Source organism: Enterobacter genomosp. S, from assembly GCF_001631805.1.
In the GTDB taxonomy this organism is placed as follows: Bacteria; Pseudomonadota; Gammaproteobacteria; order Enterobacterales; family Enterobacteriaceae; genus Enterobacter; species Enterobacter quasihormaechei.
This window is the reverse complement of sequence record NZ_LVVA01000019.1, coordinates 115344-230686: the sequence shown is the minus strand read 5'-3', so window position 1 is coordinate 230686 and position 115343 is coordinate 115344. Positions and strand designations below refer to the sequence as shown.

110 protein-coding genes, 1 tRNA gene, 1 other RNA gene and 3 pseudogenes (2 of these 115 cut by a window edge) are annotated in these 115343 nt (G+C 56.7%); 69 read left to right on the top strand and 46 right to left on the bottom strand.

Annotated features, from left to right (window positions below):
- The 3 genes in view from hldE to A3466_RS14605 are tightly spaced (at most 40 nt apart) and all read right to left on the bottom strand, a layout consistent with a single transcriptional unit that may run on beyond the window.
- A protein-coding gene (gene hldE / locus A3466_RS14615) for a bifunctional D-glycero-beta-D-manno-heptose-7-phosphate kinase/D-glycero-beta-D-manno-heptose 1-phosphate adenylyltransferase HldE (RefSeq protein WP_063451140.1) crosses the window boundary here: on the bottom strand, positions 1-100 show its 5' portion. It extends 1331 nt beyond the left edge of the window; only the first 100 of its 1431 coding nucleotides appear in the window; it begins with the start codon at positions 98-100; the stop codon falls past the left edge of the window.
- A gap of 40 nt (positions 101-140) precedes the next feature.
- Positions 141-2996, bottom strand: a complete 2856-nt coding sequence (gene glnE / locus A3466_RS14610; RefSeq protein ID WP_063451139.1) for a bifunctional [glutamate--ammonia ligase]-adenylyl-L-tyrosine phosphorylase/[glutamate--ammonia-ligase] adenylyltransferase — start codon at positions 2994-2996, stop codon at positions 141-143.
- A gap of 21 nt (positions 2997-3017) precedes the next feature.
- Positions 3018-4319 carry an inorganic triphosphatase gene (locus A3466_RS14605; RefSeq protein ID WP_063451138.1) on the bottom strand — a complete coding sequence of 434 codons (1302 nt, stop codon included), beginning with the start codon at positions 4317-4319 and terminating at the stop codon, positions 3018-3020.
- A 237-nt stretch (positions 4320-4556) separates the two neighbouring features.
- Between A3466_RS14605 and A3466_RS14600 the strand changes: the two genes are divergently transcribed.
- Both A3466_RS14600 and A3466_RS14595 read left to right on the top strand, forming a co-directional pair.
- A complete protein-coding gene (locus tag A3466_RS14600) occupies positions 4557-5177 on the top strand; it encodes a TIGR04211 family SH3 domain-containing protein (RefSeq protein WP_063451137.1) in 621 nt (206 codons plus the stop codon).
- 61 nt (positions 5178-5238) lie between these two features.
- On the top strand, positions 5239-6480 hold the full coding sequence (locus A3466_RS14595) for a multifunctional CCA addition/repair protein (protein WP_063451136.1): 1242 nt from the start codon (positions 5239-5241) through the stop codon (positions 6478-6480).
- A 13-nt stretch (positions 6481-6493) separates the two neighbouring features.
- Here A3466_RS14595 and bacA read toward each other — a convergent pair whose 3' ends face one another.
- Both bacA and folB read right to left on the bottom strand, forming a co-directional pair.
- Complete coding sequence (gene bacA, locus A3466_RS14590) at positions 6494-7315, bottom strand: undecaprenyl-diphosphate phosphatase (protein WP_063451135.1); 822 nt, start codon at positions 7313-7315, stop codon at positions 6494-6496.
- A 106-nt stretch (positions 7316-7421) separates the two neighbouring features.
- Positions 7422-7790 (bottom strand): bifunctional dihydroneopterin aldolase/7,8-dihydroneopterin epimerase, encoded by a 369-nt coding sequence (gene folB, locus A3466_RS14585; RefSeq protein ID WP_063451134.1) that lies wholly within the window; start codon positions 7788-7790, stop codon positions 7422-7424.
- Between the two features lie 107 nt (positions 7791-7897).
- Between folB and plsY the strand changes: the two genes are divergently transcribed.
- From plsY to ureG, 10 genes are all read left to right on the top strand, one after another.
- On the top strand, positions 7898-8512 hold the full coding sequence (plsY, locus tag A3466_RS14580) for a glycerol-3-phosphate 1-O-acyltransferase PlsY (protein WP_022649440.1): 615 nt from the start codon (positions 7898-7900) through the stop codon (positions 8510-8512).
- 92 nt (positions 8513-8604) lie between these two features.
- A complete protein-coding gene (locus A3466_RS14575; protein ID WP_063451133.1) occupies positions 8605-10071 on the top strand; it encodes an MFS transporter in 1467 nt (488 codons plus the stop codon).
- A 249-nt stretch (positions 10072-10320) separates the two neighbouring features.
- Positions 10321-11148, top strand: coding sequence for an urease accessory protein UreD (locus A3466_RS14570; RefSeq protein ID WP_063451132.1), 828 nt, complete (start codon positions 10321-10323; stop codon positions 11146-11148).
- Between the two features lie 10 nt (positions 11149-11158).
- Positions 11159-11461, top strand: coding sequence for an urease subunit gamma (locus tag A3466_RS14565; RefSeq protein ID WP_041908071.1), 303 nt, complete (start codon positions 11159-11161; stop codon positions 11459-11461).
- A gap of 10 nt (positions 11462-11471) precedes the next feature.
- Entirely contained in the window at positions 11472-11786 is a 315-nt protein-coding gene (locus tag A3466_RS14560; protein WP_063451131.1) for an urease subunit beta, read from the top strand.
- Positions 11779-13482, top strand: a complete 1704-nt coding sequence (ureC, locus tag A3466_RS14555) for an urease subunit alpha (RefSeq protein WP_063451130.1) — start codon at positions 11779-11781, stop codon at positions 13480-13482. The genes A3466_RS14560 and ureC overlap by 8 nt, the downstream gene beginning before the upstream one ends.
- Before the next feature lie 9 nt (positions 13483-13491).
- Complete coding sequence (ureE, locus tag A3466_RS14550; protein ID WP_063451129.1) at positions 13492-13956, top strand: urease accessory protein UreE; 465 nt, start codon at positions 13492-13494, stop codon at positions 13954-13956.
- A 9-nt stretch (positions 13957-13965) separates the two neighbouring features.
- Positions 13966-14505: a HupE/UreJ family protein gene (locus tag A3466_RS14545; protein ID WP_063451128.1), complete on the top strand. Its 540-nt coding sequence runs from the start codon at positions 13966-13968 to the stop codon at positions 14503-14505.
- Entirely contained in the window at positions 14505-15179 is a 675-nt protein-coding gene (locus A3466_RS14540) for an urease accessory protein UreF (protein ID WP_063451127.1), read from the top strand. Before A3466_RS14545 ends, A3466_RS14540 begins: the two co-directional genes overlap by 1 nt.
- Before the next feature lie 9 nt (positions 15180-15188).
- Entirely contained in the window at positions 15189-15806 is a 618-nt protein-coding gene (gene ureG, locus A3466_RS14535) for an urease accessory protein UreG (protein WP_022651876.1), read from the top strand.
- A gap of 47 nt (positions 15807-15853) precedes the next feature.
- On the opposite strand, the gene tsaD is transcribed toward ureG, so the two are convergent.
- On the bottom strand, positions 15854-16867 hold the full coding sequence (gene tsaD / locus A3466_RS14530; protein WP_063451126.1) for a tRNA (adenosine(37)-N6)-threonylcarbamoyltransferase complex transferase subunit TsaD: 1014 nt from the start codon (positions 16865-16867) through the stop codon (positions 15854-15856).
- A gap of 236 nt (positions 16868-17103) precedes the next feature.
- On the opposite strand from tsaD, the gene rpsU reads away from it, so the two are divergent.
- The 3 genes from rpsU to rpoD all read left to right on the top strand — a co-directional run bounded on the left by rpsU (position 17104) and on the right by rpoD (position 21178).
- Positions 17104-17319, top strand: coding sequence for a 30S ribosomal protein S21 (rpsU, locus tag A3466_RS14525; protein WP_001144069.1), 216 nt, complete (start codon positions 17104-17106; stop codon positions 17317-17319).
- 115 nt (positions 17320-17434) lie between these two features.
- Entirely contained in the window at positions 17435-19180 is a 1746-nt protein-coding gene (gene dnaG, locus A3466_RS14520) for a DNA primase (protein WP_063451125.1), read from the top strand.
- A gap of 153 nt (positions 19181-19333) precedes the next feature.
- Positions 19334-21178 (top strand): RNA polymerase sigma factor RpoD, encoded by a 1845-nt coding sequence (rpoD, locus tag A3466_RS14515; protein ID WP_006812010.1) that lies wholly within the window; start codon positions 19334-19336, stop codon positions 21176-21178.
- Between the two features lie 90 nt (positions 21179-21268).
- On the opposite strand, the gene mug is transcribed toward rpoD, so the two are convergent.
- Positions 21269-21775, bottom strand: a complete 507-nt coding sequence (mug, locus tag A3466_RS14510; RefSeq protein WP_063451124.1) for a G/U mismatch-specific DNA glycosylase — start codon at positions 21773-21775, stop codon at positions 21269-21271.
- 124 nt (positions 21776-21899) lie between these two features.
- Between mug and A3466_RS14505 the strand changes: the two genes are divergently transcribed.
- A tRNA-Ile gene (locus A3466_RS14505) sits at positions 21900-21975 on the top strand.
- 217 nt (positions 21976-22192) lie between these two features.
- Entirely contained in the window at positions 22193-22765 is a 573-nt protein-coding gene (locus A3466_RS14500) for a serine acetyltransferase (protein ID WP_063451123.1), read from the top strand.
- A gap of 250 nt (positions 22766-23015) precedes the next feature.
- On the opposite strand, the pseudogene A3466_RS22465 reads toward A3466_RS14500, so the two are convergent.
- The 3 genes and pseudogenes from A3466_RS22465 to A3466_RS14485 form a co-directional block, all read right to left on the bottom strand.
- Positions 23016-23425 (bottom strand): annotated as a pseudogene (locus A3466_RS22465) (hypothetical protein); the annotation flags it as partial.
- 95 nt (positions 23426-23520) lie between these two features.
- Complete coding sequence (locus A3466_RS14490) at positions 23521-23985, bottom strand: hypothetical protein (protein WP_063451121.1); 465 nt, start codon at positions 23983-23985, stop codon at positions 23521-23523.
- Positions 23963-24355, bottom strand: coding sequence for a polymorphic toxin type 44 domain-containing protein (locus A3466_RS14485; protein WP_063451120.1), 393 nt, complete (start codon positions 24353-24355; stop codon positions 23963-23965). The genes A3466_RS14490 and A3466_RS14485 overlap by 23 nt, the downstream gene beginning before the upstream one ends.
- Before the next feature lie 206 nt (positions 24356-24561).
- Here A3466_RS14485 and A3466_RS14480 point away from each other — a divergent pair.
- Positions 24562-25023: pseudogene (locus tag A3466_RS14480) on the top strand (Hcp family type VI secretion system effector); the annotation flags it as partial.
- 134 nt (positions 25024-25157) lie between these two features.
- Entirely contained in the window at positions 25158-26327 is a 1170-nt protein-coding gene (locus A3466_RS14475; RefSeq protein WP_063451119.1) for a hypothetical protein, read from the top strand.
- On the opposite strand, the gene A3466_RS14470 is transcribed toward A3466_RS14475, so the two are convergent.
- Positions 26328-27092 carry a siderophore-interacting protein gene (locus A3466_RS14470; RefSeq protein WP_063451118.1) on the bottom strand — a complete coding sequence of 255 codons (765 nt, stop codon included), beginning with the start codon at positions 27090-27092 and terminating at the stop codon, positions 26328-26330.
- A 146-nt stretch (positions 27093-27238) separates the two neighbouring features.
- Between A3466_RS14470 and A3466_RS14465 the strand changes: the two genes are divergently transcribed.
- A complete protein-coding gene (locus A3466_RS14465; protein WP_063451117.1) occupies positions 27239-27733 on the top strand; it encodes a PadR family transcriptional regulator in 495 nt (164 codons plus the stop codon).
- On the opposite strand, the gene A3466_RS14460 is transcribed toward A3466_RS14465, so the two are convergent.
- Together A3466_RS14460 and A3466_RS14455 are read right to left on the bottom strand one after the other, a co-directional pair.
- Positions 27730-29289 (bottom strand): methyl-accepting chemotaxis protein, encoded by a 1560-nt coding sequence (locus A3466_RS14460; RefSeq protein ID WP_063451116.1) that lies wholly within the window; start codon positions 29287-29289, stop codon positions 27730-27732. The two genes, A3466_RS14465 and A3466_RS14460, sit on opposite strands and share 4 nt — an antisense overlap.
- 240 nt (positions 29290-29529) lie before the next feature.
- Positions 29530-31050: a methyl-accepting chemotaxis protein gene (locus tag A3466_RS14455; protein ID WP_063451115.1), complete on the bottom strand. Its 1521-nt coding sequence runs from the start codon at positions 31048-31050 to the stop codon at positions 29530-29532.
- Positions 31051-31472: 422 nt separating this feature from the next.
- Between A3466_RS14455 and ygjG the strand changes: the two genes are divergently transcribed.
- From ygjG to A3466_RS14410, 9 genes are all read left to right on the top strand, one after another.
- Positions 31473-32852, top strand: a complete 1380-nt coding sequence (gene ygjG / locus A3466_RS14450; RefSeq protein ID WP_063451114.1) for a putrescine aminotransferase — start codon at positions 31473-31475, stop codon at positions 32850-32852.
- A 484-nt stretch (positions 32853-33336) separates the two neighbouring features.
- Positions 33337-33879 (top strand): fimbrial protein BcfA, encoded by a 543-nt coding sequence (locus A3466_RS14445; protein ID WP_028014482.1) that lies wholly within the window; start codon positions 33337-33339, stop codon positions 33877-33879.
- Between the two features lie 153 nt (positions 33880-34032).
- Entirely contained in the window at positions 34033-34740 is a 708-nt protein-coding gene (locus tag A3466_RS14440) for a fimbria/pilus periplasmic chaperone (protein WP_063451113.1), read from the top strand.
- A gap of 49 nt (positions 34741-34789) precedes the next feature.
- Positions 34790-37408: a fimbrial biogenesis usher protein gene (locus A3466_RS14435; RefSeq protein ID WP_063451112.1), complete on the top strand. Its 2619-nt coding sequence runs from the start codon at positions 34790-34792 to the stop codon at positions 37406-37408.
- The gene (locus tag A3466_RS14430; RefSeq protein ID WP_063451111.1) at positions 37409-38425 is read left to right on the top strand and encodes a fimbrial protein; all 1017 of its coding nucleotides are present in this window, start codon (positions 37409-37411) and stop codon (positions 38423-38425) included.
- A gap of 9 nt (positions 38426-38434) precedes the next feature.
- A complete protein-coding gene (locus A3466_RS14425; RefSeq protein ID WP_049137051.1) occupies positions 38435-38977 on the top strand; it encodes a fimbrial protein in 543 nt (180 codons plus the stop codon).
- A gap of 9 nt (positions 38978-38986) precedes the next feature.
- A complete protein-coding gene (locus A3466_RS14420; RefSeq protein ID WP_063451110.1) occupies positions 38987-39517 on the top strand; it encodes a fimbrial protein in 531 nt (176 codons plus the stop codon).
- Complete coding sequence (locus A3466_RS14415) at positions 39483-40235, top strand: fimbrial biogenesis chaperone (protein WP_239005656.1); 753 nt, start codon at positions 39483-39485, stop codon at positions 40233-40235. The genes A3466_RS14420 and A3466_RS14415 overlap by 35 nt, the downstream gene beginning before the upstream one ends.
- 5 nt (positions 40236-40240) lie before the next feature.
- The gene (locus A3466_RS14410; protein WP_063451108.1) at positions 40241-40867 is read left to right on the top strand and encodes a hypothetical protein; all 627 of its coding nucleotides are present in this window, start codon (positions 40241-40243) and stop codon (positions 40865-40867) included.
- Between the two features lie 46 nt (positions 40868-40913).
- On the opposite strand, the gene lsrG is transcribed toward A3466_RS14410, so the two are convergent.
- From lsrG to lsrA, 6 genes are read right to left on the bottom strand one after another with little or no spacing between them, the layout of a single operon-like run.
- The gene (gene lsrG, locus A3466_RS14405) at positions 40914-41207 is read right to left on the bottom strand and encodes a (4S)-4-hydroxy-5-phosphonooxypentane-2,3-dione isomerase (protein WP_063451107.1); all 294 of its coding nucleotides are present in this window, start codon (positions 41205-41207) and stop codon (positions 40914-40916) included.
- Positions 41204-42091 carry a 3-hydroxy-5-phosphonooxypentane-2,4-dione thiolase gene (gene lsrF / locus A3466_RS14400; RefSeq protein WP_063451106.1) on the bottom strand — a complete coding sequence of 296 codons (888 nt, stop codon included), beginning with the start codon at positions 42089-42091 and terminating at the stop codon, positions 41204-41206. The genes lsrG and lsrF overlap by 4 nt, the downstream gene beginning before the upstream one ends.
- A gap of 11 nt (positions 42092-42102) precedes the next feature.
- Positions 42103-43104, bottom strand: a complete 1002-nt coding sequence (lsrB, locus tag A3466_RS14395) for an autoinducer 2 ABC transporter substrate-binding protein LsrB (protein WP_045260120.1) — start codon at positions 43102-43104, stop codon at positions 42103-42105.
- Position 43105: 1 nt separating this feature from the next.
- Positions 43106-44083 (bottom strand): autoinducer 2 ABC transporter permease LsrD, encoded by a 978-nt coding sequence (gene lsrD / locus A3466_RS14390; RefSeq protein WP_047367088.1) that lies wholly within the window; start codon positions 44081-44083, stop codon positions 43106-43108.
- The gene (gene lsrC, locus A3466_RS14385) at positions 44084-45115 is read right to left on the bottom strand and encodes an autoinducer 2 ABC transporter permease LsrC (protein ID WP_063451105.1); all 1032 of its coding nucleotides are present in this window, start codon (positions 45113-45115) and stop codon (positions 44084-44086) included.
- Positions 45112-46599 carry an autoinducer 2 ABC transporter ATP-binding protein LsrA gene (lsrA, locus tag A3466_RS14380; protein WP_063451104.1) on the bottom strand — a complete coding sequence of 496 codons (1488 nt, stop codon included), beginning with the start codon at positions 46597-46599 and terminating at the stop codon, positions 45112-45114. The genes lsrC and lsrA overlap by 4 nt, the downstream gene beginning before the upstream one ends.
- 215 nt (positions 46600-46814) lie before the next feature.
- Between lsrA and lsrR the strand changes: the two genes are divergently transcribed.
- From lsrR to A3466_RS14365, 3 genes are all read left to right on the top strand, one after another.
- Positions 46815-47786 carry a transcriptional regulator LsrR gene (lsrR, locus tag A3466_RS14375; protein ID WP_045260116.1) on the top strand — a complete coding sequence of 324 codons (972 nt, stop codon included), beginning with the start codon at positions 46815-46817 and terminating at the stop codon, positions 47784-47786.
- Between the two features lie 32 nt (positions 47787-47818).
- Positions 47819-49399, top strand: a complete 1581-nt coding sequence (lsrK, locus tag A3466_RS14370; RefSeq protein WP_063451103.1) for an autoinducer-2 kinase — start codon at positions 47819-47821, stop codon at positions 49397-49399.
- Positions 49400-49584: 185 nt separating this feature from the next.
- The gene (locus tag A3466_RS14365) at positions 49585-51606 is read left to right on the top strand and encodes an NADPH-dependent 2,4-dienoyl-CoA reductase (RefSeq protein ID WP_063451102.1); all 2022 of its coding nucleotides are present in this window, start codon (positions 49585-49587) and stop codon (positions 51604-51606) included.
- 82 nt (positions 51607-51688) lie between these two features.
- Here the strand turns inward: A3466_RS14365 and rlmG are convergent, their stop codons facing one another.
- Complete coding sequence (gene rlmG, locus A3466_RS14360; protein ID WP_063451101.1) at positions 51689-52825, bottom strand: 23S rRNA (guanine(1835)-N(2))-methyltransferase RlmG; 1137 nt, start codon at positions 52823-52825, stop codon at positions 51689-51691.
- 83 nt (positions 52826-52908) lie between these two features.
- Between rlmG and A3466_RS14355 the strand changes: the two genes are divergently transcribed.
- The 4 genes from A3466_RS14355 to sstT all read left to right on the top strand — a co-directional run bounded on the left by A3466_RS14355 (position 52909) and on the right by sstT (position 57180).
- Positions 52909-53412, top strand: coding sequence for a YgjP-like metallopeptidase domain-containing protein (locus tag A3466_RS14355; protein ID WP_063451100.1), 504 nt, complete (start codon positions 52909-52911; stop codon positions 53410-53412).
- Between the two features lie 70 nt (positions 53413-53482).
- On the top strand, positions 53483-54481 hold the full coding sequence (locus A3466_RS14350) for a Gfo/Idh/MocA family protein (protein ID WP_063451099.1): 999 nt from the start codon (positions 53483-53485) through the stop codon (positions 54479-54481).
- Between the two features lie 252 nt (positions 54482-54733).
- Positions 54734-55702: a TerC family protein gene (locus A3466_RS14345; protein WP_063451098.1), complete on the top strand. Its 969-nt coding sequence runs from the start codon at positions 54734-54736 to the stop codon at positions 55700-55702.
- Between the two features lie 236 nt (positions 55703-55938).
- Positions 55939-57180, top strand: a complete 1242-nt coding sequence (gene sstT / locus A3466_RS14340) for a serine/threonine transporter SstT (RefSeq protein WP_063451097.1) — start codon at positions 55939-55941, stop codon at positions 57178-57180.
- Positions 57181-57266: 86 nt separating this feature from the next.
- On the opposite strand, the gene A3466_RS14335 is transcribed toward sstT, so the two are convergent.
- Positions 57267-58754 carry a UxaA family hydrolase gene (locus A3466_RS14335; protein ID WP_063451096.1) on the bottom strand — a complete coding sequence of 496 codons (1488 nt, stop codon included), beginning with the start codon at positions 58752-58754 and terminating at the stop codon, positions 57267-57269.
- 16 nt (positions 58755-58770) lie between these two features.
- Positions 58771-60183 (bottom strand): glucuronate isomerase, encoded by a 1413-nt coding sequence (uxaC, locus tag A3466_RS14330; RefSeq protein WP_063451095.1) that lies wholly within the window; start codon positions 60181-60183, stop codon positions 58771-58773.
- Positions 60184-60658: 475 nt separating this feature from the next.
- On the opposite strand from uxaC, the gene A3466_RS14325 reads away from it, so the two are divergent.
- The 11 genes from A3466_RS14325 to A3466_RS14275 all read left to right on the top strand — a co-directional run bounded on the left by A3466_RS14325 (position 60659) and on the right by A3466_RS14275 (position 67988).
- On the top strand, positions 60659-61957 hold the full coding sequence (locus tag A3466_RS14325; protein WP_063451094.1) for an MFS transporter: 1299 nt from the start codon (positions 60659-60661) through the stop codon (positions 61955-61957).
- Positions 61958-62104: 147 nt separating this feature from the next.
- A complete protein-coding gene (gene exuR / locus A3466_RS14320; RefSeq protein WP_063451093.1) occupies positions 62105-62881 on the top strand; it encodes a transcriptional regulator ExuR in 777 nt (258 codons plus the stop codon).
- Positions 62882-63222: 341 nt separating this feature from the next.
- Positions 63223-63885 carry a DedA family general envelope maintenance protein YqjA gene (gene yqjA, locus A3466_RS14315; protein WP_022649475.1) on the top strand — a complete coding sequence of 221 codons (663 nt, stop codon included), beginning with the start codon at positions 63223-63225 and terminating at the stop codon, positions 63883-63885.
- A 2-nt stretch (positions 63886-63887) separates the two neighbouring features.
- Positions 63888-64271: an EnvZ/OmpR regulon moderator MzrA gene (mzrA, locus tag A3466_RS14310; protein ID WP_063451092.1), complete on the top strand. Its 384-nt coding sequence runs from the start codon at positions 63888-63890 to the stop codon at positions 64269-64271.
- Positions 64272-64414: 143 nt separating this feature from the next.
- A complete protein-coding gene (locus tag A3466_RS14305; RefSeq protein WP_063451091.1) occupies positions 64415-64783 on the top strand; it encodes a DUF1090 domain-containing protein in 369 nt (122 codons plus the stop codon).
- A gap of 29 nt (positions 64784-64812) precedes the next feature.
- Positions 64813-65118 carry a DUF883 family protein gene (locus A3466_RS14300; protein ID WP_003862645.1) on the top strand — a complete coding sequence of 102 codons (306 nt, stop codon included), beginning with the start codon at positions 64813-64815 and terminating at the stop codon, positions 65116-65118.
- Between the two features lie 2 nt (positions 65119-65120).
- A complete protein-coding gene (locus tag A3466_RS14295; protein ID WP_003862647.1) occupies positions 65121-65519 on the top strand; it encodes a phage holin family protein in 399 nt (132 codons plus the stop codon).
- Positions 65516-65812, top strand: a complete 297-nt coding sequence (locus tag A3466_RS14290; RefSeq protein ID WP_003862649.1) for a YqjK-like family protein — start codon at positions 65516-65518, stop codon at positions 65810-65812. The genes A3466_RS14295 and A3466_RS14290 overlap by 4 nt, the downstream gene beginning before the upstream one ends.
- Positions 65813-66065: 253 nt before the next feature.
- Positions 66066-66458: a DoxX family protein gene (locus A3466_RS14285; protein WP_063451090.1), complete on the top strand. Its 393-nt coding sequence runs from the start codon at positions 66066-66068 to the stop codon at positions 66456-66458.
- Between the two features lie 72 nt (positions 66459-66530).
- The gene (locus A3466_RS14280; protein WP_063451089.1) at positions 66531-67517 is read left to right on the top strand and encodes a glutathione S-transferase family protein; all 987 of its coding nucleotides are present in this window, start codon (positions 66531-66533) and stop codon (positions 67515-67517) included.
- A gap of 105 nt (positions 67518-67622) precedes the next feature.
- Entirely contained in the window at positions 67623-67988 is a 366-nt protein-coding gene (locus A3466_RS14275; RefSeq protein WP_063451088.1) for a DUF805 domain-containing protein, read from the top strand.
- Positions 67989-68028: 40 nt separating this feature from the next.
- On the opposite strand, the gene yhaJ is transcribed toward A3466_RS14275, so the two are convergent.
- Complete coding sequence (gene yhaJ / locus A3466_RS14270) at positions 68029-68931, bottom strand: DNA-binding transcriptional regulator YhaJ (RefSeq protein WP_003862655.1); 903 nt, start codon at positions 68929-68931, stop codon at positions 68029-68031.
- Between the two features lie 104 nt (positions 68932-69035).
- Between yhaJ and A3466_RS14265 the strand changes: the two genes are divergently transcribed.
- Positions 69036-69737: a pirin family protein gene (locus A3466_RS14265; protein WP_063451087.1), complete on the top strand. Its 702-nt coding sequence runs from the start codon at positions 69036-69038 to the stop codon at positions 69735-69737.
- Positions 69738-69782: 45 nt separating this feature from the next.
- On the opposite strand, the gene A3466_RS14260 is transcribed toward A3466_RS14265, so the two are convergent.
- The 11 genes from A3466_RS14260 to garL form a co-directional block, all read right to left on the bottom strand.
- Entirely contained in the window at positions 69783-71084 is a 1302-nt protein-coding gene (locus A3466_RS14260) for a serine dehydratase subunit alpha family protein (protein ID WP_063451086.1), read from the bottom strand.
- A gap of 20 nt (positions 71085-71104) precedes the next feature.
- The gene (locus tag A3466_RS14255; protein WP_063451085.1) at positions 71105-72436 is read right to left on the bottom strand and encodes an amino acid permease; all 1332 of its coding nucleotides are present in this window, start codon (positions 72434-72436) and stop codon (positions 71105-71107) included.
- Between the two features lie 273 nt (positions 72437-72709).
- Positions 72710-75004: a formate C-acetyltransferase gene (gene pflB, locus A3466_RS14250; RefSeq protein ID WP_063451084.1), complete on the bottom strand. Its 2295-nt coding sequence runs from the start codon at positions 75002-75004 to the stop codon at positions 72710-72712.
- 15 nt (positions 75005-75019) lie between these two features.
- A complete protein-coding gene (gene tdcD / locus A3466_RS14245) occupies positions 75020-76228 on the bottom strand; it encodes a propionate kinase (RefSeq protein WP_063451083.1) in 1209 nt (402 codons plus the stop codon).
- Positions 76229-76257: 29 nt separating this feature from the next.
- Positions 76258-77589, bottom strand: a complete 1332-nt coding sequence (gene tdcC, locus A3466_RS14240; protein WP_063451082.1) for a threonine/serine transporter TdcC — start codon at positions 77587-77589, stop codon at positions 76258-76260.
- A gap of 9 nt (positions 77590-77598) precedes the next feature.
- The gene (gene tdcB / locus A3466_RS14235; protein ID WP_063451242.1) at positions 77599-78588 is read right to left on the bottom strand and encodes a bifunctional threonine ammonia-lyase/L-serine ammonia-lyase TdcB; all 990 of its coding nucleotides are present in this window, start codon (positions 78586-78588) and stop codon (positions 77599-77601) included.
- 96 nt (positions 78589-78684) lie between these two features.
- A complete protein-coding gene (gene tdcA / locus A3466_RS14230) occupies positions 78685-79605 on the bottom strand; it encodes a transcriptional regulator TdcA (RefSeq protein ID WP_063451241.1) in 921 nt (306 codons plus the stop codon).
- Positions 79606-80278: 673 nt separating this feature from the next.
- Positions 80279-80655, bottom strand: an RNA gene (gene rnpB / locus A3466_RS14225) — RNase P RNA component class A.
- Positions 80656-80687: 32 nt separating this feature from the next.
- On the bottom strand, positions 80688-81833 hold the full coding sequence (gene garK, locus A3466_RS14220) for a glycerate 2-kinase (protein ID WP_063451081.1): 1146 nt from the start codon (positions 81831-81833) through the stop codon (positions 80688-80690).
- A 55-nt stretch (positions 81834-81888) separates the two neighbouring features.
- Complete coding sequence (gene garR / locus A3466_RS14215; protein WP_063451080.1) at positions 81889-82779, bottom strand: 2-hydroxy-3-oxopropionate reductase; 891 nt, start codon at positions 82777-82779, stop codon at positions 81889-81891.
- A gap of 21 nt (positions 82780-82800) precedes the next feature.
- Positions 82801-83571, bottom strand: coding sequence for a 2-dehydro-3-deoxyglucarate aldolase (garL, locus tag A3466_RS14210; RefSeq protein WP_063451079.1), 771 nt, complete (start codon positions 83569-83571; stop codon positions 82801-82803).
- Positions 83572-83936: 365 nt separating this feature from the next.
- Here garL and garD point away from each other — a divergent pair, with 365 nt between their 5' ends.
- Entirely contained in the window at positions 83937-85508 is a 1572-nt protein-coding gene (garD, locus tag A3466_RS14205) for a galactarate dehydratase (RefSeq protein WP_063451078.1), read from the top strand.
- A 47-nt stretch (positions 85509-85555) separates the two neighbouring features.
- Here garD and A3466_RS14200 read toward each other — a convergent pair whose 3' ends face one another.
- Positions 85556-86359 (bottom strand): DeoR family transcriptional regulator, encoded by an 804-nt coding sequence (locus tag A3466_RS14200; protein WP_063451077.1) that lies wholly within the window; start codon positions 86357-86359, stop codon positions 85556-85558.
- Positions 86360-86598: 239 nt separating this feature from the next.
- Here A3466_RS14200 and kbaZ point away from each other — a divergent pair.
- The 11 genes and pseudogenes from kbaZ (at position 86599) to A3466_RS14145 (ending at position 98694) form a co-directional block, all read left to right on the top strand.
- Positions 86599-87907: pseudogene (gene kbaZ / locus A3466_RS14195) on the top strand (tagatose-bisphosphate aldolase subunit KbaZ).
- A 19-nt stretch (positions 87908-87926) separates the two neighbouring features.
- The gene (gene agaV / locus A3466_RS14190) at positions 87927-88400 is read left to right on the top strand and encodes a PTS N-acetylgalactosamine transporter subunit IIB (protein WP_063451076.1); all 474 of its coding nucleotides are present in this window, start codon (positions 87927-87929) and stop codon (positions 88398-88400) included.
- Between the two features lie 10 nt (positions 88401-88410).
- The gene (gene agaW, locus A3466_RS14185) at positions 88411-89190 is read left to right on the top strand and encodes a PTS N-acetylgalactosamine transporter subunit IIC (RefSeq protein ID WP_063451075.1); all 780 of its coding nucleotides are present in this window, start codon (positions 88411-88413) and stop codon (positions 89188-89190) included.
- Positions 89180-90058: a PTS N-acetylgalactosamine transporter subunit IID gene (gene agaE / locus A3466_RS14180; protein WP_063451074.1), complete on the top strand. Its 879-nt coding sequence runs from the start codon at positions 89180-89182 to the stop codon at positions 90056-90058. Before agaW ends, agaE begins: the two co-directional genes overlap by 11 nt.
- A 16-nt stretch (positions 90059-90074) precedes the next feature.
- On the top strand, positions 90075-90509 hold the full coding sequence (agaF, locus tag A3466_RS14175) for a PTS galactosamine/N-acetylgalactosamine transporter subunit IIA (protein WP_063451073.1): 435 nt from the start codon (positions 90075-90077) through the stop codon (positions 90507-90509).
- On the top strand, positions 90506-91639 hold the full coding sequence (gene nagA / locus A3466_RS14170) for an N-acetylglucosamine-6-phosphate deacetylase (RefSeq protein WP_063451072.1): 1134 nt from the start codon (positions 90506-90508) through the stop codon (positions 91637-91639). The genes agaF and nagA overlap by 4 nt, the downstream gene beginning before the upstream one ends.
- A 245-nt stretch (positions 91640-91884) precedes the next feature.
- Positions 91885-93030, top strand: coding sequence for an SIS domain-containing protein (locus A3466_RS14165; protein ID WP_063451071.1), 1146 nt, complete (start codon positions 91885-91887; stop codon positions 93028-93030).
- A gap of 12 nt (positions 93031-93042) precedes the next feature.
- A complete protein-coding gene (kbaY, locus tag A3466_RS14160; protein WP_063451070.1) occupies positions 93043-93915 on the top strand; it encodes a tagatose-bisphosphate aldolase subunit KbaY in 873 nt (290 codons plus the stop codon).
- Positions 93916-94032: 117 nt separating this feature from the next.
- The gene (gene malX, locus A3466_RS14155) at positions 94033-95604 is read left to right on the top strand and encodes a maltose/glucose-specific PTS transporter subunit IIBC (RefSeq protein WP_063451069.1); all 1572 of its coding nucleotides are present in this window, start codon (positions 94033-94035) and stop codon (positions 95602-95604) included.
- Positions 95605-95616: 12 nt separating this feature from the next.
- On the top strand, positions 95617-96789 hold the full coding sequence (locus tag A3466_RS14150) for a MalY/PatB family protein (RefSeq protein WP_063451068.1): 1173 nt from the start codon (positions 95617-95619) through the stop codon (positions 96787-96789).
- A 15-nt stretch (positions 96790-96804) separates the two neighbouring features.
- Positions 96805-98694, top strand: coding sequence for a hypothetical protein (locus tag A3466_RS14145; RefSeq protein ID WP_063451067.1), 1890 nt, complete (start codon positions 96805-96807; stop codon positions 98692-98694).
- Positions 98695-98713: 19 nt separating this feature from the next.
- Here the strand turns inward: A3466_RS14145 and A3466_RS14140 are convergent, their stop codons facing one another.
- Together A3466_RS14140 and rsmI are read right to left on the bottom strand one after the other, a co-directional pair.
- Entirely contained in the window at positions 98714-99694 is a 981-nt protein-coding gene (locus tag A3466_RS14140; protein ID WP_063451066.1) for a Fic family protein, read from the bottom strand.
- A gap of 5 nt (positions 99695-99699) precedes the next feature.
- Positions 99700-100563 (bottom strand): 16S rRNA (cytidine(1402)-2'-O)-methyltransferase, encoded by an 864-nt coding sequence (rsmI, locus tag A3466_RS14135; RefSeq protein WP_063451065.1) that lies wholly within the window; start codon positions 100561-100563, stop codon positions 99700-99702.
- Positions 100564-100625: 62 nt separating this feature from the next.
- On the opposite strand from rsmI, the gene A3466_RS14130 reads away from it, so the two are divergent.
- From A3466_RS14130 to dolP, 4 genes are read left to right on the top strand one after another with little or no spacing between them, the layout of a single operon-like run.
- Positions 100626-102764 carry a penicillin-binding protein activator gene (locus tag A3466_RS14130; RefSeq protein ID WP_063451064.1) on the top strand — a complete coding sequence of 713 codons (2139 nt, stop codon included), beginning with the start codon at positions 100626-100628 and terminating at the stop codon, positions 102762-102764.
- Positions 102722-103117, top strand: a complete 396-nt coding sequence (locus tag A3466_RS23200) for a YraN family protein (protein WP_063451063.1) — start codon at positions 102722-102724, stop codon at positions 103115-103117. Before A3466_RS14130 ends, A3466_RS23200 begins: the two co-directional genes overlap by 43 nt.
- 21 nt (positions 103118-103138) lie before the next feature.
- Positions 103139-103729 (top strand): DnaA initiator-associating protein DiaA, encoded by a 591-nt coding sequence (gene diaA / locus A3466_RS23195; RefSeq protein WP_003861754.1) that lies wholly within the window; start codon positions 103139-103141, stop codon positions 103727-103729.
- Positions 103730-103738: 9 nt separating this feature from the next.
- Positions 103739-104314: a division/outer membrane stress-associated lipid-binding lipoprotein gene (gene dolP, locus A3466_RS14115; protein WP_006812102.1), complete on the top strand. Its 576-nt coding sequence runs from the start codon at positions 103739-103741 to the stop codon at positions 104312-104314.
- Between the two features lie 50 nt (positions 104315-104364).
- On the opposite strand, the gene A3466_RS14110 is transcribed toward dolP, so the two are convergent.
- Both A3466_RS14110 and A3466_RS14105 read right to left on the bottom strand, forming a co-directional pair.
- Positions 104365-105402: a permease gene (locus A3466_RS14110; protein WP_063451062.1), complete on the bottom strand. Its 1038-nt coding sequence runs from the start codon at positions 105400-105402 to the stop codon at positions 104365-104367.
- Positions 105403-105442: 40 nt separating this feature from the next.
- Positions 105443-106087, bottom strand: coding sequence for an NAD(P)H-binding protein (locus A3466_RS14105; protein WP_063451061.1), 645 nt, complete (start codon positions 106085-106087; stop codon positions 105443-105445).
- Positions 106088-106215: 128 nt separating this feature from the next.
- Here A3466_RS14105 and A3466_RS14100 point away from each other — a divergent pair, with 128 nt between their 5' ends.
- Positions 106216-106734 carry a type 1 glutamine amidotransferase domain-containing protein gene (locus tag A3466_RS14100; RefSeq protein WP_028014537.1) on the top strand — a complete coding sequence of 173 codons (519 nt, stop codon included), beginning with the start codon at positions 106216-106218 and terminating at the stop codon, positions 106732-106734.
- Here A3466_RS14100 and A3466_RS14095 read toward each other — a convergent pair.
- A complete protein-coding gene (locus A3466_RS14095) occupies positions 106714-107148 on the bottom strand; it encodes a YhbP family protein (RefSeq protein ID WP_063451060.1) in 435 nt (144 codons plus the stop codon). The genes A3466_RS14100 and A3466_RS14095 overlap by 21 nt on opposite strands.
- Positions 107149-107162: 14 nt before the next feature.
- Here A3466_RS14095 and A3466_RS14090 point away from each other — a divergent pair, with 14 nt between their 5' ends.
- Positions 107163-107492, top strand: a complete 330-nt coding sequence (locus tag A3466_RS14090; protein ID WP_063451059.1) for a GIY-YIG nuclease family protein — start codon at positions 107163-107165, stop codon at positions 107490-107492.
- Here the strand turns inward: A3466_RS14090 and A3466_RS14085 are convergent.
- Both A3466_RS14085 and ubiT read right to left on the bottom strand, forming a co-directional pair.
- On the bottom strand, positions 107479-107982 hold the full coding sequence (locus tag A3466_RS14085; RefSeq protein WP_063451058.1) for a GNAT family N-acetyltransferase: 504 nt from the start codon (positions 107980-107982) through the stop codon (positions 107479-107481). The two genes, A3466_RS14090 and A3466_RS14085, sit on opposite strands and share 14 nt — an antisense overlap.
- Positions 107976-108500 (bottom strand): ubiquinone anaerobic biosynthesis accessory factor UbiT, encoded by a 525-nt coding sequence (gene ubiT, locus A3466_RS14080; protein ID WP_063451057.1) that lies wholly within the window; start codon positions 108498-108500, stop codon positions 107976-107978. The genes A3466_RS14085 and ubiT overlap by 7 nt, the downstream gene beginning before the upstream one ends.
- Positions 108501-108721: 221 nt before the next feature.
- Here ubiT and ubiU point away from each other — a divergent pair, with 221 nt between their 5' ends.
- The 3 genes from ubiU (at position 108722) to A3466_RS14065 (ending at position 111689) form a co-directional block, all read left to right on the top strand.
- Positions 108722-109717, top strand: coding sequence for a ubiquinone anaerobic biosynthesis protein UbiU (gene ubiU, locus A3466_RS14075; protein ID WP_063451056.1), 996 nt, complete (start codon positions 108722-108724; stop codon positions 109715-109717).
- Positions 109718-109724: 7 nt separating this feature from the next.
- Positions 109725-110603, top strand: coding sequence for a U32 family peptidase (locus tag A3466_RS14070; protein WP_063451055.1), 879 nt, complete (start codon positions 109725-109727; stop codon positions 110601-110603).
- Between the two features lie 78 nt (positions 110604-110681).
- Positions 110682-111689, top strand: coding sequence for a luciferase-like monooxygenase (locus A3466_RS14065; RefSeq protein WP_063451054.1), 1008 nt, complete (start codon positions 110682-110684; stop codon positions 111687-111689).
- Positions 111690-111773: 84 nt separating this feature from the next.
- Here A3466_RS14065 and mtr read toward each other — a convergent pair whose 3' ends face one another.
- The 4 genes from mtr to nlpI all read right to left on the bottom strand — a co-directional run.
- Complete coding sequence (gene mtr / locus A3466_RS14060; RefSeq protein WP_063451053.1) at positions 111774-113018, bottom strand: tryptophan permease; 1245 nt, start codon at positions 113016-113018, stop codon at positions 111774-111776.
- 142 nt (positions 113019-113160) lie between these two features.
- Positions 113161-115056, bottom strand: a complete 1896-nt coding sequence (locus A3466_RS14055) for a DEAD/DEAH family ATP-dependent RNA helicase (protein WP_063451052.1) — start codon at positions 115054-115056, stop codon at positions 113161-113163.
- Entirely contained in the window at positions 115049-115129 is an 81-nt protein-coding gene (gene yrbN / locus A3466_RS23190) for a protein YrbN (protein ID WP_097397692.1), read from the bottom strand. Before yrbN ends, A3466_RS14055 begins: the two co-directional genes overlap by 8 nt.
- Positions 115130-115237: 108 nt before the next feature.
- On the bottom strand, positions 115238-115343 hold the 3' end of the coding sequence (nlpI, locus tag A3466_RS14050) for a lipoprotein NlpI (RefSeq protein WP_063451051.1). 779 nt of this gene lie beyond the right edge of the window; only the last 106 of its 885 coding nucleotides appear in the window; the start codon falls outside the window, past its right edge; it ends in the stop codon at positions 115238-115240.

Below are 115343 nucleotides of genomic sequence, written 5' to 3'. Positions count from 1 at the left end.
GAGAGATACGGCTGGTCGGCCCATACCAGTAGCGATCCAGCATCACATCACCGACAACCATAACTCCAGCACGTTCAAACTCTGGCAGTGTTACTTTCATTCCTGACTCCAGAAAGATTCACAATTTGCGCGCGATAATATCACACTTGTTTTGATACGCACGGTTCCACCAGCCACTTCTGCCAGCTTGTGGTCACCTGCGCGCGTTCATCGGTGAAACAGTCCAGCGCCACATGGCCCGGCTGTTCCTGCAACGCCAGGTGGTGCAGCTCATCACGCAGCGTGGTGTAGGCGCGGGTTAAGGCCTGCGCCTCCTGCTCGTCCATAATGTCGTTCTGTGCCAGCAGTTCCAGAATACGCACGTTATCGGACCAGCGGGTCAGCTTCGGCTTGTCGTGCGCGTGCAGCAGCACCAGATACTGGGTGATAAACTCAATATCGGTAATGCCGCCCTCATCGGCTTTGATATCAAAGCGATCGCGATGTTTGTTGCCTAAATGCGCGCGCATTTTCTCACGCATTTCACGCACTTCAGTTTGCAGGATGCTGCCCTCACGCGGGGTCGTCATGACTGACTTGCGGATCGCATCGAACTGCGTTTTGAGCTGCGGATCGCCGTACACCACGCGGGCGCGCACCAGCGCCTGATGTTCCCACGTCCAGGCTTCGTTCTTCTGATAGTCAGCAAAAGCGTCCGTCGAGGTGACCAGCATGCCTGCCGCGCCGGACGGGCGCAGACGCGCGTCCACTTCGTACAGAATGCCCGACGAAGTGCGGGTGCTGAACAGGTGCATGATGCGCTGGGCCAGGCGCAGGTAGAACTGCCGCCCGTCGATTTCACGTTCGCCGTCGGTCATCACGTCAACCGGGCAGTCGTGCAGGAAAATCAGATCCAGATCGGAGCTGTAGCCCAGCTCCCAGCCGCCCAGCTTGCCGTAACCCACCACCGCAAATCCACGGCCTTCGCGGTCGGTAAGGTGCCTCGGCTGGCCGTAGCGGGCCACCATCTGCACCCATGCCTGGTGGACTACCGCGTCGATGATCGCCTCCGCCAGCCAGGTTAAATGATCGCTCACTTTCATTACCGGCAGCGTACCGGCGATATCCGCCGCCGCCACGCGCAGCATCTGCGCCTGCTTAAACTGACGCAGCGCCTCCAGCTGCTGCTCTTCGTCCTCTTCCGGCACGCGCAGCAGATACTGGCGCAGCTCGTCGCGGTAGGCGTCCGTCGCCGTCGGCTGATAGAGCGTATTCGGATCGAGCAGTTCGTCCAGCAGCAGCGGATAACGCGCCAGCTTGTTGGCGACCATCGGCGAGGCGGCGCAGAGGGAAATCAGGTGCTTCAGCGCGCCGGGAAACTCGCTCAGCAGTTCCAGGTAGGTGGTACGCGTGACGATCCCGCTCAGCAGCGGCATCATGCGCGACAGCGGCACCGGCGCATCCTCGCGGGAGCAGACGTCGCTCAGCAGATGCGGCATCAGATGATCCAGCACCTGCCGACCGCGCGGGCCAATGGCGCGCTTGTTCAGCTCAAGGCGGAAATCGGCAATCAACGCCACCACGCGATGGCGGGCGTCGTCGCTTAAGTGCGCCAGCACCGGCGTGGTGTCATCTTCCTGGAGCGCGTCCTGCCACAGTTCGCGCCAGTGCTCGGAGAGCGCATCGTCCTGCGTTTCACTTTCGTCGTCACCAATCAGATCGTTAAAGATGCGGCGCACGCCCGCCATATGGGCTTCCAGCCGTGCCGTCAGCGCCGCCCAGTCATCCACCCGCATGCCCCAGGCCAGACGCGCCCGGTTCAGCTCGTCGCCGGGCAACGTCTGGGTCTGTTCATCGTTAATGCTTTGCAGCAGATTTTCCAGACGACGCAGGAAGAGATAGGCCTCCCGCAGCGTTTGCGCGTCGCCTTCCGGCAGGAGATGCAGCCGATCGATAGCGCTCAGCGTCGGCAGCAGCGAGCGGGACTGCAACGAGGGCTCACGCCCGCCGCGAATCAGCTGGAAGACCTGCACGATAAATTCGATTTCACGTATACCGCCCGCACCGAGCTTGATGTTGTCCTTCAGGCCGCGCCGGCGCACCTCGCGGGCAATCATCCCTTTCATATTGCGCAGGGACTGGATCACGCTGAAGTCGATGTAACGGCGGAAAACGAACGGGCGCAGCATGGCGCGCAGCTCGTTGGCGTAGGCGTCTTCGCCGTCACCCATGATTCGCGCTTTGACCATCGCGTAACGCTCCCAGTCGCGTCCCTGCTCCTGGTAATAATCCTCAAGCGCAGCAAAGCTCAGCACCAGCGGACCGCTGTCGCCAAACGGACGCAGGCGCATGTCCACGCGGTAGACAAAACCGTCCTGCGTGGGCTGGTCCAACGCCTTAATCAGCCGCTGGCCCAGACGGGTAAAGAACTGGGCGTTATCCAGCTCGCGACGACCGCCGCGCGTGGAGCCGTTCTCCGGCCACGCAAAAATCAGGTCAATGTCCGAGGAGAAGTTCAGCTCGCAGCCGCCCAGCTTGCCCATCCCCAGAATCAACAGCGGCTGCGGAACCCCGTCTTCGCTGCACGGCGTGCCCCACTCCTTACAGCAGGCGGCGTAGAGCCAGTCCCGCGCGGCAACAATCAGCGTCTGCGCCAGCTCGCTCAGCTGCTGCAAGGTGCTCTCTTCGCTCACCAACGCCAGCGCCTGCGCCCAGGCAATGCGTACCATCACCCGGCGGCGGAACTGGCGCAGAACGCGCATCAGCGTGGCTTCATCCGCTACCCCTTCCAGCGCGGTTTGCAGCCAGCCAGCATAATGCCGCCACTCGTCAGCTTGCGGCGGCGCGCTTTCCAGCTCTGCCAGCCAGTCCGGGTTGGCGCTGACGCTTTCCTGTACAAAATCACTGAACGTAAGCACGCTTTTCGCCTGCTCACTTAACGATGACGCGGGTAACGACTCGGGCAGACGTTCGCAAACGGTCTGCCAGTGCTGCTGTAACTGCGAAGAAAGCGGCATATCAGGGATTCCTTGCCAGAATTAACGTTTTCCGCTGTGCAGCCAGTACGGATCCTGCGAAATGGCCTCGTTGCGGAAATGCTCGATCTCAATCTGCTGACGGGTCTCTATGGCATGCTGAAGCCCCTGCCAGTTCTCCAGCCAGGCCTGCGCCTTCACGCCCTCATACGCACCGGACAGCATCAGCATGCAGTCGATGTTACGCGCCAGACGAGGAAGCTGGTCGCCATACTGGTCGCCCAGCGGATGCGCGAAGGTGGTTCTCAGCTCGGCGGCGTGACGGGAAAGATGGATATCCGCGAAGCGTTTGAAGTTCTCCGCGATTTTGGTCTGGCCTTTCGCATCCAGGAACGTGCGCCAGCCGCGGGTCACCAGAAACTCGGTCAGTGCCAGTTTCGCGCTGGCATTTTGCGGGCTGTAGATTGCCGTTTGCGCCGACACGTCGGAAAGCATCAGCGTTTCGGTTTGAGTGAGCAAATCACGTAAGTGAGCGCTCGCTTTACGCGGGACGATACCGCCGAACAGCGCCAGGGTATGACGCACCAGCCCCATGGCAGCAAGCACGTGTTTTTTGGCGTTTTTCACGTTACGCGCCCACAGCTCTTCGTGGTACTGCCACTGAGAAAGCGCCAGCTCCAGCGCCGCCTCCATGCCCTGCTCAACGCTGGCTTTCGGCACAACACGCAGAATCGGCGTTTCCCGCAGCACGCGCGGCGCATTCCCGGCAGCCAGGTGATAGCCGCGCGCCGCTTTGCTCAGGCTGCCCTGACGCAGGCCTGGCTGGTTCACCAGCTTGCGCGCCAGCTTCAGCACATCGCTCGCCTCGCCTTCCAGCAGTTCAAGTTCCAGCTCGCAGATCGGCTCCTGCTCTTCACCCGCCTTAATGTCACCCCGATCAAACGCGATCTCAATGCGGCTCTTGCCTTCCGTCACCAGCCATTTTTCGCGCCAGAAATCGGTGCTGAACAGCGGTTTTGCCTCTGCCGACAGCGTTGCGGGCAGCGTCCCTTCAGGCCAGACTTCCGTCGGAAAACGCTCCAGCTCAAGTTCTGGCTTACTGATGTCGATATTGTATTCCGGACGCTGGTGCAAACCGCCGACCACGCGACCGGCAATTTTCATCGTCATCTCGTAACGCCCGTTCGCGCCGCGGATGCGCAGGCCCATATCGTGGTTGCGCAGCCAGTTGTCCGGCGTTTCGTAATAGATGTTGAGCAGCTGTACGGGTTCATGGTGCTCGCCGGACAGCGTGTTCAGATGCTGGCGGAGCGCGTCAGCGCTGTCTTTTTCGACGATAAACTTTAATTCAATCTCTTGTGCCATAGCCTTGTACTTTTGCGTGCGTCACAGACGCGTCGATGAAGGCGAACTTCCTCGCCATTTGTTTGTCAGTACATAGTATTTTGCGCCAAATTGCCACGCAATGAGCAATTTGACGGGCGTAAAAGTTTAAAGCGGTGGAAATCATGACACAGATGATTCCGATTGATGATGAATCCTTTGCGTAGCGACACTGATACCACTACTATCGTTCCACTTTTTATGAAAATAACGACTGATATGCTTAAATTACGCCTGATTGGACTTACTTTACTCGCTTTTACCGCCGCAACGGCGGTCCACGCTGAAGAGAAACGTTACGTTTCTGATGAACTGAACACCTGGGTACGCAGCGGCCCTGGAGACAATTATCGCCTCGTGGGTACGGTAAATGCCGGCGAGGAAGTGACTCTGCTGCAAACTAACGCAGACACCAATTATGGTCAGGTTCGTGACAGCTCCGGCCGCACCTCGTGGATCCCACTAAAAGAGCTGAGCACGGTGCCAAGCCTGCGCACCCGCGTGCCGGATCTGGAAAATCAGGTGAAAACCCTGACCGATAAGCTGAACAACATTGACGGCACCTGGAACCAGCGCACCGCAGAGATGCAGCAGAAAGTCGCGCAAAGCGACAGCGTGATCGCCGGTCTGAAAGACGAAAACCAGAAGCTGAAAAACGAGCTGATCGTCGCGCAGAAGAAAGTAAACGCCGCTAACCTTCAGCTGGATGATAAACAGCGTACCATCATCATGCAGTGGTTTATGTATGGCGGCGGCGTGCTGGGCGTCGGTCTGGTGCTGGGCCTGGTGCTTCCTCACCTCATCCCAAGCCGCAAACGTAAAGACCGCTGGATGAACTAACTCGTCTTCTCTGCCACACTTACGTATCATCTTGCGAAAAGAGAAAACGGGAGTGTAAGGCGTGAAGAGTTATCTGGTCGGTGGTGCGGTACGTGATGCGTTGTTAGGTCTGCCGGTCAAAGATAAAGACTGGGTTGTGGTTGGCGCCACGCCCGAAGCGATGATTGACGCGGGCTACCAGCAGGTAGGCCGCGATTTTCCCGTGTTCCTCCATCCGCAAAGCCGGGAAGAGTACGCCCTGGCGCGTACCGAACGGAAATCCGGTTCCGGTTATACCGGCTTCACCTGTTACGCCGCACCGGATGTGACGCTGGAGCAGGATCTGCTGCGCCGCGATCTCACCATTAACGCCCTGGCTCAGGACGAAAACGGCCATATCATCGACGCCTACGGCGGGCAGAACGATCTGCGCGATCGTCTTTTACGCCATATTTCCCCCGCCTTTTCTGAAGATCCGCTTCGCGTGCTGCGTGTGGCGCGTTTTGCCGCCCGTTATGCCCATCTCAGCTTCCGTATCGCCGACGAGACGATGGCGCTGATGACGGCCATGACCGAGGCGGGCGAGCTGGAACACCTGACGCCAGAACGCGTCTGGAAAGAGACCGAAAACGCCATGACCACCCGCAACCCGCAGGTCTTTTTCCAGGTCCTGCGCGACTGCGGTGCGCTGAAGGTGCTGTTCCCGGAAATAGACGCGCTGTTTGGCGTGCCCGCCCCGGCGAAATGGCACCCGGAAATTGATACCGGCATTCACACCCTGATGACGCTGAGCATGGCTGCCATGCTCAGCCCTGAGGTGGACGTGCGCTTCTCTACCCTGTGTCACGATCTCGGGAAAGGATTAACGCCTAAAGCGCTCTGGCCGCGTCATCACGGACATGGCCCGGCAGGGGTGAAGCTGGTTGACGGGCTGTGCCAGCGCCTGCGCGTGCCGAATGACATTCGCGACCTGGCTAAGCTGGTCGCTGAATTTCACGACCTGATCCACACTTTCCCGATCCTCAAACCCGCCACTATCGTTAAGCTGTTCGACAATATCGACGCCTGGCGCAAGCCGCAGCGCGTGGAGCAGATTGCGCTGACCAGCGAAGCGGACGTGCGCGGCCGCACCGGGTTTGAAGCATCCGATTACCCGCAGGGGCGTTTGCTGCGCGAAGCGTGGGAAGTGGCAAAAGCGGTGCCAACGAAAGAGGTGGTGGAGGCTGGGTTTAAAGGCCCGGCGATCCGCGAAGAGCTAACGAAACGGCGGATTGATGCGGTAGCGGCGTGGAAGGAAAAACGTTGCCCTCAGCCGAAAGACTGAGGGCGGTTGGTCATCAGAAGAAGACCACGTACACGGCAGCCGCGACGATAAAGCGGTAGATCGCGAACGGAATAAACGAGATACGCTTAATCAATTGCAGGAAGGTTTTGATGGCAATCAGCGCCACGATAAAGGCGGTGATAAAGCCTACGGCGAACATCGGAATGTCGCCCACGGTCAGGAAGTCGATGCTTTTGTAGAGGTCCAGCGCGGTGGCGCCCATCATCATCGGCACCGCCAGCAGGAATGAGAATTCAGAGGCGGCGTAACGGCTCACCCCCATCAGCATCCCGCCGGAAATGGTTGCTCCTGAACGGGAGAAGCCCGGCCACAGCGCCAGACACTGGAAGCAGCCAATGATAAACGCCTGGCGATAGGTCATATCGTCCAGACCTTCCGCACGCGGGGTTTTGGGCTTCAGCACTTCAGCGGCAATCAGCAGGAAGCCGCCGACGACCAGCGCGTACATCACGTTAATCGGGTTGAAGAGCGATTTAATGGTATCGTGGAACACCAGCCCCAGCACCACTGCCGGGATCATCCCGAGCAGAATATGAATCAGCGTCAGGCGCCCTTTGCCCTCTCCTTCACGCTGCGGCAAACGTCCAAAATGGATGCCGATCAGACCAAACAGACGACGCCAGAACATCACGACCACCGCCAGGATAGAGCCCAGCTGAATCACCACCTCAAACGTCTTTGCGGTATCGCCTTCAAAGCCCAACAGATGGCCAACGATAATCATATGGCCCGTACTGGACACCGGCAAAAACTCCGTCAATCCTTCGACCACACCCAGTATTGCCGCCACCAGCAGCGAGTGCATATCGCTCATCTATAAACCCCTAAAAAGATATAAAAAAACGGTGTCCCACGCGGACAACCGTGAAAGATACAGCTTTAAGACCGATATAACCTAAAATGGTTTAGCAATTATGACGTTAAATCTTTCCTTTCAGATTTGTGCCACGCTCAATGATGACGCCCACGTTGGCGGCGCGCGCCACTGCGCCCGGTTTGCTCAGCTTGATGCGCACCCACGGGGAGTTAAACTTGCTCAGCAGCAGTTCCGCTACCTCTTCCGCCACGCGTTCCACCAGCGCAAAACGTTGTCCTTCCACGTGGCCGATGACCGCTTCACTGATGTCGGCGTAGCTCAGACAGTCATTCACATCGTCGCTTTTTGCTGACTTGCGGTTATCCCAGCCCATTTCGATATCGAACACCAGTTTCTGCTCGATGGTCTGTTCCCAGTCGTAAACACCAATTGTGGTGATTACCGAAAGTTGCTCTATAAATACAATATCCATCACGACCTGCCTGCTTTTTGGCTAAACCGGATACCACTTCCGGCGAATTATGCGTATTATCCACAGATGCTGAGAATACAGATACATTTTCAAAACGGAACAGCGTTATGAGTGCAATCGCGCCTGGAATGATCATCCTCGCCTACCTTTGCGGCTCAATCTCCAGCGCCATTCTGGTCTGCCGCATCGCGGGGTTACCCGACCCACGCGAAAGTGGTTCCGGGAATCCGGGGGCGACCAATGTACTACGAATTGGCGGCAAGGGAGCAGCCGTAGCGGTATTGATTTTTGATGTCCTGAAAGGAATGCTTCCCGTCTGGGGTGCGTATGCGCTGGGCGTCACGCCATTCTGGCTGGGGCTGATTGCCATCGCTGCCTGCGTCGGCCATATCTGGCCCGTTTTCTTTGGTTTTAAAGGCGGTAAAGGCGTTGCCACCGCGTTTGGTGCGATTGCGCCTATCGGCTGGGATCTCACCGGCGTGATGGCGGGCACCTGGCTGCTGACCATCCTGCTGAGCGGCTATTCGTCGCTGGGCGCCATCGTCAGCGCGCTGATTGCTCCGTTCTATGTCTGGTGGTTCAAACCGCAGTTTACCTTCCCGGTGTCGATGCTCTCGTGCCTGATCCTGCTGCGTCATCATGACAACATTCAGCGCCTGTGGCGTCGTCAGGAAACCAAGATCTGGACGAAGCTGAAGCGTAAGAAGAAAGACGCTCAGTAAACCGTTCGTTATGCCTTATAACCAAATGTGATTTTTGTCACCTTCTGCCTGTGGTAACTGTTAGATACACAACACCACTACACAAAAAGAAAATGGCAGAAATCACAGACACAACTCCCCTTCCAACGGCAGGAAATACCCCGGATGGCGACATCAGGTGGGTACGCAGCGCCTCGGACGTTTCACGTCTCGTTAACGACGGCTCACAGGGCCGGGCAAATGCCCGCATTGTGGTCGGTATCGCGCTCGGGGGAATTTTCCTCGATGCCTACGATCTGGGTGCACTGGCCTTTGGTATCAAAGACATCACCCGCGAATTTAACCTGACGCCCGCCGGTACCGGCATGGTGGCCTCGGCGATTACCTTTGGCGCCATTGTCGGGGCGTTGCTCGGCGGTTACCTCACCGATAAAATCGGGCGCTACCGCGTCTTTATGGCCGACATGGTATTCTTTGTCGTCGCCGCTATCGCCTGCGCGCTGGCTCCGAATGAATATGTGCTGGCGGGCGCGCGCTTTGTGATGGGCCTTGGCGTGGGGATCGACCTTCCCGTCGCGATGGCGTTTCTCAGTGAATTCGCCAGGCTGAAAGGGCCGGGGAATAAGGCCTCCAGCGTCGCGATGTGGTGCCCTACCTGGTATGCGGCGATCAGCATCTCTTACCTTCTGGTTCTCTTTTTCTACGCCGTGCTGCCGGAAAGCCACAGCGACTGGCTCTGGCGTCTGATACTGGGCTTTGGCGCGGTACCCGCGCTGGTGATTATCGCCATCCGCAGCCGCTACATGAGCGAATCCCCGGTCTGGGCGGCGAATCAGGGCAACCTGAAAGAGGCGGCGTCCATTTTACGGCAGTCGTACAACATTAATGCCCACGTGCCGCAGGATGCGCTCGATCAGCCCGCGCCGGTGGTCAATAAGGCAAAATGGTCGAACTACCTGAACCTGTTCCGTGGCATCTATCTGCGGCGTACCACGCTCGCCACGCTGCTATCGGTTGTCTCCTCGTTCGCCTATAACGCCGTGGCCTTTGGTCTGCCGGTAATCATCTCCAGCTTCTTCGTGCAGTCGATGCTGACCACCATTCTGATTTCCCTCGCGCTTAATCTGCTTTTCGCGTTTGTCGGTGGGCTGCTGGCGGTGCGCTATGTTCCGCGCTTCGGCGCGTGGCGAATGTCACTGGCGGGTTACGCCTGCCAGCTTGTGGCGCTGCTCGGGCTGGGGCTGATTGGACGCCCTGACGGAGCAACGGAAGGCGTGGTCGCCGTCGCGATGCTGGCGCTGTTTCTGTTTGGCCAGGGTTTTGGACCCGGCGCACACACCATGACGTTTGCCTCTCTGAGCTATCCAACCTCCCTGCGCGGCGTGGGCGTCGGCTTAAACCAGACGCTGATGCGCAGCAGTTCCACGCTATCACTGTTTCTGTTCCCGCTGCTGGTCGCCTCGCTGGATACCGCCGTGTTCTGGGTGATTGCGCTGGCGCCGTTTATCGGACTGGCGTCCCTGCTGGCGATCCGCTGGGAGCCGTCGGGGTATGATGTGGATGCAGAGGATTATCGCTAGCCTTTCTTGCCGGGTGGCGCTGCGCTTACCCGGCCTACATTACACCACCATATCAACAAATTGCGCATCCCCTTGTAGGCCCATGCAAGCGTAGCGCCGCCGGGCGAAACTTACAAAATGCACTTTATCAATAGTCTGAAACCGGCTCGCATGAGCCGGTTTTTTTATCCATAAGCGACTCATATGACAGCCTTCATTTCTGCCAGGGCATACTGAAACGTATCCCGATAGTGCGGAAATGGAAGCACCATGTTAGCAACTCAGGTCACTGATAATTCATACAAAGGCTGGCAGGCCTCGCTGGCCCTCCAGTTTTGTTATACCCCTGAGAAAACCCTCCTCCGTTCCGCGCGTCATACCGGGCCGCTCACCGTTCAGCGTCCGTTTTATCCCGAAGGGGAAACCTGTCACCTTTATCTGCTGCACCCGCCAGGCGGGATTGTGGGCGGTGATACGCTGGATATTTCTGTGCGGCTCGACGCCAAAAGCCATGCCCTTATCACCATGCCCGGCGCCAGTAAGTTCTATCGCAGCAGCGGCCCGCAGGCCTCTCTCAATCAGCATTTTTATCTCGACGAAGATGCCACGCTGGAGTGGCTGCCGCAGGACACCATAATTTTCCCCGGTGCGCACGCCGCGCTGCGTTCCGTCTTTCACCTGCACGCTACCAGCACACTGCTGGCGTGGGAGCTGTACTGTCTTGGGCGACCGGTGATAAACGAAACCTTCAGCCACGGCACGCTGGAGAGCCGCGTTGAGGTGTGGGTGGATGGCGAGCCGCGCCTGATTGAACGCCAGCACCTCAGCGAAGGCGATCTCGCGCCCGTCGCAGGCCATCCGTGGGTCGGCACGCTGTTGTTCTATCCGGCCCGGGAAGCACATCTCGACACGGTGCGCGAGCGGCTCGCCCCGTCAGAAGACGTTGCCGGGGCAACGCTCACCGACGACCTGCTGTCGGTGCGTTTTCTCTCGCACGACAACCTGATTTGCCAGCGGATGATGCGCGATATCTGGCAGTCACTTCGCCCGCTGTTAACCACCAAAACCGCCTGCTCGCCGCGTATCTGGCAGACATAAGAGAAACGCTATGGAACTGACCCCCAGAGAAAAAGACAAGCTGTTGCTGTTCACCGCCGCGCTGGTTGCCGAACGTCGCCTTGCGCGCGGGGTAAAGCTTAATTACCCGGAATCGGTCGCGCTGATCAGCGCCTTCATTATGGAAGGTGCACGCGACGGCGAAACCGTCGCCGCGCTGATGGAGGCGGGCCGCCACGTCCTGACGCGCGATCAGGTGATGGAGGGCGTACCGGAGATGATCCCGGATATTCAGGTGGAAGCCACCTTCCCGGACGGATCCAAGCTCGTCACCGTCCACAACCCGATCGTGTAAGGAGCGCGTGATGATCCCAGGCGAATATCGGATCCAGTCCGGCAGCATTGCCCTCAACGTTGGGCGAGACACCCAAAGCGTGATTGTGGAAAACCACGGCGACAGGCCGATCCAGGTGGGATCGCACTATCACTTTTACGAGGTCAACCCGGCGCTGAAGTTTGACCGGGAAGCCACCAAAGGTTACCGGCTGAACATTCCGGCGGGCACTGCCGTGCGCTTCGAGCCAGGCCAGAAGCGAGAGGTGACGCTGGTTCAGGTGACGGGCGCTCAGCGCATTTTTGGCTTTCGCGGCGAGGTCATGGGAGAAGTGAAACATGGCTGACATTTCGCGCCAGGCGTATGCCGATATGTTTGGCCCCACTACCGGGGATAAAGTGCGGCTGGCGGACAGCGAGCTGTGGATCGAAGTGGAAGACGATCTCACGATCTACGGCGAAGAAGTTAAATTCGGCGGCGGAAAAGTGATCCGCGACGGCATGGGACAAGGGCAGATGACCGCCGACGACTGCGTGGATCTGGTGCTCACCAACGCGCTGATCGTCGATCACTGGGGGATCGTGAAGGCCGATATCGGTGTGAAGAACGGACGGATCTTCGCCGTCGGCAAAGCCGGAAATCCGGATATTCAGCCCGGCGTGACGATCCCGATCGGTGCCGCAACGGAAGTCATCGCCGCCGAAGGGAAGATCGTCACCGCAGGCGGGATCGACACCCACATTCACTGGATCTGCCCGCAGCAGGCGGAAGAGGCGCTGGTTTCCGGCGTCACCACCATGATCGGCGGCGGCACCGGACCGGCGGCGGGCACCAACGCCACCACCTGCACGCCGGGGCCGTGGTATATCGCCCGCATGTTGCAAGCCGCCGATACGCTGCCGGTGAATATTGGCCTGCTGGGCAAAGGGAACGGATCAAACCCGGACGCCCTGCGCGAGCAGATCGCGGCCGGTGCCATCGGGCTTAAGATCCACGAGGACTGGGGCGCGACACCCGCAGCGATTAACTGCTCGCTGGAAGTGGCCGAAGAGATGGATATTCAGGTTGCGCTGCACAGCGACACGCTGAACGAGTCCGGGTTTGTCGAAGACACGCTGGCGGCCATCGGTGGACGCACCATCCACACCTTCCACACCGAAGGCGCGGGCGGCGGTCACGCGCCGGATATCATCACCGCCTGCGCGCACCCGAATATTCTGCCCTCTTCCACCAACCCAACGCTGCCCTACACGGTTAATACCATCGACGAGCACCTCGACATGCTGATGGTTTGCCATCACCTTGACCCGGATATCGCCGAGGACGTGGCCTTTGCCGAATCCCGCATTCGCCGGGAGACCATCGCCGCCGAAGACGTGCTGCACGATATCGGCGCGTTCTCGCTCACCTCGTCAGATTCGCAGGCCATGGGCCGCGTGGGGGAAGTGATTATCCGCACCTGGCAGGTGGCGCACCGCATGAAGGTTCAGCGCGGCGCGCTGCCGGAAGAGACCGGCGATAACGACAACTTCCGGGTGAAGCGCTATGTCGCCAAATACACCATCAACCCGGCGCTGACCCACGGCATCGCCCATGAAGTGGGATCGATTGAGGCGGGCAAGCTGGCGGATCTGGTGGTCTGGTCTCCCGCCTTCTTTGGCGTAAAACCGGCCACCATCGTCAAAGGCGGGATGATCGCCTGCGCGCCGATGGGCGATATCAACGCCTCGATTCCCACGCCACAGCCGGTGCATTACCGCCCGATGTTTGGCACCCTGGGCGCCGCACGCCACGCTACGCGGCTGACGTTTGTCTCGCAGGCTGCTCATGCCAGTGGCGTGCCGCAGCAGCTCAACCTGCAAAGCGCCACCGCGGTGGTGAAAGGCTGCCGGACGGTGAAAAAGGCCGACATGATCCACAACGATTTACAGCCCAATATCACCGTTGACGCGCAAACCTACGAGGTACGCGTCGACGGCGAACTGATTACCAGCGAACCGGCAGAGGTTTTGCCGATGGCGCAACGCTATTTCCTGTTCTGAGGAGTGAAGATGATTTACCTAACCCAACGCCTGGACCACGCGCACCCGATCACCGCCAGCGTCACGCTGCCGATTGACGTGCGGGTGAAAAGCCGCGCCCGCGTGGCGCTGAACGACGGTCGCGAAGCCGGGCTGATGCTGCCGCGCGGTTTGCTGCTGCGCGGCGGCGATCTGCTGACCACCGACGACGGCAGCGAGGTGATCGAAGTGATCGCCGCCCCGGAGTCGGTTTCCGTGGTGCGCTGCACCGATCCGTTTCTGCTCGCCCGCGCCTGTTACCACCTGGGCAACCGTCACGTGCCGCTGCAAATTATGCCCGGCGAGCTGCGCTACCACCACGACCACGTTCTTGACGACATGCTGCGTCAGTTTGGGCTGGAGGTGACCTTCTCCAGCCTGCCGTTTGAACCGGAAGCGGGCGCTTACGCCAGCGATGCCCACAGCCATAGCCACTCTCACGCTCATTCACATTAAGGATTCATCATGCGTAAGTATTTACCCTTGTTATTGCTGGCCTTTTCCGTTCCGGCGCTTGCCCATCCGGGACACGGTACCGACAGCTTCCAGGCCGGCTTTCTCCATCCGCTTACCGGGCTCGATCACCTGCTGATGCTGACCGGGGCTGGCGTACTGTCTGCCCTGAGCGGTCGCAGGCTGCTGCTGCCTTTAGCGACCCTCGGCATGATGCTTGTTGGCGCCGTTGCGGGCAGCCTGCTCGGCGGCTTTAGCGGCATGGAGATGCTGATTATCGCCTCGCTGGCTGTCTGCGGCGTGATGATGTTTAAAACTGAAAACCGCCTGCTGCTGGCGGTGCCTGCCCTGGCGATGTTCCACGGCTGGGCGCACGGCGTGGAGATGTCTGGCCACAGCTTCTGGCTGTTCACCAGCGGTTTTATGCTGGCCAGCGCGACGGTGTTGGGCGCCAGCTTTGCGGTGGGGCTGCTGCTGCGCCGCCACGACGGTCTGCGTAAAACCTTCGGCGGGGGGCTGATTGTCTCCGCCCTGCTGGCGTTGATGAGCTAATGGAGCACGCCCGCCAGCGGCTGCGCCTGATGCAGCTCTCCAGCAGTAGCCTGCCGGTCGGGTCGTTTACCTGGTCGCAGGGGCTGGAGTGGGCCGTCGAGGCCGGGTGGATCACCAGCGCCGACGCGTTCAGACGCTGGCAGATCCAGCAGATGGAGCAGAGCTTTTTCTGCGTCGACCTGCCGCTGTTCATCCGCCTGTACCGTGCCTGCGAGCAGCAGGACATCGCGGCAGCAAAACGCTGGACGGCATACCTCCTCGCCTGTCGGGAAACGCGCGAACTGCGCGAGGAAGAACGCAACCGCGGCGCGGCCTTTACGCGCCTGGTTAAAAGCTGGGAACCCGCCTGCCCGGCAGAATGGCTGCCGCTGTTGATGCAGAGCCAGCTCGGCGGCATGGCGTGGCTCGGCGTGCGCTGGGGAATTGGCGCGCGCGAGCTGGCGCTGAGCCTCGGCTACAGCTGGATTGAGAGCGCGGTGATGGCGGGCGTCAAGCTGGTGCCGTTCGGGCAGCAGGCCGCACAGCAGCTGATTATCGACCTGAGCGACCATTTTGCCGACGGGTTTGAACAGGCTTTTTTACGCAGCGACGACGCGCTGGGGGCCGCTACGCCGCTGTCCGCCATCGCCTCTGCGCGCCACGAAACCCAATATTCACGACTATTTCGTTCCTGAGGAGTCAACATGGCTGATTACAAACATCCCCTGCGCGTTGGCGTGGGCGGCCCGGTAGGCTCGGGCAAAACCGCCCTGCTGGAAGCGCTCTGCAAGGCGATGCGCGACACGTACCATCTGGCGGTGGTGACCAATGATATCTACACCAAAGAGGATCAGCGCATCCTCACCGAGGCGGGCGCACTTGAGCCGGAGCGAATAGTGGGCGTGGAGACGGGCGGCTGCCCGCATACCGCCATCCGCGAAGATGCCTCAATGAATCTCGCGGCGGTAGAAGCCCTCAGCGAGAAGTTCGGCAATCTGGACCTGATCTTCGTCGAAAGCGGCGGCGACAACCTGAGCGCGACCTTCAGCCCGGAGCTGGCGGATCTGACCATCTACGTGATCGACGTGGCCGAAGGGGAAAAAATTCCGCGCAAGGGCGGACCGGGGATCACCAAATCCGATTTCCTGGTGATCAACAAAACCGATCTTGCGCCCTACGTGGGGGCGTCGCTGGAGGTAATGGAGCGCGACACCAACCGCATGCGCGGCGAGCGCCCGTGGACGTTTACCAACCTGAAGGCGGGCGACGGTCTGGGGACGATTATTGCGTTTCTGGAAGAGAAAGGGATGCTGCGGGTGTAGTCGTAAATTACCCTCTCCCCTGTGGGGAGAGGGTTAGGGTGAGGGGGTTACGCCTCCGGCAGTTCCGCCAGCGGCCAGCGCGGACGCACGGACACGCTCAGGTCAGCCGTGGCGCCGGCGTTCAGGCGCACCATACCGGCGTAGGCGATCATCGCCCCGTTATCGGTACAGAATTCCGGACGCGCGTAGAACACTTCCCCGCGACGCTTTTGCATCATTTCGGCGAGTTTCGCACGCAGCGTACGGTTGGCGCTGACGCCGCCCGCCATCACCAGGCGCTTAAACCCGGTCTGATCCAGCGCACGCTTGCACTTGATCATCAGCGTATCCACCACCGCGTCTTCAAACGCGCGGGCAATGTCGGCGCGGGTCTGCTCGCTGTCGTCGTTATTGCGGATGGTGTTCGCCGCGAAGGTTTTCAGCCCGGAGAAGCTGAAATCCAGCCCCGGACGATCGGTCATCGGACGCGGGAAAACAAAGCGCCCTTCCGTTCCCTGCGACGCCATTTTAGAGAGCATCGGGCCGCCCGGGTAATCCAGGCCCAGCAGCTTGGCGGTTTTATCGAACGCTTCGCCGGCGGCGTCGTCGATCGACTCGCCCAGTAGCTCGTACTTGCCAATACCCGTTACGCTAATCAGCTGGGTATGTCCACCGGAAACCAGCAGCGCCACAAACGGGAATTCGGGCGGATTGTCTTCCAGCATCGGCGCCAGAAGATGCCCTTCCATGTGGTGAACCGGAATGGCGGGAACGTCCCACGCGAAGGCCAGCGAACGCCCTACCGTTGCGCCGACCAGCAGCGCACCGACCAGGCCCGGCCCTGCGGTATAGGCCACGGCATCAATATCTTTTGCACTCAACCCGGCCTCTTTTAGCGCCGCCTGAATCAGGGGAACCGTCTTACGCACGTGGTCACGAGAGGCCAGTTCAGGCACGACGCCGCCGTAGTCAGCGTGCAATTTCACCTGACTATACAGCTGGTTGGCCAGAAGCCCTTTTTCGTCGTCGTAAATGGCGATGCCGGTTTCATCGCAGGATGTTTCAATACCCAGTACACGCATGACTTGTTTTACCTCGTTTCAATACCGCGCAGTGTAGAGCCTGGGCGGATTGTTGTAAAACTTTGTTCGCCCCAGGAAGAAGCCTCGTGTATACTCCTCACCCTTATTAAAGTCCCTTTCAAAATCGCATCGGTGCTTTACAAAGCAGCAGCATTTGCAGTAAAATTCCGCACCATTTTGAAATAAGCTGGCGTTGATGCCAGCGGCAAACCGAATTTATTAAAGGTGAGAGTTACATGCCGGTAATTAAAGTACGTGAAAACGAGCCGTTCGACGTAGCACTGCGTCGCTTCAAACGTTCATGCGAGAAAGCAGGTGTTCTGGCTGAAGTTCGTCGTCGTGAGTTTTATGAAAAACCAACGACCGAACGTAAGCGCGCTAAAGCTTCCGCTGTGAAACGTCACGCGAAGAAACTGGCTCGCGAAAACGCACGCCGTACTCGTCTGTACTAATCTGTTGAGGGCCAACGCCCTCAATTGACAGACAGAGTTGTAGTCGTAAGGCCGTGCTTCCGGAAGGAATGCGCGGCTTGTTTTCGTTTATAAGTCGCTTAAATTTTTGGGGCATATGGCCGGAAGAATCCCACGCGTTTTCATCAATGACCTGCTTGCCAGAACCGACATCGTCGATCTCATCGACGCGCGGGTGAAGCTAAAAAAGCAGGGCAAGAACTACCATGCGTGCTGTCCGTTCCATAACGAAAAAACCCCCTCTTTCACCGTAAACGGTGAAAAGCAGTTCTACCATTGCTTCGGCTGTGGCGCACACGGTAATGCCGTCGATTTTTTGATGAACTACGACAAGCTCGAGTTCGTTGAAACCGTCGAAGAGCTGGCGGCGATGCATAACCTTGAAGTGCCGTATGAAGCGGGCAGTGGGCCAAGTCAGATCGAGCGCCATCAGCGGCAAACGCTGTATCAACTGATGGATGGCCTGAATTCGTTTTATCAACAGTCTCTTAAGCACTCTGCGGCTGAGCCTGCGCGTCAGTATCTTAACAAGCGTGGACTGAGCGACGATGTGATTGCGCGTTTCGCTATTGGTTACGCCCCGCCCGGCTGGGACAACGTGTTAAAGCGTTTTGGCGGCAATAGCGAAGATCGTAAATCCCTCATCGACGCAGGCATGCTGGTCACCAACGACCAGGGACGAAGCTACGACCGCTTCCGTGAACGGGTGATGTTCCCGATCCGCGACAAGCGTGGCCGGGTGATCGGTTTTGGTGGTCGCGTGCTGGGTGATGCCCTGCCGAAATACCTCAACTCCCCGGAAACCGATATTTTCCATAAGGGCCGCCAGCTGTACGGTCTTTATGAAGCGCAGCAGGAAAATGCGGAACCTCCGCGGCTTCTGGTCGTCGAAGGTTATATGGACGTCGTTGCGCTGGCGCAGTACGACATTAACTATGCCGTTGCGTCACTGGGTACGTCCACTACGGCGGACCATATCCAGCTGCTGTTTCGCGTCACCAACAACGTGATTTGCTGCTACGACGGTGACCGCGCAGGACGCGACGCGGCCTGGCGCGCGCTGGAAACCGCGCTGCCGTACATGACCGACGGACGTCAGTTGCGCTTTATGTTCCTGCCCGACGGTGAAGACCCGGATACGCTGGTGCGTAAAGAGGGCAAAGCGGCATTTGAAGCACGGATGGAGCAGGCACAGCCGCTCTCCACGTTTCTGTTTAACAGCCTGATGCCGCAGGTGGATTTGAGTACCCCGGACGGGCGTGCGCAACTCAGTACGCTGGCGCTGCCGTTAATCAGCCAGGTGCCTGGCGAAACGCTGCGCATCTATCTGCGACAGGAGCTAGGCAACAAGCTCGGCATACTGGACGACAGCCAGCTTGAACGTTTAATGCCGAAGCAGGCTGAAAACGGTACGGCACGTCCGGCGCCTCAGCTAAAACGCACAACCATGCGTATACTGATAGGGTTACTGGTGCAAAACCCCGAACTTGCTCCGCAAGTGCCGTCGCTGGCGGGTTTGAACCACGAAAAATTGCCCGGACTTGGCTTATTTTCAGAATTGGTCAACACTTGTTTGTCTCAGCCAGGTCTGACCACCGGACAACTTTTAGAGCATTATCGCGGCACAAAAGAGGCCGCAACCCTTGAAAAACTGTCGATGTGGGACGATATAGCAGATAAGGATATCGCAGAAAAAACGTTCACCGACTCACTCAACCATATGTTTGATTCGATGCTTGAGCTGCGCCAGGAAGAGTTGATAGCTCGCGAGCGCACCCATGGCTTAAGCAGCGAAGAACGCCGGGAGCTCTGGATGATTAACCAGGAACTGGCGAAGAAATAAAAAATTTAACGGCTTAAGTGCCGAATATCGATCGGGAAGCCCCCGGCAGCCGCACTGAGAGGCAGCGGCAAAAATATAAGTACGCCCTCGCTTTAAAGGTTGGCAGCCTCATCGCCGACACCAATCAAACGAATTAAGTGTGGATACCGTCTTATGGAGCAAAACCCGCAGTCACAGCTGAAACTTCTTGTCCAACGCGGTAAGGAGCAAGGCTATCTGACCTATGCCGAGGTCAATGACCATCTGCCGGAAGATATCGTCGATTCAGATCAGATCGAAGATATCATCCAAATGATCAATGACATGGGCATTCAGGTGATGGAAGAAGCACCGGATGCCGATGATCTGTTGCTGGCTGAAACCTCCAACAACACTGACGAAGATGCGGAAGAAGCTGCTGCACAGGTCCTGTCCAGCGTGGAATCTGAAATCGGGCGTACCACTGACCCGGTCCGCATGTACATGCGCGAAATGGGTACCGTTGAACTGTTGACCCGCGAAGGCGAAATTGACATCGCAAAACGCATCGAAGACGGGATCAACCAGGTTCAGTGCTCTGTTGCCGAATACCCGGAAGCGATTACCTATCTGCTGGAGCAGTACGATCGCGTTGAAGCGGAAGAAGCGCGTCTGTCCGATCTGATCACTGGCTTTGTCGACCCGAACGCTGAAGAAGATATGGCGCCAACCGCCACTCACGTCGGTTCTGAGCTGTCTCAGGAAGAGATGGATGACGACGAAGACGAAGATGAAGAAGAAGACGACGACAGCAGCGACGACGACAACAGCATCGACCCGGAACTGGCGCGCGAGAAGTTTGCCGAGCTGCGTACCCAGTACGAAGTGACGCGTGACACCATCAAAGCGAAAGGCCGCAGCCATGCCGCCGCTCAGGAAGAGATCCTGAAACTGTCTGAAGTGTTCAAACAGTTCCGCCTGGTGCCAAAACAGTTCGACTACCTGGTAAACAGCATGCGCGTGATGATGGATCGCGTACGTACCCAGGAACGCATCATCATGAAGCTGTGCGTTGAACAGTGCAAAATGCCGAAGAAGAACTTCATTACCCTCTTCACCGGCAATGAAACCAGCGAAACCTGGTTCAACGCCGCTATCGCGATGAACAAGCCGTGGTCTGAAAAGCTGCACGACGTGAAAGAAGACGTCCAGCGCGGCCTGCAAAAGCTGCATCAGATTGAAGAAGAGACCGGCCTGACCATCGAGCAGGTGAAAGACATCAACCGTCGTATGTCCATCGGTGAAGCGAAAGCCCGCCGTGCGAAGAAAGAGATGGTTGAAGCGAACTTACGTCTGGTTATCTCTATCGCCAAGAAATACACCAACCGTGGTCTGCAATTCCTGGATCTGATTCAGGAAGGCAACATCGGTCTGATGAAAGCGGTAGACAAGTTTGAATACCGTCGTGGTTACAAGTTTTCCACCTATGCTACCTGGTGGATCCGTCAGGCGATCACCCGCTCTATCGCAGACCAGGCGCGCACCATCCGTATTCCGGTGCATATGATTGAGACCATCAACAAGCTCAACCGTATTTCCCGCCAGATGTTGCAGGAGATGGGCCGCGAGCCGACGCCGGAAGAGCTGGCTGAACGCATGCTGATGCCGGAAGATAAGATCCGTAAAGTGCTGAAAATCGCTAAAGAGCCAATCTCCATGGAAACACCAATCGGTGACGATGAAGATTCGCATCTGGGTGATTTCATCGAGGATACCACCCTCGAGCTGCCGCTGGACTCGGCCACCACCGAGAGCCTGCGTGCCGCCACGCACGACGTTCTGGCTGGCCTGACCGCCCGTGAAGCCAAAGTGCTGCGTATGCGTTTCGGTATCGATATGAACACCGACCATACGCTGGAAGAAGTGGGTAAACAGTTCGACGTTACCCGCGAACGTATCCGTCAGATCGAAGCGAAGGCGCTGCGTAAGCTGCGTCACCCAAGCCGCTCTGAAGTGCTGCGTAGCTTCCTGGACGACTAACCCAGATAAACAGCAAAAAGCTCCCAATCGGGAGCTTTTTTTTTGTTTATTCCCTCTGCCTGTGAGTGAGGGCCTCAGGCCGCAGAGTAGCTAAAGCCCCCGCACCATCAGCGCCTCATCAAGTTCCCGGTATGCCTCCACAAGCTTATCCAGCGTCGCCCTGTTCAGCCCGCTCGGATTCGGCAGCACCCACACCTGCGTTACGCCAATAGTAATGTTCTGCTTACCCCACTGAGCACCGCGCTGGCTGAACGCCTGCTCGTAGGCCTGCTTACCGAGGATCGCCAACGCTGCGGGCTGATAGTCTTCAATCTTCTTCACCAGTTCCCGCCCGCCAGTGCGCAGCTCATGCAGATTCACTTCGCTTGCCTGCACCGTGGGTCGCTCGACCAGCATGGTGATACCGCAGCGCGTATCCAGCAGCTGCTGCTCTTCTTCCGGCTTCAGCTGTTTTTCGGTAAAACCGGCCTGATGGATCACCTTCCAGAAGCGATTTCCCGGATGAGCAAAGTGAAAACCGGTGTGCGCCGATGACTTGCCCGGATTGATACCGCAGAACACCACCCGCAGGCCAGGGGCCAGAATATCGTTGATCATTTCTACTCCTGTTTATGCATCTTAAGATAAGTATAAAGGATTGATTATGCATTGTTTATAAAAACAGCAGGCAGGTGTGAATGGCTGGATTGCTGAGGGGAGTTACTTTATAATTCACCGCCACGGCCCCTTAGCTCAGTGGTTAGAGCAGGCGACTCATAATCGCTTGGTCGCTGGTTCAAGTCCAGCAGGGGCCACCAAATTTTAGCTTTAGAATCATCCAGTTAAGCCACTCCCGCGAGTGGCTTTTTTGTTACTTAAGGCATGGGTGAGGCAAAAGTGTCGCACAAAAGTAAGAGTGCTCCCTCCCCTCAAGATTATGACAAGCCCTCTCCACATAACTACTACGCCAAAAAGTTGCTTTCCGTAGGCTTTTGACTTTAAATTCCCGCGACAAATGAAAGGGAAAGCTAAGTAATGGATAAACAAGCCAGATCAACTCATTTACGTGAATGCTTACGTCAGGAAGTAATGATGAGTTCTAAGACATTTTCGTGGTTCAGTGTGCTGCATAAAGCTATCAAATGCCCGGATCGCCGCTTTCACTTCTGGTGGCGCATCGCGTCGCACTGGCATCGCTCGGGCAACAAGTTCCTGAAAAAACGAGCCGCTAAATTAAACAGAAACCTCATTTTCAAATATGGAACTGAGATTCAGTTGGGGGCGCACATCGGACCCGGCATGGTGATTACTCATCATCACGGGATTGTAATAAATGGTTCGGCTGTAATAGGTCATTCTCTACGGATAAGACAAAACATCACGATTGGCATTACCGGCGCGAATGTTAATAAAGGACCAATATCCATCGTAATTGGCAACAACGTCAGTATTGGTGCGGGTTCTTGCATCATCGCAGATAAGATTCGCATCGGTGACAACGTTGTAATCGGCGCTATGTCATTTGTGAACAAAGACATTCCCAGCAACACCACCGTCTATAGCGAAAAGACTTTGCATGTCATATCTAACAAATTACAAGCAGCATGAAGCAGGCACTGCTACACATTTCAGTTTTTTAAAAGTGACTTCCTGCCCCCAAACCCGCGCCAGCACTCACCGCGCGGATTTTCCATGAACTTCTCGCCTCCTATATATTGATCTTCTTTTTTCACATAAAATCTAAAATATCATTCATTATTTTATAGTTACAAATCTTACTAGATCCTCCGCAGATCCATAAAAGTGAAAAACACTGAAATTCTTTTCAATCTTTTCAGTTCTGGTTTCCCGCAACGCCGTCAACCACATAGCGGGGACGGAACGGATCGGAGAAATTGGCGCTTTTCACTGCCTCAACGGGATTCATCACCCGGTCAAACGTTAGCAAATGTATCCCGGATGCCAGCTCCGGATAATGGCTTTCAATCTGGCGCTGAACGGGCGTTTTTTGCAGTGGCTTACCCGTCGCACAGTTGCAGGGTGTCCAGGTGACAGCCATCGTGTCATTATGCAGATGGACTTTTGTCACCCTTTCCTCGTTCAGCTCCACGCCGGGGCGCAGACTCTGTACCAGGGGAAGCGTTATTGAGTTTCCCCGGCTGCCCCCTGATTAAATTCATGCGGGATCTCAATCGGGCGATCAGCAAACAGGGCTTTTTCCGCGCCGCCAACATATACCGCACCGCCCGGCAGCTGATACCAGACGTAATGCCGAAAGCCTTTCCGAGATTACGCCGTGAAAACTTCCACGCGGCTCATCGGGTCATTGACCCGACCGCAAGGGATTCTAAATAAATATTTATCTATCGACTAAATTTCCCCTTATCCCAGCTCTCGCCGCGGGCCGTTAAGTCGATTGACGGCGCGGTCGCTATTCCCTCAGCATCATAAAAAAATGCGGACGTTGTAAAGCTGTACACGGTGCCGTAAACAGTAAATGAGATATTGTTGCCTATGCCGTCAACTTTCGCGAGGGGGGTGTTCGCTGTAAGCGTGGGCGCGATATGTTGTTTTTCGAGAGCCACCAGCGGATCACCCTCAATCTTGCTCGCTAAAAAATAACGATACACTTCCCCCGTGGTCATGTTCGAGCCGTCATACTCAGTAATGTATAACCAGGTCCGGGGCGTGAGCTGGCGAACTTCATATAGCCGATCACTAACAGTTAAACGCTGTATATGTTGGCAATAACAGTACCCCGCGACCGCCAGGGCCATAAGAATAGTGGCGATCCAGTGCAGCGTCCTAAAAGTGATGCTGTTTAACATAGTCGATGCCTTGCTGTATCCAAAATTGGTCAATCGGATCATCACCAAACGGCGGAGCCCCCGTGAAATCACCCCACTCGGGTCTTGATGTGCCGGCTTTCCACTGCGCCGCGCCGGCAGCAATAAGCAAAATCTTTGCAGGGATGCACGCTGCATAACCCACAGCGCCGTAATGGAAATTCCCGAAGTCAGCATAAGCCCGTTTTTGTTGTTTGTAATCCCACGGCCCGCCATTCCTTACTCGCTCATAAAACCATGTATACGTAAGCGGGGCGGCCATATCCTGGACTTCGTGACGCGCCCGCGCGAGCCTTATGTGTTCGCGCAATATCTCCAGCCCGCGGGGTGGATAAATCGGTATACATGCCATCGTTATTCCTTTCTGCCAGGCAAAAAGGGCAACATAAGAGCAATAACATTAACGCGTACTGCTTAGGATCAATTTATTAATTTTATTTTTAATATCAATAAGTAACGAAATTAAATAACACTGACCTATAACACAATTTGTATCACCTGCGATCCGTTTTAAGCCGTTAATGAGGGTTTACCCTCAACGGAAATGGAGTTTTAAAAATGGCTATTCCTGCTTATCTATGGCTTAAGGATGATGGCGGCAACCCGATTAACGGATCTGTGGATGTTCAAAATAGAGAAGGTAGTATAGAGATCCTCTCTTTTAGTCACGGCTTGTTAGTTCCGACCGATAACAACACCGGCAAGATCACCGGCACGCGCTTACATGCGCCGCTCGTAATTGAAAAGGAGTTTGATAGCTCCAGCCCGTATCTCTACAAAGCGGTAGCCACCGGCCAAACGCTGAAAAGCGCAGAGATCAAGTGGTATAAGATCAACGATGCGGGCCAGGAGGTTGAATATTTCAATATGCTGCTTGAAAACGTCCGGGTAGTCAGCATTAACCCCGTCATGCATAACTGTAAAGAGCCAGCGTTACAGATACACAATCATAATGAGGGAATACAGCTCCGCTATGAGCGGATCACCTGGAAGTATTGCGATGGGAACGTCCAATACTCCCTCATTCCCTCACAACCCCTAAAAACTAAAGAAATCCCCCATCGCGCCGATCATCATCCGTGTGTATTATTTCCTGTAGCGTTGACCACAACCACCCTTAACTCAAATACTTAAGCGCCAGAGCGAAAGGCATCATGAGCACACCGATCAAACGGCTAGAAATCATTAAAAATGCCATTGAGCTGGAAGATGACGACATCATCCAGAGCCAGCTGAAACGCCTCAAAGATGAAGCCTTTGACGATGATCTCCTGTCCATCGTCGCGGCGCTTGAGCAGCAAAACTACACCGCTGCCATCCGTGCTATCACCGCCTGGCTGCAAAGCCAGCGTGCCGTTGCCCCGTGGCGCGATCCGCAGCTGGCGGCCAGCAAGCTGGAGCTGAAAGCCCTGGAGGAGCGCCTGCGTGACCTGATTGACCGCCGTAACGCCCGGGTGCAGCAGCTTGATGAGTTCAACGATCTCTATTTTTCGCGCCTCGGGCCGCTGATGCAGCAGATCCTCGCCCTGCGTAAAACGCTGGCGGAGTTGAACCTGCGTCGTCAGCAGGCGGAGGCGCGTCGTCGCGAGGAGGATTACCGCCGCTGTCAGCGCTATATGGCGCAGGCGGTGGAGGTACTGTCCACGCTCACCCAGCGCTGGCAAGAACTGCCTGCGGATTCCGTTCAGGCGGCAGAGGCGCGCAAGCAACTTCAGCAGCAAAGTCATCTGATTGCCACCCTGCTGGCCGAAGCGCAGGAGCTGGAGACCGGACTAACGCGTGAAGAAGAGCCGGCGCGTCAGGCGCGCGATGAGGCCAACGAAGAGTACAGGAAGTATCGCGAACAGCATCATGATGCCGAAGCGCGCCTGCGTAAAGGCAAGGCCCTCTCTGAAGAGGATCGGAACGAACTGAAGCGGCTCTGGCGTCAGGCGAGCAAGCTATGCCACCCGGATCTGGTTGCCGATGACTTAAAAGAAGAAGCCAACCGGATGATGGTGCAACTCAATCAGGCCAAACAGCGCGGCGACGTGAAGGCCATACGCTCGCTGGTCGCCCGTCTGCAACACGGGTTCGAACCGATAATGGCGAGCGACAGGCTGAACGACCTGGAACGTATTCGTAAAAAAATGGCGCAGGTGCGTGAGCAAATCGACGCCCTGGTAAGCGAACTGGCAGAGCTGGAGAAGGAAGAATCCTGGCTGCTCGTCTCGTCGCTCAGCAATATGGAAGCCTACTTTGCCCAGCAGGAGAAAGCGCTGAAAGAGGTATGCGCCTCGCTCGAACATCAGGTGAGCGAAGCGCAGCTGGATCCCGCCGCCTGACTATTTTGCGTGCCAGTACGCGCTGGCACGCACCAGCTGCGGGTCAATCGCATCGGTTTCAAACTGACGGCTCAGGCTTTTCACCACCTTTCCCTCTCCGGTCAGCCAGATAAAGTAATCCTCTTCCGGCACGGTCAGCGCGGCCAGATGCTCCGCCACCGCCTGCTCGCTGTGGCCGATAACCCAGGTGATGTTGAACTCGCTCAGGTGCGCCAGGTAGTCTTTATACGACGCATCGCCCACGGTGACGATGGCGTGGATCGCCGGGCGAACCGGCAGTTTTGCGATACCTTCCAGACGGCGGCGCAGCGCGGGCATGCCCGACTCGTCGCACACGTACAACTGCCAGGCATAATCTTCCGGCACCACCAGCGAACCGCGCGGACCGCCGATGGTCAGCTTGTCACCCACCTTCGCCTCTACCGCCCAGTTGCTGGCAATGCCGCCATCATGAACGAAGAAATCGAGCACCAGCTCATTTTTTTCGTCATTGTACAGCGGAGTGTAGTCACGCGCCTGCGGACGCACGCCGTCGCCCCAGTCGATGCCTTCCTCGGTGACGACAGGCGGCACGAAGGTCGTGCCCGGTGCCGGGAAAAAGACTTTGGTATGGTCGTCAAAGCCGCGAGAGTTAAAGCCCTCCAGCGCCTCGCCGCCTAACACAATGCGCTGAAATCCTGCGCTGACGCGCCCGGCGCGGAGCACATTCAGCTCGCGAAAACGCAGGTCGTTGCGGACACGTTGAGGGTAACGGGTAGATGCCATGTTGATGCCCTTCTCAGGTGAATACGATATATCGGAATGATTTTTTAATGATAATGATTGCTATTAACTAAGAAATCAAGATTTTTTAGATTGCATCTGAATATATCTTAGATATAGTTTAGATATATCAAAATTGAGGAAAAAACATGCGACACGAACACGACGGCGGCGGACGCCGGCCACGATTTTTTGGCCATGGCGATTTACGGCTGGTGATCCTGGACATCCTGACGCGCAGCGCGAGCCACGGTTACGAGCTGATTAAGGAGATCGAGAACCTGACGCAGGGTCATTACACGCCAAGCCCCGGGGTGATTTACCCGACACTGGATTATTTGCAGGATCAAGCGCTGATTGCGATTACTGAAGAAGAAAACGGCCGTAAGCGGATAGCGATTAACGCCGCCGGAGAGCAGTGGCTGGAAGATAACCGGGAACAGCTGGAGCAGATCCAGACGCGTATCAAGGCGCGTTCCGTCGGGTTCCAGCTGCGCAAGAACCCGCAGATGAAGCGGGCTTTAGATAACTTCAAAGCGGTACTGGACCTGAAGGTGAACCAGGGAGATCTCAGCGGCGCGCAGCTCAAACAAATTATCGGCGTGATTGACCGCGCGGCGCTGGAGATCTCCCAGCTGGATTAAGCCAGCACGCCGTCGCTCACGCGGAACACCCGCACCAGCTCTTTCAGGTGCATCGCCTGTTCGTTCAGGGATGCCGCCGCCGCAACAGACTCCTCCACCAGCGCGGAGTTCTGCTGGGTGGTGGCGTCTATCAGGCCAATCGCGCTGTTGATCTGCGAGATGCCTTCCGTCTGCTCGTGGCTGGCCTGGCGGATTTCACGCAGGATAACGTCCATCTCCTCCACGTTACCGACCATCCCGTTGATAAGCCCGCTGGCTTTCTCCACAAGGTTCATGCCGTCCTGCGTCTGGCTCGTCGAACTTTCGATCAGCTGGCGGATCTCACTTGCGGATGTCGCACTCTTCTGCGCGAGCTGGCGCACTTCGCCCGCCACCACCGCAAAACCACGGCCATGCTCACCCGCCCGGGCCGCTTCGACCGCCGCATTCAGGGCCAGAATGTTCGTCTGGAAGGCAATGGCATCGATCAGGTCGATAATGTCGGACATCCGGTTCGATGTTTCGTTAATCAGGCGCATTTTGCTGGTAACTTGCTTCATCATCTCCCCGTTGTTTTTCACCACCGCAGCCGCATCGGCAGACAGGTTGGTCGCTTCCCCGGTGTGCGAGGCGGTATTCTTCACCGTGGCGGTGATCTGCTCCATCGACGCCGCCGTCTGTTCAACAGAACTGGCCTGCTCCTCCGTGCGCGCGGCCAGATCCTGATTGCCGGCGACAATCTGCGCGGCGGCGCTGGAGATGTTTTCCGACCCGGTCTGCACCTGCTGCACAATCTCCAGCAGGCGCGTTTTCATCTCCATCAGTGCGGTAAGAAGCAGTCCGGTTTCATCTTTACCGTGCGAGGTAATGCTGCGCGTCAGATCGCCATCGGCAATGGCTTGTGCAAAATTCACCGCGTCGTTCAGCGGTCGGGTAATGGATCGCACAATGAGCCAGCCAATCAGGCTGGCTGCCGCGACGCTGAACAGCGTAATCACGATCAGCAGGAGACGATTGGTGCGGAAATCGCCTTCCACCTGCACGCCCGCGATCTGCATTTCCCGGTCCTGGATCGCAATTAGCGCCTGCACTCTCGCTTTGTAGGACTGTTGCAGGTTCAGGGTGTTGGTCATCATCTCGTTTATCGCAGCCGCACGGTCGTTATTCTGCACGGCCTGCAAAATGCGATAGCGCGAGTCGAGATATTGCTGACGTACGCCGCGGATATCCGCCAGCGCCTGTTGAGATTTCTTATCCTCGAGAGCGTTGTCCAGCTCGCTCAGGATTGCGGTGATGCGCTCGCTGATCGCCTTCAGGCGCTGCTCTGACTGCGTCGTGTACGTCCCCTGTTCGTCCAGCAGCATAAGCTGTTGTGTGCTTATAAATTCCTGGAAGTTGTCGATTAGCTGGTTCGCTTTAACCGTGGTTGGATAGTCGCTGGTAAGGATGGTTTGCATTCCATTGTTTGCCCGATTCAGGCTCATCAGAGACAAACTTGCGCTGACGACCATCAGGACAATAAATAATCCAAACGCCAGAAATAATTTCGTGCCGATCTTTACGTCATGTATGAACATATTTACCCCATCGATGTGATTATTTCTCAGACGATCGCTGTTATCGGAAGAAAACTTGCTAACTTTATGACTTTGATCGTTTTTTTCTTTTTCACTCGTAATGAAGTCGGGGCGCAAGAATTAAAAATCGGCAGGTTTTTTTAGTTACTTAATATTTCATTAACAACATAACTTATACTGAAAAACAAAAAAGCCGTTTACCCCCAGGGGAATAAACGGCTTTTTCGAAGCAGGAATTTCTTAATGCAGCACGGTAACCGCATCTTCAAGGCGTCCGGCCCGGTGCTTAACCATCGCGGAAATCTGTGCGCTCTCTTCGACCAGGTCCGCATTTTTCTGCGTAATGCTGTCCAGCTCCGCCACGGCACGCGTCAGCTCGGTCAATCCCGTGGCCTGCTCGGCGGTGGAATGGCTGATCTGCGCGATAAGCTGCGTGACATTTTTCACCTGCTCGACAATATCATCCATCGTACGACCCGCGGCGTGTACCTGACTGGCGCCGGACTGCACTTTGCTGGCGCTGGCGTCGATCAGCTTGCGAATATCGTTCGCCGCATTCGCGCTGCGGCTGGCAAGATGACGCACTTCGCCGGCCACCACCGCAAAGCCTTTCCCCTGCTCGCCCGCGCGGGCCGCCTCAACCGCAGCGTTCAGCGCCAGAATATTGGTCTGGAAGGCGATATCGTTGATAAGAGACGTAATTGAGCCAATGCGCTGGGTACTGTCGGCAATGTCATCCATGGTTTTCACCACGGTCTGCATCACGGTGCCTCCCTGCGTGGCCGCGCTGCTGGCGGCCATCGACAGCTTGTCGACTTCGGCTGCGGTCTCAGAGTTGCTCTGCACCGACGCCGCCATCTGGTTCATCGTGGCCACGGTCTGCTGCACGTTCGCCACGGTCTGGCGCGTGCGGTCGTTGAGATCTTCATTGCCCTGCGCCAGCCTGTCGCTACCGTCACGCACGCTCACGACCTGGCTGGACACATCGTTGATCAGCCAGCGGCACATCAGCCCCAGCTGTCCGACGGCCCGCAGCGTCAGGCCCAGCTCGTCGCTGCGGTTGAGATGCTGAACGCTGTTACGCTCTCCGGTGGCGACCTTCAGCGCCTGGCGCGCCACGTTTTCAACCGGGCGGACGATTTGCTGTTCAAACACCAGGGTGCCAAGCAGCATCACCGCAGCCGCCGCTGCAAGCGACGTCCAGCCCGCAGCACTGGCAACCTGCGTTGCGGCCATCACTGCAAAAAGTACCGCCATTACGCCACGCACGCGCCAGCGCAGCGGCATCGCCGGTAATCTACCGAGCCAGCCTTTGCGCACCACCAGCCCTTTATGAATGCTTTTTTTGCAGCGTCCTTCGTTGAGCGCCTTGTAAAGCGGCTCCACCGCGGCTATCTCCTCCTCCGTGGCGCGAGTACGAATCGACATATAGCCCATCTTCTGGCCATTACGCACCATCGGTACCGCATTCGCGCGTACCCAATAGTGATCGCCATTTTTACGTCGGTTTTTGACAATCCCGCTCCAGGGCTCGCCTTTTTGCAGCGTGTACCACATGTCGGCAAAAGCCGCTTTCGGCATATCCGGATGGCGCACGATATTGTGCGGTTGCCCAAGCAGCTCCTGGAGCGTAAAGCCGCTCACCTGCACAAACGTGTCGTTAGTGTGGGTCATGTAGCTCTGGAGGTCGGTGGTCGACATAAGCGTGGTGTCATCGTCCAGTGGATATTCATTCTGGGTGACATAGTCAGGAGAGGACATAGTGAGCATCCCTTGCAGGTTATTTGAATGTTAATTTTGTGGCTTATGTTTTTTCGGCGATAAAAAATTTATCTTTAGTTGTTAAATATGATTGAGATCGCAAATTCGGGTTAAACCGCACTTTTCGTACGATTTTCTAATTGATTGATTTAAAATACTTTCGAAATGAAACTACCTACAAAGCATGATCCTGTAACGCCCCCTTAAGTCGCATTCCCTGCCCTGGAGCAGTGCAATTGCTGAAACCTCATCACCGGCCCGTTATCCCTTATTCCATGCGGCGCGCAATGGCATGATTAAATATTGCGCAACTTTAATTTAACCTGGCGTTTATCCCGATTTTCGTTAAGCCCTCTGAGGTGGCGCAATCCCTGCAATACTTACCTCAGTATCATGTGATACGCGATCCCCGGGAGCATATTTTGAACAGGTTACCTTCCAGCGCCTCGGCTCTTGCCTGTACCGCGCACGCACTGAATCTCATTGAAAAGCGAACGCTCGATCATGAGGAGATGAAACAACTTAACCGAGAGGTCATTGATTACTTTAAAGAGCACGTCAATCCTGGTTTTCTGGAGTATCGCAAATCTGTTACCGCCGGCGGGGATTACGGAGCCGTAGAGTGGCAAGCGGGCAGTCTGAATACGCTTGTCGACACCCAGGGACAGGAGTTTATTGATTGCCTGGGTGGCTTTGGTATCTTCAACGTGGGGCACCGTAATCCAGCTGTGGTTTCCGCCGTACAGAATCAACTTGCGAAACAACCTCTCCATAGCCAGGAGCTGCTCGACCCGCTTCGCGCCATGCTCGCGAAAACGCTGGCAGCCTTAACGCCCGGCAAGCTGAAGTACAGCTTCTTTAGCAACAGCGGTACGGAATCGGTCGAAGCGGCAATCAAGCTCGCCAAAGCGTACCAGTCGCCGCGCGGGAAATTCACCTTCATTGCCACCAGCGGCGCGTTCCACGGTAAATCCCTGGGTGCGTTGTCTGCGACCGCCAAATCCACCTTCCGCAAGCCGTTTATGCCGCTGCTGCCGGGCTTCCGCCACGTGCCGTTCGGCGACATTAGCGCCATGCGTACTGTGCTGAGCGAATGCCGTAAAACCGGTGACGACGTGGCGGCGGTGATCCTGGAGCCGATTCAGGGTGAAGGCGGCGTGATTTTGCCGCCGCAGGGTTATCTGCCCGCCATGCGTCAGCTGTGCGATGAGTTTGGCGCGCTGCTGATCCTCGACGAAGTGCAGACCGGGATGGGGCGCACCGGCAGGATGTTCGCCTGCGAGCACGAGAACGTCCAGCCGGACATTCTCTGCCTGGCAAAAGCGCTCGGCGGCGGCGTGATGCCGATTGGCGCGACGGTTGCTACCGAGGAGGTGTTCTCAGTGCTGTTCGACAACCCGTTCCTGCACACCACCACCTTCGGCGGTAACCCGCTGGCCTGTGCGGCGGCGCTGGCGACCATCAACGTGCTGCTGGAGCAAAACCTGCCGGCGCAGGCGGAGCAGAAAGGCGACATGCTGCTGGACGGCTTCCGCCAGCTGGGCCGGGAATACCCTGACCTGGTGCAGGAGGCGCGCGGGAAAGGCATGCTGATGGCAATTGAGTTCGTTGATAACGAAATCGGCTACAGCTTCGCGAGCGAAATGTTCCGCCAGCGGGTGCTGGTGGCCGGCACGCTCAACAACTCGAAGACCATCCGCATTGAGCCACCGCTGACGCTGACCATTGAGCAGTGTGAGCAGGTTCTGAAGGCGGCACGCAAATCGCTGGCGGCACTGCGGGTAAGAGTAGAAGAAATATGATTAAATCCCTCCTCTTATGGAGGAGGGATTTATATCCACTCTAATCTTATTTCAATTTGTAATTTAACATGGCATATTGAAAATCACGCTTACATCCTCCAAAAGTACAATTCCCGTTTAAAATTAATATTTAACTATTATAAAAGGATAGTGCTCAATAACAATACAGAAATATCACTCCAGGAGATTGCACCTGAAAGAATCTGGCTAAATAGTGCATCAAACATACCCTCTCATTCTAAAAACTAATAAATTTTTAATTAAAACCCATTTAAGAATTTCTAATTGAAAATCAACCTGCAATGGATTGATATAATATGTCTCGCCTCATAAAATACGCTTTCGGAACATCACGAGAATGTGCAAAACACAGCGTACTGTATGATTCTGTATATTCATGATTTTTAATCTGAATAGTCTTGTATTAAGTCACCTTTAATTTTGTTTCAACTTGACAGAAAACTGTTTATTTAAAAGGATTTGTATGAAAAAGCATGTTTTAGCAATGGTTGTTGCTGCATCTATGGCAAGCGGCGTGATGATGAACGCACAGGCAGACACCACCACAGTAAGCGGCGGTACTGTTAATTTCGTCGGTCAGGTTGTTAACGCTGCCTGTTCAGTTGCTGCCGATTCTGTTGACCAGACCGTTATCCTGAGCCAGGTTCGTACCGTGAAGCTGACTCAAAGCGGCATGCTGGCGAATCAGAAAGAAGATTTCAACATTAAACTGGAAGATTGCGACACCACTGTCAGCCAGAACGCAGCAGTTATTTTCAACGCGCAGCAGGACGCGACTCAGCCGGGCGCTATGGCAAATACCGCAGGTGCAGGTTCCGCACAGAACGTGGCTCTACAGCTGTTTGGACCGGACGGCAAAAACCTGGATCTGGGTACCACCTCTTCTGCAATCGGCCTGATCAACGGTGAAAACATTATCCCACTGAGCGTTGACTACATCGCTACAGGCGCAGCAACACCAGGTAACGTAGCATCCACCGCTACCTTCCAGATGGTTTATTCCTAATCGAATTAGGATGCTGTCATCCCTCCTTCGTACGCCAGTGCGAAGGAGGGATTTTTAATATAACCGACCGTTTTATATAGATTAAATACATAGGCTTAAACGGCATGTTTTATTCTATGTATTTGATTATGTATTCAATGAAGTGATATATAAATGAAACGAATTAATACTATATCTTTGATAACGAAGCTGATTACGCATTCTTTTTTATTCGCGGCTACGGTGCTGACTACGGCTCACGCTGGGGGGATAGGCCTGGGCGCAACGCGTATTATTTACCCTCAGGGTGATAAACAGATTTCGTTACCTATTACGAACTCGTCTCAAAGCAATGCTTTCCTGGTGCAATCGTGGGTTGCGAACGCCGATCAATCGAAGTCCCCGGACTTTATTGTTACGCCTCCGCTTTTTGTTATGCATCCTAAAAAAGAAAACACCATCAGAATAATGTACGCAGGCCCAGATTTGCCTAAGGACAGAGAAAGCGTTTTTTACTTCAACAGCAAAGCTATCCCTGCTGTGGATAAAAGTAAGTTGCAGGGAAATACGTTGCAGATTGCGACCCAGAGCGTCATTAAGCTTTTTATTCGCCCAAAAAAATTGCCTACCCCGTCAATTGACGCGCCAAAGGCGCTGCGCTGCACGATCAGTAACGGCAAGTTGACCATCAAAAACGCGTCGCCTTATTACGTGTCGCTGGTGCAATTCAAAGCGGGAAACGCCAAGTTAACCAATAACATGGTTCCGCCAATGAACATCCTGGTCGTTGATCTACCTGCCAGTAGCGGGAGCCAGGTGACGTTCCAGACCGTTAACGATTTCGGTGCTACCACCCCTGTTCAGACATGCCCTGGAGCATAATTTTTCCGGAAAAATATAGAACATAGCGCGTTGAAGCAGGCAGAGAAAAATGAAGTTTCGCAAGTATCAGATAAGGATAGTCAATCATCGTTTGGCCCCTCTCACGCTGGCCATGCTCGGCGCATTCGCATCCGTTAATGCGGATGCGGGCTATTATTTCAACCCTGCCTTTCTTTCAAGCGATCCTGCGGCGGTTGCTGATTTATCACGTTTTAGTAATGCGGGCCAGGCGCCAGGGGTCTATCGCGTGGACGTATGGCTGAATGACAATTTTTTAGCCACGCGCGACGTCACGTTTAACGTGCGCAAAAATTCAACACCTACGGATGACGATACGGGGCTGACGCCCTGCCTCTCGCATAAGTCACTTGATGCGATGGGGGTAAATGTCGATGTCTTACCCGGTCTTAAGAACGAAAAAGCGGGCAACTGTGTCGATTTGCCGGCAGCCATTCCCGCTGCCACCACATTTTTTGATTTTGAACACCAGCGCCTGAATATCAGTATTCCGCAAGCGGCGCTGCGTAATAACGCGCGTGGGTATATTCCCCCTGAGCAATGGGACGAAGGCATCAACGCCCTGATGCTAAATTATGACTTTTCGGGTTCGCATAGTCACAATAGCGGTGATTATGGTTCGACGACGGACAACTATTTTCTGGGACTAAACAGCGGATTAAACCTGGGGCCGTGGCGGCTGCGGGATTTCTCTACATGGAGCTATAACAGCAGCGGCTCAGAAACCTATACCAACCGGGAACACATAAAAACCTATGTTGAACGTGCCGTTATCCCGCTAAAAAGCAAGCTGACCATCGGCGAAAACTATACCACTTCGGATGTCTTCGACAGCCTGCCATTCCGCGGGGTGCAGATCAATTCTGACGACAACATGCTGCCTGATAGTATGAAAGGTTTTGCGCCAACCATTCATGGGATCGCTAAATCCAACGCCCAGGTCACCATCAAACAAAACGGTTACACCATTTATCAAAGCTATGTGCCGCCCGGGGCGTTTGCCATTAACGATCTGTACCCCACCTCCTCCAGCGGTGACCTGAATGTAGAGGTCAAAGAATCTGACGGAACGATCAGCAGCTACTCTGTGCCCTATTCCGCGGTTCCGGTTTTACAGCGTGAAGGCACCGTCAAATATGCCGCCACCGCGGCCCGCTATCGCAGCAACAGCGATCAGCAGGAGGACACAAACTTTGTCCAGGGAACGCTTATCTGGGGGTTACCAAAAGGATTCACCGTCTACGGTGGTACGCAGCTGACGGAAAAATACTCTGCCTTTGCGTTGGGTACCGGAGTGAACCTGGGGAATTTTGGCGCCGTATCGGCCGATCTCACCTCCGCACAAAGCGAACTGAGCGACGGTAGCTCACATAACGGGCAGTCAATACGTTTCTTATATGCAAAATCGTTGAACGGCATGGGCACCAATTTCCAGCTGTTAGGCTATCGCTATTCCACATCCGGTTTTTATACCCTGGATGAAACCACCTATAAGCAAATGAAAGGTTATGTCGGCCAGGACGATCCCAACGACCACACCGACGACAATCAGCCCGTGTGGACCGATTATTACAATCTGTACTACACCAAACGCGGCAAGCTGCAGGCCAATATTTCACAACAGCTGGGCACTGCCGGGTCGATTTTCCTCAACGGCAGCCAGCAAACGTACTGGCATACCGACGAAAAAAATACGCTTATTCAGCTGGGTTATAGCGGAACGGTTGCGGGCGTAACCTATAACCTGACCTACAACTACAATAAATCCCCTGGCATGAGTGAAAGCGATCGTATTTATTCTTTAACGCTCTCCTTCCCGCTCAATCTGTGGCTTCATCCAGGTGGAGATGTGACCAAACGTTTAAACAGCATTTACGCCACATACGGCATGAGCACCGATAACGACGGCAGGGTCAATAATACTGCCGGCATCAACGGAACGCTGCTTGAAGACAATAACCTCAGCTACAGCGTTCAGCAGGGATATCAGAACCAACATACCGGTGCCAGTGGAAGCATCAGCACGGAATATGATAGTGCCTACGGTAATGCGAGCCTGGGGTACAACTACAGCAACAATGGCGATTATCAACAGATCAACTACGGCCTCAGCGGCGGTATCGTCGCGCATCGCAACGGCATCACCTTAAGCCAGCCGTTGGGGGATACCAATGTCCTGATCGCCGCGCCGGGCGCAAGCAACGTGAAGGTCGAAGACGGTCCCGGGATCCACACCGACTGGCGAGGTTATGCAGTTGTGCCGTATGCCAGCGCATACCACCGTAACCGCATGGCGCTGAACACCAACTCGCTCAGCGACGATCTGGACATTGACGAGGCCGTTACCCACGTTGTTCCAACCCAGGGCGCCCTGGTTCGCGCCACCTTTAAGGCGCGCTCAGGAACGCGCGCGATGATTGCACTCATGCATAACGGGCGCCCTGTGCCCTTTGGCGCGGTTGTTACGCGCAGCGATGAAGGTGGGGACACCATCGTAGGCGATAACGGCGAAGCGTATCTGTCTGGGCTGGGCGAGACAGGGAGTCTGACAGCGCAATGGGGCGACACAGATGATAAAAAATGTGTTGCCGTTTACAAGCTAAGTGAAACAAAGCAGTCCCTCGTGCGTTTAAAAGCGGAGTGCCGATAAGTGAAAGTACGCATTATTTTTTTATTACTCAGCCTTACGGCTTCTACGCAAAGTCTGGCAGCGGTCTGCCATAACTTTGATCACAGCATTACGAATGTGAATTACGATCTGACGGCCACGCTGACAAAAGAACAAAACCAGCTGGGGCAGGCAGTTGAACTGGTTAAATCACAGGATGTGGGCGTAAACGCCATATGTGACTATCATCCGGATGGCGATTCTCGTACCTATCGCTCATACAGGAATACCTACCCGGTGATTTTCACGGAAGACCAGTGGCAGTATATGAATCTTGACCCGATCTATATTGCAGGGGCGATGCGGATAACCGATTCCGAAATTGGTGAATATTTTCCGCCTGGAGACTATATCCATATGGGTAAAGATTACAGGGTGGATAAAGAGGATATGAACATACCTTTCCCGGTATATGACTCCAACCTGGTATTCCGGTTAAAAATTATCAAACCTTTTATCGGCACGGTCATCATCCCCAGTAAAGTGATGTTTAATGTTTATATCACCACCGAAAATACCGACCCGTTGAATGATATTGTTTATCAAATAACATACAGCGGCGCGGTCACGGTGCCGCAAAACTGCATCATTAATGCGGGACAAATCATTACGGTTGACCTGGGAAAACTCAACAGTGCTTCATTCACGAAAGCGGGTGAGAAACCTTCTAACGCGCCGGTAAAAACCTTTAATGTTCCCATCGAGTGTAATGCGGACGTGATTTCGCCTGCGCATCTCACGCTTCGACTGATCGCCAACGCAGACAGCAACGTTGGCCAGGCGCTCGCTACGGATAATAAAGATGTCGGCGTGGTGGTAACCAACGAAAATGGCACCGTCATGATACCTAACGACGCCTCCAGCACCGCTGATTTTATTACTGATAGTTCGGGCCATGCTGATGTCACGTTAAAAACCTACCCCATCAGCACGACAGGGAAGGCCCCGGCAGAAGGTCTGTTTACTGCGCTGGCCTGTTTACGTATCGATTTTGCGTAAGGGTGAAAAATGAGAGTCTTGTATTTTGTCGCCCTGGCGACGCTGTTCTCTGGCATAGCAACAACGTACGCCGATGAGGGTTTTACAGTTAACCTCCAGATATACGGCACAATTATCGGCGAATCGTGTGAAGTTGATGTGAACAGTAAAGAACAAACGGTTGATTTAGGCGCATTCGATATATCTGAATTTCCCGCAACCGGAACAACGACGCCGGAAAAAGCGTTCACTATCGATCTTAAAAATTGTTCACGCGCCATTCAGGGGACAAAAATCTGGTTCAGCGGTATGCCGGATACCAATAACTCGGACCTGCTGGCGCTCAGCGATACGGGTAAAGGAACGGCTGGCGAAATGGCAACGGGCATTGGCGTAGAGCTTCTCAATGCCGGAATGAATCCTATTAAAATAAATAATACGGAATCCGAAATTTATCCCTTAAAGCAGGGAGATAATAGCCTGACGTTTAATTTACGGTACAAATCGACCCTGCCCGAGGTTACGACAGGGAATGCTACGGCCATCATGTATTTTGATCTGCTCTATCAGTAGGATGCGGAAATGAAAAAGTTATTCACAATAATATTCACCGCGCTTTTTCTGGTGCCATTTTTTTCAGCGCGTACACTGGCGCACGACGGTACAATTTATATCACTGGCGTGATCCATAAAAAGACGTGCAGTATCGCGCCTGATTCTCAGAATCTGACCGTCACAATGGACAGCGTGCAAAGTAAATATTTCACCCAGTCAGGTATGGGCGCTGATTATCATCCGTTTGCTATTAATGTGGAAAACTGTGCCGGAACAGAAGGCTCAGTCAGTATTACCTTTGACGGCACACCCGATACAGCAAACCCGGATTTACTGACGCTCATCGGCGGTGAAGGCTACGCAACCGGTATCGGCGTAGGAATTTACAACCAGGACAAGTCGCTCATCTCTATGGGAAGTAAAAGCCAGAAGACGATGATTATTCCTAATCAAAGCGACGCGACTCTCCAGTTTTACGCCCGCTATGTTGCCACCGCAAACAAGGTCACCACGGGAACGGCAAATGCGACGACAACCTTTATTCTCAATTATGCGTAAGTGTGTTTATCCGGCGAAGATCCTGCTTCTCTTTTTTCTCTTTACCATTATGCTTCAGGCGCAAGCTGGCGTGGTGATCGGCGGAACGCGGTTCGTCTATCCGGAACGTGAGAAATCGATCAGCTTTTCCGTGCGTAACCCTTCTGACGAATCGTATCTGATCTACACCAAAGTCGAGCCGGGTGGCCTGTGGACTGGGGCGGATGCCCCACACGGGGTTCAATCCGCATTTGTGGCCACGCCGCAGCTGTTCTCATTGCGTCCGCAACGCGAAAACACGATTCGGCTGATATTTACGGGAGGAAAGTTACCCGAGAACCGGGAAACGCTGTTCACGTTAAACGTTGCGGCGATCCCTTCCGCTAATCCGCACACCACGGGTGTGCAAACGGCGGTACGTTCACGCTTTAAACTTTTTTATCGGCCCACCGGGCTCACCGGCAATCCCGATGATGCTTATCAGGCCTTACGCTGGTCACGAAACAAAAATAACGTCGTTGTGAATAATCCGACGCCTTACTACATCACGCTTTATCAGCTCAGCCTCGGCGGTAAGCGCATCGCTGATGGCGGCCTTGTCGCCCCTTTTAGCGAGCGTGCGCTCGAGGGTTGTCCAGACCCAGGGGTATGCCAGGTGCGCTGGCAAGCGATTAATGACTATGGACGCATTATGCCTGTTCGTAGCGTCCTGGTCCCGTCTCTCTCTTTTACGGAATAACATCAATGGAAGTTTCAACCTCCCTTCGTCGCCTTTCGCTTCTGCTGGCCGCGACCCTGACTTTCTCAGCCGCAGCGCAGGCAGAGCAAGCGACGCCACAGCAGATTGAACAAACAGGAAAAGCCGCCGAAGCGTATTTCGCCGCCCATCCTGAAAAAATGGGTGAAATTGTCTCTACCTATCTCGCTGAACATCCTGAATTTTTAGTTGCGGCAGGGGAAAGCCTTCGCCAGCGTCAGGAGATAGCGCAACAACAGGCCATGGTGCAAAATGTCATCCTCCATCGCGAGCAGCTGCTTGCTGGCGGCGATCCTGTTGTCGGGCCCGCCAACGCAAAAGTCGCCGTGGTGTCTTTTGTAGATGAGCAATGCGTGAACTGCAACGTCACAGAAACGCTTATCCATGCCAACCCGGATATCCGTTTTATCTTTAAAAAATTGCCTTCGGCCGGGTCGGCAAACACAGTGTTAAAGGACAATGTGAAGCTCGTGAAGCAGATCGGTTTTGCCAACGCGCCGGCGTTTGTGGTTTTACCCCAGGAAAAAGATCCAGTCATTCAGCGCATTAGCGTGATGTCAGGAAACGTCTCTTCCGATGCATTAATCATGGCGATCCAGAAAGCCAAAGGATAAGCCAGGATGCCCGATGACGTGCATGAGCGCGTCATCGGGCATTAAATTACTCCGGCAACAGCCCCACAAAACTGCGTTTCTTACGCGGCTCCGACATCAGATCCTCAAGCTTATCCACGCACGCCAGATAGTGCGGGGTTTGCTTATGCGCCAGCACCGCCTCTTCGTCTTTGTAGGCCTCGTAGATAAAGAACCGAGTTTTCACCCTCGGGTCCTGCAACACGTCAAAGCGCAGGTTTCCCGGCTCCCTGATGGCTCCCTCGTGGTTGGCGCGAAACACCTCCAGGAACTCGTCCACCCGCTCGGGCTTGATGTTAATCTCAACCAGAGTCACGTTCATTTTGCTTCTCCCTGTTTCTCTTCCTGCCAGAACGTGAACGCCTCCCGGGCGCTCACGTTCTCGTGAACCACTTTTTTCACCGCTTTCAGCATGGCGAGCGGCGCGCTGGACTGGAAGATATTGCGCCCCATGTCCACGCCGGACGCCCCCTGATCAATCGCCCGCCAGCACATCTCAAGCGCCTCGAGCTCCGGCAGCTTTTTGCCCCCGGCGATAACGATCGGCACCGGGCAGCTGGCGGTCACTTTTTCAAAGCCCTCGTCCACGTAGTAGGTTTTGACGAACTGCGCCCCCATTTCGGCGGCGATGCGGCTGGCGAGCGAGAAGTAGCGCGCGTCACGCGCCATCTCCTTGCCGACGCCCGTTACCGCCAGCGTTGGCATGCCGTAGCGTGCCCCTGCATCGACAAGCTTGATGATGTTGTTGATAGACTGATGCTCAAACTCGCTTCCGATGTACACCTGCGCCGCCACCGCGCAGACGTTCAGGCGCAGGGCATCCTCCATCGCCACCGCCACGCACTCGTTCGACAGCTCGCCCAGAATGGAGTTACCGCCGGAGGCGCGCAGCACCACCGGTTTGTTTGTCGCGGCGGGCACCTGGCTCCTGAGAATGCCACGGGTACACATCAGCACGTCGGTTTCGCCAAACAGCGGGGCGATGGAGAGATCGATACGCTCAAGGCCGGTGGTCGGCCCCTGAAAGTAGCCGTGGTCAAAGGCCAGCATTACCGTGCGGTTGCTCTGCGGGTTAAAGATGCGCGCCAGGCGGGACTGCATGCCCCAGTCCAGCGAGCCGCAGCCCTTCAGCGTGAACGGCACATTCTGCTGCGGCGTGCCGATGCCGAAATCCTTGCCATCTTTGATGTCGTCTAAATCAGCCATTTGCTCCCCCGTCAGAAATCGTATTTGCTGATGTTTTCTTTGGTGAACACCACCCGCTCCGGCAGCAGCACGATGCCGTTGCCCTTCGCCTCATACTGATATCCCTGCACGCTGTTCGGCTCCACCTTCAGCGCGCCGATACCTTTTACGTCCACGCTGTCGCCAGGGTTAAGATCGCCTTTTTTCAGCAGACGATCGGCGACATTGACCGCAATTTTGCCCTGTTGTACGACATCCCACAGGCCGAAGGCTTTCACCGTCCCGCGCTCAACGTACGGACGCATGACGTTCGGCGTGCTGAAGCCGACAATCGCCACCCCTTCCCGCTTCAGGTTCTCCGCCGCCTGCGCCGCCGCCGGCAGGGCGTTGGCGTCCGGCGCAATGATCGCGTCCAGATCCGGATACGCTTTTAAGATCCCCTCGGCGGTTTGCAGAGATTTAGTGGCGTCGTTATAGCCAAACTGGGTGGTCACGACCTGCCACTGGGGGTGATCTTTCTCGATTTTGGCCTTCGCCTCTTTCACCCACTGGTTCTGGTCGGTGACGGTTGGGCTGGAGTAGAAGAACGCCACTTTGGCATTCGGCTTGGTGACCTGTTTGCCCGCCATCTCCACCAGCAGGCCGCCGAGCTGTTCCGGCGTCCCCTGGTTGATATAAATGCTGCGGCACTCCGGTTTGGTATCGGAATCCCAGGTCAGAACCTTCACGCCGCGCTGCATCGCACGCTTCAGCGCCGGGCAGAGACCGTCCGGCGACACGGCGGAGACGATAATGGCGTTATAGCCCTGGTTGACAAAGTTGTTGATGAGCTGCACCTGGCCGGAAACGCTCGGCTCTGTCGGGCCGTCGTAGGTCACGTCCACGCCAAGATCTTTCCCCGCCTCTTTCGCGCCGTTGCCGCCGCTGGTGAAGAAACCCACGCCCACCAGCTTTGGGATAAAGGCAATGCGGTCCGCCGCCTGCGCCGAAGCGAAGCTGAGGGCCATTGCCAGGACGAGCAGTTTTGTTTTCATCTTACGCTCCGGATAGTTTTCTGAAGAGAGATCGCACCCATTCGCGGTGCAGACTTAGCGAACGTCCCATCACCACCACAACCAGCAGCGCCCCCGACAGCGCGCTCGACACCTGGTTCGGGATGCCGACCATCTGTAATCCCTGCTGGAGATACCCCACCAGCAGCGCCGCCAGCGCCGTACCCAGCACCGACCCTGAACCGCCGTAAATATTTGCCCCGCCGAGTACGGCGGCGGTGAGCGCGGGCATCAGCAAATCGCGCCCCAGATCCGAACGCGCAGAGCCGAAATAGGAGACCATCACCAGCGCGGCCACCGCCGACGCCACGCCGACCAGACCGTACAGCGCGTAGGGCATGCCGTTCACCGACAGCGCCGCATAGCGCGCCGCGCGCGGATTCTGGCCGATTAAAAACAGATGGCGGCCAAAGCGCCCGCGATGGGTAATCAGCCAGAAAAAGGCGGTAATCACCGCGAACAGCACCAGCGGGATCGGCAGCCCCAGCACCGTGAGGTTGGCGAACGCGGTAAAACCGTCCGGGAAGCCGCCGATGCCCTCGTAGCCCGTCGCCCCCGCCATGCCGGAGAGCAGCAGCGCGCCGCCGCCGTAGAGGTAGAGCGTGCCGAGGGTAATGACTAAAGGGCTAATGCCGGTGTAGTGGATCAGCGCCGCATTCACCAGCCCACACAGCAGGCCAAGCAGCAGCGTCAGCGGAACGGCGATCGTCATGGGCCACCCCGCCTGCATCATCACCCCCAGCGCGATGGCGCACAGGCCGATGGTGGAGCCCAGCGAAATGTCGATCCCGCCGCTGATAATCACCAGCGTCAGCGGCAGCGCCACGATGCCGATGCAGATGAAATCGCTGGTGCTGAACAGCAGCATGTTAACGTCGAGCATGCGCGGGTTAATGGCGCCGAAGAGCAGGATCTCCAGTACCAGCAATATCAGCAGCGCGCTTTCCCAGTTGAGCCTCATTTACGCCACCTCTTTGTTGCGTTTGGGAAACGGGGTAACGTGCTTTCCCCCTCTGTTGCCAGGCTGGAACCGGCCGTACTTCAGCGCCCGCTGATGGCGTGACAGCGCCTGGCGCAGCCGCCCGTCGAGCACCAGCACGCCCAGCAGCACCAGCCCGGCGATGAAGTCATTCCACCACGCCGGAAGCCTGAACAGCACCAGCACGGTGTCGATTTGCGTCAGGAAGAACGCGCCGAGGAACGCACCGACCAGCGTGCCGGTGCCGCCCAGCAGTGAAATGCCGCCGAGCACGCAGGCGGCAATGGCTTTCATCTCCAGCCCGCTGCCGGTCTGGTTGGGCACAAAGCCGATCTGCGCGGCAAATACAATCCCGGCGCAGGCCGCCAGCATGCCGTTGAGGGTGAAGGCGATCATGCGCGTGCGGTTCACCGCCACGCCCAGCTGGCGCGCGGCGGCGAGGTTATCCCCCACCGCGTAAAAATCACGCCCGAACGCGGTGCGCGATAGCCCCCACGCGCCAACGACAACGAGAATCAACACTCCCACGCCGAGCGGTGAAATGCCGATGGCGGCAGGCGCGGAGAGAGATTTCAGCCCCGGCGGCAAACCCTCAATCCACTTTCCGCCCGTCCAGAGCAGCATCGCGCCGCGGTACAGCCCCAGCGTGCCGAGGGTGGCGACAATCGCCGGAATGCGCAGCCCCACCACCAGAAAACCGTTGAACGCCCCCGCCAGCGCGCCAATCGACAGCGCAAAAAGTATCGATACCGGCAGGCTGTAGCCACCGTTGAGCGCCACGCCGACGGCAATCGCGGACAGCCCGACGGTCGAGCCCACGGAGACGTCGATATTGCGGGTCAGCATCACTAGCGCCGCGCCGATGGCCAGCAGGATCAGGATCTGCGCGCTGGCGAAGATCATCCCCAGCGTTTGCAGGCTGAAGTAGGACGGATTCAGCGCCACCAGCACGGCGAACAGCGCCAGAATGGCGAGAAACGCGCTCAGCTCGCGGTTTTTGAGTAAGATCTTCATGATTGTCCTCCAAACGCCAGCGCCATCATCCGATCGAGACTGACGGCGTGGCGCGGCAGCTCGCCGCTGAGTACGCCCTGATGCATCACCAGCACGCGGTCCGCGAGGCCGGGGAATTCATCGAGATCGCTTGAGATCATCAGCACCGCAACATTCTGCGCCGCCACGCTTTTAATGAGCTGGTAGATATCGGCACGCGCCGACACGTCCACGCCGCGTGTCGGCTCATCGACGATCAGCAATAAAGGATTGGCCTCCAGACAGCGTGCCAGCAGCACCTTCTGCTGGTTGCCGCCGGAGAGCGTGCGCACGGTTTGATCCGCATGGTTGAGCTTGATCCCCAGCGCACGGTGATAGCGCTCCACCACCGCAGACTCCCGCTTTCGCTGCTGCCAGAGCGACGGCTCGTTCAGCGCCACCGTGTTCCAGCGGACAGGCGCGTCGAGAAACAGGCCGGACACCTGCCTGTCTTCCGGCAGATAAACCAGCCCTTTTTCCAGACGTGAACCCACCGGATCGGAGGTGATCTCCCGGCTCTCCAGCCACACTCGTCCGCCGCGTACGGGACGCAGGCCGTAGAGCGTTTCGGCAAACTCAGTGCGCCCGGATCCGACCAGTCCGGCAAGGCCGACGATCTCCCCGGCGTAAATCTCCAGGCTGAGATCGATAAAGCCCTCTCCGGTGAGATCTTCCACGCGCAGCACCGGAAAATCCTGCGGCTGGGTGCGGCGATTGCCCGGTAGCGCCAGCCACAGCTTTTGCGCATCGCTTAAGCCTTTTTCGCGGCTAACCGGCGTCATGGCGGCGATCAGGGCGCTGTCGTCAAACTGGGCGGTTTCGCCGCTGAGCACCACCGCGCCGTCGCGCATCACCGAAACGTGGCTCGACAGCGTGCGGATTTCCGGCAGCTTATGCGAGATAAAGACGATCCCGACGCCGAACGCCTGTAAGGCGCGGATCTGGCGAAACAGCCGTTCGGTTTCGCCGGGCGTCAGCGAGGCCGTGGGCTCGTCGAGGATCAAAATTCTGGCGTTGCGCATCAGCCCGCGCAGGATCTCAACCATCTGCTGGTCCGCCACTTCCAGGGTGCTGGCCGTTGCATCAAGGTTAAGCTGACATTGCAGCTGCTGGAGTTTCTCCGCCAGGCGTTTTTCCCGATCGCGCTCTCGCGGCAGGCGGAACAGGATGTTTTCCCGCACCGTCAGGTTGGGAAAAAGCAGAGGCTCCTGCGGTACCAGATAAATACCTAACCGGTGCGCCTGCGCCGGGGTAAGCCGTGCAAAAGACTCGCCCGCAACCGAAAGTTCACCGCTATCCGGCGTTTCCACCCCGGCGATGATCTTCATTAGCGTCGATTTTCCCGCGCCGTTACCGCCCATCAGCGCGTGCACCTGCCCCGCAAGCAGCGTGAAATCAATGCCTTTTAAGACCGGCACGCCTGAGAACTGCTTGCTGATATTTCGCGCGTTGAGAAGTGGTGTCATCATCGCTCCGCTATTGAACAAATGATTTTTAGATTTAATAATGTTCAAAAGCGTAGACGGTGAACTATATTTACAACCGTGCAGGGATCACAGTTTTATCGATTGAGATTCAGATTAACCAGAAACGATCTAAAAGATCCGTTTTGCCGCGTGGCTCACATTTTCACGCCGCGCCATTACGAACATATGATCTAAATTTTTATAAGAGTTCAATTATGAGCGATAAACGCACTGCGGAAGAAGGACGGTTTGCCGGGCTGGCACTGGCGGAAGAAGAGCTGGTGGCGCGCGTGGCCTGGTGCTACTACCACGACGGGCTGACCCAGAACGATATCGGCGAACGGCTCGGGCTGCCGCGCCTGAAGATCTCCCGCCTGCTGGAGAAAGGCCGCCAGTCCGGGGTGATCCGCGTGCAGATCAACTCCCGCTACGAGGGCTGCCTGTCGCTGGAAACCGAGCTTCAGCAGCGCTTTGGGCTGAAGCTGGTGCGCGTGATGCCTGCCTTAAATACCCCGCCGATGAACGTGCGACTGGGCATTGGCGCGGCGCAGTCGCTGATGGGCGTGCTGGAGCCCGGCCAGCTGCTGGCGGTGGGGTTCGGTGAAACCACCATGAGCAGCCTGCAACACTTAAGCGGCTTTATCAGCTCGCAGCAGATCCGCCTGGTGACGCTTTCCGGCGGCGTGGGGCCATATATGACCGGTATCGGCCAGCTGGATGCGGCCTGTAGCGTCAGCATGATCCCCGCCCCGCTTCGCGTGTCATCCGCAGAAGTCGCCGGGATCTTAAAGCGCGAAACCAGCGTGCGGGACGTGATCCTCGCCGCGACCGCCGCTGACGTGGCGGTGGTCGGCATTGGTTCCGTGAACCAGCGCCGTGACGCGACGATACTGCGCTCCGGCTATATCAGCGAAGGTGAACAGCTGATGTACGCCCGTAAAGGGGCGGTGGGCGATATCCTCGGCTATTTCCTTAACGCCGAAGGGGAATGCGTCGAGGAGCTGGAGATCCACAAAGAACTGCTGGGCGTCACGCTCGATGAACTGGCGCAACTGCCCACCATCGTCGGCGTGGCCGGAGGGGAAGAGAAAGCCGATGCGATTTATGCCGCACTGAAAGGTCGCCGTATTAATGGCCTGGTGACGGAAGAGACGACAGCCCGCGCGGTGCTGGCTCTGGCCGAATAAGAGTCGCCCTGCGCTAACAGCGAGGCAAGCTCATGAGTTACCTTTTAGCGTTAGATGCAGGGACAGGCAGCATTCGCGCCGTGATTTTCGATTTACAGGGCAACCAGATTGCCGTCGGCCAGGCCGAGTGGAAGCACCTGAGCGTGGAGAACGTGCCGGGCTCAATGGAGTTCGACCTCAACACCAACTGGCAGCTGGCCTGCCGGTGCATTCAGCAGGCGCTGGAGCGCGCGCGCCTGAGCGCGGCGGATATTCAGTCCGTCGCCTGCTGTTCGATGCGCGAAGGGATCGTGCTGTACGACCGCAGCGGCGAGGCCATCTGGGCCTGCGCCAACGTCGACGCCCGCGCCAGCCGCGAGGTGGCTGAACTCAAAGAGATCCACGACTACCGTTTTGAATCCGAAGTGTATGACGTTTCCGGCCAGACGCTTGCCCTTAGCGCCATGCCGCGCCTGCTCTGGCTGGCGCACCATCGCCCGGATATTTATCGTAAGGCCGCCACTATCACCATGATCAGCGACTGGCTGGCGGCAAAGCTCTCCGGCGAGCTGGCGGTCGATCCGTCTAACGCGGGCACCACCGGCATGCTGGATCTCTTTTCACGCGACTGGCGTCCGGCGCTGCTCGACATGGCCGGGCTGCGCGCCGATATTCTCTCGCCGGTGAAAGAGACCGGCACCGTGCTGGGGGCCATCACGAAAGAAGCCGCACAGCAGAGCGGTTTACGCGAGGGCACGCCGGTCGTGATGGGCGGCGGCGATGTGCAGCTGGGCTGCCTTGGGCTGGGCGTGGTCCGCGCCGGACAAACGGCGGTGCTGGGCGGCACCTTCTGGCAGCAGGTGGTTAACCTGCCGCAGGTGCGCACCGATCCTGAGATGAACATCCGCGTGAACCCGCACGTTATCCCCGGCATGGCACAGGCGGAGTCGATCAGCTTCTTTACAGGGCTGACCATGCGCTGGTTCCGCGACGCCTTTTGCGCCGAGGAAAAGCTGATTGCCGAGCGGATGGGGATGGACACCTATTCCCTGCTGGAAGAGATGGCGAACCGCGTGCCCGCTGGCTCCCACGGCGTAATGCCAATCTTTTCCGACGCGATGCATTTTAAGCAGTGGTACCACGCTGCGCCGTCGTTTATTAACCTCTCCATCGACCCGGAAAAGTGCAACAAAGCGACGCTGTTCCGCGCGCTGGAGGAGAACGCGGCAATCGTCTCGGCTTGCAACCTGGCGCAGATTTCGCGCTTCTCCGGCGTGACGTTTGATAGCCTGGTGTTTGCGGGCGGCGGCGCGAAGGGCGCCCTGTGGAGCCAGATTTTAAGCGACGTCACCGGCCTGCCGGTGCGCGTGCCGGAAGTCAAAGAGGCAACGGCGCTCGGCTGCGCCATTGCCGCCGGAACGGGCGCGGGGCTGTTTGCGGATATGGCCTCGACGGGCGAGCGGCTGGTGAAGTGGAGCCGCGAGTTTACGCCAAACCCGCAGCACCGTGAGCTGTACGACGGCATGATGGAGAAGTGGCAGGCGGTGTACGCCGACCAGCTCGGCCTGGTGGACAGCGGGCTGACGACCTCGATGTGGCAGGCGCCGGGGTTAGCGCGGGCAGCGACGCCGTAAATAACGCCGGATGGCGCTGCGCTTATCCGTCCTGGGGTTTTGTAGCCCCGGTAAGCGTAGCGCCACCGGGGAAGTTCTTTGAGATCTATCACAATCATTCGATCCCGCTTTTACCTTTCTGCTGCCGCTGGCTAAATTAGTAACTCATCCGACCACATAACAATAATTTTACACTGGAAGAGACTATGAGCCGCTACCCGTCGCTATTCGCCCCCCTCGATCTGGGGTTTACCACCCTCAAAAACCGCGTGCTGATGGGCTCGATGCACACCGGGCTGGAAGAGCGTCCGGACGGAGCCGAGCGCCTGGCAGCCTTCTATGCCGAACGCGCCCGCCACGGGGTGGCGCTGATTGTCACCGGCGGCGTAGCCCCTGCCCCTTCAGGCGTGACGATGGAGGGCGGCGCAGTTCTGAATGATGCGACACAGCTGCCGCATCACCGCATTGTCACGGACGCGGTGCATAACGAAGGCGGCAAAATCGCCCTGCAAATTCTGCATACCGGGCGCTACAGCTATCAGCCAAAACTGGTTGCGCCATCGGCTATTCAGGCGCCGATTAACCGCTATACTCCTCACGCCCTCAGCCACGACGAGATCCTGGCGCTGATCGACGATTTTGCTCGCTGCGCCGCGCTGGCGCGCGAGGCGGGTTACGACGGCGTGGAGGTGATGGGCTCTGAAGGCTATCTGATTAACGAGTTCCTCGCCGCCCGCACCAACCAGCGCGACGATGAATGGGGCGGCGACTATGCCCGCCGGATGCGCTTTGCCGTGGAGGTGGTGCGTGCGGTGCGTGAACGTGCGGGTGCGGATTTTATTATTATCTTCCGCCTGTCGATGCTCGACCTGGTGGAGGGCGGCGGCACGTTCGACGAAACCGTGCAGCTGGCGCAGGCGATTGAAGCCGCAGGCGCCACGATTATCAACACCGGAATTGGCTGGCACGAAGCGCGCATTCCGACCATTGCCACACCGGTGCCGCGCGCGGCGTTCAGTTGGGTAACGCGCAAGCTGAAGGGCAAAGTTTCCGTTCCGCTGGTCACCACTAACCGCATTAACGACCCGCAGGTGGCGGACGATGTGATCTCACGCGGCGATGCCGATATGGTCTCGATGGCGCGTCCGTTCCTCGCGGATGCTGAACTGCTCTCTAAAGCGCAAAGCGACCGTGCGGATGAGATCAACACCTGCATCGGCTGTAACCAGGCGTGTCTGGATCAGATCTTCGTTGGCAAAGTCACCTCATGCCTGGTGAACCCCCGTGCCTGCCATGAAACCAAAATGCCGGTCGTCCCGGCGGTCAGTCAAAAACGTCTGGCCGTCGTGGGTGCCGGCCCCGCTGGCCTGGCGTTTGCAGTCAATGCCGCCACGCGCGGACACAGCGTGACGCTGTTTGATGCCGCCGGTGAAATTGGCGGGCAGTTTAATATCGCCAAACAGATCCCCGGCAAAGAGGAGTTCTATGAAACCCTGCGCTACTACCGCCGGATGATCGACCTGACGGGCGTTGATCTGCGGCTTAACCAGTTTGTCAACGCGGCGGATCTCATCGACTTCGACGAGGTGATCCTCGCGAGCGGGATCGCACCACGCACGCCTGCGATCGAGGGCATCGATCATCCGAAGGTGTTGAGCTATCTGGACGTACTGCGCGACAAAGCGCCCGTTGGCGAGAAGGTGGCGATTATCGGCTGCGGCGGCATTGGCTTTGATACCGCAATGTATTTAAGCCAGCCGGGCGAGGCCACCAGCCAGAACATCGCCGAGTTTTGCGTGGAATGGGGCATTGATACCAGCCTCAGTCAGTCCGGGGGCCTGCGCCCGGAAGGTCCACAGCTGCCGAAAAGCCCGCGTCAGATCGTGATGCTCCAGCGTAAGGCCAGCAAGCCGGGCGAAGGGCTGGGCAAAACCACGGGCTGGATCCACCGCGCCACCCTGCTCTCGCGCGGGGTGAAGATGATCCCGGCGGTGAGCTACCAGAAGATCGATGACGACGGGCTGCACGTGCTGATCGGTGGTGAACCGCAGCTGCTACGCGTGGATCATGTGATTTTATGTGCCGGACAGGAGCCGAAGCGCGATCTGGCCGATCCGCTGCGCGAAGCCGGTAAAACGGTGCATTTGATTGGCGGGTGCGATGTGGCGATGGAGCTGGATGCGCGGCGGGCGATTGCTCAGGGAACAACATTGGCATTAGCGATTTGATTTCTTGCCCGGTGGCGCTGCGCTTACCGGGCCTACAAAACCGTATGCCTGTGCAAGCGCAGCGCCGCCAGGCAAAACCATCTTACCGACGACGCCCCAGCTTCACCGCTTTCAGCACCACAAACTTGTTATTGGTCGCAATGGTGACGCAGTTGCCGAAGATCTTCTTCAGCTTGTGGAAGTAGTCCAGGTGGCGGTTCGCCACGATGTACAGCTCGCCGTTGATTTTCAGGCAGCGGCGCGCGTGGTGGAACATCTCCCACGCGACGTTATCCGTCAGGGCGTGCTTCTGGTGGAACGGCGGGTTGCAGAACACGGCGTTGAAGCGGAAAGGCTCAACGCCGGAGAGTGCGTTGTTGATCATAAATTCGCAGCGATCCACCGCTTCCGGCATGTTGGTTTCTACGTTCAGACGGCTGGAGGCCACCGCCATCGGCGACTCGTCGCTGAACACCACGCTGGCTTCCGGATTCTTCGCCAGCAGCGTCAGGCCAATCACGCCGTTGCCGCAGCCCAGATCGACAATCTCCCCTTCCAGGTTTTCCGGCAGATGCTCCATAAAGAAACGCGCCCCAATATCCAGCCCGGTGCGGGAGAAAACATTCGCATGGTTATGGATGGTCCAGTCGGTGCCTTCCAGTTTCCAGCTCAGCGTCTCCGGCGCGTCGGCCAGTTCCGGCGCGCTAAAGGTACAGTTGATCAGGCGCGCTTTTTTCCAGGCGAGCGTGGTGGTGGTCGGGCCGAGCACTTTCTCGAACAGCGCCAGCGTCGAGGTGTGAATATCGCGCGCCTTCGCACCCGCGATAATACGCGTTTCTGGCGTCACGACCTTACGCAGCGCGCGCAACTGCTGTTCCAGCAGCGCCATGGTTTTGGGCACTTTGATCAGCACCACGCCCGGCGCCTGCGGGTAGTCCGCGGTGCTGTCGAGGAACTTCACGCTGGATTCGTCGATATCGTTGTGACGCAGGTTTTCACGCGTCGCCAGCTCGCTCAGGTAAGAATCGCCGATACTGTAAGGTGCGTGTTCCGCCAGCGCGCAGCCCAGCGCACCAAACGCGTCATTCAGGATCAGAACCGGGCCGCGGATTTCAGTCTCATCCAACTGTTGCAGCAGATATTCATCCGCCGCTTCCCACGCCTGAAGCGGGTTTACGTCGTCCGTTTCCGGGAAACGTTTAAGGTTGAGTGAACGGAAACCGTTGTCTAAGTGGCTCATCGGCCCTCCTGAATGGTAAAATTTGGCGTATCCCTGAAAAGGGTGCGTGAGTATACCCGTTTTATTGTCGATTTGGGGCGTTGATGAACCAACTTACTTATCTCCAGGGCTACCCGGAGCATTTACTTTCCCAGGTTCGCAGCCTGATTGCCGAGCAGAAGCTCGGCGCGGTGCTGGAAAAACGCTATCCCGGCACCCACGATTTCGCGACCGATAAGGCGCTCTGGCAGTATACGCAGGATCTGAAAAACCGTTATCTCAGAAGCGCCCCGCCGATCAACAAGGTGATGTACGACAACAAGATCCACGTGCTGAAAAATGCGCTCGGCCTGCACACCGCCATCTCCCGCGTGCAGGGCGGCAAGCTGAAGGCTAAGGCGGAGATCCGCGTGGCGACCGTTTTCCGTAACGCGCCGGAAGCCTTTCTGCGGATGATCGTGGTGCACGAGCTGGCGCACCTGAAAGAGAAAGAGCACGACAAAGCCTTCTATTCCCTGTGCTGCCACATGGAGCCACAGTACCACCAGCTGGAGTTTGATACCCGGCTGTGGCTGACGCATTTATCGTTAAAGAGTAATGCGCAGTAGCGCACGCGAAATGTCATGATGACGTGCTACAGTGGTTTTAAGTTCCCTGCTACGGAGTACGTAAACGTTTATGATACGTTTCGCAGTCATCGGTACGAACTGGATCACGCGCCAGTTCGTCGACGCCGCCCACGAAACCGGCAAATATAAGCTCACCGCAGTCTATTCCCGCAGCCTTGAGCAGGCGCAGAGTTTTGCGAATGACTACCTGGTTGAACATCTGTTCACCTCGCTCGATGAGATGGCGCAAAGCGACGCCATTGACGCGGTCTATATCGCCAGCCCGAATTCTCTGCATTTCCCGCAAACGAAGCTGTTCCTCAGCCACAAAAAACACGTGATTTGCGAGAAGCCGCTGGCCTCCAATATTGATGAAGTGGAAGCCGCCATTCAACTTGCCCGGGAAAACCAGGTGGTGCTGTTTGAAGCGTTCAAAACCGCCAGCCTGCCGAACTTCCTGCTGTTGCAGCAGTCCCTGCCAAAAATTGGCAAAGTGCGTAAAGCCTTTATCAACTACTGCCAGTATTCCTCGCGATACCAGCGCTATCTGGACGGCGAAAACCCGAATACCTTTAACCCGGCCTTCTCGAATGGCTCAATTATGGATATCGGTTTTTACTGTCTGGCCTCTGCGGTCGCGCTATGGGGTGAGCCGCACGGCGTGACGGCCACCGCCAGCCTGCTGGAGAGCGGCGTGGACGCCCACGGTATCGTGGTGCTGGACTACGGTGATTTCAGCGTGACGTTGCAGCACTCGAAGGTCAGCGACTCCGTGCTGCCAAGCGAAATTCAGGGCGAAGACGGCTCGCTGGTAATCGAAAAAATCTCCGAATGCCAGAAGCTCAGCATCGTCCCTCGCGGCGGAAAAGCGCAGGAGCTGACGCAGCCTCAGCATATTAACACTATGCTTTATGAGGCAGAGGTCTTCGCCCGTCTGGTAGAAGACAACGAAGTGAACCACCCTGGGCTGGCGATCAGCCGCACCACGGCGAAGCTGCAAACGGAGATCCGCCGACAGACCGGCGTGGTGTTCCCCGCAGACGGCGTGAATGTGGAAGCCGTCGCGTAAAGCTGTGTAATGAAACCGTGCAGAGCATTGACGAAATCGATGGTCTGACATATTTTGTTACCTGCAAAGGGGAGTAACTTCTTCGCCGGTGGATCGTCATTACGATGCGTGCAAAACCGCATCCGGTCGCCGGGCAACCTTCGTGGTTGTAAGTGAGACCTTGCCGGAAGGCGAGGTCTATGCATAAAAAGCTAACGGCTATCGTCTTCTGACCATAGCCGTTTTTGTTTTTTTATGTGTAAGGAAAATAGTATGCATTCTGTCGGCACTCCAATGCTGTGGGGCGGATTCGCGGTAGTCGTGCTCATCATGCTGGCAATCGACCTCTTTTTGCAGGGTCGTCGCGGCGAGCATGGCATGAGCGTCAAGCAAGCCGCCGTCTGGTCGCTGGTATGGGTATCCCTCTCACTCCTCTTCTGCGCCGTCTTCTGGTGGTACCTGGCCTCAACCGAAGGCCGTGCGGTGGCGGATCCTCAGGCACTCGCCTTCCTCACCGGCTATCTGATTGAAAAAGCGCTGGCGGTTGATAACGTCTTCGTCTGGCTGATGCTGTTCAGCTATTTCGCCGTGCCTGCGGCTCTGCAACGCCGCGTGCTGGTCTACGGCGTGCTGGGTGCCATCATCCTGCGTACCATCATGATCTTCGCCGGCAGCTGGCTGATTACCCAGTTTGAATGGCTGCTGTACGTGTTCGGCGCGTTCCTGCTGTTCACCGGGGTCAAAATGGCGCTGGCGAAAGAAGACGATACCGGTATCGGTGATAAGCCGCTGGTGAAGTGGATCCGTGGTCATCTGCGCATGACGGACAAGATCGAGAGCGAGCATTTCTTCGTGCGTAAGAACGGCCTGCTGTTCGCCACCCCGCTGCTGCTGGTGCTGATTCTGGTCGAGCTGAGCGACGTTATCTTTGCGGTGGACAGTATTCCGGCAATCTTCGCGGTCACCACCGACCCGTTCATCGTCCTGACCTCGAACCTGTTTGCGATCCTCGGCCTGCGTGCGATGTACTTCCTGCTGGCAGGTGCGGCAGAGCGCTTCTCCATGCTGAAGTACGGTCTGTCGGTGATTCTGGTCTTCATTGGTATCAAGATGCTGATTGTCGATTTCTACCATATCCCGATCGCCATTTCGCTCGGCGTGGTGTTTGGCATTCTGCTGGTGACGCTGGTTATCAATACCTGGGTTAACCGCCAGCACGATAAAAAGCAGCAGGCGGAGTAATCCCCTCACCCCGGCCCTCTCCCACAGGGAGAGGGTGAAAAACGAAAGCGTCACCCGGCACCTTCGTTAATCAATAGTTAAAAAACATGACGCAACACGTAAAATCCAGCATTTTACTCTTCCGCCTTTCCTCGCTTTCCTTGATACTCAACCAGGCAAACAAATATTTACATCCTGAAATAAATGTGACTTAGAGCACATCCAGGATGGAACACAATTTCACTTAGGAATTTAGTATGAGCACACAATCTAAGGGCCTGCTTGCGCGTCTGGCGCAGGGCAGCCTGGTTAAACAAATCCTGGTAGGGCTGGTTCTGGGTATTCTGCTGGCGCTGGTGTCAAAACCTGCCGCGGAAGCGACGGGGCTTCTCGGAACGCTTTTCGTGGGCGCGCTGAAGGCCGTTGCGCCGGTGCTGGTACTGATGCTGGTGATGGCTTCTATCGCCAATCACCAGCACGGACAAAAAACCAACATTCGCCCGATTCTCTTTTTATATCTGCTGGGCACGTTTTCTGCTGCGCTGACCGCAGTGGTCTTTAGCTTCCTCTTCCCCTCCACGCTGCATCTGACCTCTGCGGCGGGCGACGTTACGCCGCCTTCAGGCATTGTGGAAGTGCTGCGCGGCCTGCTGATGAGCATGGTTTCTAACCCCATTGATGCCCTGCTGAATGCCAACTACATTGGCATCCTGGTGTGGGCGATCGGCCTGGGCTTCGCCCTGCGTCACGGCAACGAAACGACGAAAAATCTGGTCAACGACATGTCCAACGCCGTGACCTTTATCGTGAAGGTCGTGATTCGCTTTGCGCCTATCGGTATCTTCGGCCTGGTGTCGTCTACCCTGGCCACAACCGGCTTTGACGCGCTGTGGGGCTACGCGCAGCTGCTGATGGTGCTGGTCGGCTGTATGCTGCTGGTGGCGCTGGTGATCAACCCGCTGCTGGTGTTCTGGCAGATCCGCCGTAACCCGTATCCGCTGGTGCTGACCTGCCTGCGCGAGAGCGGCGTATACGCTTTCTTTACCCGCAGCTCGGCGGCAAACATTCCGGTCAACATGGCGCTGGCGGAGAAGCTGAACCTGGATCGCGATACGTATTCAGTTTCAATTCCACTGGGTGCAACCGTGAACATGGCGGGTGCGGCGATCACCATCACCGTGCTGACGCTGGCGGCCGTGCAAACTCTGGGTATTCCTGTCGATCTGCCAACCGCCCTGCTGCTGAGCGTGGTGGCATCGCTGTGCGCCTGTGGCGCATCCGGCGTGGCGGGCGGCTCGCTGCTGCTGATCCCGCTGGCGTGCAATATGTTCGGTATCCCGAACGAGATTGCCATGCAGGTGGTCGCGGTCGGCTTTATTATCGGCGTATTGCAGGATTCCTGCGAAACGGCGCTGAACTCCTCTACCGACGTGCTGTTCACCGCTGCGGCCTGTCAGGCGGAAGACGCGCGTTTAGCGAAGAACGCGCTGCGAGGTTAAAAAGAAAAGCCCGGTGGCGGCTACGCCTTACCGGGCCTACAGAATATCGTAGGTCGGGTAAGCGTTAGCGCCACCCGACATAACGCTTACAGCGTCACACCACTCTTAAAGAGCGCCAGCTCGCGGAAGTCGTTCTTCTCGTTACAGGTTTGCTTGCCGCTGGCAATGTCCACGATGACATCAACAAATTCATCGAGCAGCTGCGGCATCGCCTTGCCGTGGATCAGCTGGCCCGCGTCAAAGTCGATCCAGTGCTTTTTCTTTACCGCCAGCTCGCTGTTGGTGGCGATTTTCACCGTCGGCACAAATCCGCCGTAAGGCGTACCGCGACCGGTACTGAACAGCACCATGTGGCAGCCCGCCCCCGCCAGCGCGCTGGTGGCGACCGCATCGTTACCCGGCGCGCTCAGCAGGTTCAGACCGTGGGTTTTCAGCCGTTCGCCGTAGCGCAGCACGTCCACCACCTGGCTGGCCCCCGCTTTCTGAGTGCAGCCGAGGGATTTCTCTTCCAGCGTGGTGATGCCCCCCGCTTTGTTACCCGGCGACGGATTCTCATAAATCGGCTGGTTATGGGCGATGAAGTACTGCTTGAAGTCGTTGACCATGGTGACGGTCTTCTCAAACGTCTCTTCGTCGCGGCAGTGGCTCATCAGAATGCGCTCCGCGCCAAACATCTCCGGCACTTCGGTCAGCACCGTGGTGCCGCCGTTGGCAATCACGTAATCCGAGAAGCGGCCCAGCATTGGGTTAGCGGTAATGCCGGAAAGACCGTCAGATCCGCCGCACTCCAGGCCAAACTTCAGCTCGCTCAGCTTGCCCGGCTCGCGCCTGTCGTGGCGCATCACCTCGTACAGCTGATGGAGCTGTTCAACGCCCGCTTCCACTTCGTCGTCCTGGTGCTGACACACCATAAAGTGCACGCGCGCAGGGTCAAATTCGCCCAGCGTGTCGCGGAAGGCATCCACCTGGTTGTTCTCGCAGCCCAGGCCGATCACCAGCACCGCGCCCGCATTCGGGTGGCGCACCATGTTTTGCAGCATGGTGCGGGTGTTGATGTGGTCGTCACCCAGCTGCGAACAGCCGTAGGTGTGGCTGAACAGGTGCACGCCGTCGGTGCCTTCAGCATCGTTGGTCTCTTTCAGGAAGCGCGTCTGGATTTGGCGCGCGATCCCGTTCACGCAGCCGACGGTAGGAAGGATCCACAGCTCATTGCGGATCCCCACCTCGCCGCTGGCGCGGCGGTAGATCTGCACCTCACGATCGGCCGCCTGTCCTTCTTCTGGCTGGAAGTCAGGTTGATAGCTGTACTCGTCCAGATCGCTGAGATTGGTGCGGGTATTGTGCGAATGAATATATTCACCCGGCGCAATATCCGCCAGCGCATGACCGATGGGCAAACCGTACTTTACCACGTTCTCCCCTTTCGCGATGGGGATCAGGGCAAACTTATGTCCACGTCCAATGGCCTGGCGTAACGTTACCGACTGGTTGTCGAAGGTAACTTCCGTCCCTTCGGCTAAATCTGCCAGCGCGACGGCAACGTTATCCAGCGAATGGATTTTGATGTATTGCATATCAACCTCAAACGGCCTAGTTCAGTTCAATGGCGAAGTAGTCACGCGCATTGTTAAAGCAGATGTTTTTCACCATGTCGCCCAGCAGCTGGAGATCCGCTGGCGCTTCACCCGCGTGCACCCAGCGGCCAATCATCTGGCACAGAATGCGGCGGAAATATTCATGACGGGTATAGGACAGGAAGCTGCGGCTGTCGGTCAGCATACCCACGAAGCGGCTTAACAGACCGAGCTGCGCCAGTTGCGTCATCTGACGCTCCATGCCGTCTTTCTGATCGTTGAACCACCAGCCGGAGCCGAACTGCATCTTGCCCGGCATGCCTTCCCCCTGGAAGTTGCCGATCATGGTGCCCAGCACTTCGTTATCGCGCGGGTTCAGGCAGTAAAGAATGGTTTTCGGCAGCAGGTTTTGCTCGTTCTGTTTGCTCAGCAGCTTAGACAGCTCTTCCGCCAGCGGGCGGTCGTTGATGGAGTCGAAGCCCACGTCCGCGCCCAGCAGTTTGAACTGACGCTGGTTGTTATTACGCAGCGCGCCGATGTGGTACTGCTGCACCCAGCCGCGACGGGCATATTCCGCGCCGAGGAACACCAGCACCGCCGTTTTGAACTGGGCGACTTCATGCTCGCTTAACTGTTCGCCGGAGAGACGGCGCGCCAGAATGCTGTCCAGTTCGGCTTCGTTGGATTCCGCGAACAGCACCACGTCCAGCGCGTGGTCAGAAACTTTACAGCCGTGTGCGGCGAAGTGATCCAGACGTTTGGTCAGCGCAGATTGCAGATCGGCAAAACGGCGGATGTCGGTATCAGACACTTCCGCCAGCTTCGCCATGTAGTCATTAAAGGTTGCCAGCTCGATGTTGAAGGCTTTATCCGGGCGCCAGCTTGGCAGCACCTTGATGTCAAACGTGCTGTCCTTCGCAACAACCGCGTGGTGCTCCAGAGAGTCGATCGGATCGTCGGTGGTGCCCACCATTTTCACGTTCATCTGCTTCATGATGCCGCGCGCCGAGAAGCTATCCTGCGCCAGCAGTTCGTTGCACTGGTCCCAGATTTCATCCGCAGTGGCGGGAGACAACAGCTTGCCGGTGATACCAAACGGACGACGCAGTTCGAGGTGCGTCCAGTGGTAAAGCGGGTTCCCGATGGTATGCGGCACGGTAGCGGCCCAGGCGTCGAACTTCTCGCGATCGGTCGCGTCACCGGTACACAGGCGCTCGGCCACGCCGTTGGTGCGCATTGCGCGCCATTTATAGTGGTCACCCTTCAGCCAGATATCATACAGGTTTTTGAAACGGTAATTTTCGGCAACCTGCTGCGGCGGTAAGTGGCAGTGGTAGTCGAAAATCGGCTGGTCTTTCGCGTAGTCGTGGTACAGGCGGCGAGCAAATTCGGTATCTAACAGAAAATCTTCGGTCATAAACGGCGTCATTATCGTCTTCCTCATTACGGGAGCGTCAGAAAGCTTATGTTCAGATGCTGCAAAGTTATCACACCAATTTCCAGAGTCCGACGTTTTTTTCGTGAGTTAGATCAATAAACGTCGACAAATAAATTACCCTCAAAGGGGTAAACCCTCCTGCAAGCCGCGCCATTTCTGGCTTTGCGCGCGCCGCTTAATGACCACACAAAGATTCACACTTTTGTGATGTCACTCACCTTTTAAAGTTGTATGACAAGTTATCTTTTCGCCGTCGCAAACTATAAGCCGACGGAATGCATTACCGGTGTTTGATACATCGGATTTAACGGTACGGAAGCCGACTTAGCACGATGACTTATGGCAAGGTTCGGGCCGTTCCGGGACAGGGTCCCGGTTACGCCCCTCCCGTTACAGAACAGCTCCCGGCAACGGTTGAGTTGTTGCCGTGTCCCGACACGGAAATAACATAACGATGAGGTTTTACATGCGTAAAATTAAAGGGTTACGTTGGTACATGATTGCACTGGTGACGCTCGGCACCGTGCTGGGCTACCTGACACGTAACACCGTGGCAGCAGCGGCGCCAACGTTGATGGAAGAGTTGCATATCTCCACGCAGCAATACTCTTACATCATTGCGGCCTATTCTGCCGCTTACACCGTAATGCAGCCTGTTGCAGGTTATGTTCTTGATATTCTGGGTACAAAAATCGGTTATGCCTTCTTCGCCGTTGCCTGGGCCGTGTTCTGCGGCGCGACCGCACTGGCAGGCAGCTGGGGCGGTCTGGCGCTGGCGCGTGGCGCGGTGGGTGCCGCCGAAGCGGCAATGATCCCCGCGGGTCTGAAAGCCAGCTCTGAGTGGTTCCCGGCAAAAGAGCGTTCCATCGCGGTGGGTTACTTCAACGTGGGTTCATCCATCGGGGCGATGATTGCGCCGCCGCTCGTGGTGTGGGCTATCGTGATGCACAGCTGGCAGATGGCGTTCATCATTTCCGGGGTGCTGAGCTTCGCCTGGGCCATGGCGTGGCTGATCTTCTACAAGCACCCGCGCGACCAGAAAAAGCTGTCTACCGAAGAACGCGATTACATTATTAACGGCCAGGAATCTCAGCATCAGACCGATAACGGCAAAAAGATGTCCGTCTGGCAGATCCTGGGCACCCGTCAGTTCTGGGGTATCGCCCTGCCACGTTTCCTGGCAGAGCCGGCCTGGGGTACGTTCAACGCCTGGATCCCACTGTTCATGTTTAAAGTTTACGGCTTTAACCTGAAAGAGATCGCGATGTTCGCCTGGATGCCAATGCTGTTTGCTGACCTGGGCTGTATCGTCGGCGGCTACCTGCCACCGCTGTTCCAGCGCTGGTTTGGCGTGAACCTGATTGTCTCCCGTAAGATGGTGGTCACCATGGGCGCGCTGCTGATGATCGGCCCGGGTATGATCGGCCTGTTCACCAGCCCTTACGTGGCTATCGCGCTGCTGTGTATCGGGGGCTTTGCTCACCAGTCCCTGTCTGGCGCGCTGATTACGCTCTCTTCCGACGTGTTTGGCCGTAACGAAGTGGCCACCGCCAACGGCCTGACCGGTATGGCCGCCTGGACAGCGAGCACGATGTTTGCCCTGGTGGTCGGCGCGCTGGCGGATACCATCGGCTTCAGCCCGCTGTTCGCGGTACTGGCTATCTTCGACCTGCTGGGTGCGGTGGTTATCTGGACGGTGCTGAAAAGCAAATCTGCCGACGAGCTGGCGAAAGAGTCTCTTGGGGGACCGGCGACGCAGAGTTAGCGTTGTTGTGCCGGGTGGCGGCTTCGCCTTACCCGGCAAAAACGACGCAAATGCCGCCTCCGGGCGGCTTTTTTAATGGCGAAATCTGGAGACTGGCACGCAAAAGTGGTATAACAAATCAATCGCCGTACCCTGTCTGGAGCGCATATGGAAATCACCGAATCACGTCGTTTATATCAACAACTTGCCGCCGAGCTGAAAGATCGCATCGAGCAAGGTGTCTATCTTGTCGGTGATAAACTGCCCGCCGAGCGTTTCATTGCGGATGAAAAAAGCGTCAGCCGCACCGTGGTGCGCGAAGCCATCATCATGCTGGAAGTGGAAGGCTACGTTGAGGTTCGCAAAGGTTCCGGCATTCACGTGATTTCCAACCAGGCCAAACACTCCCCCGCCCCGGACGAAAGCCTGGAATTTGCCAGCTACGGCCCGTTTGAGCTTCTCCAGGCTCGCCAGCTTATCGAAAGCAACATTGCGGAATTTGCGGCGACGCAGGTGACCAAGCAAGACATCATGAAGCTGATGGAAATTCAGGACCACGCGCGTAAGGAAAAATGCTTCCGCGATTCCGAATGGGACCTGCAATTCCACGTCCAGGTTGCTCTTGCGACTCAGAACACGGCGCTGGCGGCAATCGTTGAAAAAATGTGGACTCAGCGCGTTCACAACCCGTACTGGAAGAAATTGCACGATCACATTGATTCCCGCACGGTAGACAACTGGTGTGACGACCACGACCAGATTCTCAAGGCGCTGATTCGTAAGGATCCGCATGCGGCAAAACTGGCGATGTGGCAGCATCTGGAGAACACCAAGCAGATGCTGTTTAATGAAACCAGCGATGACTTCGAATTTAACGCTGACCGCTATCTTTTTGCCGATAATCCGGTGGTTCACCTCGATACTGCGACCAATCTCGCAAAATAAGCCTTCGTACTGCCGGCAGGCGCACCGCCGCGCCTTCCGGCCAGACAGGGTAAGAAAACCTCTATAGTGTCAGCCTTTGTAAAATCTCTCGCTCCCCTCCGTGGCTTACGCCAAAATCGTGTTTCCCCTCAAATTCTGTGACGCAGAACGTCGGGCTTTGTTACAATTGGATTCACTTCGTTATTTTGTAAGTTAGTGCTTGCTAACCAGCCAATTAACAGGGAACAGTGTTGGCCACACCTCAATGTGTCCGCGAGCGACCATAATGAAATCAAAACAATGTCGCCGTGCTGTTTTCCCGAATGACAGGCGTGACGTTAACCGATTTCCAGGAATACTGAATGGAACTTTTGACCCAACTACTGAATGCCCTCTGGGCTCAGGATTTCGAAACGCTGGCCAACCCATCCATGATTGGCATGCTCTACTTTGTGTTATTTATGATCCTGTTTCTTGAGAACGGCCTGCTGCCTGCCGCCTTTTTACCGGGCGATAGCCTGCTGGTGCTGGTTGGTGTGCTCTGTGCAAAAGGGGCGATGGCTTTCCCGCAAACGGTCCTGCTTTTGACCATTGCCGCCAGCCTGGGTTGCTGGGTGAGTTATATTCAGGGGCGATGGCTGGGCAACACGCGGATCGTCCAGAACTGGCTTTCGCATCTTCCGGCACATTACCACCAGCGAGCCCACCACCTGTTCCATAAGCACGGGCTTTCCGCCTTGCTGATCGGCCGCTTTATCGCCTTTGTACGCACCCTGCTGCCGACCATCGCGGGCCTGTCTGGCCTCAGCAGCGCGCGTTTCCAGTTCTTTAACTGGATGAGCGGCTTGCTGTGGGTTCTGATCCTGACCACGCTCGGCTACGCGCTCGGGAAAACCCCGGTCTTTATGAAGTATGAAGACCAGCTGATGTCTTGCCTGATGCTGCTGCCGGTCGTTCTGCTGGTGTTTGGCCTGGTCGGTTCACTGGTTGTACTGTGGAAGAAGAAATACGGAGCCAGGGGTTAACGATGGTTATCTCCCCGCTCGCCCTGCGTCGTTTCTCTTACGCCATCGTCGCGCTGATGATGTTCAGCGCCCTCATTCTACTGTGGTCTGCGCTACAGCATCAGGAGTCGACGCTGGCTATCCGTCCTGTGAACCAGGGAACCAGCGTGCCGGATGGTTTTTCAATCTGGCATCATCTGGACGCAAACGGGATCCGCTTTAAGAGCATCACGCCGCAAGACGATGTCCTGCTGATAAAGTTCGACTCCAGTGCGCAAAGCGCCGCGGCGAAAGCGGTGCTGGACCGAACGCTGCCGCAGGGTTACATCATCGCGCAACAGGACGATGACAACCACGTCGCCTCCTGGATGTCACGGCTACGCGACACGTCGCATCGATTTGGTTAACGACTAATATTCCGAATATTTTCACCTACTTTGGTGAAACTCCCGTTTACTTACTATGCTTAAGTACGCGGAGCACCCCTCAGATGTTCTCCGCAAAGTTCTGGAACACGGCTTACGCCGTAACACAATGGAAGGTTTCTATAATGAAATACCGCATCACCCTTGCTCTGGCCCTTTTTTCTTTAAGCACAGCTTCCTTCGCGATGTCTCTTTGTCAGGAGAAAGAAAAGGATATCCAACGCGAAATCAGTTATGCCGAGAAGCATAACAATCAGCACCGGATCGACGGTCTGAAAAAGGCGTTGAGCGAAGTGAAAGATAATTGTACGGACAGCAAGCTGCGTGCCGATCATCAGGAAAAAATCGCTGAACAGAAGGACGAGATAGCCGAGCGCCGTCAAGACCTGCAAGAAGCGAAAGAGAAAGGTGATGCGGAAAAAATTGCCAAGCGCGAGAGGAAGTTGCAAGAGGCGCAGGACGAACTGAAAGCGCTGGAAGCTCGCGATTATTGAGTTAACGGAAATCTCAACAGGAGAGAATCATGTCAAAAGATACAACTTCAGAAAATCTGCGCGCTGAACTGAAATCCCTGGCGGACACCCTGGAAGAGGTGCTGAACTCTTCTGCCGATAAATCGAAAGAAGAAGTGAGCAAACTGCGCAGCAAAGCGGAGCAGGCGCTGAAAGAGAGCCGTTACCGTCTGGGTGAAACCGGCGACGCGCTGGCGAAACAGACCCGCGAAGCGGCTGCGCGCGCAGACGAATATGTACGTGATAATCCATGGACGGGTGTAGGTATTGGCGCCGCAGTGGGTGTGGTGCTGGGTGTCCTGCTGACGCGTCGTTGATTATGGAAGATCCACGTCACGCACAAGGGCCTGCTAAAAACGTCCTCGGCATCGGCCAGCGTATTCTTACGACGCTGGTCGGGATTGCCGAAACGCGCGTCCGGCTTGCGGTAGTGGAGCTGGAAGAGGAGAAAGCCAACCTTTTCCAGATGCTGCTCATGCTCGGGCTTACGATGCTCTTTGCCGCGTTTGGCCTGATGAGCCTGATGGTGTTAATCATCTGGGCTATCGATCCACAGTATCGTCTGAACGCGATGATTGCCACAACCGTGGTTCTGCTGGTTGCAGCGCTGATAGGCGGTATCTGGACCCTGCATAAAGCGCGCACCTCGACCTTCCTGCGCCACACGCGTCAGGAGCTGGCCAACGACCGCGCCCTGCTGGAGGATGATAAGTCGTGAGCGACAAAGCCGAACGTCAGAAGCGTAAAGCGTATCTGCTGAGCCAGATCCAACAGCAGCGGTTGGATCTGTCCGCCAGCCGACGCGACTGGGTTGAAGCCACGCATCGGTTTGACCGGGGCTGGAACACTGTTCTGAGCCTGCGCTCATGGGCGCTGGTCGGCAGCAGCGTGATGGCGATCTGGTCGGTTCGGCATCCTAATATGCTGATCCGCTGGGCACGCCGCGGCTTTGGTGCCTGGAGCGCCTGGCGTCTGGTGAAAACCACGCTGCGTCAGCAGCAGCTGCGCTAGCCTTCTCGCCGGGTGGCGCTGCGCTTACCCGGCCTACGGTAAAAAGTGGGCCGGGTAAGGCGTAGCCGTCACCCGGCAACATCTCTTCATGCTCCCTTACTCAATATCTTTGAAAAAGATTGACAGTTTTCCTTGCTAACAATTGCCACCCGCCCCGTTTACACTCCTCTCCATCGACAGCAAAGACGCGGTATCTACCCGATTTTGCAAGCAAATAACGTTTAGCCGCTGATGTGGTTTCCTGGAGAGTAAAATGAAAAAATTAGAAGATGTTGGTGTACTGGTAGCGCGTATTCTGATGCCAATTCTGTTCATCACCGCAGGTTGGGGCAAAATCACCGGTTATGCGGGTACCCAGCAGTACATGGAAGCTATGGGCGTGCCGGGGTTCCTGCTGCCACTGACTATCCTGCTTGAGTTCGGCGGTGGCCTGGCGGTGTTGTTCGGTTTCCTGACCCGCACCACGGCGCTGTTCACCGCAGGCTTCACCCTGCTGACCGCCTTTATCTTCCACAGCAACTTTGCCGAAGGCGTGAACTCCCTGATGTTCATGAAAAATCTGACCATTGCAGGCGGCTATCTGCTGCTGGCCATCACGGGTCCTGGCGCTTACAGCATTGACCGTCTTCTGAATAAGAAGTGGTAAGCACGCTATACTGATTAAATTCAAAGCGAGGAGACATCTCCTCGCTTTTGCTATCTGACGGAGGAGTAAAAAATGGGACAACTCGTAGACGGCGTCTGGCAGGATGTCTGGTATGACACCAAATCCACCGGTGGACGCTTTAAGCGCTCTGTTTCGGCCTTCCGTAACTGGCTGACCGCCGACGGCGCACCCGGCCCGAGCGGCGAAGGCGGCTTCGCGGCGGAGAAAGATCGTTATCATCTGTACGTTTCTCTCGCCTGTCCGTGGGCGCACCGCACGCTGATTGTACGCAAGCTTAAAGGCCTCGAATCGTTAATTCCGGTTTCGGTGGTGAACCCGCTGATGCTGGAAAACGGCTGGACCTTCGACAGCGATTTCCCTGCCGCGACGGGTGATGAACTTTATCACCACGATTTCCTGTATCAGCTCTACCTGCGCGCCGATCCGCACTACACCGGACGCGTTACCGTACCGGTGCTGTGGGACAAGAAAAACCAGACGATCGTCAGCAATGAGTCCGCGGAAATCATCCGCATGTTCAATACCGCGTTTGATGCGCACGGCGCCCGCGCCGGGGATTACTACCCGGTTGAACTGCGCGATAAGATTGACGAGCTGAACGGCTGGATCTATGACAACGTGAACAACGGCGTCTATAAGGCCGGTTTCGCCACCAGCCAGGAAGCCTACGACGAAGCGGTTGGAAAAGTCTTTGAATCCCTGGAGCGTCTGGAGCAGATCCTCGGCCAGCATCGTTATTTAACGGGCGATCGTCTGACCGAAGCGGACATCCGTCTGTGGACGACGCTGATCCGCTTTGATCCGGTTTACGTCACCCACTTCAAGTGCGACAAGCATCGCATCAGCGACTATCTGAACCTGCACGGTTTCCTGCGCGACATCTATCAGATGCCCGGGATTGCGGAGACGGTCGATTTTGACCATATTCGTACCCACTATTTCCGCAGCCATAAGACCATCAACCCAACGGGCATCATCTCCATTGGCCCGTGGCAGGATCTGGATGAACCGCACGGGCGCGAGGTGCGTTTCGGATAATTATTTAGGGAATCAATTGATTCCCTTTTTTAATTCACAGCATACATCTATCCTTACCTCGATCGCTTAGAAAACAAGTGATTGACTGATTAAGAGGCAAGGATAATGGACTGGTATTTAAAAGTACTGCGCAACTACGTTGGATTTGGTGGCCGCGCCCGCCGCAAAGAGTACTGGATGTTCGTTCTGGTGAACTTCGTCCTGATTATGGTGCTGGGCATTGTGGACAAGATCCTCGGCTGGGAGCGAGAGGGGGGTGAAGGCATACTCACCACCATTTATGGTGTGTTAGTTCTGCTGCCTTCATGGGCCGTGCTGTTTCGTCGTCTCCACGACACCGATCGTTCGGCGTGGTGGCTGCTGTTGCTGTTGATCCCGCTTATTGGCTGGATCGTGATTTTGATTTTCAACTGTCAGAGCGGAACGCCGGGCGAAAACCGCTTTGGTCCGGATCCTAAGACAAGCGCGTAAATTCTGCCCGGTGGCGCTTACGCTTACCGGGCCTGCACGCTTATTTGTTGTGATGGGCAAAAAGCTTAGGTATTTCTCGCAAACACCATGATTTGGCTTCGCCCATGCTGTCGCGACGCCACGCCATAATGATATCCACTTCGCTGGTGTATTCCGGGCTGACCACGCGCAGCCGGCCCTCTGCAATGTCCTTTTCGACGAACGGATACGGCATGGTCGCCACGCCCAGCCCGGCGAGCAGCGCCTGCCGCTTATCTTCCAGCGACGTCACCGTCAGACGCGGCTGTTTATCCAGCAGCTGAACCGTCAGCACCGGACGCTCGCGCGCGGTATCCGCCACCGCCACGCCGCGGTACTTCACGCGCGTCACTTCAGAGAGCGGCTCCGGCTCCTGGTGAATCGGGTGATCCGGCGCGGCGACGTAGACGTTCATCACGCTGTAAAGTTTGCGCGAGTTGATTTCTGACGATGAGCGGAAGTGCATGTCCGGCGCAATGACGATATCCGCCCTGCCCGTCTCCAGCCGCTCCCATGCCCCTGCCAGCACCTCGGTGATGATCGACAGCTGGGTATTGGCTTTTGCGGCCAGCCTGTCCACCAGCGGGAACAGCGCCTCGGTGGGCACCAGCGCTTCGGTCACTAACGTCAGATGGGTTTCCCAGCCGCGGGCCAGCGCCTCGGCGTCGGTCGTCAGCTTATCCGCCGCTTCCAGCAGCACGCGGCCGCGTTCCAGCAGCATTCGCCCCACGTTGGTGAATTTTGTTCGATGACCGGAGCGATCGAAGAGCACGACGTCTAACTCTTCCTCCAGTTTTTGCATGGTATAGCTCAGCGCAGACGGAACGCGCCCCAGTTCATCTGCCGCGGCGGCAAAACTGCCCCGCCTGTCAATCGCGTCCATGACGCGAAGCGCCTCAAGCGTCAATGCTCTCTCTTTAGCCATCTCGTTCTCATTCAGGAAATTTGAACATACCGGGCAGAATATCTGGCTAACAATGCAGCGTCCATACCTTTACCATTGATTTAGTGTAAAGAGAGGTCAAGTTTATGATTACGACAAGAACAGCGAAACAGTGCGGACAAGCCGATTTCGGTTGGTTGCAGGCCCGCTACACCTTTTCCTTTGGACACTACTTTGACCCTAAACTCCTTGGTTACGCTTCACTGCGCGTATTGAATCAGGAGGTGCTCGCTCCGGGCGCGTCCTTCCAGCCGCGCGCGTATCCTAAAGTCGATATCCTGAACCTGATCCTGGAAGGCGAGGCAGAATACCGCGATAGCGAGGGCAATCATGTCCAGGCAAAAGCTGGCGAGGCGCTGTTAATTTCTACGCAGCCCGGTATTAGCTATAGCGAGCATAACCTCAGCAAAGACAAAACGCTGACCCGCATGCAGCTGTGGCTGGATGCCTGTCCGGAGCGGGAAAATCCGCTGGTGCAAAAGATCGACCTGAAGGGCGATAAACAGCAGCTGATTGCCTCGCCAGACGGCAGCAAAGGCAGCTTGCAGTTACGCCAGCAGGTATGGCTGCACCATATTGAACTGAAAAAAGGTGAACAGGTGAGCTTTCAGCTTCATGGCCCGCGCGCCTATTTACAGTCCATTCACGGTACGGTACATGCGGTAACGCATACGGAAGAGAAAGAAGCGCTCACCTGCGGTGACGGGGCGTTTATTCGTGATGAAGCGAATATCACCCTGGTGGCAGATACGCCGCTGCGCGCGCTGCTGATTGATTTGCCGGTTTAACCCCCCTCACCCTGGCCCTCTCCCCAAAGGGGAGAGGGGAAATTTTTACACCTTACTCGCCATAATCTCAATAATCTGCCGGTCCGTTGCCTGCATTGAGCGACACGCCAGCGCGCACAGGTTAGAGATAGACTGTTCCACATCGTGGGCCACAATCCCCTCATTACCCGTCACGGCTGTATCATCCAGCGCCATCATCACGGCTTTCCAGGCGCTGGTGACGCTGGTCGAGACTTTCATGGCACAGCTGTTAGACGCCCCGTCGCAGATCATCCCGCTGACGTCACCGATCATACTGCCGATGGCCATTGCAATCGTCTGATAGCTTCCGCCCATCAGCCACGCCATCCCTGCGGCGGCCCCCATACCGGCCGTCGTCGCCGCACACAGCGCGGACAAACGCGGAAGCTGGTAATGGATGTAGATAGCCGACAGATGCGAGAGCATCAGCGCCCGCGCCAGCCGTTCGTCATCGGCCTGAATATGTTCAGCGACCACGACAACCGGCATGGTGGCCGTAATCCCCTGATTACCGGAGCCCGAGTTGCTCATCGCCGGCAGCGTCGCGCCGCCCATACGGGCATCCGAGGCCGCACTGGTGCGGATAACGATGTCTGAACCCAGATCCTGCGCTATCCAGCCGCGTGCGCGCTGCTTACTGAGGGTGGCGCCAATGTGTAGCCCCCACTTCCCGCTAAGCCCTTCACGAGAGAGCGCGTCGTTCAGTTGCCCTGCTTCCAGGATAAAGCGGATCGCCTCGAACGGTACCTGTTCGACAAACTCCAGGATCTGCGAGAGCGTGGTGTTTGACAGTACCGCCAGCGGATCGTTACTTACCTCGGCCTGCCGCTCGTCAAGACTGAAGCGCGTTTCGCCCTGAAAGACCACCTCCACCACGCGGGTATGTCCGCCCGCAATGGTCACCATGGCCGAGGCCTCACCGGCGTAGACGCAGGCACGTGAAAAGAGGATCTCATCGCACGGCTCCTGCAATTTCACCTGCACCAGGCCCGCTTTGAGCATGGCTTTGGCGCGCGTTAGCGCCTCTACAGAAGCGTCTTTCAACACCTCCAGTCCGGCGTGGGCATTACCGCCCGTCGCCCCCAGCGCCGCCGCGATGGGTAAACCGACCATGCCGGTGCCGGGCACCGTTACGCCAAGCCCGTTTTTCATCAGGTTTGGCGATACCCACGCCTCAATACGCGTCACCTCACCGGAAAGCTCTCCGGCAGCCATCGCACAGGCCAGCGCCAGCGAGACGGGTTCGGTACACCCGAGCGCAGGCTTTACCTCCTCCTGCACGGCGCGAATAAAATGGTTCCATAAAGGATTGATTTGCTCAGACATCGTTACGACCTTATTTAACCTCATGAGAAGGCGAGGAAAGGAGAAACACAAAGCAGCAGCCCGGTAATCACAATAATCACCAGCGACACGCCTTTATATTTATGAAGAGCGGGCACTTTGTAGACCAGCCACGCCGGAATTAAGCAGCCCACCATCCCGAAAATAGGGCTACAGATGGAGGTGAAGCTCAGCACCGGCGCGTTTAACACAATTGCGCTCCAGGCCAGCAGGATAGCGAACAGCATGATCCCGCGCTGGACGGTGCTTTCATTAATACGTTCAGCCGGCATTTTGCGGCGCAGGATATTCATCACGATGCCCTGCGTCGCTTCACGAAAGCCGAGATAGACGCCGAAGAAGGCGGTCATAACGGCAAAGATATTCAGGATCACGCTGACGATTTTGACCCAGCCCGCGCCGTCGCCGCTGATAAACTGCGCCGCGATTGCCAGGGCGGAAATATTCTGCTCGTAGGCTTTTACCGCCTCGTCATGCCCCATCGCCAGGGTGAAAGAGACGGCGTAGAAGAAGACCGTGACAAACAGTATGCCAAAGGCGATATTCATCGCCCGCAGCGCCTTATGACGCGCCACCTCAACGGATTTTTCCCGCGAACGATAGGAAATCACCATCGGACTTAATGTCTGGATAAACAGAATGGAGGTTAAGGTGAAAGGCAGCGTAATAATGGCGTTTTTAATCAGCAGCCCCATCGGAGGCAGCATACCGACGTTGGCTAAATGCCAGAGGCCGATCATCGAAAGCCCCAGCGCCGCCACCACAAATAATTTGGTTAGCACCATCAGGCTGGAGACTTTAAACAGCAGCTTTTCACCGCGCGAAGAAATGGCGACCAGAATGCAGATCAGGAATAAGCCGTAGAAGGGATTTTCCGACAGCAACCCCTCGGTGACGCCGAAGGTGTGCAAATAGGATGCGCTGTCGTTGGTTATAGCCGTGGAATAAACAAACATCCAGATGACCAGCATGACGAAATAAAGTGCACCTAATAAAATGCCCCAGTTTTTACCTAAATAACCGCTAATCACGCTCGGGTAGTCTTTGCATTCCGGGGATTCCGCCAGCGTATTAATAAATAACCGCTGGAAGAGGTACATGGCCGGATAGCCAATAATCGAGGAGAGCAAAAAGACCCACAACCCCATTAATCCAACCTGCACAGGAAGAAAAACGATACCCGCGCCGATAGCCATCCCGATACTCATGATGACCCAGCCCGTATCGGTGCTGTCGAATTTAATCGCCTCTCGCCATTCGCTTTCGCTCATTCCCGCCCGCCTTGCCGCAGGGGAATCACTCACAATCACACTGCTGTTTGTTGCCATATTCATTGGGCACTCGCTTATTTTGTAGGGTAAGTAATTGTTTTTTAAGTGGTTCTGATCGCCAGCGATTGCGAGTCAGAGAGTGCAGGTGTGTGTTATTGGTATGGGAAGATCATATCCGTAGCGCGGGAGAAAAAAGTCACAACTTTAATGAGGGTTTTCTGTATTGCGAGGAAATTTTTCTGTTGAGAAATTCAACACGGAGGTATTTTTCTAAAAGTGACGGCGTTCACGAAATCAAAAGCCTCCCCAGATGAGGAGGCTTAACGGCAATCTATATCACATCGCCTGCGTAAACGTCCTCGAAATCACGTCCTGCTGCTGCTCGCGCGTCAGGGCGTTAAACCGCACCGCATACCCCGAAACGCGGATGGTCAGGTTCGGGTAGTTCTCCGGATGGGCAATGGCATCCAGCAGCATCTCCCGGTTCATGACGTTGACGTTCAGGTGCTGCCCGCCTTCGATAGCCGCTTCGTGATGGAAATACCCGTCCAGCAGTCCCACAAGGTTGGTTTTGCGCACCTGCTCATCTTTGCCCAGCGCCTGCGGCACGATGGAGAAGGTGTAGGAGATCCCGTCCTTCGCATAGGTGAACGGCAGCCTGGCAACCGAGGTTAACGACGCCACCGCCCCTTTCCTGTCGCGACCGTGCATCGGGTTGGCGCCAGGTGCAAACGGCGTACCGCCGCGTCGTCCGTCCGGCGTGTTACCCGTTTTCTGACCGTAGACCACGTTGGAGGTGATAGTCAGGATCGACTGAGTCGGCACCGCGTTGCGATACGTCGGCAGCACCTGGATTTTCTTCATAAAGCGCTCCACCAGGTCGCAGGCAATGCTGTCCACGCGATCGTCATTATTGCCGTACTGCGGATAGTCGCCTTCAATCACGAAATCGACTGCCAGGCCAGTATGGTCGCGCACCGGTTTCACCGTGGCGTATTTAATCGCCGACAGAGAATCCGCCGCCACCGACAGCCCGGCGATGCCGCAGGCCATGGTGCGGTAGACGTCCCGATCGTGGAGCGCCATCAGCGAGGCTTCGTAGCTGTATTTATCATGCATATAGTGAATGAGATTCAGCGCGCTGATGTACTGCACCGCCAGCCAGTCCATAAAGTGGTCGAGGCTCGCCATCACGGTGTCGTAATCCAGCACGTCGTCCAGCAGCGGCTCGGTTTTCGGGCCGACCTGGATCTTCAGCTTCTCGTCCACCCCGCCGTTGATCGCGTACAGCAGCGTTTTAGCAAGATTGGCACGTGCGCCAAAGAACTGCATCTGCTTGCCGATCACCATCGGACTGACGCAGCAGGCAATGGCGTAGTCGTCGCTGTTGAAGTCGACGCGCATCAGATCGTCGTTCTCATATTGCAGCGAGGAGGTGACGATCGACACCTGCGCGGCGTATTTCTTAAACGCGATCGGCAGCTGTTCAGACCAGAGGATCGTCAGGTTCGGCTCCGGCGCGGGCCCCATGGTGTGCAGGGTATGCAGGTAGCGGAAGCTGTTTTTTGTCACCAGCGTACGGCCATCCAGCCCCATGCCGCCGATCACTTCCGTCGCCCAGATCGGATCGCCGGAGAACAGCGTGTCGAACTCCGGCGTGCGCAGGAAGCGCACCATGCGGATCTTCATGATGAAGTGGTCGATCAGCTCCTGGGCCTGCACCTCGTTAAGCCTTCCTGCCTGCATGTCGCGCTCAATGTAGATATCAAGGAACGAGGCCGTGCGCCCCAGCGACATCGCCCCGCCGTTCTGGGATTTCACTGCGGCAAGGTAGGCAAAGTAGACCCACTGCACCGCTTCCTGCGCGTTCATCGCCGGACGTGAAATATCAAAGCCGTAGTTCGCCGCCATCTGCTGGATCTGGAGCAACGCACGCTTATGCTCCGCCAGCTCCTCGCGCAGGCGGATCGTTGCCTCCAGATCCTCTCCGCGCTCCAGTTTTCCCTGGAGATCGGCGAACTGGAGTTCACGCTCGCGCACCAGATAGCTGATGCCGTACAGCGCCACGCGGCGGTAGTCGCCGATGATGCGCCCGCGCCCGTAGCCATCCGGCAGACCGGTCAGCACGCCAGATTTACGGCAGCGCATCATCTCCGGGGAGTAAACGTCAAACACGCCCTGGTTGTGGGTTTTACGCAGGTCGGTAAACAGGTATTCGAACTGCGGATCCATTTCCCGCCCGTAGGCTTCGAACGAGCTGCGGATCATGTTGATCCCGCCGTACGGATGCAGGGCGCGCTTGAGCGGCTTGTCGGTTTGCAGGCCGACGATTGTCTCAAGATCCTGGTCGATGTAGCCCGGCCCGTGGGACGTAATGGTGGTGGCAATGTTGGTGTCGAAATCCACCGGGGCGTGGGTGGCATTCTCCTGGCGAATGCCGACCATCACCTTCTGCCACAGCGCCGTCGTTGCTGGCGTCGCCTGCGCGAGGAAAGCTTCATCGCCTTCATAAGGGGTGTAGTTATGCTGAATAAAATCGCGGACGTTAACGGCGTTTTTCCATTCTTCACCGCGAAACCCGGCCCATGCGTCGCTGTAAGGCGCGACGCCCGTATCGATTGTTACGTTCATGTTATTCTCGCTTTATCAGGCGTAAGCCGCAGCCGGGGTGACCTTCCCAAGACGGAGGGCGTCCAGCGCGATCATTTTTTCTTCATTGGTAGGGACAACCGCGCAGATCACGCGGGAGGTATCAGTGGAGATGACGCGCTCACCCGCGCTGCCCGGCAGAGCGTTTTTCGCCTCGTCGAGCGCGATGCCAAACACCTTCAGGTGTTCCGTAACAAGCGCGCGGATCAGCGTGGAGTTTTCACCGATGCCGCCAGTGAAGATCACGCCATCCAGACGGTGCAGGGACGCGGCGTGACCGGCGATATGCCGCGCTATGCGGTGGACAAAGGTTTTTATTGCCAGCTGCGCCCGCTCGTTGCCGTCATGCCAGGCTTTCTCCAGCGCGCGTAAATCGGAGGAGATGCCGGAGATACCCAGCAACCCGGACTCTTTGTTGACCACGCGCTCCAGATCCTCGAACGACTGACCGGTCTGCTGGGCAATCCACGCCATTGCGCCGAAGTCCACGTCGCCGCAGCGCGTGCCCATCACCAGCCCTTCCAGCGGCGTCATGCCCATGGACGTATCCACGCTCTCGCCGTTACGCACCGCGCAGATGGACGCCCCGTTGCCGAGGTGGGCAATCACCAGGCCGCTATCCTCGGGGGACAGCCCGAGGAGCGCGTGCGCCTGCCCGGACACGTAGCGGTGAGAGGTGCCGTGGAAACCGTAGCGGCGAACGCCCAGCTCTTCAAAATAGCGGTACGGCAGACCGTACAGATACGCCTGCGGCGCCATGGTCTGGTGGAAGCTGGTGTCAAATACCGCCACCTGCTGCACGCCGGGGAACAGGCGCTCTGCGGCTTCCACGCCGCTCAGGTTGGCGTAGTTATGCAGCGGCGCCAGCGGGGAAACCAGGCGGATCTGCTCAATGACCTCTTCCGTGATGAGGGTCGACTCGCTGAAGAGATCGCCACCGTGAGCGATGCGGTGGCCAATCAGGGCCACGCTGCTCATCAGGTCGCGTTTCTCCAGCTCGAGGGCAATGGCGGCCAGCGCCCCTTCGTAGTCCTGGTGAGCCAGTCTGACCGGCTCACCCCCGTTCACGGAAATAAAGGCTTTTTCAGTGTTGATGCCGTCCGCAATGCCCGTCAGCAGGGCCTCGCAGCCTGCTGCGTCCAGCACCGAAAACTTAACGGAGGACGATCCGCAGTTAATAACCAGTACTACCGGAAATTCAGTCATGTGTTACTCCGCTTTTCCTGAGCTTTGGCTTAAAACAGTTTGTAGACGATGTTCAGAATGGTCAGCAGGCCGACCACGGTCACGAAGATGTTCTCGGTCCGGCCTTTGTATTTCGCCAGCGCTGGCGCCTTGCGGATAGCGTACATCGGCAGCAGACACAGCAGAGAGGCGATAATTGGCGCACCCATGGCTTCAATAAGGTCGAGAATGTTCGGGTTGGCGTAGGCCACAATCCAGGTGGAGCCCATGATGAAAATCATGCTGATGGTGTTCAGTTTGCCGACGGAGACGCTCTTCTTATCGCCCTTGTAGCCGAACTTGAGGATCAGGCCATTCAGCCCCTCCAGCGTGCCCAGGTAGTGGCCGAAGAAGGATTTAAAGATAGCGACCAGCGCGATGATGGAGGCGCCGTATTCCAGCACCGTGGCGAACGTTGATTTACTGCCCGACATCGAGGCAAAGTGGTTCGCCAGGTAAGAGAGCACCGGAATGTTCTGCGCTTTGGCATCCGCCATGTTCTGCGGAGAGAGCGTAAACAGGCAGCTAAAGGCGAAGAACATCACCACCGCCACCATCAGCAGGCTGGCGCGACCGATGATTTTGGAACATTTCTGCTCGGTGAATGCTTTACCGAACTCCGGCTCGTACTCTTCGCGCTTGGAGACCACGAACGAGGAGACGATGGGCGAGAAGTTAAAGGAGAAAACCATGATGGAGATCCCCAGCCACACCGTGACCAGGATGCCGTCATGGCCGGTGAAGGCGATATCGCTCAGGTTGACCTGGTCGATCACCGCCGAGTTCCAGTACGGGATCAGCGAGAGAGAAATCAGAACCAGGCTGGCGATGAACGGGAACACCAGGTAGCTCATCACCTTCACCATCAGGTCTTTCCCGAACCAGATCACAAAGGCCATCAGCAGCAGCAGGAACAGCGCCACCACGCCGCGGTTCAGGGCTGGCAACTGGAGCTGGTTTTCCCAGAAAGTCATAAAGGTGTTGGTAATGGTTACACCGTAGATCCACAGCAGCGGGCAAATGGCGAAGAAGTAGAGGAAGGTGATCACCACCCCGCCGGTTTTGCCGAAATGCTCTTCCACCGTTTCGGTGATGTTGCCGGAGACGTTGCTACCGGACAAACAGAGGCGCGCCAGCGCGCGGTGGCAGTAGAATGCAATCGGGAAGGCGAGTACCAGCATCAGCAGGATAGGGATCAGGCCGCCAAACCCTGCGCGAATGGGGAAGAACAGCACGCCTGCACCAATGGCGGTACCGAACAGGCCCAGCGTCCAGGTGGTGTCCGATTTACGCCAGGAGGACGTTTTTGTCTGGCCAACGGTAATGCTTTCTGTGTTGCTCATAGGTCACCTTTATGCGTCAACGAAGCCGGTAATTTGGGATACACGGGAGAGATCGATATTGCCGCCGGAAATAATGCAGACGGTTTTGCGGCCCTGAATATAGTGGTCAAGCTTGCCGCTTAATAACGCCGCGCAGGCCAGCGCGCCCGCGCCTTCCGTCACCACTTTATTTCGCTGAATTAGGGCAATCATGCTGTTGCGAATATCGTCTTCGCTCACCAGCACAATGTCATCGACCAGTTCACGAACAATTTCGAAGGTTAAATTACCCGGACGAGACACGTCGCAACCGTCGGCTAATGTGCCGGTAACGCGATGGCTGGTTATTTCTCCGGCCTGCCAGGAAGCCGCCATGCCGTGAACGTTTTCAGACTGCACGCCGATAATATTGATTGTCGGGTTGATGGATTTAATTGCTGTCGCAATACCGGCAATTAAGCCGCCGCCGCCAATAGGGACAATCACATTATCCACGTCGTAAAGATCTTCAAGAATTTCGAGGCCGATGGTGCCCTGGCCGGCAATGACTTTCGCATCGTCATAAGGCGGAATAAAGATGCGCCCCTCCATCTCGACGATTTCGCTCACCTTAGCAATGGTGTCGTTAAAGTTCTCGCCGTGCAGCACCACTTCGGCGGAGTAGTCGCGAGTAGCGGCGACCTTGGATTTTGGCGCGCCCATCGGCATCACCACTTTGCCGTCGATACCGAGCATGGCGCAGGAGAGCGACACACCCTGAGCGTGGTTTCCTGCGGAGCAGGCCACCACCCCTTTGCGTTTTTCGGCATCCGTCAGCGAACTTAACTTATTAAACGCCCCGCGTATTTTAAACGAACCGGTACGCTGCATATTTTCAAACTTAAGAAATATCTCGCCTTTACAGCGTTCGCTGAGATAATTTGAGCGCGGCATACCGGTTTTATAAATTTTTCCCGCCAGGCGCTTTCTGGCGTCCTGAATATCTTCAATGGTCACCGGGAGATCGTAAGTAATGTGCATAATATCCTCGTTATAATAATTCATTGTTTTCAGGCAAAGTCAGGGTATCAGAGCGTTAAAAAACGTCGCTCCGGGTGTTTTAAAGCGTGATGATTTTTATCGTCGTTTATCGATATTCATCGACGAATATTGTTTTGCCAGTTCAACTAATACTGACGCCGATTTTTTAATACTGTAATTTTTCGACCACACGGCGGCATAACGCGCCACGGGTAATTCATCCTCCACCGGCAGGACGATAAACTGTTCCGAGCCGAACGGCGCAATCATGTCACGGGGGATCACCGTCAGGTAATCGGCATTAAGGACAAGGTTATAGATAGTGACGACGGAATCGGTCTGGACGATGTTTTCAATGCTGATGTGGTTGTCTTGCAGGGTGGTCAGGAGTTCGTTGTAGTAGCCCATATCGGTTTGCGGCATCACCCACTGCTCATGCGTAAGTGATGCCAGTCTGGTCGGGCCGGTGCACGTTCGTGATTTACTCGCCACCAGCACAAACTCGGATTCAAACAGCGGCTCAACGTGAAGATCCTGAAGCAACATTCCGTCGCTCAGCGTGCCGATGGCGAAATCCAGCCGTCCATCGCGAATGGCGGGCAGGAATGAAGAGAGCTGCGCTTCATACATGGAGACGCGCGCTTTCGTGAACACTTCCCTGAATTTTTTGATCATCTCAGACAGGAAGGTGAAGCCAATCAGCGACGGATAGCCAAAGGAGACGTCCATGACGGTACTAAAACTGAGGCTGTTGATTTCGCTCACCATGTTTTTCATTTCGCGGGTGATCGACTCTGAGTAAGAGAGCAGAACCTGCCCCGCCGCAGTCAGTTTTACGCCGGTGTTTTTACGCACCATCACTTCCACCCCGAAGTAGGATTCGATGTCGCTGATGATTTTGCTGACGGCGGGTTGCGTCAGGCCCAGTTGTCTTGCAGCAGAACCTATGGAGCCACTTTTAATGACTTCCTGAAATACCACGAGGTGCTGAGTTTTCGGTAAAATAATAGTATTCATCATATTCTGCGCTTATTTCCCTATGACGCAGCGGATTCTACCTAATAATGTTTCAGGGGGTATGTGCTGTTACTCACAATTCGCCGGAACGCCCAATTCATACCCGCCTAAAAAACCATTTAAATCCTTTTTTATCAATAACATAATCAAATTAAAATACGCAATTACGCTGATATTGATCAACAAATTATGAGGTAATAAATTTATTTTATGGCAATAACCCGCGTGAATTTTTGAGCCTTAGAAAATATTAATAAAGGCTATCTTTCAGGCAATTAAAGGTTAATAATTCAACACTATCAATTTAAAACATTTTTGTGGTTTATCAACTTTACCAGGAATATTAATGCTATTTCAGAATAAAGAGTGGGATATATCACACATTCACCAGAAGAATGTTTTTAGATTCAATATTTGATTATCAATTAGAAAAACATTTGTTTTCAACAAACCAACAAATACAACATTTAATAAACACTAAAATTTTCTTATTTTATAGCGTTAAATTTCGTGATTGCGATCGTCCACGGAGGATGAGAGGAGCGCGTGGCGGATTAAACAGTGAAATGTGCTTAGCGTCGCAAAATTGAGAATTGATGTCGTCTGGCGCAGCGCCTACCCGGCCTGACCCCTTCAGAAAGCAAAAACCCCGCCGAAGCGGGGTTTCGTAAGAAGTTGAAGCTGACCGATAAGCCGGGTTCTGTCGTGGACAGTCATTCATCTAGGCCAGCAATCGCTCACTGGCTCAAGCAGCCTACCCGGGTTCAGTACGGGCCGTACCATGTGAACCCCTATTTGGCCTTGCTCCGGGTGGAGTTTACCGTGCCACGGACTGTTACCAGCCGCGCGGTGCGCTCTTACCGCACCCTTTCACCCTTACCTGATCCCGCTTGCGCGGGCCATCGGCGGTTTGCTCTCTGTTGCACTGGTCGTGGGTTTCCCCCCCAGGCGTTACCTGGCACCCTGCCCTGTGGAGCCCGGACTTTCCTCCCCTCCGCCCGTCTCCCCCGAAAGGGACGACGACGAAGCGGCGACTGTCTGGTCAGCTTCGGCGCGCAGTATAGAGGGTTTGCGCGCCGCTGTCACCCCTGGCTACGCATGCCTACCTGCAATGTGGCCGCGATATTGCGCGAGGCGCGGTAAATGTTGTCATACGCGCCCCGGAACGCCTCTTCCAGTGAGCCGATGCTGGTCAGTACGCTGAACACCGCGTCGATGCCGTACTGGTGTACCACGCCCACGTCCTGCGTCAGACTTCCGGCAATCCCTATCACCGGCTTATGGTATTTTTTGGCGACGCTCGCCACGCCGACGGGCACTTTACCGTTAATGCTCTGGCTGTCGATGCGCCCTTCGCCCGTCAGTACCCAGGTGCAGTCGTGAATATGTTCTTCAAGATTGAGCGCCTGAGTGACAATCTCAATGCCGCTTTTCAGCTCAGCCCCCAGAAAGGCCATCAGCGCCGCGCCCATGCCGCCCGCCGCTCCTGCCCCCGGAACCAGGTTCACGTCGATGCGCAAAGATTTTTTGATCACCTCGGCATAGTGGCTAAGATTGGCGTCGAGTTCGAGGATCATCTCCTCGGTGGCGCCTTTTTGCGGGCCAAAAATACGCGACGCGCCGCTTTCACCGACCAGCGGATTCGTCACGTCACAGGCGACGCGGATTGCGCATCCCTGAAGACGCGGATCGAGCGCCGAAATATCAATACGGTTAAGCGCCATCAGGCTACCGCCGCCGTAGCCGATCTCCGTCCCGTTGGCATCCGTAAACCTCGCGCCCAGCGCCTGCATCATGCCGGCGCCCCCGTCGTTGGTTGCGCTCCCGCCGATACCGATAATGATATTGCGCGCGCCTTTATCCAGCGCGCTAAGGATCAGCTCCCCCGTCCCGCGAGACGTTGTGACCAGCGGGTTACGCAGCGCGGGAGGAACCAGCACCAGGCCGCTGGCGGCGGCCATCTCGATAAACGCGGTCGTCCCGTCCCCAGAGATCCCCCAGCGGGCATTCACCTTTTCCCCTAACGGACCGGTGACGACAGCCTGCTGCCAGGTGCCCTGAGTCGCGGCGATCATCGCTTCAACCGTACCTTCCCCACCGTCAGCAACGGGAACCGACACGTAATGAGCGTCGGGGAAAATCTCCCGAAATCCTTTTTCTATCGCCTGCGCCACCTCGGTGGCAGACAGGCTTTCTTTATAAGAGTCTGGCGCGATTACGATTTTCATAGTTGTAAGCCTGGACCGTAGGCCCGGTATGCGTTGTGCCCCGGGCAGGACGTCATTAGCGAGTAATTTCGACCTTCGCCAGTTTTTCGTAGTAGCACGCGAGCGCGCTGTGATCGGCAGTGCCAAGACCGTCCGCACGCAGCGCCTGCATCATCTCCATGACGGCGGCAGTCAGCGGCAGCTGCGCCCCTACGCCGTGTGACGTATCCAGCGCATTCGCCAGATCTTTAATGTGCAGGTCAATACGAAAACCCGGCTTAAAGTTACGATCCATCACCATCGGTGCCTTGGCATCCAGCACGGTGCTGCCCGCCAGCCCACCGCGAATGGCCTGATAGACCAGATCCGGATTCACCCCCGCTTTGGTGGCCAGCGTCAGCGCCTCCGACATGGCCGCAATGTTCAGCGCCACAATCACCTGGTTTGCCAGCTTGGTGACGTTACCCGCGCCGATGTCCCCGGTGTGCACCACGGAGCCAGCCATCGCTTTCATCAGGTCGTAGTATTTGTCGAAGACGGCTTTATCGCCGCCCACCATCACCGACAGGGTGCCGTCGATGGCTTTGGGCTCGCCGCCGCTGACCGGTGCGTCCAGCATATCCACGCCTTTCGCCTTCAGCGCCTCGCTGATTTCGCGGCTCGCCAGCGGTGCGATAGAACTCATGTCGATCACCACCAGACCCGGCTTCGCGCCGTCGATAATGCCGTTCTCACCCAGCGCTACCTCTTTCACGTGCGGAGAGTTTGGCAGCATGGTGATGATGACATCGCACTGCTCGGCGATCGCTTTTGCGGTTGTCGCCGTTTCCGCGCCGGCCGCAATCACCTCTGCCACCGCGTCTGAATTACGGTCGAGAACCACCAGCGAGTAACCTGCTTTGATGAGGTTTTTGCTCATTGGTTTGCCCATGATACCCAGGCCAATAAAACCCACTTTCAGCGTCATAATCTGTTTCCTCAATGATGGTTATTTTTTAAAAGCGTCCGCTAATCTCTGCGTGGCCGCGCGGAATACACCGAGGTCGCTGCCGACGGCAACAAACGTTGCGCCCCACTCCAGGTAGCGGCGGGCGTCAGCTTCCACCGGCGCCAGAATGCCGCACGGCTTACCGTGGGCTTTGGCACGGGCAAAAATGTGTTGGATCGCACGCTGTACGTCCGGGTGGCTGGCATTGCCCAGATGACCAAAGGCGGCAGCCAGATCGCTCGGGCCAACGAAAATACCGTCTACACCTTCGGTCGCGGCAATGGCGTCGACGTTATCGACCCCCTGCTGGCTCTCGATCTGAACCAGAATGGTGATGTTCCTGTTGGACTGGGCTAAATAGTCCGGCACGGTGCCAAACATGTTGGCGCGGTGCGAAACGGACACGCCGCGGATCCCTTCCGGCGGATAGCGGGTCGCCGCCACGGCCAGCACCGCTTCTTCTTCGGTTTCAACAAACGGGATCAGGAAGTTGTAAAAGCCGATATCCAGTAAACGCTTGATGATAACCGGCTCGTTGGTGGGCACACGCACCACCGGCGCACTGTGGCTGCCTTTCAGCGCCATCAGTTGCGGAATAAACGTGCTGATATCGTTTGGCGCATGTTCGCCGTCCAGCACCAGCCAGTCGAATCCGGCCAGGCCCAGCACTTCCGTGCTGATGGGGTTTGCCAGCGCAGACCAGCAGCCAATCTGGATCTGGTGCGCCGCGAGGGCTGCTTTAAACTTATTCGGGAAGATATCGTTACTCATCGCTTATACCTTTTTTAATTCCGCAGTTTTAGCCAGCATCATTTTTATTTATTCCGATCCAGCGTCAGGGTTATATTTATTTTCTGACTGAATTTTGGCGTTATAAAATCGTCATTCAGTATAATCGCCGCCCGACGGCAGTACATTGTTTCAATGCTCAGTTATCGAGTGGAATTTGAACGCTATCTTGAGCATATGCACAAAGCAGTGGGCGCTGATGCACAGAATCAACGATTAGTGTTTCGGGAGCGATCGCGATCACATTCTCACCTTTCCTCTCCTGACATTCTTTATTTCTTCAATAAGAAACAATTAACCATCTGGCTATATTTAGTATCAGATATTTTGCTGGAGAAGCGTAAACAATGGCCGATATTCAAATTCGACAGGCGTCGCCGACGGCGTTCTATATAAAAGTGCACGATACCGACAACGTGGCGATTATTGTCAACGACAATGGCTTAAAAGCGGGTACCCGATTCCCGGACGGGCTGGAGCTGATTGAGCACGTTCCGCAGGGGCACAAGGTCGCGCTGGTCGATATCCCCACGCACGGCGAAATCGTGCGTTACGGCGAAGTCATCGGCTATGCGGTACGCCCTATCCCGCAGGGCAGCTGGGTAGAAGAGTCGCTGGTTGAGCTGCCAGCGGCCCCGCCGCTGGAGACGTTGCCGCTGGCGACCCGCGTTCCTGAGCCGCTGCCGCCGCTGGAGGGCTATACCTTTGAAGGTTACCGCAACGCAGACGGCAGCGTGGGAACCAAAAATCTGCTCGGCATCACCACCAGCGTGCATTGCGTGGCGGGCGTCGTGGATTACGTGGTGAAAATTATTGAGCGCGATCTGCTGCCGAAATACCCCAACGTTGACGGCGTGGTGGGGCTTAACCACCTGTACGGCTGCGGTGTGGCGATCAACGCGCCCGCGGCGGTCGTGCCAATCCGCACAATCCACAATATCGCCCTCAACCCAAACTTTGGCGGCGAGGTGATGGTGATTGGCCTCGGCTGTGAGAAATTGCAGCCTGAACGCCTGTTGCAGGGTACTGAGGATGTGAAAGCCATTCCGGTAGACGATGCCAGCATTGTTCGTCTCCAGGACGAGCGTCACGTTGGATTCCGTTCCATGGTCGACGATATTCTTCAGGTGGCGGAGCGCCATCTGGACACGCTGAACAAACGCCAGCGCGAAACCTGCCCGGCCTCTGAGCTGGTAGTGGGGACACAGTGCGGTGGCAGCGATGCGTTTTCCGGCGTCACCGCCAACCCGGCGGTGGGTTACGCGTCGGATTTGTTCGTGCGCTGCGGCGCCACGGTGATGTTCTCCGAGGTCACCGAAGTGCGTGACGCCATCCACCTGCTTACGCCGCGCGCCGTCAACGAGGAGGTGGGCAAACGCCTGCTGGAGGAGATGGCCTGGTACGATAACTATCTTGATATGGGCAAAACCGACCGCAGCGCCAACCCGTCCCCGGGTAACAAGAAAGGCGGCCTGGCGAACGTGGTGGAAAAAGCCCTCGGGTCAATTGCCAAATCCGGCCAGAGTGCGATTGTGGAAGTGCTCTCCCCGGGCCAGCGACCAACCAAACGCGGCCTTATTTACGCGGCTACGCCTGCCAGTGATTTCGTTTGCGGCACCCAGCAGGTAGCGTCCGGCATTACGGTACAGGTCTTTACCACCGGGCGCGGCACGCCGTACGGCCTGATGGCGGTACCGGTGATCAAAATGGCGACCCGCACCGAGCTGGCAAACCGCTGGTATGACTTAATGGATATCAACGCGGGCACCATCGCCACCGGGGAAGAGAGTATTGAGGATGTGGGCTGGAAGCTGTTCCACTTCATTCTGGATGTGGCGAGCGGGCGGAAGAAAACCTTCTCTGATCAATGGGGATTGCATAACCAGCTGGCGGTGTTTAACCCGGCACCGGTGACGTGATGGCCCCTCAGCCTTCCCTCTCCCCATAGGGGAGAGGGTAAAAAATCTTAAACCAACACCACCTCAATCCCGCTTTTCCGTAATCCTTCCAGACTCTCCGCCGGAATACCTTCATCAACGATAATCATATCGATCCGCTGGGTATCAATGATTTTATGCAGGCTTGAACGGTTAAACTTGCTGGAGTCGGTCACAACGATAATGCGCTCTGCCACCTCGCACATTTTTCGATTCAGGCGGGCTTCATCCTCGTTGTGCGTACTCACCCCCCGATCGAGATCGATGGCGTCGACGCCCAGGAACAGCAGGTCAAAATGGTAATTCTGTAATGACTGCTCCGCCTGGTCGCCGTAGAAAGACTGCGACTGACGGCGCAAGTGTCCACCGGTCATCAGCAGCTCCACCCCCTCCGCTTCCAGCAGCGCGTTCGCCACGTTCATCCCGTTGGTCATGGCAATAACGTCGGTGTGCTGGCGCAGCATACGGGCGATTTCACAGGTCGTGGTACCCGAGTCCAGAATAATGCGGTGGCCCGGCTTAACCAGCTCAGCCGCCGCCTGCGCGATGCTGCGCTTCACTGCCGTATTAAGGGAACTTTTGTCCTCAACGGACGGCTCCACGCCGGACATATTGCCTTCGCAAATCAGCGCGCCGCCGTAAGCGCGAACGGCAATCCCCTGCTTTTCCAGAAAGGCCAGATCGTTACGGATCGTCACCGTCGATACGCCGTATAAAAGAGAAAGATCGTTAACCTGCACGCTTCCCTGCGCCCGCAACCGCTGAATGATCTGCTCTCGCCTTTCGCTGGTGCCGGTGATGCGCTTCTCTGCGGATGGTGCGGTGCTGCTCATACGAGCTCCTTAGTAAATAAACTTTCGTTTCATTTCGTTTTGCTTATTAACGCCTTTCTTTTAAGGGAATGCAAGCCCTGTAAGGCGCGCTGACGCACGCTTACCCGCCGCTGAAACCTTTCATTATGTTTCTTTTGTGAAACAGATCGGAAAACCATTATCTTTCGTTTTATTTTTACCGCACCATAATGCAGTATCAAATGAAACAAAACGAAAGATGAATGCCAACGCCATCCGAAATGGAGAGGAAAGTGAAACATCTGACAGAAATGGTGGAACAACATAAACGGGGGGAATACGAACGGGATTTATGCCGTCTGTTCCGCACATCCACTGGTACTTGAAGCGGCAATTCGTTACGCCCATTCTCAACAGACGCCTCTGCTGATTGAAGCTACCTCAAACCAGGTGGATCAGTTTGGCGGCTATACCGGTATGACGCCCGCCGACTTTCATGGGTTTGTCTGCACGCTGGCGGAATCTCTTGATTTCCCCACCTCGCAGCTGATCCTTGGCGGCGATCATTTAGGGCCCAACCGCTGGCAAAACCTACCAGCTTTGCAGGCGATGGCGAACGCCGACGATCTTATCAGGCACTACGTGGCGGCCGGATTTAAAAAAATTCACCTCGATTGCAGCATGTCCTGCGAAGACGATCCGGTTCCTTTAACCGATGCGATCGTTGCCGGGCGCGCCGCGCGTCTGGCAAAAATTGCCGAAACAACCTGTCTTGAGCAATTTGGTGTAGCCGATCTGGTCTACGTTATCGGCACGGAAGTTCCGGTTCCCGGCGGCGCGCACGACACGCTGACCGAGCTTGAGGTCACCACGCCAGATGCGGCGCGCGCCACGCTTGAGGCACACCGCCACGCATTCGAGAAGGAAGGGTTAAGCGACATCTGGCCGCGCATTATTGGCCTGGTGGTTCAGCCTGGCGTTGAATTCGATCATGCGCACGTTTGTGATTATCAGCCGCATAAAGCCGTCGCGCTGAGCAAAATGGTTGAAGCCTATGACACGCTGGTATTTGAAGCACATTCTACCGATTACCAGACGCCGCAGGCGCTGCGCCAGCTGGTGAACGATCACTTCGCCATTCTTAAAGTCGGCCCTGCCCTGACCTTTGCCCTGCGCGAAGCGCTGTTCTCGCTGGCGGCCATTGAAGAAGAGCTGCTGCCGGCAAAAGCCTGCTCCGGGCTGCGTCACGTCCTGGAAAACGTGATGCTCGATCGCCCGGAATACTGGCAAAGCCACTATCACGGTGACGGCAACGCCCGACGCCTGGCCCGCGGCTACAGCTACTCCGACCGCGTGCGTTATTACTGGCCAGACAGCCAGATTGACGACGCCTTTGAGCGACTGGTACGCAACCTTGCGGATGAACCGATCCCGCTGCCGTTGATCAGCCAGTATCTGCCTTTGCAGTACAGCAAAGTTCGCGAGGGCGCTCTCACGTCAACGCCACGGGAACTCATCATCGACCACATTCAGGACATACTCCAGCAGTACCATGCCGCCTGCGAAGGCGTAACGACTCAACACGCATAATTAAAAAGAGGAAAACGCTATGCCAAACATTGTCTTATGCCGCATTGATGAGCGCCTGATCCACGGACAGGTGGGCGTGCAGTGGGTGGGGTTTGCGGGGGCAAACCTGGTGCTGGTGGCAAATGACGAGGTTGCAGACGATCCGGTTCAACAAAACCTGATGGAAATGGTGCTCGCGGAAGGCATCGCCGTGCGTTTCTGGTCTCTGCAAAAGGTCATCGACAACATTCATCGCGCCGCCGACCGCCAGAAAATTCTGCTGGTCTGCAAATCACCGGCTGATTTTTTAACGCTGGTAGAGGGCGGCGTGCCCATCACCCGTATCAACGTCGGAAATATGCATTATGCCAGTGGCAAACAGCAAATTGCCAAAACGGTATCTGTAGACGCGAACGATATCGCCGCGTTTAACGGCCTGAAGGCGGCCGGCGTGGAATGCTTCGTTCAGGGCGTTCCAACAGAGACTGCTTTGGATCTCTTTAAACTGCTCTGAGGGATTCACAATGGAAATCAGTCTGTTGCAGGCTTTCGCGCTCGGGCTTCTCGCCTTTATCGCGGGCCTGGATATGTTTAACGGCTTAACACACATGCACCGCCCGGTGGTGCTCGGGCCGCTGGTTGGCCTGATACTGGGCGACCTGCACACCGGTATTCTGACCGGCGGTACGTTAGAACTGGTCTGGATGGGTCTTGCGCCGCTGGCGGGCGCGCAGCCACCGAACGTGATTATCGGCACCATCGTTGGCACCACGTTTGCCATCACCACGGGCGTGAAGCCGGATGTCGCCGTTGGGGTCGCCGTACCGTTTGCCGTGGCGGTTCAGATGGGGATCACGTTCCTCTTCTCCGTGATGTCCGGCGTAATGTCCCGCTGCGATCGCATGGCGGCCAACGCGGACACCGACGGCATTGAGCGAGTCAACTATCTGGCACTGCTGGCGCTCGGCGTTTTTTATTTCCTGTGCGCATTTCTGCCCATCTACTTTGGGGCCGAACACGCGAAAACCGCCATTGCTATTCTGCCGGAGCGTCTGATCGACGGTCTCGGCGTCGCGGGCGGCATCATGCCAGCGATCGGCTTCGCCGTGCTGCTGAAGATCATGATGAAAAACGTTTACATCCCTTACTTCATTATCGGTTTTGTCGCCGCGGCCTGGCTGAAGCTTCCGGTGCTGGCGATTGCGGCGGCTGCGCTGGCGATGGCGCTGATCGACCTGCTGCGTAAGTCGCCTGAACCGACGACGCCTGCGGCCCAGAAAGAGGAATTTGAAGATGGCATCTAATCACACCACCCTGCCGGGCGCGTCCGTCAGTGAAGAGACGCTGCTGAGCGGCGTGAATGAAAACGTCTATGAAGACCAGACCATTGGCGCGGAGCTGACCAAAAAAGACATTAACCGCGTGGCCTGGCGCTCCATGCTGTTACAGGCCTCGTTCAACTACGAGCGTATGCAGGCCTCCGGCTGGCTGTACGGGCTGCTGCCCGCGCTGAAAAAGATCCACACCAATAAACGGGACCTGGCGCGCGCCATGAAGGGCCATATGGGCTTCTTCAACACCCATCCGTTCCTGGTGACCTTTGTTATCGGCATTATTCTGGCGATGGAACGATCAAAGCAGGACGTGAACAGCATTCAGAGCACGAAAATTGCCGTCGGCGCGCCGCTCGGGGGCATTGGTGACGCCATGTTCTGGCTCACCCTGCTGCCGATTTGCGGGGGGATTGGCGCCAGCCTGGCGCTACAGGGCTCAATTCTTGGCGCCGTGGTCTTTATCGTGCTGTTTAACGTGGTGCATCTCGGCCTACGTTTTGGTCTGGCGCACTATGCCTACCGAATGGGTGTCGCCGCGATCCCGCTGATCAAGGCCAACACCAAAAAGGTTGGCCATGCTGCGTCCATTGTCGGGATGACGGTAATTGGTGCGCTGGTGGCAACCTATGTGCGCCTGAATACCACACTCGAGATTAAAGCCGGGGATGCGGTCGTCAAACTGCAAACCGACGTGATCGACAAGCTGATGCCTGCGTTTTTGCCGCTGGTCTACACCCTGACCATGTTCTGGCTGGTACGCCGTGGCTGGAGCCCGCTGCGCCTGATTGGTATCACCGTGGTGCTGGGCGTTGTCGGTAAATTCTGTCACTTCCTGTAAAAGCAAAGAGGTTGCGATGTTAGGCATTATTTTGACGGGTCACGGCGGCTTTGCCAGCGGGCTTGAGCAGGCGATGAAGCAGATCCTCGGCGAACAGCCGCAGTTTATCGCCATCGATTTTCCGGAAAGTTCCACCACTGCGCGGCTGACCGCGCAGCTTGAGCAGGCAGTGACTGAACTGGATGCAGAGCACGATATTGTGTTTCTCACCGATCTTCTCGGCGGGACGCCGTTTCGTGTGGCCTCTACCCTCGCGATGCAGCGGCCCGGCAGCGAAGTGATCGCCGGCACTAACCTCCAGCTTTTGCTGGAGATGGTGCTGGATCGCGACGGATTAAGCAGCGAAGCGTTTCGTTTGCAGGCGCTGGAGTGCGGCCATCGCGGCCTGACCAGCCTGGTGGATGAGCTAGCCCGCTGTCGCGATGAAGTGCCCGCCGGGGAAGGGATATGAGCCAGGTGCTGCGCGCGCGTCGTCTGCTTACCGGGCAGGGCTGGCTGGATGACCACCAGCTGCGTATCGAAAGAGGCGTCATCACCGCCATCGAGCCGATACCGGCAGGGGTTAACGTCCGCGAGGCGGACCAGCTTTGCCCGGCATATATCGATATCCATGTCCACGGCGGCGCGGGAGTGGACGTGATGGATGATGCACCCGACGTGCTGGACCGGTTAGCCATGCATAAAGCACGTGAAGGTGTGGGGGCGTTTTTACCCACCACCGTCACCGCTCCGCTGGAGGCGATCCATGGCGCGTTAAGGCGTATTGCCCGACGCTGTCATGCCGGTGGTCCCGGCGCGCAGGTTCTGGGAAGTTATCTGGAAGGCCCGTACTTTACGCCGCAGAACAAAGGGGCGCATCCGCCAGAACTGTTTCGCGCACTGGATCTTGCGGAACTTGATGCGCTGATTGCGGTTTCGCAGAATACGCTGCGGGTTGTGGCGCTGGCCCCGGAAAAAGCGCACGCCCTGAAGGCGATCCATCACCTCAGTCAGAAAGGGATATGCGTCATGCTGGGCCACAGCGCCGCTACATACGCGCAGACCCTTGCCGCATTTGACGCAGGCGCAGCCGGGCTGGTGCACTGCTACAACGGCATGACGGGGTTACACCACCGGGAGCCCGGCATGGTTGGCGCCGGGCTGACGGACCCACGCGCGTGGCTGGAGCTGATTGCCGACGGTCACCACGTTCATCCTGGAGCCATGCGGCTGTGTTGCTGCTGTGCGAAGGATCGCACGGTGCTGATTACCGATGCCATGCAGGCGGCGGGGATGCCCGACGGGCGCTATACGCTGTGTGGGGAAAATGTCGAGATGCTGGGCGGCGTTGTCCGCACGGCCTCCGGCGGGCTGGCGGGCAGCACGCTTGCGCTGGATGCCGCCGTGCGCCATATGGTGGAGCATACGGGGGTTCCCGCAGAAGACGCTATTCATATGGCCTCGCTGCATCCCGCCCGCCTGCTCGGTATGGACCACCTGCTGGGATCGTTAGCGCCAGGCAAACGCGCCAACATTATTGCGCTGGACGCAGGTTTACACCTCCGGCAGATCTGGCTTCAGGGTCAGGCGCTTTCGCTATAGCCCTTTCACAGTCTGCTCAGTTGGCCTTACGGAACCCGATCGTAAGGCTTTCTTTTCCTTTCCTTAATTTTCACCTTTCCTTTCGCGATCACACTTTTCGTTTTATTTCTTTTTCGACATTGAACTTTCGATTTCTTTTCTATAGATTTTCTTTAACTGCTTAAATGAACAAGTGAAACGAAACGAAAGATAGCGACACGTTTGCCAGCGTCTGATGTGGAATTCACACGACTAAGGACTGAGTTATGCCACAAACCACTACCGCCACCACCGGCACCTGGACCGAAAAAGAGATCCGCCAGCAGCCAGCCAGCTGGCTTCGCTCGCTCAGCAATATCGATAACCTGCGCGCGTCGATCGACGGTTTTCTGGCGCCACTGTTGCGCAAGCCCGATCTGCGGATCGTTCTGACCGGTGCGGGCACGTCCGCTTTTATCGGTGACATCATTGCGCCATGGCTTGCCAGCCGCACAGGGAAAAACATTACCGCGCTCCCTACGACCGATCTGGTCACCAATCCGATGGATTATTTCAGCCCTGCGCACCCGCTGCTGCTGGTCTCTTTTGCCCGTTCCGGCAACAGCCCGGAAAGCGTCGCCGCCGTTGAGCTGGCGAACCAGTTTGTGCCGGAGTGCTACCACCTGTCGATCACCTGTAATGAAGCGGGCAGCCTGTACCAGAATGCCGTCGACAGCGATAACGCCTGCGCTCTGCTCATGCCGGCTGAAACGCACGATCGCGGGTTCGCGATGACAAGCAGCATTACCACCATGATGGCGAGCTGCCTGGCGGTATTCGCACCGGAAACGATCAACAGTAAAACGTTCCGTGACGTATCCGATCGCTGTCAGGCGATCCTCACGTCGCTCGGCGATTTCAGCCATGGCGTTTTTGGTAACGAACCGTGGAAGCGCATCGTTTATCTGGGCAGCGGCGGATTACAGGGCGCCGCGCGGGAATCTGCGCTGAAGGTGCTGGAGCTGACCGCCGGCAAGCTGGCGGCATTCTACGATTCGCCAGCGGGTTTTCGTCACGGGCCTAAGTCGCTGGTAGACAACGAAACGCTGGTTGTCGTGTTTGTCTCCAGCCATCCGTATACGCGTCGGTACGATCTGGATCTGCTCGCCGAGCTGCGTCGCGATCGTCAGGCCATGCGCGTGGTAGCCATTGCAGCCGAAACGGATCCGGTCATTGAAGCGGGCCCGCATATCCTGCTGCCGCCTTCCCGTGCGTTTAACGATATGGAGCAGGCGTTCTGCTTCCTGATGTACGCCCAGGTCTTTGCACTCACCCAGTCCCTGCACGTTGGCAATACGCCGGATACGCCGTCCGCCAGCGGTACGGTTAACCGTGTGGTCCAGGGCGTTGTTATTCATCCGTGGCAGGCTTAAGAGGACAGGCTCATGAGCATTATTTCTACCAAATACCTTTTGCAGGATGCGCAGGCGAAGGGCTATGCCGTTCCGGCCTTTAACATCCACAACGCCGAGACGATCCAGGCGATCCTCGAAGTCTGTAGCGAAATGCGCTCGCCGGTGATCCTCGCGGGTACGCCGGGTACGTTTAAACATATTGCGCTGGAAGAGATTTACGCCTTGTGCAGCGCCTATTCCCTCACTTATGGCATGCCGCTGGCGCTCCATCTCGATCACCACGAATCGCTGGACGACATTCGCCGCAAAGTCCATGCCGGCGTACGCAGCGCAATGATCGACGGCAGCCATTACCCGTTCGAACAAAACGTGAAGCTGGTGAAATCGGTCGTCGATTTCTGCCACCTCAACGACTGTAGCGTCGAGGCCGAGCTGGGACGACTGGGCGGGGTGGAAGATGACATGAGCGTCGACGCCGAAAGCGCGTTTCTGACCGACCCGCAGGAAGCGAAACGCTTTGTCGAGCTGACAGGGGTGGACAGCCTCGCCGTTGCCATCGGCACCGCACACGGCCTCTATACCAAACGGCCAAAAATTGACTTCCAGCGGCTGGCCGAGATCCGCGAGGCGGTGACGTTGCCCCTGGTGCTGCACGGCGCGAGCGATGTGCCGGATGAGGACGTGCGCCGCACCATTGAGCTGGGCGTCTGCAAAGTGAACGTTGCAACAGAACTGAAAATCGCCTTCTCCGACGCCGTCAAAGCCTGGTTTGCCGAAAACCCGCAGGGCAACGATCCGCGCTTCTACATGCGCGTCGGCATGGATGCCATGAAGGAGGTGGTCAGAAGCAAAATCACCGTTTGCGGCTCGGCAAACCGACTGCTGCTTGCGGCTGAAGCCTGATCCCATCGCGCATTACATCAATACCTAAAAAATAACTATAAGCCTCGCAAATATGAAGGCGCGTCCTTAAGCCGGACAGCGCCTTCCATTATCCTAAAAAATCCGAGGAGTCCCTACATGACACAGGAAAAGTCGTTTAAATCGAAAGCGTGGGCGTTTTTCCAGGGCCTGGGAAAGACCTTTATGTTCCCGGTGTCCCTGCTTGCCTTTATGGGGCTGCTGCTGGGTATTGGCAGTTCCGTTACCAGCCCCTCCACCATCAAAAGTTTTCCTTTTCTGGCCGGTGAGTTAACGCAGCTTACCTTTGGTTTTATCGCCATGGTCGGCGGGTTTGCCTTTACCTACCTGCCGCTGATGTTTGCCATGGCGATCCCGATGGGCCTTGCCAAACGCAATAAAGCGGTAGGCGCTTTTGCCGGATTCGTTGGCTACATGCTGATGAACATGAGCATCAACTATTACCTGACCGCCACCCACCAGCTTGCCGATGCCGCCACCATGAGACAGGTGGGACAATCCATCGTGCTGGGCATTCAAACGCTGGAGATGGGCGTGCTGGGCGGCATTGTGGTGGGGGTCATCACCTACTTCCTCCACGAACGTTTTCAGGACACGGTGCTGCACGACGCCTTTGCCTTCTTTAGCGGCATTCGTTTTGTCCCGATTATTACTGCCCTCACCCTGTCGCTGGTCGGTTTGTTCATCCCCCTGCTCTGGGAATATGTGGCGATGGGCATTGCCGGAATTGGTCATATTATCCAGAGCGCCAGCGTTTTTGGGCCGTTCCTGTATGGCGTGGGCGTGCTGCTGCTCAAGCCATTTGGCCTGCACCACATTCTGCTGGCGATGGTGCGCTTCACCCCGGCGGGCGGCGTTGAGATGGTCAACGGTCATGAGGTGGCCGGTGCGCTGAATATTTTCTACGCCGAGCTGAAGGCCGGCCTGCCGTTTAGCCCGCACGTTACGGCATTTTTATCGCAAGGTTTTATGCCGACCTTTATCTTCGGCCTGCCTGCCGTGGCCTATGCCATCTACCGCACCGCGCGCCCGGAGAACCGTCCGGTGATTAAAGGGTTGCTGCTTTCCGGCGTGCTGGTTTCGGTGGTCACCGGCATTTCGGAGCCGATTGAATTCCTGTTCCTGTTTATCGCCCCTGTGCTTTATGCCTTCCATATCGTTATGTCGGGCCTGGCGCTGCTGGTGATGGCGCTGCTCGGCGTCACCATCGGCAACACCGACGGCGGCATTCTGGACCTGCTGATCTTCGGCGTCATGCAGGGAACGTCGACCAAGTGGTATCTGCTGTTCCCGGTGGGTATTGCCTGGTTTGCTATCTACTTCTTCGTCTTTCGCTGGTACATCCTCAAACACGATATTAAAACGCCGGGCCGTGAGGTTGACGCGCAGGGTGCGCTCCAGGCGGTGGAAGCCAATACCCGGGCACGTGGAAAATCGAAATACGATCATGGACTTATTCTTCGTGCGCTTGGCGGCAAAGAGAATATTGAGTCGCTCGACAACTGCATTACCCGCTTGCGTCTGGTAGTGAAAGATATGGGGCTTATCGACCAGCAGGCGCTGAAGGCCGCGGGCGCCCTGTCCGTCGTGGTGCTTGATGCCCACAGCGTTCAGGTGATCATCGGCCCGCAGGTGCAGAGCGTCAAAACCGGCATTGAAGCCTTAATTTAACAGGGGGTCGTTGTGTTTGATTTCGACAGGATCATTGAGCGTAAAAGCGATAAGTGCCGTAAATGGGATCATGCGTTTGTGTGCTCGCGTTTCGGTGATGTCCCGGAGGGGTTTATCCCGCTGTGGATAGCAGATATGGACTTCACCTCGCCACCCGCCGTGACTGAAGGCTTTCAGCGCATCGTGGAGCATGGCACCTTCGGTTATACCTGGTGCTTCGACGAATTCTACGATGCGGTCATCGCCTTCCAGCGCATCCGTCATCAGGTTGAGGTGGAGAGGTCATGGATCACCCTGACCTACGGCACCGTGTCCACGCTGCACTATACGGTTCAGGCGTTCTGCACACCCGGCGACTGCGTGATGATGAACACCCCGGTGTACGATCCGTTTGCCATGGCGACGCAGCGACAGGGAGTGCAAGTACTCGCTAACCCGCTGCGCGTGGAAGATAACCGCTACCAGCTTGATTTTAACCTGACCGAAGCGCTGCTCAGAACGCACCGGCCCGCGCTGTGGTTCTTCTGCTCGCCGCATAACCCCTCCGGCAGGATCTGGCGCGCGGATGAGATCCGCCATGTCTCCGAACTCTGCAAACGCTACGGCACCATTCTGGTGGTAGATGAGGTGCACGCGGAACATATTCTCGACGGCACGTTCGTGAGCTGTTTGACCTCCGGCTGCGCCGCGCAGGATAACCTGATTGTGCTGACCTCCCCGAATAAAGCGTTCAACCTGGGGGGGCTGAAAACATCCTACTCGATGATTCCAGACGATTCGCTGCGCCAGCGCTTCCGTCAGCAGCTTGAGAAGAACTCCATTACCTCGCCAAATATCTTCAGCGTGTGGGGGATTATTCTGGCCTATCAGCACGGCCTGCCGTGGCTCGACGCGCTGAACGGTTATCTGTGCGGCAATGCCCGCTACCTGGCGGATGCCATTCAGACCCACTTCCCGGCGTGGAAGATGATGAACCCGGAGTCGTCGTATCTCGCCTGGGTAGACGTCAGCGCGGACGATCGCAGCGCGACGGCGCTCACCCAACATTTCGCAAAACAGGCTGGCGTGGTCATTGAAGACGGCAGCCACTACGTCCAGAACGGCGAAAACTACCTGCGGATTAACTTCGGCACCCAGCGCTACTGGCTGGAGCAGTCCATCAACCGAATGCTGAAGCATTACTGATAAGGATCTTACCCGATGAAAAAAGTGCTCACACTCTCGCTGCTGGCGCTTTGCGTGTCCCACGGCGCGGCGGCAGTGAACTACGCGCTCAGCAACGACGCTATTGCCCTCTCGTTTGATGATGCAAACGCAGCGGCCGTGGTGAAGGACAGCAGGGCTAACCATCCGCTCGCGCCGCAGGAGCTGTTTTTTCTGACGCTGCCGGATGAAACAAAAATCCATACCGCTGATTTTAAAATCAAGCACGTCGAAAAGCAGGACAACGCGATTGTCGTCGATTTTACGCATCCGGATTTTAACGTGACGGTGAAGCTGAATCTGGTGAAAGGGAAATATGCCAGCATCGACTACACCGTTGCCGCAGTCGGCCAGCCGCGGGACGTGGCGAAAATCACCTTCTTCCCGACGAAAAAGCAGTCTCAGGCGCCTTACGTTGACGGGGCGATCAACAGCTCGCCAATCGTGGCCGATTCGTTCTTCATTCTGCCAGACAAACCGATTGTAAATACTTACGCTTATGAAGCCACCACGAACCTCAACGTCGAGCTGAAAACGCCTATTCAGCCTGAAACGCCGGTCAGCTACACCACATATTTCGGCACCTTCCCGGAAACCAGCCAACTGCGCCGCAGCGTGAACCAGTTTATTGATGCCGTGCGTCCGCGGCCGTACAAGCCTTATCTGCACTACAACAGCTGGATGGACATCGGCTTCTTTACCCCTTACTCCGAACAGGATGTGCTGGGGCGGATGGACGAATGGAACAAGGAATTTATCGCCGGGCGCGGCGTAGCGCTGGACGCGTTCCTGCTGGACGATGGCTGGGACGATCGCACCGGACGGTGGCTGTTTGGCCCGGCATTCAGCAACGGTTTCGGCAAGGTCAGGGAGAAAGCCGACAGCCTGCACAGCTCGGTTGGGCTGTGGCTATCACCGTGGGGCGGCTACAACAAGCCGCGCGATATTCGCGTCTCGCATGCAAAAGAGTATGGATTTGAAACCGTAGACGGGAAGCTGGCGCTGTCAGGGCCGAACTACTTTAAAAACTTTAACGATCGGATCATCAAGCTGATCGAAAACGAGCACATTACCTCGTTTAAGCTCGACGGCATGGGCAACGCCAACTCGCATATCAAGGGGAGCCCGTTTGCCTCGGATTTCGACGCGTCAATCGCCCTGCTGCATAACATGCGTAGCGCCAACCCAAACCTGTTTATCAACCTGACAACCGGCACCGACGCCAGCCCGTCCTGGCTGTTCTACGCTGACGCGATCTGGCGTCAGGGCGACGATATCAACCTGTACGGCCCCGGCACGCCGGTGCAGCAGTGGATGACCTACCGCGATGCCGAAACCTGGCGATCCATCGTGCGCAAAGGTCCGCTGTTCCCGCTGAACTCGCTGATGTATCACGGAATTGTCAGCGCCGAAAATGCGTATTACGGTCTGGAGAAGGTGCAAACGGACAGCGATTTTGCCGACCAGGTGTGGAGCTATTTCGCAACCGGTACCCAGTTGCAGGAACTGTACATCACGCCATCCATGCTCAACAAGGCGAAGTGGGATACGCTGGCGCAAGCCGCAAAATGGTCGCGTGAGAATGCCAGCGTGCTGGTGGACACTCACTGGATCGGCGGTGACCCGACTGCGCTTCAGGTTTACGGCTGGGCTTCCTGGAGCAAAGACAAAGCGATTTTTGGCTTACGCAATCCTTCGGATAAGCCGCAACGTTACTACCTGGATTTAACGAAAGATTTTGAGATCCCGACAGGCGATGCTTCGCAGTTCACCCTGAAAGCCGTGTACGGCAGTAATTCAACCGTACCGGAGGAGTATAAAAACGCCGTGGTAATTACGCTGCAACCGCTGGAGACGCTGGTGTTTGAGGCGATGCCTGGGGAATAAAAAGTGTTCAGCTGGCAGGTTAAGGCATGACCTGCCAGCTTCCCCCTTTCCTTGCCCCCAGTCGTTTTAATTTACCCTTTGTTTGCAAAGAACGGAGGTAACGTTCCGCGGTGCGGGAAGTCACCCCCAATACAGAGGCCAACATCACCGCAGTCATTTGCGGTTGAACGGTAAGCAGCTCAAGGATAGTGTTTTCCTTTTCCGACATTTCTTCCGACATTTTTTCCGACATGACGGATGTCATATCGATGCCTTCCCGCAAAGCTTCGGCCAAATTTTGTAACATAAACGCCACGAATGCCGTGCAATCACTGGCCCGATCGCATTGTCCTAAAATCTGGTAATAGCGTGATTGCTGGAAGTGAATGAGTGTTTCAACGGGCAGCCATGCAAGTTCTGCACGCCACTGGCTTAAGATCAACGTTTGCCACAGCCGCCCCATGCGGCCATTTCCATCCGAAAAGGGATGAATAAATTCAAACTCGTAGTGGAATACCGAGCTGGCAATCAACGGGTGAAGATCGGTCTGCTTAAGCCAGGAAAGAAGATCGTCGATACGGCGGTTCATTTGTGACGCTGGCGGGGCCATGTGGACTAACTGGTTTCCACGGTACACGCCTACGTCCCCATTTCTGAGCTTTCCGGGGTGATCGACCAGACCCATCATCAATAATCGGTGTGCACTGAGTAAGTCGTTGAGCTTCCAGGGCTTCCATTCGGTCAATTTCTCATATGCCAGGATAGCATTGCGTACTTCCTGAATATCTTTTTCAGGTGCAAGCACGCGTTTGCCATCCATGATTGCCGTCACCTGTCCGGTCGTTAATGAGTTATGTTCGATGGCCAGGGAAGCCTGAATAGTGCGTATCCTGTTCTCTTTGCGCAGTAAGGGGGATGTTCTGCCTGAATGAGCCGCCCAGTGCCCCAATAGTTCACCAATCTCAACAACCTGATTAATAATAAATGGCGTGATAGTAAATGGCGGCTGATAGCGGCTCATGTCACTTACTCCCCCTGCTGCTCCAGCGCATATTTATACAGCGCATTTTTCTTCACGCCGTGGATCTCTGCCGCCAGCGCAGCCGCTTTTTTCAGAGGAAGTTCAGCCTGTAGCAGGGCCAGCGTACGCAGCGCATCGGCAGGCAGGGCGTCTTCCTGCGCTTTATGCCCTTCGACAATCAGCACCATTTCGCCCTTGCGGCGGTTTTCATCCTCTTTCACCCACGCCAGCAGCTCACCGACCGGCGCACCGTGAATGGTTTCCCACGTTTTGGTCAGCTCGCGCGCCAGCACCACGTAGCGCCCTTCGCCCCAGACGGTCGCCATATCTTCCAGGCTTTCCAGCAGGCGGTGAGTGGATTCGTAGAAAATCAGGGTACGCGGTTCGGCTTCCAGATCCTTTAACACGTCGCGGCGGCCTTTGGATTTGGCGGGCAGGAAACCTTCGTAGCAGAAACGATCGGACGGCAGACCCGCCGCGCTTAATGCGGCAATAGCAGCACACGGCCCCGGCAGCGGCACCACGCGTATCCCGGCTTCACGGCAGGTGCGCACCAGATGGTAACCCGGATCGTTAATCAGCGGCGTACCCGCATCAGAAACCAGGGCGATGTTCTGCCCTTCCTTAAGCTTCGCCACCAGCGTTTCAGCTTTTTGTTGCTCATTGTGATCGTGCAGGGCAAACAAACGGGCGTTAATGGCAAAGTGTTGCAGCAGTAAACCGGTATGACGGGTGTCTTCAGCAGCAATTAAATCAACAGCTTGCAATACAGTGAGTGCACGTTGGGTAATATCAGACAAATTCCCGATAGGAGTAGGTACAATATAAAGCTGGCCTTGAGAATTATCTGCCGTTTCGTGTTGTTTCATTGTCTCGTCCGTATTGCCGATTTAATATTGAGCATTGCGTAAAAAAAATCACTGGATACAGTATGGTACCGTTAACGTTTCTTCGAAAAAAAGCCGCGCACAGCGTGCCCCTCCTGCTGGCAGCCCTGATCTTTACAGGCTGCGGCACCCAGGCACCCGACCAGAGCACTGCTCATATGCAGGGATCCGCTCAGGCTGATTCTGGCTTTTATCTGCAACAAATGTCGCAGAGTACAAATGATACCAGGATCAACTGGCAATTACTCGCCATTCGTGCACTGCTGAAGGAAGGCAAAACCCAGCAGGCCGCCGAGCTTTTCAGCCAGCTGCCGAAGGAGCTTAACGACGAGCAGCGTCGTGAGCAGACCCTGCTGTCGGCTGAACTGAAGGTCGCGCAGAAAGATGACGACGGCGCGAAGAAGATCCTCGGCACCATCGATCTAAGCACCCTGGATAAAAATCAGCAGGCCCGTTTCTGGCAGGCCGGTATCACCGCTGAGCAGGGTCGCCCTTCCCTGACGCTACTCCGCGCGCTGATTGCCCAGGAGCCACTGCTCGCGGGTGCGGACAAGCAGAAAAATATTGACGCCACGTGGCAGGCGCTCGCCTCCATGACCCAGGATCAGGCCAGGGCGCTGGTGATTAATGCCGATGAAAATATCCTGCAAGGCTGGCTGGATTTGCAACAGATGTGGTTCAACAACCGCAGCGATCCGGACATGCTGAAAGCCGGTATTACTGACTGGCAAAAGCGCTACCCGCAAAACCCGGGGGCGAAAATGCTGCCAACGCAGCTGGTGAACGTGCAAAACTTTAAGCCCGCCTCCACCAGCAAAATTGCCCTGCTGCTGCCGCTAAACGGCCAGGCAGCGGTGTTTGGACGCGCCATTCAGCAGGGTTTTGAAGCCGCCAAAAACGGCACCACCGCCGTCAGCGGCAGCGCGGTTCCGGCACAGGCTGCACAGGCGGCAAACGTGAATGACGTTGTCAGCCCGTCGGCTGCTGAAACCGCAGACCTGACCACCGCGCAAACCCCTGCGCAGGGCACCATGCAGAACCCGGTCACCGCCCCGACGACGCCAGCCGCTGCCCCAGCGCCTGCTGCGACGCAGGCACCGGCTGAAACTCAGGTGCCCGCCACGGCAGAACAGCCTCAGCCGCAAGCCGCGCAGCCGGAACAGCAGCCAGCAGCAGCCCAGCAGGCAGTGGCAACCACCAGCGCTAACCCTGGCGCAGAACTGAAAATTTACGACACCAGCGCCCAGCCGCTCGATCAGGTGCTGGCGCAGGTTCAGCAGGACGGGGCCAGCATCGTTGTCGGCCCGCTGTTGAAAAACAACGTAGAAGCGCTGATGAAGAGCAACACCACGCTGAACGTGCTGGCGCTTAACCAGCCTGAGCAGGTACAGAACCGCGCTAACATCTGTTACTTCGCGCTCTCTCCCGAGGATGAGGCCCGCGATGCGGCGCGTCATATTCACGAGCAGGGTAAACAGGCGCCGCTGCTGCTGATCCCGCGCAGCGCGCTGGGCGACCGCGTCGCCAACGCGTTTGCGCAGGAGTGGCAGAGCCTGGGCGGTGGCGTGGTGTTGCAGCAGAAATTTGGCTCCGCGTCCGAACTGAGAGCGGGCGTGAACGGCGGTGCAGGTATTGCTCTTAACGGTAGCCCGGTCTCCGCCAGCCTGCCGCAGCAGCAGAGCGTCACCATCGGCGACCTGACCATCCCGGCGCCACCTACCGACGCGCAGATCAGCGGCGGCGGTAAGGTGGATTCGGCGTATATCGTCGCGACGCCGGAAGAGATCGCCTTTATCAAACCGATGATCGCCATGCGTAACGGCAGCCAGAGCGGCGCAACGCTCTACGCCAGCTCGCGCAGCGCGCAGGGTACCGCAGGCCCGGATTTCCGTCTGGAAATGGATGGGCTGCAATACAGCGAAATCCCTATGCTGGCAGGCAGTAACCCGCAGCTGATGCAGCAAGCGCTGGGCGCGGTGCGCAATGATTATTCTCTGGCGCGTCTGTACGCAATGGGCGTCGATGCCTGGGCGCTGGCAAACCACTTTACCCAGATGCGTCAGGTACCTGGCTTTGAGCTTAACGGTAATACCGGCGATCTGACCGCCAATCAGGATTGTGTGATTAACAGGAAGTTATCATGGCTCAAATACCAGCAGGGGCAGATCGTCCCGGCCAGTTAAGCCGTAAGCAGACCGGCGACGCGTGGGAGTTAAAAGCGCGCCGCTGGCTCGAAGGCAAAGGACTGCGTTTTGTCGCCGCCAACGTCCGCGGGCGCGGCGGCGAGATTGACCTGATCATGAAAGACGGTCAAACCATCGTGTTTGTTGAAGTACGCTACCGACAGTCGTCCCGTTTTGGCGGTGCTGCCGCCAGCGTGACGCTCGCCAAACAACAAAAATTATTACAGACTGCCCACTTGTGGCTTGCCCGCCATAATGGGAGTTTTGATACTGTGGATTGCCGTTTCGATGTGGTAGCCTTCACCGGAAATGCGATCGACTGGCTTAAAAACGCGTTTGGCGAAGACGCATAAATAAGATTTTAAAGGGATACCGTGCTCGAACGAATTAAAGTGTGCTTCACAGAAAGCATTCAAACGCAGATTGCCGCGGCGGAAGCCCTTCCGGACGCGATCTCTCGGGCAGCGATGACGCTGGTTCAGTCACTGCTCAACGGCAACAAAATCCTCTGTTGTGGCAATGGCACGTCCGCCGCCAACGCACAGCATTTTGCTGCCAGCATGATCAATCGCTTCGAAACCGAGCGCCCAAGCTTACCTGCCATTGCACTAAACACCGATAACGTGGTCTTAACTGCGATTGCCAACGATCGTCTGCATGACGAAATTTACGCCAAGCAGGTGCGCGCCTTAGGCCACGCCGGAGACGTGCTGCTGGCAATCTCCACGCGCGGTAACAGCCGGGATATCGTTAAGGCGGTTGAAGCGGCAGTCACCCGGGACATGACGATTGTTGCCCTGACCGGCTACGACGGCGGTGAGCTGGCTGGCCTGCTGGGGCCGCAGGATGTGGAGATCCGCATTCCTTCGCATCGTAGCGCCCGCATCCAGGAGATGCATATGCTCACGGTGAACTGCTTATGCGATCTGATCGATAACACGCTTTTCCCTCACCAGGATGATTAAGGAGTTCTCATGAAGGTTTTATCGGCCCTTGCAGTCGTAATGTCTGCATTACTGCTTCAGGGATGCATCGCTGCCGCTGTCGTCGGTACCGCAGCGGTCGGCACCAAAGCAGCGACCGATCCGCGTACCGTTGGGACGCAGGTGGATGACGGTACGCTTGAGCTGCGCGTGAACAGTGCGCTGTCGAAAGACGAACAGATCAAGAAGGAAGCACGCATCAACGTAACGGCCTATCAGGGCAAAGTGCTGCTGGCAGGACAGGCGCCAAACCCTGAACTCGCCTCCCGCGCCAAGCAGATCGCGATGGGCGTAGAAGGGACGGCGGAAGTGTTTAACGAGATCCGCCAGGGCCAGCCGATTGGCCTCGGTACCGCGTCATCTGATACCTGGATCACCACCAAGGTGCGTTCCCAGCTGTTGGGTACTGACCAGGTGAAATCCTCAAACGTGAAGGTGACCACGGAGAACGGCGAAGTGTTCCTGCTGGGTCTGGTGACGGAACGTGAAGGGAAAGCGGCAGCGGATATCGCCAGCCGGGTGAGCGGCGTGAAGCACGTCACCACCGCCTTTACCTACATCAAGTAATTCCCGCCTGGCAGTAGGCCCGGTAAGCGCTAGCGCCACCGGGCTTTCTTTCACACAAGCGCCATACTCCCCACAATCACGCCGCTTAACGCCACCAGCCCCGCCGTCAGCCACAGCGCTTTCGCCGGGAATGACTTACGCAGCATGATAAGCGACGGCAGGCTTACCGCCGGAAGCGTGATGAGCAGCGCCAGCGCCGGGGCGGTTCCCATGCCGGCCATCATCATGGTCTGAATGATCGGGATTTCCGCCGCGGTGGGGATCACGAACAGGCATCCGGCCACCGCCATCGCAATCACCCACATCAGCGTGTTGTCGATAGCGCCATCCGCATGCGGGAACAGCCAGACGCGCGCCGCTCCCAGTACCAGCACGGCCAGGATATAGACCGGGATAGTGCTCCAGAAAAGCTGCCACAGCGCTTTGCCCCAGCGAGCAAAAAAATTGCCCTGCGGCTCGCTGACATCCAGCTCAACGGAAGAAGGCCCGGCCTCGTTGTCTTTCACCAGGTGCTGCACCAGCGTAGCGACAAGCACCACCGTCAGCAGGCCAGCCGCCAGGCGGATAAACGCGAAGTGCCAGCCGAGAACGAAGCCCATAAACACCAGCGTCGCCGGGTTCAGCAAAGGGTTACCCATCCAGAAAGCAAGCGCGCCGCCCATCGACACACGCTGACGGCGCATACCCGCCGTCACGGGTGCAGCGCAGCAGGAGCACATCATGCCCGGCAGGGAGAAAATCGTTCCCAGCAGCGTGCCCTGCAAGCGCGGCTGCCCTAAAGTTTTCACCAGCCAGTTGCGCGGGATGAGTACCTGAATCAACGAGCCCAGCAGCACGCCCAATACCGCCGCTTTCCAGACGGCAAGAAAATAGACCATTGCGTAATCCCACGCCGCGCGTAGCGGGCTGGAATCGGCCTGCGCGAGAATCGATTTACCGATGCTGTGGGTGTCGGCGGCGGTGAAGGCTTTGCCGTAGTACGGCTGCCATTTCACATACCAGAGGCCAATGATGACCACGAGAAAGAAAAGCGCGGGCTTCCACCACTGAACGGGTGTTGCCGCCTGAGATGAAGACTGACCAGTCATACCATTCCCCGGAAGGTGTTATTTAATAAGCCGGGGAAGTTTACGCCTCGCCCTGCGCGATTTCACGCAGTTTTGCCGAAGGGATAATATTAACCCCCTCCTGCGACGGAGCCAGCGCCTCTTTCAGCATCGCCAGCGCAACGTCCCGCGCTTCGATAGACTTCCAGTTGCCCGGCAGAATGCGAAACAGCGGCGCGAAAAATGACTCGTTAAAACGCCGTTCGTCGCGGTGGCCCATCAGCATGGAAGGCCGGACAATCGTCAGGCGCTCCCACTTCTGCGCAATCAGCGCCTCTTCCATTTTGCCCTTCACCTTGTTGTAGAAAAACGGCGAGCCGGCGTTTGCCCCGTGGGCGCTGACCACGAGGAAATGCTTTGCACCCAGCTTTTTCGCCGTCAGGGCGGTATCCACCACCAGCGTGTAATCCGCATGGACGAACGCTTCTTTTGTGCCCGCTTCACGTCGGGTGGTGCCAAGGCAGCAAAAAGCGATATCAATGGGATCCTGCACCTGCGCCAGCGCGTCGGTGAGCTGCGGATCGTGCGGGTTATAGACGCCAGAGATGTCCAACAGCGGGCGGCGCGTCGGGGCGGCAATATAGTTGATATGCCGATCCTGGATCAGCAGCCGCAGCAGATGTCCACCCACCAGCCCGGTTGCGCCGGTAATCAGTACCTGACTCATCTTATCCCCTTTACAGAATTGTCCGTTTGCGATCTGGGCCTGCTCTACCACACTTAAAAGTCTGTTACCGGTAAGTATTTACCACAAACGGGAAAAAAACAGTCTGAAGCGAAAACAACGGAGGAAGCATGGGTAAAAAAATCGCAGTCTTGATTACCGACGAGTTTGAAGATTCAGAATTTACGTCGCCAGCAGAGGCATTCCGCAAGGCAGGCCACGAGGTCATCACCATTGAGAAAGAAGCGGGTAAAACCGTGAAGGGCCACAAGGGCGAAGCCAGCGTGACCATCGACGAGTCCATCGATAACGTCAGCCCGTCAGATTTCGACGCCCTGCTGTTACCGGGCGGCCATTCACCGGATTCCCTGCGCGGGGACGAGCGTTTCGTCACCTTTACCCGTGACTTCGTCGGCACCGGCAAGCCGGTCTTTGCCATCTGCCACGGCCCGCAGCTGCTGATCAGCGCGGAGGTGGTGCGCGGGCGTAAGCTCACCGCGGTGAAGCCGATCGTTATCGATCTGAAAAACGCCGGCGCCGAGTTTTACGATCAGGAAGTGGTTAACGACAATGACCAGCTGATCACCAGCCGTACGCCGGACGATCTTCCGGCGTTTAACCGCGAAGCGCTACGCCTGCTCGGCGCGTAGCCAGTGAAGCTTCTTGCCAAAGCCCAGGGTATTGTCGGTAAATTTCAGCTCATCAAGGCGGATTTCCCACACCGGGGCTTTTAGCGCAGCGGCAACCGGGAAGCGGCGCGTGTAGCGTTTACGCTGCGCGTCGCTTTCTTCACCTTCCAGGCGACGAATTTCGCCTTTGAACTGCACCCCGCGGATCAGCGCAACGGTTTTGGGCTGGCCGTTGACCGTGCCCGCCACTTTCGCCTGTTGGCCCGTCATCCGGGCATGCCGCGTTTTATCTTCGCTCATCACGTAAAAGGCCACGCGCTCAGGATCGTAGTAATAGAACGCGTTCGCGCACCACATCTCCTCGTCCTTACAGACGCACCAGGTCACGACGTGCTGCTTTGCCAGCCAGCGGTTAATGACGTCCAGTGTTTCCATTTTCGCTCTCTCTCATGCTATGGTGCGTTCACCTTAACATACTGAATCCGTTTACCGTGTGCTGGTTTCTCTATCTTGTCCGAACCGCTGATAACGCTCTCTACACCGGGATCACTACCGACGTGGCGCGGCGTTTTTTGCAGCATCAAACGGGAAAAGGGGCGAAAGCCCTGCGGGGGAAAGGGGAATTGCAGCTGGCTTTTTCAGCCCCTGTCGGCGAGAGATCCCTCGCGCTCAGGCTGGAGTACCGCATTAAGCAGCTGACGAAGCGCCAGAAAGAGCGCCTCGTTACCGGAGACGGCTCTTTTGAGGCGCTGCGCGAGAGCCTGATTAAAAGCGATTGAAGTGGTCGTGGTATTCCACCAGACCGTTCACGCCGTCCAGCGCATCGTCCGCCAGAGGATGCACCAGGAACGACGCTTCCGTGCCCGGCCAGTGGCAGCGCAGATCGTATTTAGACGCAGGCTCAAAACCTAAACGTTCGTAGAAGGCCGGATCGCCCAGAACGACGGCGGCGGCATAGCCAAATTCATTCAGTGAATCCAGCCCTTCATAGACCAGCTGGCGCGCCAGACCCTGACCACGGTAGTTTTCGTCCACCGCCAGCGGCGCCATGCCGACCCACTGTAGCTCTTCGCCCTGCACAATCACCGGACTGAACGCCACGTAGCCAACCACCTGCCCCTCATCGTCGGTGGCAACCAGACCCAGCGTAATCAGCCCATCTTCGCGGAGATCGTGTACCAGCTGAGCTTCGGCGTCGCCTGCAAAAGAGCGGCGTAACAACGCATCGATACCCGGCGCATCAATCCCAATTTCGACTCGAATCAGCATGGTTCACCTACAGAAGTGTGTTTACCGTCGGGCGAGGTTTTCAGCCCGGCCTCAACGAAATCTGCCATTTGCATCAGCATCATACGCAGCGCTTTCGGCATCTGCTCCAGCTCAATGGCATCCATTAAATTCTTCACGTACAGACCGAGCTCCGTGTCGCCTTCAATCACCAGACGACGCTGGAAGAACAGCGTATCAGGATCCTGCTTGCGCGCGGCGATCATCAGCAGATCGCTGGCATCCGCGCTGAAGCTGACATCCGCCTCGGCGGATTCACGTACGATCAGCCGATCGTTCTCAACGGACGTAAACCAGCGCAACCCGATATCGCGCACTTCAATCTTTAACCAGCGGCCTTCCAGAAATTCCAGCTCGCCGTCCTGTAGTGCCTGGCGGAACTGCCAGCTCAGCACCTGTTCCAGCACCTGGCGCTTAAGCGCGAATGGCGCCAGCTTGACCGGCACGCTTAGCATTGATGGGCCAAATTGTACGAGACGTGAACGCAGTTTATCCAGCACGAGCTTTACTCCCTGATAGCGATAATCCTGCTATTTTGCCATATCCCGGCAAGAAGATAGCGGCGTAAATCAACAAACCGTTGTCCGGTATACCTCATTATTGGTGCCATCAATACGCCATTAACTGCCTTAAATCAAAAATTGTCGCGTATGGGTTAATTAAAATCCCAGCTCGTTAACATTTTTTACGATCCCTGCGATCGACAACATCGGGATAAATTATGGAGCTGCTCTGCCCTGCCGGAAACCTTCCGGCGCTTAAGGCGGCCATCGAAAATGGGGCCGATGCGGTCTATATCGGGCTGAAGGATGATACCAACGCCCGCCATTTTGCGGGTCTTAACTTTACGGAGAAAAAGCTTCAGGAAGCCGTCAACTTCGTTCACCAGCACCGCCGTAAGCTGCACATCGCCATCAATACCTTTGCCCATCCTGATGGCTATGCCCGCTGGCAGCGCGCCGTGGATATGGCAGCCCAGCTGGGCGCCGACGCGCTGATCCTGGCCGACCTCGCCATGCTTGAGTATGCGGCAGAACGCTATCCGCATATTGAGCGCCATGTCTCTGTTCAGGCATCGGCCACAAATGAAGAGGCCGTGCGTTTTTATCATCAACACTTTGACGTGGCCCGCGTGGTGCTGCCGCGTGTGCTCTCTATTCATCAGGTTAAGCAGCTGGCGCGCGTCACGCCAGTACCGCTGGAGGTTTTTGCCTTCGGCAGCCTGTGCATCATGGCGGAAGGACGCTGCTATCTTTCTTCCTATCTCACCGGGGAATCGCCTAATACCGTCGGCGCCTGCTCACCTGCCCGCTTCGTTCGCTGGCAGCAGACGCCGCAGGGTCTGGAGTCGCGCCTGAACGATGTGTTAATCGACCGCTATCAGGACGGTGAAAACGCGGGCTACCCGACGCTGTGCAAAGGTCGCTACCTGGTGGACGGCGAACGCTACCACGCGCTGGAAGAGCCCACCAGCCTCAACACGCTGGAGCTGCTGCCGGAACTGCTGGCCGCCAATATTGCCTCGGTGAAAATCGAAGGCCGCCAGCGTAGCCCGGCCTACGTGAGCCAGGTGGCGAAGGTGTGGCGTCAGGCCATCGACCGCTGCATGGCAGACCCGCAGAACTACGCACCCCAGGCGGCCTGGATGGAGACACTCGGCGCAATGTCCGAAGGCACGCAAACCACGCTCGGCGCGTATCACCGTAAATGGCAGTGAGATACCCATGAAATATTCATTAGGGCCGGTGCTTTACTACTGGCCAAAAGAGACGCTGGAAGATTTTTACCAGCAGGCGGCTAACAGCAGCGCCGATGTGATTTACCTCGGTGAAGCGGTGTGCAGCAAGCGCCGCGCCACCAAAGTGGGCGACTGGCTGGAGATGGCGAAAAGCCTCGCCGGCAGCGGCAAGCAGGTGGTGCTCTCAACGCTGGCGTTGGTACAGGCGTCCTCTGAACTGGGCGAGCTGAAACGCTACGTGGAGAACGGCGAGTTTCTGCTGGAGGCGAGCGACCTGGGCGTGGTGAACATGTGCGCCGAACGTAAGCTGCCGTTTGTCGCCGGGCATGCGCTGAACTGCTATAACGCGGTGACCCTGCGCCTGCTGCTCAAGCAGGGAATGACCCGCTGGTGTATGCCGGTGGAGCTCTCCCGCGACTGGCTGGCTAACCTGCTCACTCAGTGTGAAGAACTGGGCATTCGCAACAAGTTTGAAGTGGAAGTGCTGAGCTACGGCCACCTGCCTCTGGCCTACTCTGCACGCTGCTTCACCGCGCGCTCGGAAGATCGTCCAAAAGACGAATGCGAGACCTGCTGTATTAAGTACCCGAACGGGCGCAGCATGCTGTCGCAGGAGAACCAGCAGGTGTTTGTTCTGAACGGCATTCAGACCATGAGCGGTTACGTCTATAACCTCGGCAACGAGCTGGCGTCGATGGACGGACTGGTGGACGTGGTGCGCCTTTCGCCGCTCGATACCGGCGTGTTCGCGATGCTGGATGCCTTCCGCGCCAATGAAAACGGCGCGTCGCCGCTGCCGCTTGTGGCAAACAGCGACTGTAATGGCTACTGGAAACGCCTCGCCGGTCTGGAGCTTCAGGCGTAAAAAAGGCTCACTTTGTTAACAACGGTTAGTAAACTTTAATGCAGTATTAAAGATTCACCGTCGACAAAGTGAGCTGTTATGACTGTTAAAACCTTTCCGTTTTCGGTGCTGGATCTGGCGCCGATCCCGCAAGGCTCCTCAGCAAGAGAAGCCTTCTCGCACTCTCTCGAGCTCGCTCAGCTGGCCGAAAAGCGGGGCTATCACCGCTACTGGCTGGCGGAGCACCACAACATGGTCGGCATCGCCAGCGCCGCTACATCGGTGCTGATTGGCTATCTGGCAGCGAATACCACCACTCTGCACCTCGGCTCCGGTGGCGTGATGCTGCCGAACCACGCCCCGCTGGTGATAGCCGAGCAGTTCGGGACGCTGAACACCCTCTATCCAGGCCGTATTGATCTAGGGCTTGGCCGCGCGCCGGGCAGCGACCAGCCAACCATGCGCGCCCTGCGTCGCCACATGAGCGGCGATATCGATAACTTCCCGCGCGACGTGGCGGAGCTGGTGGACTGGTTCGACGCACGGGATCCGAACCCGCACGTGCGTCCGGTGCCGGGCTACGGGGAAAAGATCCCCGTGTGGCTGTTAGGGTCAAGCCTGTACAGCGCGCAGCTCGCCGCCCAGCTGGGGCTGCCGTTCGCCTTCGCTTCCCACTTCGCACCGGATATGCTGCATCAGGCGCTGCATCTCTACCGCACGAATTTCAAACCGTCTGAACGTCTGGAGAAGCCGTACGCGATGGTGTGTATCAATATCATTGCCGCCGACAGCAATCGCGACGCGGAATTCCTGTTTACCTCTATGCAGCAGGCGTTTGTGAAGCTGCGCCGCGGCGAGACGGGCCAGTTGCCGCCGCCGGTGGAAAATATGCATCAGCTGTGGTCGGCCTCCGAGCAGTATGGCGTGCAGCAGGCGCTGAGCATGTCGCTGGTGGGTGATAAGGCAAAAGTGCGTCACGGGCTGGAAGCAGTGCTTCGGGAAACGCAGGCGGATGAGATTATGGTTAACGGCCAGATTTTCGATCACCAGGCGCGTTTGCATTCCTTTGACCTGGCGATGCAGGTGAAAGAAGAATTGGTGGGATAGTTTTTTGCCGGATGGCGGCTTCGCCTTATCCGGCCTACGCCATCCCTGTAGGCCCGGTAAGCGTAGCGCCACCGGGCTTTGTGTTTACTGGTACACAGGCAACAGGTTAAAGCTCGACAGCACGTGCACCACCGCGTTACCCACCCCAAAGACCAGGATCAGCGCAATCATCGGTTTACCGCCCCAGACGCGGAATTTCGGGCTGCCGAAGCGTTTACGTGATTTACGTGCCAGCAGCGCCGGCACAATCGCCGCCCAGATGGTGGCCGCCAGTCCGGCATAGCCGATGGCATACAGGAAACCGTTCGGCCACAGCAGGCCGCCGACTATCGGTGGCAGGAAGGTCAGCAGCGCGGTTTTGAAGCGCCCCATAGCAGAATCATCAAAGCCAAACAGATCCGCCAGGTAGTCAAACAGGCCCAGCGTCACGCCGAGGAATGAGCTCGCCACGGCAAAGTTGGAGAAGACCACCAGCAGCAGATCCAGGCTGCGGCTGTTCAGTACGCCGCTCAGGGCCTGTACCAGCACGTCGATATTACCGCCCTTCTGCGCAATGCCGATAAATTCCGGACGCGGGATGTTGCCCATCGTCCCCAGCAGCCAAATCACGTACAGCCCCAGCGCCAGCAGCGTGCCGTAAATCAGGCATTTCACGATTGTGTGCGGATCTTTGCCGTAGTACTTCATCAGGCTCGGCACGTTGCCGTGGTAGCCGAACGACGCCAGACAGAACGGCAGGGTCATCAGCAGATACGGCGTGTAGGAGGTGTTCACTTCCGCGACGTTAAACAGCGTGGCGGGCGTGACGTGCCCCAGCAGGCTGCCGAAGGTCAGGAAGAAGGTGATGACCTTGGCGCCCAGCACGATCGCCGTCATGCGGCTCACCGCTTTGGTACTCATCCAGACGATAAACGCCACGCCCAGCGCAAAGCACAGCCCGGCCAGACGCGCCGGAACGTTCAGCGACATCTCCGAAAAGGTGTGATGCAAAATCGACCCGCTCGCCGAAATGTACGCATAGGTCAGAATGTAGAGCACAAACGCGATGGACAGCCCGTTCACCAGGTTCCAGCCTTTGCCCAGCAGATCCCGGGTGATGGTGTCAAAGCTGGAGCCGATGCGGTAGTTGAGGTTGGCCTCAAGGATCATTAGCCCGGAATGGAGCATACAGAACCAGGTGAAGACCAGCGCCGCCAGCGACCAGAAAAACCACGCACCGGACATGACCACAGGCAGGGAAAACATCCCGGCACCAATGATGGTTCCGCCGATGATCACCACGCCGCCAAGCAGCGAAGGTGACGTTTGGGTGGTGGTTAGTGTTGCCATACGGCCTTTTCTCCAGTGAAAAATGTGGTTCTGCATTTTAGTGTGTTGCACTGTACCAGTACAAGAGTACAAAAGGAATAAAAAAAGCCCCGATAGCAACTATCGGGGCTGTATATTTTACTTTACGTCAGAAGCGAAAGGCTTACGCGTCACCGAAACGACGACGGCTGGCGCCTTCTTCACGGCGTGGACCACGGTTCTCACGGCGCTCGCCGGAGAAACGACGGCCTTCACCACCGCGACCTTCGCTGCGACCGCCTTCACGACGCTCGCCACCGAAACCGCGGCCACCGCCGCGACGTTCGCCGCCACGGTCAGGACGTGGCTGTGCATCGCCCAGCAGCTGCATGTTCATCGGCTTGTTCAGGATGCGGGTACGAGTAAAGTGTTGCAGTACTTCGCCCGGCATGCCTTTTGGCAGCTCGATGGTGGAGTGGGTACCGAACAGCTTGATGTTACCAATGTAACGGCTGCTGATGTCGCCTTCGTTCGCGATTGCGCCAACGATGTGACGAACTTCAACACCATCATCACGGCCCACTTCAATGCGATACAGTTCCATGTCGCCAGCGTCACGACGCTCACGACGTGGACGGTCTTCACCACCACGCTCTGGGCGGTCGCCGCGTGGACCACGGTCGTTACGGTCGCCACGACGTTCGAAACGATCGTCACGGTCACGGAACTCACGCTTAGGACGCATCGGTGCATCTGGCGGCACGATCAGGCTACGTTCGCCCTGCGCCATTTTCAGCAGTGCTGCGGCCAGGGTTTCCATATCCAGCTCTTCGCCTTCAGCGACAGGCTGGATCTGCGACAACAGCGCACGGTACTGATCCAGATCGCTGCTTTCCAGCTGCTGCTGTACTTTGGCGGCGAATTTTTCCAGGCGGCGTTTGCCCAGCAGTTCTGCGTTTGGCAGCTCAGCTTCTGGAATGGTCAGCTTCATGGTGCGTTCGATGTTACGCAGCAGACGACGCTCGCGGTTCTCAACGAACAGCAGCGCACGGCCCGCACGACCCGCACGACCGGTACGACCGATACGGTGAACGTAAGACTCGGAGTCCATTGGGATATCGTAGTTTACAACCAGGCTGATACGCTCAACGTCCAGACCACGTGCTGCCACGTCGGTTGCAATCAGGATATCCAGACGACCGTCTTTCAGACGCTCCAGGGTCTGCTCGCGCAGGGCCTGGTTCATATCGCCGTTCAGCGCTGCGCTGTTGTAGCCGCTACGCTCCAGGGCTTCAGCCACTTCCAGGGTCGCGTTTTTGGTACGCACGAAGATAATCGCCGCATCAAAATCTTCCGCTTCCAGGAAACGCACCAGCGCTTCGTTTTTGCGCATGCCGTATACAGACCAGTAGCTCTGGCTGATGTCCGGACGAGTGGTCACGCTGGACTGAATGCGCACTTCCTGCGGCTCTTTCATGAAGCGGCGGGTAATGCGACGGATCGCTTCTGGCATGGTTGCAGAGAACAGAGCGGTCTGATGACCTTCCGGGATCTGCGCCATGATGGTCTCTACGTCTTCGATGAAGCCCATACGCAGCATTTCATCGGCTTCATCCAGTACCAGACCGCTCAGCTTAGAGAGGTCCAGCGTACCGCGCTTCAGGTGATCCAGCAGACGGCCCGGCGTACCGACAACGATCTGTGGACCCTGGCGCAGGGCGCGTAACTGCACGTCATAACGCTGGCCGCCGTACAGGGCTACCACGTTTACGCCGCGCATATGTTTAGAGAATTCCGTCATTGCTTCAGCAACCTGAACAGCCAGTTCACGGGTTGGAGCCAGGACGAGGATCTGCGGTGCACGCAGGTCCGGATCAATGTTGTTCAGCAGCGGCAGCGAGAATGCTGCGGTTTTACCGCTACCAGTCTGGGCCATGCCCAGCACGTCACGACCAGAAAGCAGGTGTGGGATACACTCAGCCTGGATCGGAGATGGTTTTTCGTAACCCAGATCGTTAAGGGCTTCAAGGATAGGAGCCTTCAGGCCCAGATCTGCAAAAGTGGTTTCGAATTCAGCCATGTAGTACAAGTGCCTCGATATTAATGGCGGCCAGTCTACTTAGCTCATCGTGAAAATGATTAGCAATTTTCATTGAAAAGTGTGAACCGGCTCAAATTAGGTGTATTGACGAACAACAACGCCCTCACCAGTGAAGGTGATGGCAATCAAAAAGATTACGGGCTGATGTTTATGTCGTCAGCTATTGCTGGTCCGATTCTGCCAGGTCGTCTTGCTCCTGGCCCAAGAGCGATAATTCCAACAATGCATAACGGTGCTCAACGAAGTTATGTACGTTGTTAGCAACC

Coding starts and splice junctions, on each gene's coding strand:
- folB (WP_063451134.1), bottom strand. CDS start 7,790: ATGGATATTGTATTTATAGAGCAACTTTCGGTAATCACCACAATTGGT.
- A3466_RS14560 (WP_063451131.1), top strand. CDS start 11,472: ATGATCCCAGGCGAATATCGGATCCAGTCCGGCAGCATTGCCCTCAAC.
- garK (WP_063451081.1), bottom strand. CDS start 81,833: ATGAAAATCGTAATCGCGCCAGACTCTTATAAAGAAAGCCTGTCTGCC.
- A3466_RS14455 (WP_063451115.1), bottom strand. CDS start 31,050: ATGTCCTCTCCTGACTATGTCACCCAGAATGAATATCCACTGGACGAT.
- lsrR (WP_045260116.1), top strand. CDS start 46,815: ATGAGCGATAAACGCACTGCGGAAGAAGGACGGTTTGCCGGGCTGGCA.
- A3466_RS14100 (WP_028014537.1), top strand. CDS start 106,216: ATGGGTAAAAAAATCGCAGTCTTGATTACCGACGAGTTTGAAGATTCA.
- A3466_RS14600 (WP_063451137.1), top strand. CDS start 4,557: ATGCTTAAATTACGCCTGATTGGACTTACTTTACTCGCTTTTACCGCC.
- A3466_RS14305 (WP_063451091.1), top strand. CDS start 64,415: ATGAAATACCGCATCACCCTTGCTCTGGCCCTTTTTTCTTTAAGCACA.
- A3466_RS14440 (WP_063451113.1), top strand. CDS start 34,033: ATGAAACGAATTAATACTATATCTTTGATAACGAAGCTGATTACGCAT.
- A3466_RS14335 (WP_063451096.1), bottom strand. CDS start 58,754: ATGCAATACATCAAAATCCATTCGCTGGATAACGTTGCCGTCGCGCTG.
- garR (WP_063451080.1), bottom strand. CDS start 82,779: ATGACGCTGAAAGTGGGTTTTATTGGCCTGGGTATCATGGGCAAACCA.
- ureE (WP_063451129.1), top strand. CDS start 13,492: ATGATTTACCTAACCCAACGCCTGGACCACGCGCACCCGATCACCGCC.
- A3466_RS14545 (WP_063451128.1), top strand. CDS start 13,966: ATGCGTAAGTATTTACCCTTGTTATTGCTGGCCTTTTCCGTTCCGGCG.
- A3466_RS14500 (WP_063451123.1), top strand. CDS start 22,193: ATGGATAAACAAGCCAGATCAACTCATTTACGTGAATGCTTACGTCAG.
- lsrF (WP_063451106.1), bottom strand. CDS start 42,091: ATGGCTGATTTAGACGACATCAAAGATGGCAAGGATTTCGGCATCGGC.
- glnE (WP_063451139.1), bottom strand. CDS start 2,996: ATGCCGCTTTCTTCGCAGTTACAGCAGCACTGGCAGACCGTTTGCGAA.
- rpsU (WP_001144069.1), top strand. CDS start 17,104: ATGCCGGTAATTAAAGTACGTGAAAACGAGCCGTTCGACGTAGCACTG.
- yrbN (WP_097397692.1), bottom strand. CDS start 115,129: ATGAAAATTGCTAATCATTTTCACGATGAGCTAAGTAGACTGGCCGCC.
- A3466_RS14110 (WP_063451062.1), bottom strand. CDS start 105,402: ATGACTGGTCAGTCTTCATCTCAGGCGGCAACACCCGTTCAGTGGTGG.
- A3466_RS14295 (WP_003862647.1), top strand. CDS start 65,121: ATGGAAGATCCACGTCACGCACAAGGGCCTGCTAAAAACGTCCTCGGC.
- A3466_RS14065 (WP_063451054.1), top strand. CDS start 110,682: ATGACTGTTAAAACCTTTCCGTTTTCGGTGCTGGATCTGGCGCCGATC.
- A3466_RS14265 (WP_063451087.1), top strand. CDS start 69,036: ATGATTACGACAAGAACAGCGAAACAGTGCGGACAAGCCGATTTCGGT.
- bacA (WP_063451135.1), bottom strand. CDS start 7,315: ATGAGCGATATGCACTCGCTGCTGGTGGCGGCAATACTGGGTGTGGTC.
- lsrC (WP_063451105.1), bottom strand. CDS start 45,115: ATGAAGATCTTACTCAAAAACCGCGAGCTGAGCGCGTTTCTCGCCATT.
- A3466_RS14410 (WP_063451108.1), top strand. CDS start 40,241: ATGGAAGTTTCAACCTCCCTTCGTCGCCTTTCGCTTCTGCTGGCCGCG.
- lsrK (WP_063451103.1), top strand. CDS start 47,819: ATGAGTTACCTTTTAGCGTTAGATGCAGGGACAGGCAGCATTCGCGCC.
- A3466_RS14365 (WP_063451102.1), top strand. CDS start 49,585: ATGAGCCGCTACCCGTCGCTATTCGCCCCCCTCGATCTGGGGTTTACC.
- A3466_RS14420 (WP_063451110.1), top strand. CDS start 38,987: ATGAAAAAGTTATTCACAATAATATTCACCGCGCTTTTTCTGGTGCCA.
- A3466_RS14415 (WP_239005656.1), top strand. CDS start 39,483: ATGCGACGACAACCTTTATTCTCAATTATGCGTAAGTGTGTTTATCCG.
- sstT (WP_063451097.1), top strand. CDS start 55,939: ATGAGCACACAATCTAAGGGCCTGCTTGCGCGTCTGGCGCAGGGCAGC.
- garD (WP_063451078.1), top strand. CDS start 83,937: ATGGCCGATATTCAAATTCGACAGGCGTCGCCGACGGCGTTCTATATA.
- nagA (WP_063451072.1), top strand. CDS start 90,506: ATGAGCCAGGTGCTGCGCGCGCGTCGTCTGCTTACCGGGCAGGGCTGG.
- rpoD (WP_006812010.1), top strand. CDS start 19,334: ATGGAGCAAAACCCGCAGTCACAGCTGAAACTTCTTGTCCAACGCGGT.
- tdcA (WP_063451241.1), bottom strand. CDS start 79,605: ATGAATACTATTATTTTACCGAAAACTCAGCACCTCGTGGTATTTCAG.
- A3466_RS14345 (WP_063451098.1), top strand. CDS start 54,734: ATGCATTCTGTCGGCACTCCAATGCTGTGGGGCGGATTCGCGGTAGTC.
- ubiU (WP_063451056.1), top strand. CDS start 108,722: ATGGAGCTGCTCTGCCCTGCCGGAAACCTTCCGGCGCTTAAGGCGGCC.
- dolP (WP_006812102.1), top strand. CDS start 103,739: ATGAAGGTTTTATCGGCCCTTGCAGTCGTAATGTCTGCATTACTGCTT.
- A3466_RS14300 (WP_003862645.1), top strand. CDS start 64,813: ATGTCAAAAGATACAACTTCAGAAAATCTGCGCGCTGAACTGAAATCC.
- agaV (WP_063451076.1), top strand. CDS start 87,927: ATGCCAAACATTGTCTTATGCCGCATTGATGAGCGCCTGATCCACGGA.
- plsY (WP_022649440.1), top strand. CDS start 7,898: ATGAGTGCAATCGCGCCTGGAATGATCATCCTCGCCTACCTTTGCGGC.
- A3466_RS14145 (WP_063451067.1), top strand. CDS start 96,805: ATGAAAAAAGTGCTCACACTCTCGCTGCTGGCGCTTTGCGTGTCCCAC.
- A3466_RS14355 (WP_063451100.1), top strand. CDS start 52,909: ATGAACCAACTTACTTATCTCCAGGGCTACCCGGAGCATTTACTTTCC.
- A3466_RS14130 (WP_063451064.1), top strand. CDS start 100,626: ATGGTACCGTTAACGTTTCTTCGAAAAAAAGCCGCGCACAGCGTGCCC.
- A3466_RS14070 (WP_063451055.1), top strand. CDS start 109,725: ATGAAATATTCATTAGGGCCGGTGCTTTACTACTGGCCAAAAGAGACG.
- yhaJ (WP_003862655.1), bottom strand. CDS start 68,931: ATGGCTAAAGAGAGAGCATTGACGCTTGAGGCGCTTCGCGTCATGGAC.
- A3466_RS14425 (WP_049137051.1), top strand. CDS start 38,435: ATGAGAGTCTTGTATTTTGTCGCCCTGGCGACGCTGTTCTCTGGCATA.
- rlmG (WP_063451101.1), bottom strand. CDS start 52,825: ATGAGCCACTTAGACAACGGTTTCCGTTCACTCAACCTTAAACGTTTC.
- A3466_RS14575 (WP_063451133.1), top strand. CDS start 8,605: ATGGCAGAAATCACAGACACAACTCCCCTTCCAACGGCAGGAAATACC.
- A3466_RS14465 (WP_063451117.1), top strand. CDS start 27,239: ATGCGACACGAACACGACGGCGGCGGACGCCGGCCACGATTTTTTGGC.
- A3466_RS14485 (WP_063451120.1), bottom strand. CDS start 24,355: ATGGCATGTATACCGATTTATCCACCCCGCGGGCTGGAGATATTGCGC.
- agaE (WP_063451074.1), top strand. CDS start 89,180: ATGGCATCTAATCACACCACCCTGCCGGGCGCGTCCGTCAGTGAAGAG.
- tsaD (WP_063451126.1), bottom strand. CDS start 16,867: ATGCGTGTACTGGGTATTGAAACATCCTGCGATGAAACCGGCATCGCC.
- kbaY (WP_063451070.1), top strand. CDS start 93,043: ATGAGCATTATTTCTACCAAATACCTTTTGCAGGATGCGCAGGCGAAG.
- A3466_RS14570 (WP_063451132.1), top strand. CDS start 10,321: ATGTTAGCAACTCAGGTCACTGATAATTCATACAAAGGCTGGCAGGCC.
- A3466_RS14540 (WP_063451127.1), top strand. CDS start 14,505: ATGGAGCACGCCCGCCAGCGGCTGCGCCTGATGCAGCTCTCCAGCAGT.
- dnaG (WP_063451125.1), top strand. CDS start 17,435: ATGGCCGGAAGAATCCCACGCGTTTTCATCAATGACCTGCTTGCCAGA.
- tdcD (WP_063451083.1), bottom strand. CDS start 76,228: ATGACTGAATTTCCGGTAGTACTGGTTATTAACTGCGGATCGTCCTCC.
- lsrD (WP_047367088.1), bottom strand. CDS start 44,083: ATGAGGCTCAACTGGGAAAGCGCGCTGCTGATATTGCTGGTACTGGAG.
- A3466_RS23200 (WP_063451063.1), top strand. CDS start 102,722: ATGGCTCAAATACCAGCAGGGGCAGATCGTCCCGGCCAGTTAAGCCGT.
- ureG (WP_022651876.1), top strand. CDS start 15,189: ATGGCTGATTACAAACATCCCCTGCGCGTTGGCGTGGGCGGCCCGGTA.
- mug (WP_063451124.1), bottom strand. CDS start 21,775: ATGATCAACGATATTCTGGCCCCTGGCCTGCGGGTGGTGTTCTGCGGT.
- A3466_RS14285 (WP_063451090.1), top strand. CDS start 66,066: ATGAAAAAATTAGAAGATGTTGGTGTACTGGTAGCGCGTATTCTGATG.
- agaF (WP_063451073.1), top strand. CDS start 90,075: ATGTTAGGCATTATTTTGACGGGTCACGGCGGCTTTGCCAGCGGGCTT.
- A3466_RS14095 (WP_063451060.1), bottom strand. CDS start 107,148: ATGGAAACACTGGACGTCATTAACCGCTGGCTGGCAAAGCAGCACGTC.
- lsrG (WP_063451107.1), bottom strand. CDS start 41,207: ATGAACGTGACTCTGGTTGAGATTAACATCAAGCCCGAGCGGGTGGAC.
- A3466_RS14260 (WP_063451086.1), bottom strand. CDS start 71,084: ATGTCTGAGCAAATCAATCCTTTATGGAACCATTTTATTCGCGCCGTG.
- A3466_RS14490 (WP_063451121.1), bottom strand. CDS start 23,985: ATGTTAAACAGCATCACTTTTAGGACGCTGCACTGGATCGCCACTATT.
- exuR (WP_063451093.1), top strand. CDS start 62,105: ATGGAAATCACCGAATCACGTCGTTTATATCAACAACTTGCCGCCGAG.
- A3466_RS14460 (WP_063451116.1), bottom strand. CDS start 29,289: ATGTTCATACATGACGTAAAGATCGGCACGAAATTATTTCTGGCGTTT.
- lsrB (WP_045260120.1), bottom strand. CDS start 43,104: ATGAAAACAAAACTGCTCGTCCTGGCAATGGCCCTCAGCTTCGCTTCG.
- A3466_RS14325 (WP_063451094.1), top strand. CDS start 60,659: ATGCGTAAAATTAAAGGGTTACGTTGGTACATGATTGCACTGGTGACG.
- A3466_RS14055 (WP_063451052.1), bottom strand. CDS start 115,056: ATGGCTGAATTCGAAACCACTTTTGCAGATCTGGGCCTGAAGGCTCCT.
- A3466_RS14470 (WP_063451118.1), bottom strand. CDS start 27,092: ATGGCATCTACCCGTTACCCTCAACGTGTCCGCAACGACCTGCGTTTT.
- agaW (WP_063451075.1), top strand. CDS start 88,411: ATGGAAATCAGTCTGTTGCAGGCTTTCGCGCTCGGGCTTCTCGCCTTT.
- mzrA (WP_063451092.1), top strand. CDS start 63,888: ATGGTTATCTCCCCGCTCGCCCTGCGTCGTTTCTCTTACGCCATCGTC.
- lsrA (WP_063451104.1), bottom strand. CDS start 46,599: ATGACACCACTTCTCAACGCGCGAAATATCAGCAAGCAGTTCTCAGGC.
- uxaC (WP_063451095.1), bottom strand. CDS start 60,183: ATGACGCCGTTTATGACCGAAGATTTTCTGTTAGATACCGAATTTGCT.
- A3466_RS14435 (WP_063451112.1), top strand. CDS start 34,790: ATGAAGTTTCGCAAGTATCAGATAAGGATAGTCAATCATCGTTTGGCC.
- pflB (WP_063451084.1), bottom strand. CDS start 75,004: ATGAACGTAACAATCGATACGGGCGTCGCGCCTTACAGCGACGCATGG.
- A3466_RS14605 (WP_063451138.1), bottom strand. CDS start 4,319: ATGGCACAAGAGATTGAATTAAAGTTTATCGTCGAAAAAGACAGCGCT.
- ureC (WP_063451130.1), top strand. CDS start 11,779: ATGGCTGACATTTCGCGCCAGGCGTATGCCGATATGTTTGGCCCCACT.
- tdcB (WP_063451242.1), bottom strand. CDS start 78,588: ATGCACATTACTTACGATCTCCCGGTGACCATTGAAGATATTCAGGAC.
- yqjA (WP_022649475.1), top strand. CDS start 63,223: ATGGAACTTTTGACCCAACTACTGAATGCCCTCTGGGCTCAGGATTTC.
- A3466_RS14085 (WP_063451058.1), bottom strand. CDS start 107,982: ATGCTGATTCGAGTCGAAATTGGGATTGATGCGCCGGGTATCGATGCG.
- tdcC (WP_063451082.1), bottom strand. CDS start 77,589: ATGAGCAACACAGAAAGCATTACCGTTGGCCAGACAAAAACGTCCTCC.
- A3466_RS14200 (WP_063451077.1), bottom strand. CDS start 86,359: ATGAGCAGCACCGCACCATCCGCAGAGAAGCGCATCACCGGCACCAGC.
- A3466_RS14565 (WP_041908071.1), top strand. CDS start 11,159: ATGGAACTGACCCCCAGAGAAAAAGACAAGCTGTTGCTGTTCACCGCC.
- A3466_RS14090 (WP_063451059.1), top strand. CDS start 107,163: ATGCTATGGTGCGTTCACCTTAACATACTGAATCCGTTTACCGTGTGC.
- A3466_RS14275 (WP_063451088.1), top strand. CDS start 67,623: ATGGACTGGTATTTAAAAGTACTGCGCAACTACGTTGGATTTGGTGGC.
- A3466_RS14475 (WP_063451119.1), top strand. CDS start 25,158: ATGAGCACACCGATCAAACGGCTAGAAATCATTAAAAATGCCATTGAG.
- A3466_RS14350 (WP_063451099.1), top strand. CDS start 53,483: ATGATACGTTTCGCAGTCATCGGTACGAACTGGATCACGCGCCAGTTC.
- A3466_RS14445 (WP_028014482.1), top strand. CDS start 33,337: ATGAAAAAGCATGTTTTAGCAATGGTTGTTGCTGCATCTATGGCAAGC.
- A3466_RS14280 (WP_063451089.1), top strand. CDS start 66,531: ATGGGACAACTCGTAGACGGCGTCTGGCAGGATGTCTGGTATGACACC.
- garL (WP_063451079.1), bottom strand. CDS start 83,571: ATGAGTAACGATATCTTCCCGAATAAGTTTAAAGCAGCCCTCGCGGCG.
- mtr (WP_063451053.1), bottom strand. CDS start 113,018: ATGGCAACACTAACCACCACCCAAACGTCACCTTCGCTGCTTGGCGGC.
- A3466_RS14140 (WP_063451066.1), bottom strand. CDS start 99,694: ATGAGCCGCTATCAGCCGCCATTTACTATCACGCCATTTATTATTAAT.
- A3466_RS14255 (WP_063451085.1), bottom strand. CDS start 72,436: ATGAATATGGCAACAAACAGCAGTGTGATTGTGAGTGATTCCCCTGCG.
- A3466_RS14165 (WP_063451071.1), top strand. CDS start 91,885: ATGCCACAAACCACTACCGCCACCACCGGCACCTGGACCGAAAAAGAG.
- malX (WP_063451069.1), top strand. CDS start 94,033: ATGACACAGGAAAAGTCGTTTAAATCGAAAGCGTGGGCGTTTTTCCAG.
- rsmI (WP_063451065.1), bottom strand. CDS start 100,563: ATGAAACAACACGAAACGGCAGATAATTCTCAAGGCCAGCTTTATATT.
- A3466_RS14105 (WP_063451061.1), bottom strand. CDS start 106,087: ATGAGTCAGGTACTGATTACCGGCGCAACCGGGCTGGTGGGTGGACAT.